The following is a 113,426-nucleotide window of genomic DNA, read 5'->3' on the forward strand; positions in this document are numbered from 1 at the left end:
GGCTATCCGTCTCTTCGCGGCGGCAAGACAAAGGGATCTGCTGCCGACTACAGCAACAAGTCGGTACGCGAGAGCGAGCGCGAGACGATCGGCAACGCCGAGGACGACTACCGTCGCTTCGTCGCTACATGGAAACAGCAATCGCCGAAGGGGCGCTAGGGCGCCGCACATGAGGTGCGACGATCATAGGCTGCGCGACAGGGTTGCAACCTCGACCCTGTTCTTCGCCACGCGGTCACCCGAGCCGCGACAGAATAACAAAAACAGCTTCGCCGATCCATCCCGCAGCCGGCGAACGATAGCGACGTGCTCGCTCCGTCAAGGCCAAGTCGTGCATACTGCTCGCTGGCCTGCCGGCCAGCCCTGACTTTGCTGCGCGCGCCGCGGTCTCGACCGTCTGCCGGGACAGAACGCCCTGAGAGCACACTTCCAGGACATCAGAGCAGAACGGCCCTTGTCAAATACATCCGTGAGGTATTGGCTCTTGCGGATATGGATCGGTGGTTTGTGTGATCGCTCCCGCAGACGGCTTTCAGTATCGCAGGAAATGATTGCCTCACGATTGGTCTGACTGCCGTCGACGACGATGCGGTTCGGGCGTCCATAGTGTGCAAGCGCCTTGCGCAGGAAGCGTTTGGCCGCCGGAAGATCACGGTGTTCGCTGAAGAAGAATTCGACCGTGTCGCCGACGCTGTCGATGGCGCGGTAAAGGTACATCCAACGGCCGCGAACCTTGATATAGGTCTCGTCCATATGCCACTTGCCGGTGACGGTCCGCTTGCGTTTGTTGAAACGCTCCAGAAGCTGGGGCGAGAAGTGGACGACCCAACGATGCACGGTGGAGTGGTCGACGTTCAGGCCTCGCTCGGCCATCATCTCTTCCAGATCACGCAAGCTCAGATTGTAGGCCAGATACCACCGCACGCACTGAAGGATCACGGATCGATCGAAGTGCCTGCCTTTGAACATTGAGCGCTCCCGAAAATCGAGGAGCTGTCATGCCCCAGTCAAGTTACCGAAAAGTTTGCGACACATCCAGGCGGATGCCTCGTCGGTGACCGAGGCGGACCGTGCGGCTGAGCGGGTGATCCTTGAAGGGCTGCGCGAGGCGCTGGCCGGCGTAACTTGTGTGGCGGAAGAGGAAATCGCCGCCGGCGTGGTGCCGGTGCTCGAAGGCGATGCGATCCTGCTGATCGATCCGCTCGACGGCACCAAGGAATTCATCAACCGCAACAGCGACTTCACGGTGAATATCGCGCTTGTCCGCCAAGGCGTTCCGGAATTAGGCGTAGTTTATGCTCCGGCAAAGGGTGTGTTGTACTCCGGCCGTCCGGGCGAAGCGACCGAGGTATCAATTGCGCCGGATTTCCAGCCGGCGGCCCGCCGCAAGATATCCGTACGAAGGGCAGCCAAGCGGCTTACCATCGTCGCGAGCCGCCCCCACCGCACGCCCGAGACCGACGAATTCATCGCCAGGCTCCCGGGCGCGGAGATCGTCTCTGTGGGCTCTTCGTTGAAGTTCTGCCTTTTGGCGAGCGGAGCGGCTGATCTTTATCCGCGCTTCGGTCGTACTATGGAATGGGATACTGCGGCCGGCGATGCCGTGCTGCGGGCGGCTGGTGGACGAACAACGCTTCTCGAAGGCGGCCCGCTTCGCTACGGCAAACTGGGGCAACAGGACGAGTGTCGCGTCGCGGTGATTATGACTCTTTGAGAGATGGCGTGGGATAGGATTTTGCCATCTTCGCTCGGGCCTGCTGTGTGGAGAACATCCAGCGGATGCGGGCGCCACTTTCGGTGCGGCGGCGTTCCCAGGTCCGGACCTCTGTTTCAAGGAGGTCGCGGCTAGCGATGCGGCGATCAAGACATTGGCGGCGCATAACGCCGATTTCGATCTCGACGACGTTGAGCCAACTGGCGTGCCTGTTCGATCACTTCGACCAGGGCGTTGGCCAGAAGCTTCAAAGTCCACCGGGCGCATCCCTGCGGCGGATCAGAACAGGCCAGCGCCACCAGTTGCACCTCCTGCTTGCCGCTCAGTTTGCGAGCCGCCCCCGGACGCGGCCCTTCACTGAGGGCGGCCTCCAGGCTGATCTCCACAAAGCGCTTCTTGGTGCGGTAGATGGTCGAGTCGCTGGTCTGCACCGAGATGGCGATGGCCTCGTCGGCGACCCCGGCGTCGGCGGCCAGCAGGATCTGCATCCGCTTGAGCCGCCGCACCGGCAGTTTACCCCCGCTCACCAAAGCACGCAGCTCGTCTCGTTCGGATTGGCTGAGTTCGACCCGATATCGTATGTTCATTCCCAAAGCCCTTCTTGGTGGAAGAGCCGTAGGTGAATCTACAATGAATCAATTGCTTGACCGAAAGACGCCGGCGCCGACAGTACGGTTCACCGCCAAACAAGGCCAGTACCTCGCCTTCATCTGGGCCTATTCGCAGATCAATCGCCGCGCTCCGGCGGAGGCGGACTTCCAGCGCTACTTCAGGGTCACCGCACCGTCAGTCCATCAGATGCTCAAGACCCTCAACCAACTCGGCTTGATCGACAAGCAACCCGGTGTCGCTCGCAGCATCCAGTTGCTCGTCCCGCCACAGGACCTGCCCATTCTCGGCGTAGACTAACCCGTCACAATCACTGCGACGGTACACGAGGCGGATTTCGCCAATTCCTGTTCATAGCAGACACGTCACCGGCTGCGATTGATCAAAGTTCGCACTCTGGAGAATAACTCAACCGATTGGTCGGAGTGGAACAGACGCTCGTCACTTCATCAACATCTGCCAGTTGCTGCTGAATTTCACTGGCGAGCGTGAGCAGCGACTGTCCGTTGTGCGGCGATAGCGAGGTAACCGGAGAGATCCTCCGGCCACAATTTGTTCTCGCAAAACCCGGCCACACCTTGAGTCGCCAAGAGCTTTTGCTAGTCTGCCACAGCACCGGCCTTCAACAGCAGCCCGCGAGGATTTGTGCCACAAGACAGTCAAACCCTTCATGGCGACGGCATCTCGGCTGTTATAGTCGGCCAGGGCGCCGAACTGGTGTCGCTGCAGGATGCGCAAGGATTTGAGTTCCTCTGGCAGGCCGGTCCGGCCTGGCGGCGCCATTCTCCGTTGCTGTTTCCGATTGTCGGCCGGCTGAAGGGCGATCAACTGCGTCACCGCGGCCAGACCTATACGATGAAGCAGCACGGCTTCGCGCGCGACAAGCCTTTTGTGTGGGCGGACAGGGGACCTCGATCCTGCACGCTGGTTCTTACCGACGACGCCGACAGCCGCGCGCACTACCCCTTCGCGTTTCGCCTGGCCGTGACTTACACGCTGGAACGCCAGCAACTCGGGGTGACCTTCGAGGTCACCAACACAGGCGACGAGCTGTTGCCGGCCTCAATCGGCGCGCACCCGGCGTTCAATTGGCCGTTGCTGTCGGAGTTACCTAAGGAGGCCTACTACCTGACATTTGCCGATGATGAGCCGGCGCCAGTTCCTCGCCTTAGCGATGGCCTCCTGCTCGCAGCACCGCGGCCGACGCCCATCGAAGGCAGGACGCTTGCACTATCCGAACGGCTGTTCGATGACGACGCCGTCATCCTGGATCGTCCCGCAAGCACCAGCGTGCGCTACGCGGCCGAGCGTGGTCCGGCGATCGAAGTATCATGGCAGGGATTTTCAGAACTGGGCATCTGGTCAAAGCCGGGCGGCGCCCCGTTCCTGTGCATCGAACCCTGGCATGGCATAGCAAGCCCTGTGGACTTCGATGGCAACTTCATCGATAAGCCGGGCCTGATGCTGGTCGCACCGGGGGCGAAGCGGTCGCTTAATTACGGGATCAGACTGGAGCAGGGGCCATGGTGATCCCCGGACCATCCGGAGAAGCAACGCTCGTGGGGTACCCAATCAAACTTGGCTTCGTCGGCAGCCATGCGCTTACTTCGCCATTGTTATCCGCTGAAATCCCATCAAGGGCGATCCGGTATCGATCTTGTTGTCGCCTTCCAACGAAGAGATCGCGGCAAACTCGGCGGATTCAACCGGTCGTCGCAACACCAAGATATTGGAGGTTGCAATGACGGTTCACCAACGCGCTTCAGATCGGTGCACTCGAAAGAAGCTAGATTCGCCCGGACGTCCGCCTGCCTGGCAGCGTGAGAATCGCTTCCGGTTCTGGCAAGCTATTGCCTTGGGACGTTCGAGCGAGGAGGCCGCACTGGATGCCGGTATATCAACGCCTCTTGGTCCGCGCTGGTTTCGGAGTGCAGGAGGGATGCCGCCAACGCATTTGGCGCCGTGGGCGAAGCCGCCTTCGGGGCGATATCTTTCCTTTCGGGAGCGCGAGGATATTGCGCTTGAGCTTGCCAAGGGGATCGGCATCCGGGCCATTGCGCGTAAGCTAGCCGCCTTGATGCACGGCGATGAGGTTTTGGCGGCCTGAAGCGGCGATCTGGCCGCCGTTGCGGTGTTTTTTGACAAGCCTCGTCAGGCGCCGGCGGTGATCCGTCGTGATGGCAGGCGGGGTTTGCAGGTTGCGGTCGGCGGGTTCGTTTCGGGGCGTCTGCGCCCCTGCGTTTATGTCGCGAGCCGCGGGATGCGGTCGAGGACGATGCGCAGAATACGCTGGTCGGGGCAGGATGTCGGCAGGTGCAGGCGGATTTGCGTTTTCATCTCGACCACCCGCGCGGCGATTTTGATGAGGCGCAATCGCAGCGTGTCGAATTGGGCGACGGCAAAGCTCGAGCGTTTCGGCATCGCAGCGCGCAGGCCCCACATTAGCCAGTAGGCGCCGGCATGCAGGAAGAGCCGGAACTGGTTGGCCGTCGCTCTTGTGCAGGATGTGCGGTCGGCGGCAAGATGCGTCTTCCAGGACTTGATGTGGTTCTCGGCCGCGCCGCGCCGGCAGTAGAGGTCCTCGTAGAGCGCCTTGGCCTTGCCACTGGCCAGATTGGTGACGATGAAGCGGGTGTCGGCTCCTTTGGCGCCGACCTCGACGCGCGCGATGATGCGCTCCACGCGGCTCCAACTGGCGGCGCCGTCAAAGAACTCCTTGAAGCGGCGGACCTTGTTCGATTTCGCCGACGCTTCAAAGCGCGCCGTCGTGCGGGCTTCCAGGTCCGCGACATGCTCGCGCAGCGTCGTGGTGGGCGCCACGCCGAGGATGAAGTCTACACCGTTGGCGCGGCACCAGTCGATGACCTGCGGACCGCAGTAGTGGCTGTCGGCCCGGATCAGGATCCGTGTGTTCGGCCAATTGCTCCGGATCGCCCGCACGAGGCGGCGCAGGTGGGGGCAGATCTCAGCCCCGCTCGGCCGCCTGGCCGGTCGAAGAACCGCACCGACGAACCGGCCGTCGCCATCGAACACAACGATCGGCTGGAAGCCGTATTCGTCGTAATGCGCGTTGAACAAGCGCAATTGCTGGCCGCCATGTACGGCATCAAAAGTATCGTCGATGTCGAGCACGATCCGCTTCGGCACCTGCCGGAAGGAAGCGCAATAGAGGTCGACCATCGCCCGCCCCATCGCGACCAGCTCCCGCACGCCGGGCAGGTTCTCCAGCCGGCACAGCGTCGACTGGGAGGCCAGATCCCGACCCGAAGGGGGCGCATCCTGGGCCATCTTGAAGACCGGATCGGAGCGCAGCCGGTTGGCGTCATTGCCATCCTCATAGCCGGCGGCGATCATCTTCATGCGAAAGCCGATCATGTCCGCCAGGCTGTGGACGACCTGGTCCGGGCAGCGCGGATCATCGATGCAACGCGCCAGACGGTCGGCCACCCGCAGTCGTTTTTCCACCTCGGCCAGCACCAGAACGCTACAGTTGGAGGACAACATGCCGCCGTCGAAACGGGCGACGACGGACTTGCCGCCCACTGATGACAAACCGCTCAGCGGCAGGGTAAGATCATTCATGGCGGGTGTGGTCTCCGGGAAATGATTCGGATCGGCCTTAGCAACCAAATCCTACGTCATTTCAACGGTTTGCTCCACATCCGCCAACCTGCCATGAATTTTCCGGGCTAGGTCGGTCGCCGAGCACAATCTCGCGGGAGGTCAGGCGCAATGCCGCGACGCGCAGCGGCAATCTGGATTACCGGGCCAGTGCCGCCCAATGGCACGCCGATCGTGCGTCCCGGCGGCCTCGGCCTGGCAAGCTGGCGGTCAATCCGGCTCTGCGTGAATATGTGGAGGAGCGCTTGGCCGGCAAAGTCACCAACACGCATGGCGCCCCATTCGAGGGCCCCAAGGTGGTATGGAAAAAGCGAAGGGCTGTTCACCGGCAGAGCCGGCGGTGGTCGACAGCCTGGAGCCCCGAGCAGATCGCTCATCGGCTTCAGATCGATTACCCAGAGGATCAAACCATGCGGATCAGCCACGAGGCGATCTATCAGTCCTTGTACATTCAAGGACGCGGAGCATTGCGCCGAGAACTGACCGCATGTCTGCGTTCAGGCAGAGCGCTACGCGTACCGCGCGAGCGGTCCCGAGTGCGCAACAAGTCCTTCATTGGAGACGCCGTTATGATAAGCGACCGTCCGGCCGAAATTGCCGATCGGGCTGTCCCCGGACATTGGGAAGGCGGGCGTTGTCACGTTGTTTGAAATGTGGCCGCGTGAGGCCGATACCGCGCTTTTCAGGCAGGCCGTGCACTCACGGCCTGCCACGCGGCCATTGCCTGGCGTCGATGGGTTCGAATTTGTGCTGCGGAGCGGTTGGTCTGGGATGGGACGAAGAGATTTCGGACGGCGGAGAAGATCGACACGAAATGCTGCAATGAGCCGACCGACCGGAAACCCTGTCGCGTTCGTTCCCGTTTTCGGAACGGCAGGTGAGAATTCTCCGCCCGGTTGTTCAAGCCTTTATGCGAGCGGTGTTCCACGTTCGGCATGAGCTGGCGTTTGGCCGCCCCGTAGGAGCGCAGTTTGTCTGTGATCATACGCTTTGGCGGCAGACCCTGCTTCTTCAAAAGTCGCGTCAGCAGGCGCCTGGCGGCCTTGGTGTTGCGACGCGTCTGGACAATCTCGTCGAGCACATATCCGTCCTGATCAACCGCTCTCCACAACCAGCATTTCTGACCGTTGATGCGCACCACGACTTCATCCAGATGCCAGACATCGTCTTTCGTTGGTGCCTTGCGGCGTATGCGGCGCGCATAATCAGGGCCGTGCTTTCGGCACCATCGGCGGATGGTCTCGTAGGAAACGACGATCCCGCGATCGAGCAGCATTTCCTCGACATCGCGCAAGCTCAGATTGAAACGGAATTAGAGCCAGACAGCACGGGCCACGATTTCGATCGGATAGCGGTGGTTCTTGTAGGTCGGTGCACTCACGGTCATGGGCGCGCTGCTACTTCAATTTCCTTACCCCTCAATCAATGTGACAGCACCCCACTAAGGCATTTCGACACGCCCCTCTTAGGTTTGCCCCTTGGCCGCCCCTTTCACCTTTTGGGAGAGTCCTTTTGCGAAGCCACACAGAGAGCGCCGTGACAAACCTTCTCACCCTTGTAGTTGGCCAGAGCCTGCAGCAACTTCGGTAGAAGGTGCTGTTTCAGTTCGTTCGAGATAGGCTCCGGACCCTCCAGCGCTTTCAGTGCCTGCTCGACCAACTCGATCGCGCGAGCTTTGTTGCCGCTCTCATGATAGTACTGAGCGACCACCGGATAAGACACGAACTTATAGCCGTCGCCTTGTGGCAGTGCCACGATGTGTTTGGACAGCTCTTCGCCCATCGCGAAGCGCTCAGCAGACGGAAAGCCGGAATAATCAAAGCCCGGCGTGAAGAGTTGATCTAGCGCCTCAATCATCCAATGGTCGGAGTTTCTATTGATCGCATCGCGAACGAATTGGCGCATGACGGGCAGGCCGGCCTCCATGTCGCGCATTTTGTGAAGCAACAGAGTCACCTGAGACTGGCGGAAATTGAGGTCGTCGGGCAACAAGGTGATGCCCTCTTCGATCGCCGAGAGCGCCGCCGTCCAATCCTCGGCCTCGATTGCCGGCCGAAGTTTGTCGTATATGGGCTTGATCAGCGCTGTTTCGCGCGCTTCGGTTTCGCCTTCCGCGATCCGCTTGGTCGCAACGGCTTTCGCCTGATCGCTGGTGCGCCAGCTGCCGTTAAGCACCTTCGGCAAGACCTCATCGAGTTCCGTCGGACCACCGATAAAGGCGATGTGGCCGTCTCGGTCGACCACGAACGAGGTGGGAATCCCGAAAGAAAAGCTGGGCTCCATCCAAAGCTTTTTCATTTCGCCTGTGGAGTCGAACGCCATCCGATAGTTCAGATTCGGGAACTTTTCGGTCAACCACGCGTCCAAATTGCTTCGGGCCTCATCGGCCGTTGGAGCGCGTTCAGAAGCCGCGACTCCGACGATCTCAACGCCGCTGTCCCTGTATTTCTCCTGCAGCTGCATTAGATGGGGCATCGCGTCCACACATGGCGGGCACCACGTTGCGCAAAATTCGACGATGTACACTTTGCCGGGCTCGAAGCTGGTGAGGGGCTCGCCACGCAGCCAGGTTTCCACTTGAATCGAAGGGGCCGGGGACTCCATCTGCAATACCACGTTGCGGTCCAAAGCTATTTCCGTAGATTTCTGCATTGGTTTCCTCTCAGAGACGTCACACGGGTTCAGGGGAGAGAGCATCCTCGTCTCGCCCCATTGCGTGTAGTCATCATGTCGCAAAGGCTATGCCAGCGGGCCCAGCGCGCGGTAAGCGCCTGTTTGCTTCGAAAAACCTCCACAGTGCCCACATGGCCGGTCGTAATGACCTGACATTTTTGCCAATGTTTGTTCTGAACCTGACATTTTGTCCGCCGCTGTCAGGCTTTGGACACGCATCACGCGCTTCGCGCCGCCCAGAAAAGCGTGGCCCATCCGCACAGTCCCGAAGCGCCAAACCGTGAGAACCCGTGCGACACCGCCGCATCACGTCGTGTCATGCATCGATGCCAAGCGCCTGGGCGTTGAGTTCGCCGCACGCCAGAACATCATCGACGAGACGTTCAAGCTCGACCGGGGGTGCTGTCACATTGATTGAGGGGTAAGGAAATTGAGGTAGCAGCGCGCCCATGACCGTGAGTGCACCGACCTACAAGAACCACCGCTATCCGATCGAAATCGTGGCCCGTGCTGTCTGGCTCGGCGTTGGTGCACGGATCGTTTATTGGTGTGGGTTTAGGCAAGCGGTAACCGCAATAGCCTTTGTAGCGTAGCCATGCCTTTCAAACACAATACCAGCCGCCGCCATCATATTGAGAAGATGAAGTTCAGGGTGACGAACTGGCCAGAATATGAGGCAGGACTTCGTCATCGCGGCAGTTTGACCCTGTGGGTGACGCCGGAAGCCCTGTCCAGGTGGCAAGCGCCAAGACGCAAGACACGTGGCGGCCAGCACCGCTATTCTGATCTGGCGATCGAGACCACCTTGACGCTGGGCCTTGTGTTTGGCCTGCGGCTGCGCCAGGCAGAAGGCTTGCTGGAATCGGTGCTGCAACTGATGGGGCTGGCGCTCGCTGTCCCCGATCATACCACCCTGAGCCGTCGGGCGCGGAAATGGCAATCGCCCAACAAACGTCATGATCGCCAGGTTGCGCCGGAGGGACCAGTGCATGTTCTTGTCGACAGCACCGGCCTGCAGCTCTACGGCGCGGGTCAGTGGCTGGAGGAGAAGCACGGCGCCAGATCCCGTCGCAGTTGGCGCAAGCTGCATCTGGCCCTGGATGCCGACAGCGGCGAGATCATTGCCCATACCCTGACTGATCAGGACACTGGCGATGTCTCTCAAGTTGAGCCACTACTCGACCAGATTGGCGGTCCGATCGGACAGTTTACTGCTGACGGCGCCTATGACGGAAAACCGACTTACGACGCAGTCATCGATCATAGCGCTGCCGCCGCAATCGTCATTCCGCCTCGCGTCAACGCGGTCGAACCATTCGACGATAGACCTGCCGGCCAAAGGGACCAGCATATCGCCGCAATCGGCAGAGACGGCCGGATGAAATGGCAGGTCTCCAACGGTTATCGCAAACGCTCGCTGGTCGAGACCGCCATAGGGCGATACAAGTCCACCATCGGGCGGCGTTTGCGGGCACGGTCACTTCCCGTTCAGCAGACCGAAGTCGCCATCGGCTGCGCCGTCCTCAACCGCATGCTTGCCTGCGCACGCCCGAAATCCGCCCGCCGCAAGGCGGCCACGGCATAGTCTGCCGCTTCAAAGATCGACATCCGCTCAAGTCCGGACCCATGCACCAACGCCGATCTCATGCTCTCCAATCGATGGCGCGGTGGCTTGAGCTTCCGTAGACGATGAAACAGTTTCGCGGGCGCCGTTCGAGCGACGACACGAGATTTTTCAGCACGATGTCGAAAACGTCCTTGGAAAAAGGATTGTAGAAATAAACCACCAGCGGCGCTTCGGGAAATTCGTAAGCCGCCGCATCCGCCTCGACAACACTGAGCGCCCGGCATTTCCGTGACGGATCCCTGAAGCGAGCGATGTTGCCTCTGGCGATTTCGACCAGCTCGCGCGCGAACTCCACCCCGATGATCGCTGCAAACGGATATCGCGACGCCAGCAACAGCGTTCGCGATTTTCCAGAGCCGATGTCTACGAATGTATGGCCCTGGAGGTCGCTGGGCAGCGACTTCATGATGAAATGAAAGGTTCTGGGCGATGTGCATACGGCTTCGTTGCCCTTGCTGCGATGCGGGCCGATGACATCCAACGCAGCGAGCTGGACCGAGCCGGCCGTATCGACACCGTGCTGGCGATCCCATTTTCGCGCGAGGCGGTCGGCAACGATATAACGGACATTTCGCAGGACAAAGCCAGCGCTTGCGCCGATCCCATGCCGGTGAACGAGCCTGATCGGCTCGAACAGACCCCGCTCACGGATATAGGACCAGGCCCTGCCAAAACGACCAAACGAACGGTCTTCGAGGCTGTTCGAGCCTAGCTTTCGACCTTGACGATCAGACAATGGAACGGCTCCAACTGAGGACGCTTTCCAGAGGTGCTCGCAGACGACGCTTAAGATTCGGCGAATGTTGCAGGTGAGAACGAGGCAGCCGAGTAATTTTCCGCAGTTCGACGCAATTCTTTCACACGCCTGTCACGCGGTCTGATTGCAGATTCGTTCCCCAATTCGGCAAGCACAGAGACCGCCAGGCGGCGTCAGCGATGGGTAACCGTCGCGCTCGACGACTGCAACAGGCGCTCTATAGTCCAACTCGGGAAGCGATCAAAACTTGAAGGTACTTCAAGTGCAAATCGAACCGAAATTCTATGCTTCCCCGGGACCCTCGTTGCGTCTCTCCCGTGAGCCAAAGAACACCAGAATCGAACCAAGAACCAGCCAAATGTCGGCCAGATTGAAGATGACGAAATACCAGCCGCCTACGTGCAGACCTATAAAATCCGTCACCATCCCTATGGTCAGCTGATCGACGAGATTACCGAGCGCACCGGCTGCCATGAGACCAGCGCCAACAATGACCTGTGGCCCTTGGGCACGCGCGACCCACCACCAAAGACCAAGGATAGCCAGCACGGTTACCGTCACCAAAACCGTCAGACCTAATGTGGTGCCACCTGACAGCAGGCCGAACGTCGTGCCCTCGCTGTACCGCGGGCGCAGCGCCAAAAACGGTAATGGGTCGAGCCCGTCGGGAGATGGAAGTGACGCGCGTACCCACATCTTTGTCCCCAAGTCGAGCATCAACGCTGCGACGGAGACGATTGCCGCCGCAGTCGCGGCTGGATGGAACCGCCCCGCGGCATCTCGCTTGCTTTCTTTTCTCAAACTTTCTGCTCTCAGGTTATAAGCGGACGCCTATGACATGCACCCCTATTGTGAGACAGGGAAATTGCGAGACAATTCCATGCTCGTGAGTTCAAATGCGGCATTTTCCGATGGTGTCGATAAGGTCTTTTCGTATTCTTCCGGGGTGAGATAGTCGAGTGCTGAATGCAGCCGTTGCCGATTGTAGACATCTTCAATGAAGCTCGCGATACGTCGCCGGGCATCGGGTGCATCGCGATAAGCCAATCCTGCGACTTCTTCCTGCTTCAAGGTTTTCATGAAGCTTTCCGCGCGTGCGTTATCATAAGGGTTCCCCACCCGGCTCATGCTCGGCTGGATCCCATGCCCATGGAGCATATCAGAATAGCTGGTGCAAGCGCCTTGGGCTCCTCTGTCCGAATGATGGATCAAACTGCCGGGAACCGGAACACGTGCGGAGATCGCCATTTTTAGGGCATCGACAGCAAGGCTGGCCCGCAAGTGGAGTTCGAGCGCCCATCCGATGACCTTGCGACTGAATGCATCGAGCACAACCGCCAGATAGGCGAACTGCTCGGCAAGGTGCAAATACGTGATGTCGGCGACCCAAAGCTGGTTGACGCCTGTCAGTTCCATGCCTCTGGCAAGGTTCGGCACCACCCGCCAGCTGTGCCGGGAATCCGTAGTGCGCGGCACAAATGGCCGAGTGCGCAAACATAAGAGATTATCCTCCCCCATTACCCGCAACACACGTTTGTGGTTTACCTGCCAACCCTCGCGGCCAAGAAGGGCGCCGATCCGGCGATAGCCATAGTGCCGGTTGGCCAAGGCCAGCCTTTGAATAACATCTCGCAGACCAGTTTCTTCCTGACGCGGCGCCGACTGTCGCCAGTGCCGATAGTATCCAGCCCTGCTGACACCGGCGAGACGGCACATCTGTTCAATTCCTGGAGAGCCTTGCGGCACATGGGCTGTCATTTTTTGAATGACTTCGAAGACGCTGCACCGCCAGGTGCGTCTTTCTGCTGTTGACTGCCCCTGACATGCCGCAAGGCTTCTTGAAAAAAATCAAGTTCAACCTGTTGCTGCCCAATCTTGCGTTCAAGTTCGACAATGCGGCGACGGGCTTTTGTCAACCCATCGGCACGACGCTGTTCAGCCGACAGTGCAAAAACTGCCGCCAAGGCTTGCCGATCTGGTGGTGCCTCGGGAGGCCGCTTCTTTGGACGCCCCTGTCGGCTCGGCGTTAGATTGCCACACACCCGCAACTGTTCACGCCAGGCATATAAGCGTTGGCGGTGAATACCCAGTTCATCAGCCAGCCGGCTGACGTTCTCCCCGCTTTGCATCCGTAGGAGCATGGAGAGTTTCTCTTCTTCGCTAAATCTCGGCTTTCTTCCAACCATTTCCAGTCCCTGCAATCCAGAAACTGTCCGCTATTTATTTGTCTCAGTCGAAGGGTGCACTCCACTGGTCGAGACCGCCATAGGGCGATACAAGTCCACCATCGGGCGGCGTTTGCCGGCACGGTCGCTTCCCGTTCAGCAGACCGAAGTCGCCATCGGCTGCGCCGTCCTCAACCCATGCTTGCCTGCGCACGCCCGAAATCCGCCCGCCGCAAGGCCGCCACGGCATAGTTTGCCGCTTCAAAGATCGACATCCGCTCAAGTCCGGACCCATGCACCAACGCCCATCTATGATAGATTTTATCGCAGAGACGCCTAGATATTCTCCGGCAGGTAGATGTCGAAGGGCAGGAAGGTCTGTCCCGGCGCGTTGGCGGCGCCGTCCTTGATGGTATGCGCCATGAGATCGACGAGATCGCTGCCCAGCCGCGCCAGCGGCGTTGCGAGCACCATGGTGAGGATGTTGTTGGCGAGTGCAGCGCGCGACTCAGGCGTTATCTCGTTGCAGATCATGACCGGAGGCTGGGCAGGCATGGCCATTCTCACCGCCGTGATAGCTCCCTCCATGCCGCCCCCGGCTATGTAGCACCCGACGAGATCGGGATTCCTCTCGAGCAGGCCGAGCATTGCATCGTGGGTCAAATCGGCCGTCTCGAGATTGACCAGCGTCTCAAGTACTATGAAGTCCGGTGCGTGTTCCCGGAAGTAGGCGCGCACGCCGATCTCGCGCAACTCTTGGCCGTGAAAGCGGTGGCTGCCGACAAACACCGCGACCTTGCCGGGCCGCCTAGCGCACTTCGCGATCATCCACGCGGCGGTGCGTCCTACCTTGCGGTTGTCGAGGCCCACATAGCCCTCCCGTACGCCGGAGGCGCAATCGGACAGGAGCGAAAACACCGGAATACCGCGGGCCTTCAAGCTCTCCACGGCGACCGTGACCGTTGGATGATCGGGGCTGACCAACGCGACGGCGTTCGTTTTCGCTGCCAGTTTCTCCAGATGGACGACGATGTCCTCGGGAGCCTGGCTCGACCAGAAATCAATGACCGCAACGCCGCGGAACCGCGACGCATGGGTCGTCGCGGCCTCCAACTCGCGCGCGAACTCCTGATAGAAATGCTGCTCGGGCTTCTGCAGAAGAAAGCCCAGCCGGTATTCCGGGAGATCCTGGCGGATCCGCTGCTTGATCAGGGGCGCGGCATGGTAGCCGATGACGGTCGCCGCCTCGTAGACCCGCTGCGCCGTCTCCTCGCGCACCGGAAGGCGGCTGTTCAAAACCCTGTCGACCGTCGCCACGCTGACCCCGGATGCCCGAGCCAAATCCGAAACCGTTGGTCGCTTGGCCAAGGCTAGCCTCCTTTGAGGGTTTCGAAGGAATGATAGTAGATGATAGAAAAATTGCAAGCGCTGTTGAGGTAAATGATTGAATATGGTAGTTCTGTTGCATGACGGTTTGTCAGCCTTGGTCCTAGCCTGAAAAAGGAAAAAGGAAGATCGTGATGAGCGCAACTGCCGCAGCCGACGACTATAGGCAGACGAAACGCGACATCAGTCTGATAGGGCGCTACGCGCAGCGCGCCGTCGAGCATATCAAGCACCACAGGTTCCCGATGGTGCCGTACCACGCGCTGCTGAAGCTGAACGGTTTGGTCAAGCACGACCAGCCGTCGCCGTCGCTCACCGGCAACCGGCGAAATGATCCCGACCTTCCTGCGCCAGTTGCGCGAGGACTACTTCGTCAAGCGCGAGCTGCCGCCAACGGCGCGGCCGTATCGCGAAGAGTTCCACGCCGAAACCAAGTTGCCGCGGACAACAGCCTCCCAAGGCTACGGAGGCGGCGGCCCGCCGCCGCCTCCGACTTCGATCAGACAAGATCCACGGAGATGAAAGTGACGGATTGGATCGAGGCCTGCGGCGCCGGCCGCGGACAGACATCTGCTTTTGGCGAGCGGCATCGGTCCCGGCAACGCCGTGGCCCGCGACATTCGCCTGGCCGACATGCTGATCGCGAGGCGGGCGCGGCCGGACCCTCGGAACTGATGTCGCCCGACGTGAAACTCAAGACGTTGCTGGCGTCATGATCGCGCAAAATGGGAGGTGCAGCCGATGAGCAGGAAGAGACCCACGGTAGCGCATATCCGCGCCTTGAAAGGCAAGTATCAGTTCACGATGATCCGCGTGGAGACGCTGGACGAGTTGGAGGCTTCCGAGAAGCCCGGCGTCGACATGGTTTCGGTGCCGCCTGAGATCATGGTTCTTCCGCATTTCCGCGAGGTTGCGCCGAGCCTGTTTGCGGTGCCGGGCGTCAATTTCTTCGAGGTCGGCACGGCGGACGATTTTGTGCGCTGGGCTTTCGCGCTCTACAAGGCGAGCGCCGACGCCGTCTATTGCAGCGCCAGTCTAGCGACCGTGAAGCGGCTCTCCGACGAGGCCATTCCGGTGATCGGCCATGTCGGGTTGATCCCATCGCGGGCCACCTGGACGGATGGATAGCCGCAGACATGCGTTTCAAAGGGCTTGATCTGAACCTTCTCGTCGTGCTCGACGCCCTGCTGGCCGAGCGCAATCTCTCGACGGCGGCACGCCGCATCAACCTCAGTCAGCCGGCCATGAGTGCGGCTGTCGCCCGGCTGCGCGATTTTTTCGGCGATGAACTGTTCAGCATAAGCGGCCGAGAACGTATTCTGACATCACGTGCAGCAGCACTTGGCCCCGCAGTCCGCGAGACTCTCCTAAACATCCAGTCCTCGATTATGTCGTCGGATCCGTTTGACCCTGCTCGATCCGATCGCCGCTTCAGGATCATTATTTCCGATTTCGCCGCGCTCGTGTTTTTTGAAACGGTCGTGGAGCGTGTTGCCCGGGAAGCCCCCGCCGTCAGCTTCGAATTGATGCCTCTCGACGGCAGCCCCGATGAGGTCCTCCGGCGTGGTGAGGTCGATTTTTTGATCACTCCGGATGTGTTCATGTCGAACGCGCATCCAAGAGTGGCGCTGTTCGACGAGAGGCTCGTATGCGTGGGCTGCGCCATGAACAAGCAGCTGCCACGGCAGCTTACATTCGAGAGATACATGTCGATGAGGCACGTCTGCGTCAGGTTCGGACGTTTGCTGAAGCCCTCCATCGAGGAAGGGTTCTTGCTTGAGCATGGTCTTAAAAGACGTGTCGAAGTCGTCGTGCAGAGCTTCAGCATGATCCCGCCCATGGTGTCCGGCACAGCTCGTATAGCGACCGTGCCCCTCCGGCTGGTCAGGCATTTCGAAAACACGTTTCCCCTTCAGGTTGTCGAACTTCCGCTGCCGCTTCCCGGTTTCACCGAAGCCGCCCAGTGGCCGGCTCTCCACAATAGCGATCCGGCAAGCATCTGGATGCGAGAGATAATGATGCAGGAGGCATCTCGGCCAGAGCTATGACGGAATTTGGGTGACTGGGTTGATCAAGCGGCGCTTTGCGGCGTTGGTGCATGGGTGCGAACGTTTGTGTCACATTGATTGAGCCGTAAGGAAATTGAGGTAGCAGCGCGGGGCAGAAATGCTGCGGGATCAGCTCCGTCTGATCGAAGGCGGCAATCCCGCCGCGGCAGGCGGGACATCGATCCCGAAGGCCGCAACCGTGCACGAAGCAGAAAAGACGCGATGCCAGTCGCCACTGCCGACGAAAATACAGAGCCTCGTCGTCGGCGAGGCAAAAAGGGGAATACTGAATCCAGGTCGAACGGTTGCGCTTCGCCCTTTCGCGCAGCGGCAGCAAGAGCGGTGGCAGAGCCCGACCAGCCATTGCCACCGCCAAGATTGTTTCCCGCGAAACGCCTGTCTGGCGGCCGAGCAGAGTTTTCGTCGAGGGCTTCGAGAGGCCTTTTGGTGAGGTGATCATTGTACGTTTTCCCTTTGGTTCCTCACGTCCTATTACTGCCCATGTGAGCTTCGACAGCTTGTTCGCGACGTGCTGGGAACGGCGGAGCGACCAGCGTTATTCAGCCGCCGTCAGCCTCGCCAAGGCCTGCTCCCGCTGACGAACGGCCGGATCGTTCATGAAATCCGTCCTCCTTCGAGGTTCGCTGCCCTCCGCGCCTGCTGATCTTTTCGCGGAACCAGTACCCGTCGGGAATTCGTGCGTTAATCATACCTCTCCTTCCGCCCTGCTTTCACAAGGATATGCGCCCGCCGTATCAAGATATGCCGGAAACGTGACGACAAAGCAGGCGCCGCCGTCGGATGGCGATTCGTGGTGCACGGTTGCGCCGTGACGCAAGGCGATCTTGCGCACCAGCGACAGGCCGAGGCCCCAGCCGCCGGCCGTCTCGCTGCGGCCCTGTGGCCGGAAGAAGGGCTCGAAGACGCGCTCACCGGTTCCTTCCGGCGGGCCCGGCCCGTGATCGCACACCTTGAGCACCACCGAGCCGCCTTCGATCCCCACATGCGCGCTAACCGTGCCACCGCCGCCACCTCGTCGCTGCCGCGCACGGCGACGCGCTTGTCGAGAGCGCCTGCGCCCCAGCGATCGACGCCCTGGCGCATTGCTTCAAGGCGGCGTGTGAGATGACGCACGACTGGAAAGGCGGCAAGCCCTATCACCGCGGCGATCAGCGCGAGAAAGCCAGCCTGGCCGAGCGGCATTCTCAGCCGCGCCGCGATCACACTTCCGTCCAACTGCCGGCTGATCACAGGTAATGCCCGCCGGGGAGGATCCTACGCGGGGATCCGAACTTGATCGGCCGGCCGATCTCTGCAACCAGCCCCCCTTGCGGGCCGAAGACGGAGATGTCGGCATTGAAGGCCGCCGAAACCCGCTCGGCCGTCGCCTGCAGCAGAGCGGGGTCGGAGTCCGCCGGCGGCATCGCCGCGAAGGCGTCGCACGCGGCATGGTCGCGTTCCCGGCTCATGTGCAGGAAGGTCGCGCTGGCGATCGCCACCGCAAGGCGGCCACGGCATAGTCTGCCGCTTCAAAGATCGACATCCGCTCAAGTCCGGACCCATGCACCAACGCTGATACATTAGCGAAACCGACTAGAAGTGGTAGCTACTATTGCCTATAATTAAATCAACTTGATTTGTTTTCTTTGGAAAGTTCGTTGGTAAGGTGCTCATGACCCTCAGGAAAGCCATCGCTGGCACCAATCTCGAACAGGCCAAGTCCCACAATCGCCGCGTGGTGATCGAAGCGATCAGGACCAACGGCGCATTGTCGCGGGCGGCGATCGCGCGCCTGACGGCGCTAAGCACGCAGACCATCTCCAACATTGTCGAGGAACTCGAGCGCGAACAGCTGCTTCGCGCGCAGGCCACGCTGAAGGGCGCCCGCGGCCAGCCGGCGGTGCCCTATTCGATCAATCCCGACGGTGGCTATTCGATCGGCCTGCAGTTCGACCATCAGCTGGCGGTCGGCGTCATCACAGATCTCTCGGGCACGGTTCGCGCCCGCATCGAGCGCCCGGTCGATCGGCCGACGCCGGCGCAGGCGATGCCCTTGCTGGCCGCGATAGCCGGCGACCTGATGCGCAAGTTTCGTTTCGACCGCAACCGCCTGCTTGGCATCGGCATGGCGATGCCCGGCCCGTTCGACGTCGAGGGCATGACCTCGGTGGGGCCGACCGCGCTGCCCGGCTGGCAGGATTTCCCTATCGCCGAAGAATTGCAGCGGTTGACCGGCATTCCAGTGACGGTCGAGAACGACGCCACCGCAGCGGCCATCGGCGAGCGGCTCTACGGCGTTGCCCGCAACCTCGGCAGCTTCGTCTATCTGTTCATCGGCACCGGCCTTGGCGCCGGCTTGTTCCTGGACGGCCATCTCTACAAGGGCAGCCGCCACAATGCCGGCGAGATCGGCCACATGATCGTCAGGCCCGGCGGCCTCGAATGCGGCTGCGGCAAGCGCGGCTGTCTTGAGCGCTACGTCTCGTTGCGCGCCGCCTATGAGTGCCTGGATATCCCCGATCCCGATCATGCCTCGCCGGAATTGCTGGAAGCGTTGCTGGCCAATGGCGACAGTCTGGAAGCATGGGTCGCCCAGGCAATCGATCCGCTGCGCCAGGCGATCAACATGCTCGAACTCGCGCTCGATCCCGAAACCGTGGTCCTCGGCGGCTTCATGCCGGTCGGCGTCATCGAGCTTCTGGCGAGCCGGCTCGACCCCTTGTACCTCTCGGTCAGCTCGACCAGCGCCCGCACCGTGCCGCGGGTCCTTGTCGGCGCCGCCGGCAAGGACACTTCGGTTCTGGGCGCCGCAGCACTGCCGATCTTCTCCGAAACCAACCCGCAATTCGACGTTCTGCAAAAAACCGCATTCCGGCTGAGTCTCTACGTCGCCCCGCAGAGCACCGGCATCAGCCCGGCGCCTTGAACCGCTCCCAGGATTTTTGCTCCGGCTGCGTCCAGCCGGTTTCCGCGAGCGCCGAGATGCGGGGAAACACCAGCCGGTCGAAGACGGCGCGATCGGTCATCGGCTCCGACCAGATACAGCACTGCACCAGCCCTCGACAGGATCGAAGCCGTCCAGCTTTTCCGGATCGGACCAGCCGGCCCAGGCCGCACCCGGTTCCGACCAGGCCGGGCTGTTGGCCATGTCGAGATAATAGACCTGGCCGGGGCACACCACCATCGCGTAGCCCTCGCCCGCAAGTGCCGCTGAAGCTTCGACCGTTCGCCAGCCGCAGAGGTAGCTTTTGTGCTTGTCGATGACGGGCTTTTCGGCACGCCGTTCAATTCGATCATCACCGTGGTCACGGTGGCGTTGCTGGGCTGGATCGTACCGCCGCTGCTGCGCTGGAGCATCCTCGACGCGACATGGACGGGAACGTAGGCCGACTGTGCGCTCGCCACCGGCGCATGCTGGGCGTTCGTCGGGGCAAAGTCCGCTTCACCCTGTTCGCCTTCTACCCGCCGCCGCTGTAGTGGCGCCGCTGATCGGGGTCGGGACAAGATGGGGTGGTTGCCGCCCTCCCCAGACGGCATCGCAGTGTGCCAGAGTTGTGATCCATAAAGGTCACACAGCGGAGAGGACGGCAAATGAAGAATATAATGATCGGGGTTGATCTGGCAAAAAATGTTTTACAGCTCCACGGGGCGTCGATGACGGGCGAGGTACTGTTTCGCAAGAAGTTGTCGCGCGGGCAGTTTCTGCGTTTCATGCAGAGCCAGCCGACGGCTGTTGTCGTCATGGAGGCTTGCGGCAGCGTCCACTACTGGGCACGCGAGTTGATGTCGCTGGGCCATGAGGTCAAGCTGATCGCACCACAATATGTGCGCCCTTTCGTGAAGCGTCAGAAGAACGACGCTGCTGATGCGGAAGCGATTGTCATTGCGGCACGACAGCCGGAAATGCGTTTTGTCGAACCTAAAACACCGGATCAGCAAGCACGGGCTGTTCTATTTCGAGCGCGAGAACGCATTGTCCATCAACGCACGGAACTAGTGAACGCGCTGCGCGCAATGCTCTATGAATATGGGCATGTCATTCCTGTGGGCCTCGGACACATCAAACGGTTGGAAGCCATATTGAACGACGCGGCTAGTAACCTCCCCGATCTCGTACGCGAAGAAGGCCATGATCTCTTGGCACAAATCGCTGAAAAGACCGTTAGAATTGACAACAAGACCCAGAAGCTGGCCTCTCTCGCCAAGCAGACCGATATGGCGCGGCGTCTTCAGACTATGCCGGGTATCGGGCCGATGACCGCTGTGGCGGTCGAAGCTTTCGCGCCAACGATGGAAACCTTCAAATCGGGGCGCAACTTTGCCGCCTGGCTTGGCCTCGTGCCGCGACAGTTTTCGTCCGGCGGCAAGGAAAGGCTGGGTAAGGTATCGAGGGCCGGCCAGGTCGACATTCGTCGGCTGCTGATCATCGGTGCCATGGCTCGCGTAAATTGGGCGAGCCGCAAGGCAACATCCACTGATCCCTGGATGATGCGTATGCTTGGAAGAAAGCCCCGAATGCTAGTGGCGATCGCGCTGGCGAATAAGATGGCGCGTATGATCTGGGCGATGCTGATGCGGCAGGAAGATTATCGGAATCCGGGGTTGCCGGCGGCTGCATGAACGCAGCTATCGTCAATGTCCGGCCAACAGGTGTGAGAAGTCGATGACCTGAATGGGCACAAGATCGAACGATCCGGCTCAGGAAAACCAGCACTGCTCTTCGAGCTCAGAGCTCGTGAACAAGATTTGGACCTGATCCGCTGATCACCATCCCGGCCAGCGGCTTCCGAAAACGCCGCAAATGAAGGCCTGACAGAAGACCGCATTCGATCACACGTTCAAAAGGTAAGAAACGACTTGCACAACGGGCGGCAACCACAGAAGAGCAGTGCGAAATCGTACGCGGCCTTTATCAACCAAAGACAGCTACGGCTGATTTTGATGATGATGCCGCCATACTGGCTTCGGCGCATCTGACGACCCGTGGCGGTGCGAAAAACATTCGTCAATTGCAGCGCAGGCGGCACGCGCGACCACAGGGTTCGCACGCCTACGCGAACGAGGGCATGGCGTTCGCTCTCCTCAGTGACGCCTGGCATCGAGACACTACCTTCCGTGTGCCGGATCATTTCGGCGGAGGCCCAAAGGATAGCCGGATTGACGTAAGTTCGGAGCCGCGCTGGGGACAGTTCGATTACGACCAGTCGCTTCAAAATGCCGATATGCGGGGCGGTGATCCCGATGCAAGGCGCCGCGTGCATGGTGTCCGCCAGGTCGATGGCGAGGTTCCGCAAATCGTCATCGAAGTCTGTTACGGGCTCGGCGACAGCTCGAAGGCGACGGTCGGGAAATCTCACGATCGGCCGGACCGTCACATGTCACTCCTTCGCCCAGCGATCATCGTGTCGGAAGTCAGGTGATCTTCAGGCCGATCTTGCGGCGTTTCGCCGGTGCTGGCGCCGGGGGAACTACGGGCTCAGGCACGGCTCCCTTTTTCCTAGGCCGCTTGCCTTCGCCAGTTGAGACCGCGCTGCCGTGTAGTTAGGGGCAACCATCGGGTAGTCCGCAGGCAAGCCCCACTTTGCGCGGTATTCATCCGGCGTCATATTGTATTGTAGTGAGTACCGATGTGGCGCCTAAGCGATTTGAATTTCCTGCCGTCTTCCAGGCAGATGATGAAATCTGGCGTCACCGAGTTCTTGATCGGGACCGCTGGCGCGCCCCTTTCTTCCGGCTGTGCCGCCGGTGCTTCCCGCAGCTTGCTGACCGCTGCATAGGTATCGGCAGCCACGCGGCCGAGTTCGGACGTGGGAAGTGGATTGTTGCTGACATACGCGGCAACGATGTTCGCGGTCAGCTCCAGGAGCTCAGTTTCGGGCGCAGCAATCTCTTCAGGCATTTGCGAATTCTCACGCTAATTCGTTCTTTGCGATCCCCACCGCGATCTCGCTACAGGAAACTTGGCCGGCCGTACAGGACCGGAAGCCGTCGGTGACGATCCGCATTGTCTGTGGAGCGATGCAGGGGCCATGGACGAGGGATTGCGCGTTATTCGCACTGGCGCCCATGGCAGGTTCCAACCCCGCTCCTATCGGCTCATTTCCCTTGGTCCAATCCCGACCTTTCCGATCAACCCGCAAGGGGTCCGCTACGCGAGCGTGCGGCCTTGAGGCTGACGCCTCAGCGGTGATCGCGGTCCGTCCCGAACCCGACGGGCGCCTGTCGAGCGGGGAATTGGTCCCCGCCAGAACGGGAGCCAGACCATGTCGCACAATCTCAGCCTCTCGCAGTCCCACGCGTTCCAGCTTGCCCGCACCCTGATGGTCCCGGTGACGCTATTCCAGGTCGACGGCGAATACGGCGTCCTGCCGAGCGACGAACTCGACGACGCCGACGTCATCGTCCTCCACGAATACGACCCCTACCAGTTCGGCCCGGCTCATTGAGCCGGGTTCGCCCGGGCGGGCATTTGCCGCTTGCGAGCGGCGGCCGCAAGGGAGGCTGCGCCGCGGCTGGCGATGCCGTGGCGCTACCGCGCCCTGATTTGATTCATCACGTACCAGCCGCGCCCTCGCCCCCTTCGCTCTTCGCGGCGGGCGAGGATGGTTCCGCAGAGGCTGCGGAAAGGAAAGGCAATCGAGGAAAGGGCCGGGGAGTGTGAAGGCGATCCGGCGGAACAACGATGGAAAAGAGAGACGTCGAGGAATTGAGGGATCGCGTGCTCTGCGCGGCCGTGCTGGAGCAGGCCGGTTTCGCGATCGATCAGAAGGAAAGCACGCGCCGGGCGGTCAAATACCGGCGCGGTGACGATATCATTATCGTCATCCACGATGGCAAGGGCTGGTTCGATCCGCTGTCCGACGCTAAAGGCGACGTGTTTTCGCTCGTGGCGCATCTCGACGACATCGGGTTCGCGGAGGTGCTGCAGCGGGTTTCGGAACTGGTCGGCTTCGTGCCGAGCGAACCAGTCTGGACGCGCCAGCCCCGCGACCACGCGCCGGACATCGGCGTCCCCGAGCGCTGGCGTTTTCGGCGCAAGCCCTGGCGAGGCTCCATGACCGGGCGGTATCTGCGCAACGAGCGGGACCTCCCGGAATCCGTCATCCGGGCGGCGATGCGGCAGGATCGGCTTCGCGAGGGACCGCGCGGCAGTGTATGGGCCGCTCATGTCGACGACGACGGTGTCGTCACCGGCTGGGAAGAACGCGGACCGGAATGGCGCGGATTCGCCACCGGCGGTGGGAAGGTACTGTTCCGCTTGGGGCCACGCGAGGCCATTCGCTTCTGCGTTACGGAGGCGGCGATCGACGCGATGAGCCTTGCCGCGATCGAAAGCCTGCGGCCCGACAGCCTCTATCTGAGCACCGGCGGCGGATGGGCGCCCGCGACCGAGACGGCCATACGGACGCTTGCGACCCGCCTGAATACGCAGCTTGTCGCCGCGACCGACAACAATGTGCAGGGCGAAGCCTATGCCGAACGCATCGAGGCGATCGCCGTCGCGGCGGCATGCGGCTTTGCGCGGTTGCGGCCGGTCACGGAAGACTGGAACGACGATCTGCAGGCGATGATGAAAGAAGAAGAGGAACGGAGAGGGAAGAAAAAACCCAACTGCCGCATGCCGCCTGCCGCGTCAAGGGTGAAGCTTCGCCCGCTGCGCGGCCCTTGACCCGGCCGGACGGAGAGGCGGCCGCGGGGGAGGGGTCATGAAGGGCTGAATTGACGGCGAAATCGGAAGGATGGGCCGCGCTCCAGCCCGACCAGGCTGAAAGGAGCCCGCCATGCACCCCGTATCCCCGATCAGAAAGGTCTTTCAGGGCGTCGCCGACCGGCGCCAGATATTCCGCATGTTCGACCGTCACGCGCAGCGGCCTAACCGCTGGGACGCCGACGCGAGCGCGCTCTATGCCGGCGAATGGTTCGAGACCGGCCAGGCAGACCACGACTATATGTTCGAGATCCTGCCGCCACTCTGGATGCGCGGCGACATGTTCGCGATGCGCCAATTCCTGACCGGTAGTGTCACCAGCGTCTTCTTCGCGCTGACGATCGACAGCCAGCTCCGTCATTTCCACGGCTATTGCGACATTTCCGACAGGGGCTTACCCGAGCGGATGCGTGCCGCGATCGTCGACCGGGAATCGCGGCCGGTGAAGGCAATGACGCGGACCGAGCGCCGCAAACACATCTGGAGCGCGACCCATGATGATTATCGCGGCTATGCCGGTGACCGCTGGCCGGAGCCTGCACGTGGCAAGCGGACCATCACCGTCTACGGCGGCAGCCGGGGCACGACGTTGAAGCTGCTCAACGATCTCACCGACGAAGAGGTCTCGGCCAAGCTTCCGGTGCATCTGTGCTACCTCCCGACGCGATAGCGTCGTGAGGGGGCGGCCATGTTCACGTTTCCCATTCTCGGCGTTCGCAAGGTCATCGAACGCGGAAAGACCGATGCCGCCGCCAATGGCGGATTCCGCAACCCGTATTACGGCCTCAGGCCCGGCAAGGGCGAGATCGCCGGCGTTTGGCTGGTCGGAGACCAGGGGGTCTACATCATGTCGAACGGAAAACTCGCCGACGGTGACCGCCCGCTCGTGTCTATTCCGACGAGTGCCATCCGGTCGGCAATCCGGACTGGTTCCATTACAAACACCGCCATTTCGGCGGCGACGACGGGATCGAATTCATCGACGCAGAGAGGCTCATTCCGCTGTTCGATCGGAACATCCGCCGCACGCATCTGCTCGTGCAGCTGACCGAGAACGAAGTCTCGCTGTCCCTGATCGCCCGCTAGCCCCTTCACACCCTCACCAGCCCTTCACGCGGCCGACAACGCCGTCCGCGTGATCGCGCTCGCCAAAAATCCAAGGAGATTTTCCATGCCCCACGACGACCCCTTCACTCTCGACCTCTTCGGAAACACTGCGCTGTCCTCGGGCCTCGGCGTCGGGGTAACGGCCTTTTCGACGTCCTCCGCCGATAGTCCGGTCGATGACGATCCGTCTCCCGTCTCACCAGCCCCGGCCATGCCGATCGGCGCGGCCGCATTGCCTGCTCGGGCGCATCAGGTCGATAAGGGCGAGAACTTCAAGCTGACGGCGACCCGCGACCTCGACAAATCCTGGCGGGACCGGGCGCGTGACAATCTCGCCGCCATACGGCTCGCCGCCGATATCGTCGACCAGCAGCGGTCTGCCACGCCCGAGGACCAAGCAGCGCTGATCCGGTTCACCGGCTTTGGAGCGTCAGCACTGGCGAACGGCGTGTTCCGCCGCCCCGGCGAGCAGACGTTCCGCAAGGGTTGGGAGGAGATAGCCGCCGATCTGGAGGAAGCAGTCGACAGACGGGACTACGCCTCGCTGGCCCGCTGCACCCAGTACGCCCATTTCACACCGGAATACATCATCCGAGCGATCTGGGCCGGCTTGTGGCGGCTCGGCTTCCGTAGCGGCAGTGTGCTGGAGCCGGGCGTCGGCACAGGGCTCTTTCCGGCGTTGATGCCAGAGGCATTGCGCGCTGCCTCGCACGTCACCGGCATCGAGATCGATCCGGTCACGGCGCGGATCGCGCGCCTCCTTCAGCCGAACGCCCGAATCCTCAACCAGGATTTCGCGCGGGTCGACTTGGCCGAGCATTTCGATCTGGCGGTCGGCAATCCGCCGTTCTCGGACAGGATCGTCCGATCCGATCCCGCATACCGCTCGCACGGCTTCCGGCTACACGACTACTTCATCGCAAAGGCCGTCTCTCGGCTGAAGCCGGGCGCACTCGCCGCCTTCGTCACCTACAGTGGAACGATGGACAAGGCCGATGCCCGCGCCCGCGAGCACATCGCCACAATGGCGGATCTTGTCGCTGCCATTCGCCTGCCGGAGGGCAACTTTCGCGCCGATGCCGGGACGGATGTTGTCGTCGACATCCTGTTCTTCCGCAGGCGCAAGCACGTAGAGCCCGAAGGCGATGTGTCATGGCTCGACCTGGAGGACGTTCAGCCCGCCACCGAGGACGAGAGCGCAATCCGCGTGAACCGCTGGTTTGCGATGCATCCTGACATGGTGCTCGGGGAGCATGCCCGTCGCCGCGAGATCTACGGTCCCGACGAGACCTATACCTGCCTGCCGCATGCCGGCACGGATCTCGATGCGGCACTGACAGCCGCCGTGCATCTCCTTCCGGAAGCCATCTATGACGGCGAACCGGAAGAGATCGGAGCAGACGCTGGCGAGCATTTTGAAGCGCCGGCCCGCAACGCAGCGGACGGCGCGACAATCCGCGAGGGCAGCTACTTCATCGGCCAGAACACCGCGCTGATGCAGATGGTCGACGGCGAGCCCGTCACCATCCAGATTCGGAAGGGCGGGACCGGCGACGGCATCCCGGAAAAGCATGTCCGCATCCTCCGCAAGCTGGTCCCGATTCGTGACGCCGTACGCGAGGTGCTGAAGGCCCAGGAGTTCGACCGGCCGTGGAAGCCGGCGCAGGTCAGGCTGCGCATCGCCTGGTCGAGCTTCGTGCGCGCGTTCGGACCGATCAACTTTACCACTGTCTCGACCGCGCAAGATGAGGAAACCGGCGACGTGCGCGAGACGCACCGCCGGCCCAACATCCAGCCGTTCCTGGACGATCCCGATTGCTGGCTGGTGGCCTCAATCGAGGACTACGACCTGGAGACCAACACGGCAAAGCCCGGACCCCTGTTTACCGAGCGAGTGATCGCGCCACCCCGGCCGCCCGTCATCACGTCGCCGGCCGATGCGCTGGCGGTCGTGCTCAACGAGCGCGGGCATGTCGATCCCGATCACATCGCCGAGCTGTTGCAGGTGCATTCCTCGAACGGTATCGCGCCAACCTCGCTGCCTTTACCGCTGAGCGCCAGCCGGAGATCGACGCCTTGTCGCGCAAGCTGGCGCGGCAGGAAAGCGCCATGGCGATATTGCGGCAGCGACTTCAATCGGAGACGCTCTGTGCGTGATCCGAGATGCTGGCCAGTCACTGCCAAAGGTCAAACATGGATGCGGGGGTGGCAACATCCGTGTCGAGCGAGCGACCATCATCAGATCGACGGCGCCCGGCGCCAGTGCGGCAACCCATGGGACTTTATTGCGGCGCGAGCCGAACAGGCGCCTATCCTTCCGCATGCCGGTGCCCGTGATCATCCCCTTGCCGGTCTTCCCGGCGGGTTTGCTGCGGTCTGAACCGGCGGCTGGCCACTTCAAGGCCGCTGACGCGCCGCGGAGCGGCCGGAACCCGCCGATCTCGGCAAGGCCGGCCCGCGTCCTTCACAAGGACCAGTGAAAGGACTGGCCCCCGCTTGTCCGCAAGCCGACCTCGCTCGCCTGGCAGGTCCCGGACCCTGAAGTGTCCAGCTTCCACCGGTTCCTTTTGACCGCACCCGCAGGAAAGACCGGCAAGGGCCGGAACACCTGAAGGGCATCGCTAGAAAGGTAAGCTCAATGTCCAGTTCAGCCCGCTCAAGCAAGGCCAAGGCCCGCGTCGTCCAGCTCCGCAAGGTCACGACCCTCGAAATGGTCCGGCTCTGCTGCCCGGACAGCAACCAGGCCTCTCTCATATCCGAAAGCTTCGGCCTTCCTGTCCTCGACAGCGACGGCATCCGGGACTTTCATGAGCGCAGCCTGATCGAAGGCGCTGATACACTCTCCGAGGGGCTTTCCGACAAGGCCATGCAAATCCACCTACAGCGGATCGTCGGCTCCTATGTCGGCTCGGCCTTTGGAGCAGGCCAGTTCTACTCGAAGGCCGTTACCGAGGCCAAGGACGCCACGGCCAAGCTCGCCAATGACACTCGCAACGAGGACATTGACGGTCCGGTCGGCTTCGACAGCAAGGCCCAGCGCAAGCGCGAATTCGCCGCCGACATGGGCCTTCAGGCACACGCCCTGCGCATGGCGGCCGAGGGCGCCGTCGCCGCCTACGAGCACATCATCGGTGAAAGCTGGAAGCCCTACGAGCGCCAGCCCGAAAGCCCCGGCCATATCGTCAACCGGCAGGCAGCCGATCTCCAGATGGCGGCGCTTGGCTAACCCCCAACGGGCGGAGCTTCGGCTCCGCCCGATCTTCCTCCCTTGAGGCTGGCGTCCTACTGGACGCCGGCCTCTTCGCGTGCGCCAGGGCATCCGAAGCCAAAGAAATGGAAACCGTCGTCGAGGCCGCGCCAATCGCGGCCGTCACGAATGTTGGTTCTGCTCCGGTCCTCGGCCCCGAAACGGCTGCGCCGTCCTCCACTGACGTTGCGGCCCGCATGCAACGCTTCCCCGCCTTCCGCTTCCTCTTCTGCGGGTTCGCGGACCTGCGGTCCTCCGCTTGCGGACCTCGTGACGGCCGCGATTGGCGCGGCCTCGAATGGAGGTTCGGAAATGGACAGGAAAAACAACAAGACCCGCGTCGACATCTACGCGAAAATCACCGATCGCATCGTCGCGGATCTGGAAAAGGGAGTGCGCCCCTGGGTCAAGCCCTGGAGCGGGGCGAACACCACGGGGCGTACAACGCGCCCGCTTCGCCACAACGGACTGCCGTATCAGGGGATCAATACGCTGCTTCTCTGGTCGGAGGCGGTTGCGCGAAGCTTTGTTTCCCCGACCTGGATGACGTTCAAGCAGAGCGTCGAGCTCGGCGGTCATGTTCGCAAGGGTGAAACCGGCTCCATGGTCGTCTATGCCAACCGCTTCAACCGAACCGAAACCGATGCCCAGGGCGAAGAGGTCGAGCGCGGCATTCCCTTCCTCAAGGCCTATACGGTGTTCTGCGCCGACCAGATCGAGGGGCTTCCGGCACAATATTACGGCAATCCCGCTCCGGTAGCCGATCCGGTGGAGCGGATCGAAAACGCGGACACCTTCTTCGCGAACACCGGTGCTGTCATCCGGCACGGTGGGGATAAGGCCTATTTCAATCCGGCTCTCGATGTCGTGCAAATGCCGCCGTTCGAGAGTTTTCGCGACGCGCCCAGCTACTATGCGACTCTTGGGCACGAACTGACCCATTGGGTCGGGTCTGACAGGCGGCTCGATCGCAATCTCGCCCAGTATCACAAGAATCGCTCCTTCAGAGCGCACGAGGAACTCGTGGCCGATCTGGGCGGTTGCTTTTTGGCGGCCGATCTCGGCATCGTTCCCGAGCTCGAGCCGAGGTCCGATCACGCAAGCTATCTTGCGAGCTGGCTCGACATTCTCAGGAACGAGAAGCGTTTCATCTTCGCCGCGGCGGCCCATGCCCAGCGGGCGGTCGACTATCTGCATGATCTCCAGCCGCAGGGGACACTGGTCGAGCACGCTGCGTGATACTGCATCTCCGATCGCATGGGATGGCGCTGGGCCATCCCAGAGCGCTGAAGGGCCACGCTGCGTTCGCAGCGAGGGTATTGGAAGGCCGCCTGCGCCTTGCCACCGCAGGGGAGCCGCCTGCATTCTTCGCCAGCGATGCCACGATTAGTGTGTGGTCGTCGTAGCTAGCAACAGTCATTCAAGTGCATTACATTGTGGATTCGAGACAGGAGACAACCATGGCGACAAACGCACTCGTGCAGACACGTATCGATTCCAACATCAGGGACCGCGCGGCGTCCGTGCTTGAAGGCATGGGGCTGACGGTTTCCGACGTAGTACGCATCCTGCTGACGCGCACCGCCAATGAAGGTGCACTGCCGCTGGAACTGATCAGCAACAGCGAGGCTCATGATGCATGGTTTCGCGCCAAGGTGATGCAGGCACTCGAAGATACCCGGACCGATGTCACCGCTGAAGATGTAGAGACGCATTTTGCATCCCGACGCGCTGCCGCGCTACGCAAGGCAGGAACTACCCAGTCATGAGGCTGAAATGGTCAGCGTTTGCGCTTGCTGATCGCGACGACATCTTCACCCATATCGAAGCCGATAGCCCGCGCGCGGCTGCTGCCGTTGACGAGCATATCGCGCAGGCGGTGCTCCGCCTGGTCGAGTTTCCCGCGAGTGGACGCCCTGGACGAGTGCCCGGCACGCGGGAGCTGGTCATCTCCCGAACGCCATATATTGCAGCCTACGTTCTAACCCATGATGCTATCCGTATCCTGCGTGTTCTCCATGGCGCGCAGATGTGGCCCGAGGACTTTTCGTCCGACTAGCTTCCGTGATGCAATCGCCTGCACGGTGACGCTGATCCCGACTGAAGCCGGGCACCCGATACGCCGTTGCCGGCAGCGTTCTGCTGAACCGGCGCCATAGTCTCGGCTTCGGTTGAATGCCCCGGTCGGCCTGACGAGTGACGTCGAGCGCTCACATTGCTATCCTGCCACGACGTCTCGGTTCTGATGTCGGCGTTGGTGCTTGTGAGCACGACCCTGCCTACTGGGTCTGGGCAGATTCGCAGGCTGCCGTCGTCCGGACGGACAGTTGATCACACAAGTCGCCGTCTCATGGCGATGAGGCGGTGGTGGAACGTCTGTCTTCATTCCTGTTTCCGAAAGCACGTCCATCTGCGTCCTCGATGTGACTGGTCTGACCGAAGGCCGATCCCGGAGCGCGGGCTCTCGATCTTGTCCCGGCAACGGCCTGCGCGACTTCTTCCCCTGCCGGCTGCGCCGCCATTCCTCGCGATCCAAGAAAGTCGCTCCCGGCCGCCTTCCACTTCGTTCCAGCCCTAAGGACCCCATTGCGCACGCGCAACGGGGACCCCGGTGGGTGCGGGTCGATCGCCTCCGTTCCACCGACCGTCATCGAGGTCGCGATGGGCGCGGCCCGACCAACAAAGGAATGAGACAAATGGCTACCATAGGCACCTTCATCTCCACCGGCAACGGCTTTACCGGCACGATCAAAACCCTCAACCTCAACGTCAAGGCCAAGCTGGTCCGCGTCGAGAACCCCTCGGACAAGGGCCCGCACTTCCGCATCTTCGCGGCGGCGAACGTCGAATTGGGCGCCGCCTGGCAGAAGGTCTCCGCCGAAGGCCGTGACTACCTCTCGGTCAAGCTGGACGACCCGAGCTTCCCCGCTCCGATCTACGCCACCCTGATCGAAGTTGACGGCGAGGAAGGCCTGCAGCTGATCTGGTCCCGATCAAACCGGGACTGAGGATCTCGCGCGAGGGCTCCGCCGCAAGGCGGGGCCTTCAGCCTTCCACTGGCGAACTGGTCAACCGAAAGGACACATACATGACGAGCACCATCGCGCATCAGCAAGAGCTCTTGGTTCCGTCGACATCCCCGTCTGCCCGGGCGGTGCGTGGACCGAACTGGTCGACGTCTGGAACGGCGATGCGGCTTTCGTGTCCGATAACTCGAGCCGCTTGAGTATCTGTCGTCGCTGCTCTATATGATGCGTGATGATTGATGCGCACCAAGGAGGGCGATATGAGAACGACACTGGCGATCGATGACGACGTCCTGGTCGCGGCCAAGGCCATGGCCCGGCAGCAGGATCGCAGCGTGGGGGAGATCATCACCGATCTCGCCCGGCGCTCGCTGCGCCGCCCGCAGGCCGGCAGCGAGCGCAACGGGATTCCTCTGCTGTCGCCTCGGCCGGATGCACCTCCTGTCACGCTTGAGACGGTCAACGCCTTACGTGACGAGCTGCCGTGACCTTCCTGCTCGATGTCAATGTGCTGATCGCGCTGATCGATCCTGGCCATGTCGCCCATGACGATGCGCATGGCTGGTTCGAAGTGACCGGCCACGCCGCATGGGCTACCTGTCCCATCACCGAAAACGGTGTCCTGCGCATCGTCGGCAACCAAAAATATCCTAATTCTCCCGGCTCGCCTGCCGTCGTTGCGCAAATCGTTACCAAGTTGCGAGCCCTGCAGGGGCACAGCTTCTGGCCCGACGATGTGAGCCTGGTTGGCTCCGGCGACATCGATGCTGCAAAAATCCTGACCTCGGCACAGGTCACCGACACCTATCTTCTTGCGCTCGCCAAGGCCCATGGTGGCCAACTTGCGAGCTTTGACCGCAAGCTGTCGGCGGCGGCCGTGAAGAGCGGGAAGTCTTCACTACACCTGATCACCACAAGCTAGACCGCCGGGCTCCTTCTGTCAGGTATCCCGGCAAAATCAGCCGTTGAGCGCGTCCTTGATGGCTTTTGCCGGCGTGAAGGACAGCTTCTTCGAAGGCGGAGATCTTGATGGTCGCGCCCGTCGACGGGTTGCGGCCCTCGCGTTCAGGTGTGTCCTTCACCTTGAATTTGCCGAAACCGGGCAGGCTCGTCTCGGCACCGCTCGCGGCCACATCGGCGATTGCCTTGAACACGCTGTCGACGATGCTCCTGGCCTGCATCTTCGTCAGACCGTTGTCGGCTGCAATCTTGTCAGCGATCTCATTTGCGGTCGTCATGGAACGTGCTCCTCGCGTTGTTGCTGGTCACTGTTTGGCTCACAACAACACGGGGTTGGTAGTCCGCGCGTGCGCAACGCTTGAAAAATGCCGGAAGACTGCGCGATCGGCCTCATTTCCTATGAAGCCATATATCCGCGCTTACGTTTGCGGCGCTCGAGCCGGGAGAACGCTTCGTCGGAATCCGCGCGGTCATCGAAGGTTTCCATCATCACCTGGCCGTTTGTGCCGATCCGGCCCCAGCTGCGGACCAGCGACGCGCCGCCGAACAATGTCGGCTGAATGGACAGCACATAGAACCGAGACATGTTGCGAGCGGGATCGATGCGGCGAAGATGAAGCGGTTCTGTCACAGGTTTCGGCATAGCTGGAATCTTCGCTTCCTTTGGAAGCAACGTCCAACAACTTCGATGAATCGATCACGCCTGACCGATTCATGCGGCTGATGCGCCCGGCTCAATACACCAGCTGCGCCGTGATTGTTCGCCTGAAATGTCGTGCTACGCCGATCGTGTCCAATGAGTGTCCCCAATCGGTTGCCGGTGCTTCGCAGTATTGATGGAACGCATTCGCTTTAGGTTGCGGCGATCCGCAGGCCGTGCTGGTTGGCGAACGCCTCAAGGTCGGCGCAGGCGCGGCCGGCATCCTGCTCCTTGGTCGAGGCGCACAAGTAGGCCCGGACAAAGGTGGCGTGGGCTTTCGGTTCGTTTTGCATGGTTCGATTGTCAGCGGTTCGTTTTAAACTGTCAACCACTATTTATCGAACCACACGGCGGGCAGTTCGCCAGAGGTATGCCCAAAACATACTGCCTGAATTTGCGGATTTCTTGATTTATGTGCAACAGAAAGCCCCCGGCGTGAACCGAGGGATTATCGTAATCAGTCGCTTCCACAGGTCGCCGGAACGCTGTGGTAAAATCGCGTTCGAGGTCGCGTTTTATAATCAGGGGATAACAAATCCTTCAAGTTATTTCACAGAATCTTTGCACCGAAAATTTGCCGAGAGCGGTAGGATCACCCCTATAGAGGTCAGGCACCTGGCGCCTTAGGTACCTGAAAGTATCCGAACTGAGATGCGGGCCTGGTTGCTGCGATGTTCTAAGTCTCGCCCCGTAGCAGCAATCACTCTTCAATGTACTTGACGAGGGAAGTGATATGGCGATCCAAAACTCTACGCATCCTATCGACCCTCCAGGAAGCGCGGCGTCCATGTCGACTAGAGAACTTCTGGAAGCGGCCGCCGATGAAGTTTGGAGGCCATACATGAATCACCAGACGTTCGAGGATGCTGATGCGGCCCAGATTATCGCCGGGGACGGGCAGCAGCCAAGGGTTCATTCTAGCGACGCCCTTTGTTGCGGCACATTCGGCGAGTTGCTGCAAGGCCAGTTGCCGGTCGGCTCCGTTCCCTGGGACCCTCACTTCTTGGTCACGATGCCCATCGCGCTCTTTGCGCGAGCTCACTTCATGCCGATTGCAGGCAAACGAACCGTAACCGTTTATCCGTCACATAAAGTCAAAGCAAAACGATTGGCTGAGAATCTCGTGGTTGCGATCGGCGCCTCAGGAGGAATCCTCCTTTTGCAATCCGAGCTCCCCGAAGGCAAAGGGCTGGCGAGTTCGTCGGCGGATCTTGTTGCGGCTGCTCGGTCAATCGCCTGCTGCTTCAAGTGCAGAGTCCAGACATCATTGATCGAGAAGCTAATGGCGGAGATCGAGCCATCCGACGGGGTGATGTACCCAGGAGTGGTCGCATATCAGCAGCGAGCATGTCGCCTTCTCTCCTTCCTTGGGCAAATGCCGCCGCTCGCAATCGTTGGTATCGATGAAGGAGGGACGGTCGAAACCGTCGACTATGATCAACGGCGAGGTGAAATCTCCGCCAGTCACAGAGCAGAGTATCAGGAACTACTCCACCGGGCCTGTTCAGCAATTCCGCGCGGTGACACGGCCACGATAGGCAAAATAGCTACGGCCAGCGCGCTCCTGCATCAGGATCGGGCTCCAAAGGGGCATCTGAACTCAATGCTGAAAGCTTCCGAGGCCAACGACGCTCTCGGGGTCATCGTCGCGCACAGCGGCACAATGATTGGAATCCTGCTTGATCGAATGGCGGCTGACTTTCCCGGGAAGCTTCGGTCCGTGCTCGCCCATGTGTCGCCGCTCGACAACTCGCCAAAAATATATCTGACCATGACTGGCTGCCGGTGAGGTAAGCAAAATGGACGCCATCCGCAAACGCCCGCCATTCGCCGGATATTCCGATGCCTATGCTCTCCCCAGCATTATTAGGTGTGAGGCAAATCTCTATCTTGCGCAGTTCGCGTTCATGAAGCTGCTCCCTGCCAAGTACATCATTGACCAGGCGCTGGCTCGAGGGACTTTGACGCACGGCATGAAAGTCCTCGAGACCTCGAGCGGAACCTTCGCACTGGGTTTGGCAGTAGTTTGCCGGGAACGTGGATTCCAGCTTGAAATCTTCACCGACCCAGTGATGGACAAAGGCCTTGAAAACAGGTTGCGCTCCTTGGGAGCCGACGTCTGCATCATAACTGAAAAGGCGAGGGAGGGTGGTTATCAAAGAAGCCGCCTAGATGCATTACATGCCAGGATGAAACAGTTGGGCCACTCCTGTTTCTGGCCCCGGCAATACGAAACAACGGATAACCCCGCAGCCTATAAGCTCTTCGCTGATCAAATATCGGGGATGTTGGGCGCCGACGTAACTTTGGTCGGTTCTGTGGGGTCCGGCGGCTCTACTTGCGGAACGATAGAGCGCCTCCGCCAAAAAGCCGCTGGCGCGCGCCTGATTGGAGTGGACACCTTTAACAGCGTCATCTTTGGCCAACAGGATGGCGAACGGAAACTGCGGGGGCTGGGGAACAGTCTTGTCCCCGAGAACGTGAAGCATGTACTCTACGATGAGGTGCATCTCCTCTCGGCTCCGCTCGCATTTGCTGCAACGCGAACCCTCCACGAGCGGCACGCCGTATTCGCCGGTCCGACCTCGGGAGCGAGCTACATCGTGGGGCGTTGGCGCGCCCGGCAGTATCCAGGAGAAACCGTAGTCGTCATATGCCCCGATGAAGGCCACCGCTACGTTGAAGCCGTTTACGACCACGAGTGGCTGAAGCAGCACGGATGTCTACATGAAGGTGTTCTGCTGGACGCTCCGGCAACCGAAAATCACCCTGCGACCGCTCTCCCGCCATGGAATCGATATCATTGGAAGCGGAAAAGCCGGGAAGCCGTCCTGAGCCTTTTGGAGGAAGTTTGATGAACAGAGGTAGCTTCCTTTTCGTGGAAAGCAACACGACTGGCACCGGCGAATTATTGATGAAGAGGGCCAGCCTCCTAGGCTTTGAAACCTACCTCGTTACCCGCAATCCTGCGCGCTATCCGTTTCTTAAGGACTCGGTCGTGCAAGTGATCGAAGCCGAAACGCGCAGTCCGGACGAACTCGTCGGGGTCGCTACCAAATTAAGCGGTCTGGCAGGAATATACTCGTCATCGGATTATTTTGTGGAAGCAGCGTCTAGTGCCGCGATGGCGATGGGGCTACCAGCGGCGAATCCGGAGGCTATAGCCACGTGCCGGAACAAATGGAAGCAAGCGGCCGAGTTGCAGCGGCAATCAATCGCGATCCCTGAAACACGACTGGCCACTTCCGTCAGAGACGTCGAGAAAATTCTTGCCCAAGCCACTCTACCGGTGGTCGTCAAGCCGGTGTCCGGAAGCGGCAGTAGCGGCGTGAGGTTGTGCGATAGTGCCACAGCCGCCATCAAGGCGTTTGAGAGCGCAAGGGGCGCACTGCTCGATCAAGTGGATCTGCCCAGTCCCGACATCCTCATCCAGCAATATGTCGAGGGTAAGGAATATTCTGCAGAGATAATTGCGTGCGATGGGACGCTGCATTGCCTTGGAATTCTTGCCAAGCACAAGGGGCCGGCTCCCTGCTTTGTCGAAGTAGGGCACGACTTTCCGGCCCCGCTACCGGAGCCATCTCACCGGGAATTGGCCTCTTTTGCCGCGGGCGCGGTGTCGGCTCTGGGTCTGAATTTCGGACCGGCTCATGTGGAGTTCGTGATAGCGGAGTCGGGCCCCGTCATCATCGAGGTTAACCCCAGGCTGGCTGGAGGGATGATTCCAGTCATGCTCTCCCACGCCCTGGGGACGTCAATCCTTGACATGGTGATTGGACTCTACGCGGGAGAAGGGTTCACGCCTCCACGCGCGAACGAAAGGGCGGGAGCCATTCGCTTCCGACTTGCTCAGACGTCCGGAAAGCTCAAACGCTTGGGCTTTTCTGGAAACCCAGAGCCTACAGTGCCTGAAGCAGGTCTTCTGAAATCTGAGGGGGAGGAAGTTCAAATCAATGGCGACTTCAGAGACCGGGTAGCCTACGCCATAGGCGTCGCTGATGAACTCAATGCCGCCGCCACGGGCGCTGAACGGGTGATCGATTCCATTGTGATCGATATCGAGACGGCTGCTGCCGAATCGGACAAGCAAGACCCCGGGTCAAGCGAGGGCAGGTGGCACCTACATCCTGAAGCGATGAAGTTGCTCGCTCCGCCGATCGAAATCTCCCGTGACGGTCGCCTTCTGCAGTACCAAGCGACCATAGATGAGGCACATCTGGTGATGCTCGCCGACCAGGGCTTGATCAGCCAGGCTGCCGCTGCCGATCTCCTTACCCACATCTTGGACCTCCAGGACGAGGGCTTTCAGTCTTTGGAGGGCCGCGATGCGCCGCGTGGCCTCTACCTTGCCTATGAGGCCGAACTTGCCGCCAGAGCTGGCCCGGAAAAGGCCGGCTGGCTGCATCTTGCGAGATCCCGCAACGACTTGAACGCGACCATTTCTCTCCTGGCTCTCCGGGAGGCCGCGTGTTCCATCTCCCAACAGATTGGAATTGCACAAGATACCCTGCTTCAGCGAGCGGAAGAGGCATCGAGCCTTGTGGCTCCGTTGTACAGTCAGTACCAGATCGCACTCCCTGGGTCGCCAGGGCACTACTTGCTTGGCGTCTTCTTCGCTCTGGGACGCGAGCGCGAGCGCCTCCATAGTCTGCTGGAAAACATCAGGAACTGCCCTATGGGAGCTGGTGCCGGCGGAGGCACCAGTATGCCGATTGATCCTTTGAAAACCGCAAGTCTTCTAGGATTTGAAGAGCCGTCGTTCAACTCACTTGATGCGGTCGCGAGCCGAGACCATCACCTGCACGGGCTTTCTATCTTTGCTAGCACCTCAACCTTGCTCAGTCGTGTGGCCCAGGATCTGCAGGTTTGGACGACGCGTGAGTTCGCCCTCATCGACATTCCCCGAAATCTTGCCGGCGGCTCGTCCATGCTGCCGCAAAAGAAGAACCCGTTCCTGCTTGAACACATCAAGGGGTCGGCTAGCACCGTAATTGGCGCATACGTTTCTGCGGCAACGGCTACCTGCAAAGCACCCTTCAGCAACTCGATTGAAGCAAGCAACTACGGCTGCTCACCTCTCAGGCTTTCAGAGGAGGCCCTGAAGAGGGCCATCATCCTTACATCGCTCATCGTGAAGTACATGTCGTTCAACCTCAGGTCGATGCGCGAACATCTGGAAGACGGGTCATCAATGACGGCCATCGCCGCCGAACGGATGGCGTCGCGAGGCATCCCTTTCAGGGAGGCCCACACTCAAATTGGCGAGATCGCGCAGCGACTGTCTCAGGTTAGCTGCGCCACACAACGCCGAAGCGAGCTCGCCAGCCAACTCGCTGGCGTGTTCCCGGCAAGTCTTGAAGACTGCAGGGATGCTCTGCAGTTCGGAGGAGGACCCGGAAAACGATCAACCGACGACCAGCTTTCCGTTGCAAAGACGCTTTATCGGGACATGCAGCTGAAATGCGCCGCTATATCGAAACGCCGGGCGCACGCTGAGGTGCACTGCAAAGGGAGGGTGAAAGAGCTCATCGATAAACACCGTTCCACTTGAGGGAGTGGAGTATGTGGACAAAGTCTCGCGGGTTTCTGGGGGGCGGGACAGGGATTGCGGTGCGGAGCGCGAACCGACCTGATCGTATGGGGATTGAACGACGCCGCTGACCTGGCGTGAAGAGAGGGTAGCGTATCCGTTGTCGGTCCGTAGACAGGTTTGTGGGGTCCAGGTCCCCTCCCGTGTTTCAAGTCAGCGGTTCTCGGGGGCTGTCAGCAATTCTGTGCGCGAGCCGGTTTCGTCATAGCTGACGACGAAAGCGACGGCGATCTGGATCCCGGCCTCGAACCATCCACGCGGTGGTCGTTTCCACTCTCCGGCCCGTGGTTCAGAACCAGATATAGCAGCCTCCGACGTGACTACCATCATGGCGCAGAATTTGCACTGAGCCACGTATATCAGGAGAGTGCCTAGATGTTGCATGCTGGCAAAACGCGGCTTGACGATTTCATGACCATCTCAAACGAGAGAGCGGTTGGGCGTCCTCAGACAGTCATCGTCGAGGTGACGGCTAAAAACGGAAAACTGGATTTGCTCGACGGGATGAAAAGAAGGTTCCTGAACAGCCCTCAGGTGCAGCAATGCTACCACGTTACCGGAGAGGCAGATTTCATCCTCATCATTAATACCAGAGACATGGACGAGTATACGTCTCTTACACGCCAATTATTTTTTAAGGAAGGAAACGTGAGGAGCTTCCGAACTTGCGTCATGATGGAAGAGGTTAAGTCCGCAGGTCCAATCCCGCTTTAGTCGTCGCTATTCCGCGGCCTCGACTGCAGCTTCGCGCTTCACGCTCGGGGTACTGGTCAGTCGGAGAGTGTGAACGGGTATAGCATGAACGATTTGACCGCTGCGATGATCGGGCAACGGCCGACGTAGGAAGTCACAATAGTCACAACGTCAGACCGAATCTATCTCGCGTTCGAGGACATTTTGCAGTCCAAACTTGTCGTAGTAAGTAGCGCCAGTGTCAGAAAACCGAGACGTCATATAAAAATGTCTAGCCCTTAAGTTATTTTCTTCAACGGTAAGCATGAGGCGCCTGACAGATGGGCGGTTTGTCGAAATCCATCGAGAGACAAGTCCAATAGTCGCTTTTCCATATCCGTGACCTTGGTATCCTCGGCCCACACGAAAGCTGTGCAAGGTAATCACGCCTGGCGGGGCCCATTCAGGCAAGGCCGCTTTTTCACGCAGGACAAAGAAGCCAACGATCTGATGGTGGACAACGACTGCAAATGGATGCTCCAGGTCGGGGCGCGCGTTCCCTTGAAGCTCGGAGAACACAAAATCCAACGGGTCGACAAACTGTTCTTGCTCGGGCTCGAGCTTTAATTTGGCGACGCGAGCTCGATCAAAACGAGATAAAGTTTTCAGCGTCGCATGCATGCTAGTTCCCTTCGGCGTCGGTTGTAAGCCCTCTGATGAACCGTCCTCATCGTCGACGGCATCGCAGATTGCCCCTATTCGCCAAGGCTCGAAAATGGTGTAATTGACCAACCGATCAAGTCGACGGCCCGCTGAAGGATCTCAGCGGTGTGGGTACGGCTAGGTGAAGCGACGATGACATGTCCTATCCAGTCTCTCGTATCGCCTTTTCTGTTAATCGCCGTCGTGGGTTCGACATAGAATTTGATCTCGGCGACACCTGGCACAGCGGCCGCCCGACTCTCGCCAGCGATCGAATTGATAGTGCCATCGCGATCAGGAACAAAGATCCGCGCGGCCGCAGTCTGCGACTGCGTTTTGCGCAAGTCCCATTTGTCGCCGATCACAAGCTTGATGTGCTCGGTGATCAGATCGACACCATAAACCAGTGGAATCATTTGCGGAACGGGCGTGCCAGCAGCCCGTGGATTGACCTCAATGACGACTGGGCCACGCTTCGTCCACCGGAGTTCAATGCACGTTGGGCCCCAGCCCAGGCCAAGAGCTCGCAGACAGGTCAGCGAAACATCGACGATTCGATTGTGCTCGTCATCGGTCAGCGGGGCCGGATAGGTGAGCTCATGAAAGACAAAATGCGGGTGGGGGCCGAACTCGCCGGCGCATATCGCAATGACCTCGTCTCCCATTATGTCGGCGCAATAGTAAGGGCCTTGTGCGAATTCTTCGACCAGTATTCTCGGCGCAGATCGCCATATGTGCTTCCCGCCCAACAGGTAGGCAGTATGTTCGGCTAACTCACCGACGTTGCAGCACAATCGGACACCTCTGCTCCCGACCCCTACGGCTGGCTTAAGAATTACCGGCAGGCCGATCTCCGCGGCTGCGCTTTCCACATCCGTCACATTTGTTGCCAAGCGGTAAGCAGGTATCGGGACGCCGGCGTCCGCGAGGAGCTGTCGTTGAGCGAATTTGTCGCAGCATCGCTCAATCGATTCGGGGTTCGGTCCAGGTAGATCGAAATGCCGGCAAAGCTTGCCAACCGCCGGATAGACGATCTCCTCCGTGCTCGCAATGCCAGCGATGTCATAGCTCGCTCGTAGCCGAGAACATTCATGGATCAGCGCATCCAGATTGGTTGTATCGACCTGAATTGCCTCGACCCTTTCCGTCGCAATGTAATCGTATTTTGTGGGATCTGCTGATAGGGTAATTGGATGAAGACCAAGACGCTTGGCCGCTTGGATGTATAGCCGACCAGTGCATCTAGGGTGACCTTCTACTAGGATGAGCGCTCTTCTTCTTGCCATCGGCTGTTATCCAATGCTGTTCGATCGGCCGGCAGTTCAACTCGCCGAGCCAGACCTTAGAATTGCATTGAACATACCGCTCTGAGCGAATTTTCGGTGCAAAAATTTGCGAAATTTATTTGAAGGTTTTGTTGCGCCGGATCGCGTCTTGCCGCTTGGGAAAGCGAAACAGCACCAGCGCCCGTTTCCAACTGGAGGTTCTCAACCGAACAGGCTCGCCTCTAATTGGCCGAAGCCTATCCAAAACCAACCGCCTAAGAGTCATTATGGCTGTGCATCGAGGCTTCGGCCGGCATACAGCATCGATCCCGTAGACGACAACCGCCGCCTCGGCCCGGACGAGGATTCCAACACGTGCCTGGCGGGCGATGCTCGGCACCGGCGCCCATGTATGCAAGCGCCGACGCGTTCCCCGGCATTGGCAGTGCTGCTGCTTAGCCTCCTGCTCGAACCTTTGGTAGCCGGTGACTCCATGGCATGGCTTCCTCCAGATCGCGTGCGATACGGACAAGGGTCGCCTCGTCGCCGAAGCGGCCCACGATTTGAAGTCCAATAGGCAGACCGCTTGCGCTTTGTGCCAAAGGTAATGATACCGCAGGTTGTCCAGTAACATTAAATACTCCAGTGTACTGACAAAGTGCGGCATCCGCTGCTGTGAATTCCTCTGCAGACACCGTAGGATTGGTCGCACTACACGTGGCGCCGTGGGGTATAGCCCCACACGGCATCGTGGGTGTCAGCAAGATGTCGAAGGCTTCGATCGACTCACCCACGCTGAACCGCATTCTTTGCAACGTCTCGTGTAAGTCCGCCTCTCGTCTTTGTAAATTTCTGCCGTATTCGTAAACCTTGAGATTGGCGGGCTCTAAAGTGTCCGCATTGATTGCGCGTCCCATGGACCGCGCCGCTTCTTCAAGTGAACGTGCGCTATAGCTTGACAGGCCGAGCCATATTTTAACGTAGTCGGATGGCTCATATGGCGGCTCGATATCCGTGACAATATGGCCCATTTCCTCCAGAAGAGTGGCCGTCGACTCGACCGCCTCAAGCACTTCCGGGTCGACATCGACCGCACCCCATTTGGTCCTCGCGACCCCGACCCGCAGAATGCCGTTGCGCTGCGACAGTTCTTCCACATATGGCCGCTTCGGCTGGACGATGACGAATGGATCACCAGGCTGAGGACCAGAAAAGACGTCCAGCGCGGCGGCCATATCGCGCACACTCCGGCACAAAACAAATAGTCGAGTAAGGCCAAACGCTGGGTCCTGGCCGTTCGGGCCGCCGGAAACACGTCCGCGGGACGGGTTTAGCCCTACCAGGCCGCACCAGGAGGCGGGGACCCGAATTGACCCGCCACCGTCACCACCAGATGCGATCGGAGTGATGCCCGCCGCTACGGCCGCCGCTGATCCCCCAGACGACCCACCCGCGGAGCGCTCTAGATCCCATGGATTCCCAGTAACTCCGTTGAGAATGGATTCCGTCATTATGGTTGACCCAAGCTCCGGCGTCGTTGTTCTTCCGAGCGTGCGGAGCCCGGCGTCGCGAGCGCGACGAAAAAAATAGCTGTCGATGTTGGAGCGATAGCCTTTTAACAGCCGGCTTCCCTTTTCCTGGAGGCGTCCAACTTCCGTGGGGCCAGTATCCTTGCGAAGAAACGGCACGCCATGAAAGAGTCCCCGTCTGCGCCGGCAACTGTCTCGGCATCTTCGTAGAACTCGATGACAGCGTTGATGCGAGGATTGACCTCGTCGTGTGCCTCGCGGGCCAAGCGTGTTAGTTCCACGGGCGTCACTTCGCGCGCATTCACGAGAGCTGCCAAACCGGTGGCATCAAATTCTACGTACTCACCTAGTTTCATTGCTCTATCCTTTTCTACGGTCGGCTGTAATTCGACGCACAAACGCGTTTGCGACTCGTCAAAGCTTGGGATTTCAACTGAGAGGGTGGTCACCCCCCAACAGGGGCGATTTCACGCTCCAATGGGGAAGTGGCATTTGAACCTATGCTCGGTGTCATCCGAGTTTATCGAAGGTTCGGGGAAGACGCGGCTGCAGATATCCTGCGCATAACGACAACGGGTGTGGAACTCACAGCCGGATGGCCGCCGCATCAGGCTCGGCACCTCACCCTTGAGCTCGATCCTATTGAGCACAGCATCCGGGTCAGGCTCAGGATTGGCCGCAAGCAGCGCCTCGGTGTAGGGATGACAGGGGTGTTCAAAGATACGCTCGGTCGAGCCGACCTCTATAAAGCGGCCGAGATACATGATCGCCATTCGATCGGTCATGTGGCGTACGACATTGAGATTGTGCGTGATAATCAGGATCGCCATGCCGAGTTTGTCCTGAAGCCGCGCGAGGAGATTGAGCACCTCGCCCTGCACCGAGACGTCGAGGCCTGCGGTCGGCTCATCGGCAATAATCAAGTCCGGATTCAGCGCAAGGGCACGCGCGATGCCCACGCGCCTGGCCTGACCGCCGGAAAGCTGATGGGGATAGCGGCGAGCGAAATCATCTGGCAAGCCGACCATGCGCAGCAGGCGCGCCGCCTCGGCACCGGCATCGCGATCCTTTAGCCCATGGATACGAAAAGGCTCCATCAACAGCGATCGCACTGTCAGCCTTGGCGAAAGCGAGCCGACCGGATCCTGGAACATCATCGCCATCCGGCGCAGGTACGGCTTGCGATCAGCCCCCGTGATACCCTCAATCTCCTGTCCGTCGAAATTTATGTTGCCGCTCACAGCTCGCTGCAAGCCGATTATCGTGCGCGCGATGGTGGATTTGCCTGAGCCGCTTTCACCGACAAGGGCGAGTGTCTCGCCCTTGTCGATTTCAAAGGTCACACCGCATACCGCGTCGATAAAAGGCGCTTTCGTCCCGGTTGCGAGCGCCTTCAGTGGACCCATGGTGCGGAAGCGGACGCGCAGGTCCTCAACCCGAAGCAGCGCGCTCATGCCGACACCAACCGTTCTTCGTCGAGGAGATGGCATCGCGCGACTTGGTCCAGGCCGATGCGATACTCAACCGGATTGTCATGCGCACACCGATCAAATGCCTGTGGGCACCGCGCGCGGAAGATGCATCCCACCTTGCTGCCCAGGAGACTAGGCACCTCACCGGGAATGGTCGGCAAAGTGCGCGTGCTCTTTTTGATACGCCCGGGATCGCACTCAAGCAGCGCGCGCGTGTATGGATGAGCAGGATTGTGGAAGATGTCCCGAACGGCACCCTGCTCCACCACTTCGCCCGCATACATGACGGCGACCCGGTCGCACAGCTCAGCCACCGCTCCGAGGTGGTGGGAGACGAACAAAACCGAGCAGCCGATCTCCTTTTGCAGTTCCTTGAGGAGATGGATGATCTGCACTTCCAGCGTTGCATCAAGCGCAGTGGTTGGTTCGTCGGCGACGAGCAGCGCCGGTTTCACAAGAAGCGCCATGGCAATGCAAACGCGCTGACGCATGCCGCCAGAGAAGTGATGCGGATAGGCGCCGATACGACTTTGGGGGTCGGGAATTCCGACCCGGTGAAGCATCTCCAGGGCGCGAGCGCGTTTTTCGCTGCGGCTTCCCTGTTCGTGGTGCTGGATATCGATCATCTGGCTCTCGATGGTCCGCACGGGATTGAGCGCGGTCATCGGGTCTTGGAAAATCATCGAAAGACGGTCACCGAGCAGGCTCCGACGCTCGGAAGCGGGCATTTTGAGCAGGTCTTTACCTTCGAACAGGATGCTGCCGGCTGTCACATCCGCATTTTCGGGAAGCAGGCCCATCACCGTATATGCAAGCGTGGATTTCCCAGATCCACTCTCGCCAACTATGCCGACCACCTGTGCCGCCGGAACTACGAGCGAAACGTTACGCAGGGCGTGGACGTGCCCACGTGGTGTGCCAAAATCGAGATTCAGATCACGGATCTCAAGAAGCGGCCGGGCGGACGTATGCTGTGTCAGACGGTCGTGTCTCATAGGTCTTTCCGCAATTTGGGATCGAATATGTCGCGCAGCGCCTCCCCGAGGAACGTGAAGCCGAGTGTTGCGAGAACGATGGGAATGCCGCCGGCTATGACCAGCCAGGGCGTCTGACCGATGTAGCTATAGCCATCGTTTAGGATAGCTCCCCAATCAGGCGTTGGTGGTCGCACGCCCATGCCGAGAAAGCTGAGACCCGCCTCTACGGCGATGACGGCCGGAACGTCCATGCTCACCAGAATTAGAAGCGGCCCGAGAACATTTGGCAGCACGTGCACGGCGAGAATGCGTGTCGTGCCGGCACCCATGCTGCGCTCCGCGGCGATGTACTCACTGCTACGCAGCGCTTCTGTCTGGGTGCGCACGACACGTGCGTAAATCGGCATAGACGTTATTGCGATAACTAGAATGACACTCGCCAAGCTTGGTCCCAGAAGCGCGATCATGGCCAGCGCGAAAATGATACCTGGAAACGAGCGGATCGTATCGAAGAGCAACAAGAGTACATTGTCGAGCCAGCGAGGACCGAACCCTGCAATCAAACCAAGTACGAGGCCGACTGCCAGCGAACTACCGAGCGCCGCGAAAGCAACAAGGAGCGGGATGCGACCGCCCATAATAATGCGAGAAAACGTGTCGCGGCCCAGTTGGTCTGTCCCCAGCAAAAAATCGATTGAAGGTGCGGCCAGACGCGGCCCCACCATGATTTGGGTCGGATCGTGCGTGATAATCAGCGGAGCGAAGATCGCAGTTGCGGCTATGACTATGACAAGCACTGCTCCGAGCACGCCCAGGCGGTTTTTGCGAAATTGCCCGAAAAGCTGCGAAAGGCGCCGGTACCCATCGCATCGCTGGGTTCGGGACGGATGGCTTCTACGCTTACCATGTCAGAGCTTTTCCCGGGTTCGCGGATCGAGGAATGCATTGATCAGATCCGAGAGCGTCGTAGCGGCAACTATTAGGAACGTGGTGACGAGCACGACGCCCATGACAATCGGATAGTTGCGCGTATTGACCGCATTCACCAGCAACGCGCCGATGCCAGGTCTCGCGAAGACCACCTCGATAAAGACAGCGGACGAAAGCAGCCACGCGATGCCTACCCCGAGTATGGTCACGGTCGGCAGGATCGCGAGGGGCAGCGCGTAGCGCGCAACGATCTTCCATTCCGAGATCCCGAAAGAGCGGGCCATGCGCACGTGGTTTTCCCCCAGAACCTCGAGCATGGATGCCCTTAGCAGCCGGGAAATATAGCCCACCCAGCCAACGCCTATGGCGAAGCCTGGGAGAATGAGATGGATAAGCCCATCCCTGTAGCCATTGCCGGCTCCGATCGCTGGCAGCCAGCGCAGCGTGACGGCAAAAATCAGCAGCGCGTAGACCGCCACGACGAAGGAGGGGATTGCTATCGTGGCGACCGTCACGACGCCGGCCACCTGGTCGACCAAGGAGTTGCGCCGCATGGCCGAGTAGCAGCCGAGCGGCACGGCTATCACCACCGCCCAGAGGATCGAGACCAGAATCAGTTCGACCGTATAGGGCAATTGCTCGAAGACAATGTCGGCGACTGGTCTCTGGCTGAACACGTCAAAGCCGAGATTGCCATGAAGCAGGCCGCCGAAGAACGTCAAGATCTGCACAACGAGCGGCCTATCCAACCCCATCTGCTGATGCAGCAGCGCCTTCATCTCGGGCGTCGCCCGCGGGCCGAGCAGGACCGCGGCAGGATCGCCCGGCACGGCACGGATCATTAGGAACAGAAGCGTCACCGCGATCACAATAATTGTGACCGCGAGGACGATCCTCTTGAGGAAGTACAACCACATTCCTGTCTACACCACTGAAGTCTAAATCGGCTTAAAATCTATGTATAGCGGACGCCCGTCCGGTCGGGTCGCAGCCTGCATTCGAGTGGTGCGGTACATGATCGGCGCAGCACCATTGGTGAGGAACCGGTAGGCGCCTGAATCCTCCATAAGATCCTGCATCTCACGGTAGAGCTTCGCCCGCTCGTTTGGGTCATCGAGCGCGAGCGCCTTATCGTTGAGCTCATCGAAACGCTTGCTGCTGAAGCGTTCCCAGTTCCATTTACCGACTTGGCTGCTTATATAGGTGGACGAAAAATAAAATGGCTCCGGCAGCATGGTGAAATGCTGGATGATAAGTTGCATGTTCTTCCAGCGATCGCCCTCGGATTCGATGCCGATCGAGTAGAACGAGCCCTCGTCCTGGACATTTATCTCGACGGCAATGCCGATCTGCGACAATTGCGCCTGCACCACTCCCGCCATGGTCGAATAGTCGCTCTGGTTTAGGCAATCGAGGGTCAAGGTGAGATCGCTCACCCCGGCCTTTTCCATGAATGCCTTAGCCTTTGCGAGGTCGCCTTCCGGTGGGATGAGCGCCTTGTCGCGATACCCGACAAGACCTTTTGCAAGCATGCCAGTGGCCACGTCGACCTGCCCCGCATAGGCTGCATCCAGAATCTGCGGTACATTGATTGCCCACTGTATCGCCTTGCGGACATTGATGTCCTTCAGCTTCGGGTGATCGATATTCATGCCGACATAGGTGAAATCGAGTGAGGGCTTTTCCTCGACCTTAGTGTCAGCGGGCGGATTGCTCTTGAAATTTGCAAGTGAATCCACGCTGATAGCAGTGAAATCGATGTCGCCAGCCTGATAGGCGCGTTCCGCCGTTTTGGTGTCGCCGATTGGCAGGATGCGTATTTCGTCAAACCCCGGCTTTGGGCCGGACCACTCCGGGTTCCGGGTCAAAAGCACATACTCGTTCGGCTTCCAATCGGCGAAAACATACGGGCCGGAGAAGGCGGTCGGCTTCATGCCAAAGGCACCGCCGTCCTTGTTAATTTTCACCACCGCATCTTCGGAAACGATATGGCCGACGCCATAGGGAAGCGCTAGGGTCCAAGCCGGCACGAACGGGGTCTTAAAGACGATCACGCCGGTATAGTCATCCTCCACCTCAACGTGGTCGAGCGGGCCAAAATCAAAACTGCTTCCTGAATTAAGCTTGATCACACGCTCGAACGAGAATTTCACGTCCTTGGCAGTCAATTCGCCGTAGCCGCCGGTGAATTTTATGCCCTTACGAAGGTGAAAACGGATATGGGTGGGATCGACCTGTTCAATCTTTTCAGCCGCTTCAAGCTCCCATTCCCATTCAGAGCCCGGCTTGTACCGAATGAGCTTCGAATAGATACAGCTCATCACCTCGGAATTAATGCTCCCGATATAAAAGGCAGGGTCTAGCTTGTCGACATCCCTGTTTGCGCGCGCGGTGAGGACTTTGCCCTCGGCGGCCCAGATAACTTGCGAGAGCGGCATGCCGGCAGCTACCAATCCGCCTCCGAGCGCGGCGCCGGTCTTGAGAAACGCTCGACGGCTCACATTGCCTACGGTATTTTCCATGATCTGTTCCTCCCTTTTGGTTTAGCGACTACCGCCCGGTCATCCGCCGAACTAAGGCAAATTCAACTGGGTTCATTCGACCGCCTATTGACTATTGAAGTTGCGCGGTGCGACGAAGCACGCTCGGGCGATCTCTGCGTCCTGCGGAGCGTTTGCTTCTTCATGGTCTCCCGCCCACCACCTCGTCCGCCCGTTGTCGGATCGTGACGGCATCTGTACCTAATTTACCATGGGCAGATATGCGGCTATTCGCTAAATGGCGCGCTGGCTGAAAGGGACACGTCAAATCGGGCGCCGATTTGGTCGCTTTCGTTCAACGAGATGCTCGGCGAGCGAGTTGAAAGTTTAGGGGGCAAGTACCTTTTCGTGGCATTCTGCAATTCTAGGATATTCAAGGGTTAGGTCCTGTACCCTGGACAGAGAGCCGAACCTCGTGATGTCGCCCCAAAACTTGGTATCGAGCGCGCTATGGGCCAAGGCCTCTAGGGGAGAATTGCAGTCGCGCCCGCGTGTGCAGCTGCCGATTGATCTGCACGCGTCAATATAGACGCCACCCCACTCGACGGACGTGATTGTGTCTGAGCCGGGGCTCCCAAGCTGAGGGCAGCGCGTTGGTTGGCCGCTATCAACGCGGCCCTTTTCAACCAAAGACCGCAATATCCTTGTGACCTATGGCCTTTCATGCGATTCTTCGGGCTGGTCTGAAGGAGGTGAGATGCCTGAAATACTTGCAGTGCTTTCCAACATTCGGACTGTTGAAGAAATGATCGCGGCCTTCCGGGATGAGCGGCATTCCCGTCGGTTGCTGGAAGCATGGTGTGGCCGGATGGCCGGATCTGCCCCGCCTGCGGATACAAACGCTCGATTGCGCTTGCCGGACGCGATACCGGCAAGCGGCGCGCCCGACCGGGTCTTTATCAATGTTCCAGCGGCGATTGCCGGTTCCAGTTCACAGTGACGACACACACGCCCCTGCACTCCACGAAGCTTCCCTTGCGTGTTTGGCTGAAGGCTATGTGGCTGTTACTGCAATCCGACAAGGGCTTGTCGTCGGTGCGTCTGGCCGAGGCGCTCGGGGTGAGCCAGCCAACGGCCTGGCGGATGGGACATGCACTGCGTCTCATGGTGGCGCGGGAGAACATGCTCGCCGGCACGGTGGAGATCGACCATTTCCATCTCGGTGGAAGGCCCAGAAGAGAATCCCGACGACCCGCCTCCGGGCCGCGGCCGGAAAGGCCAGGCGAATACGGACAAAACGCCAGTCATGGCAATGGTGCGGCGCCCGACTGACGTCATGCCTGGCACTCTGGCCGGTGACGCGCGTGCCGCGGTCGTGACCGGTCTCTCGGCGCGAGCAAGCGAACGCGTCATTGAAGCGCAGATCGAATCGGGAGCTCATTTGATGAGCGACGAGTGGAAGGCATTCATGGCCATTGGTGAGAGCTTTGCCAAGCACGAGACCGTGAAGCATTCCAGCGGTGAGTATGTCCGGGACGCCGTCCACGTCAATTCGGTCGAAGGTTTCAACTCCCGCGTCCGCCGTACCATCGCCGGCGTCTTTCATCATATCAGCCCGCAGCATGCCGACCTGTATTTCCACGAGATCGGCTTCCGATGGTCGCAGCGCGTCGTCACAGGAAACGTCATTCGCAAAACCCGGCATGGCCGGGAGAGCGTGCGAACCCTGTGGTCGCGCGTGCCGCCTGCGCTGCAATTGACGAATGTTTTTCGCACCGCCACGGGTCGTCAGATGCGCCGAAGCCCGGATGGCGGCATCATCATCAAATCAGCCGTAGCTGTCTTTGGTTGATAAAGGCCATCAACGCCAAGGGTGGACGAAGCATGAACTTCATCATAAGGCGCGCTTTTTTGTCGGTGTTCTGCCAATCACCTTGGCGGCTCGCCCCCAAAGGGAGTCGCCAGAGAAGGGCAAGATGCTTCCAACCGACGGGCGAGGTATGGGCCAGATGATCGTGCGGTGCGGCTTCGCCAGCCGATCAGAGATGCCAGATCATCGATCGCAGTCACGCCCAGGCCTGTCAGGCGGCCGCATATGTGAGCTGACAGAGAGTTGTGATGTCATAGACTGGCAGTCCGGTTGTCCGTCGAATGGCTGGAGAAACAAGCGGGAACAACGTGCACTCGAACAGGATCGCTCCGATATCCGTATGTTCCGATTGTAAGCTGCAGAGGCAAGCCATGACTTCGGCTTCGATGTCGGCCGGCTCAGTATAGGGCGGGGGGCGTTTCATTTCATTTTGCCACATAACACCACCTTCGATGCCGCCGACTACGACGCGCGCTCGATCGCCTGGGTCATGAATGGCAAGCATCTTCTCGTCGAGGCAGCTCGAATCCGCGGCGATGACAGCAATTTTTGTAGTGGTAGGGTACTGCCGAAGCAGTAGCGGCAGAAGAATGAGGCTGGTGGCGGCCACAGGGACGTTGACTGCCGATGCCACCGCAGCTTGGTGTCGGACGGAGTAGCCGCAGTTCGCACTGATCGCAATGGCCCCTCGGGCCACGAGCCGACGGGCGGCTGCGATGTAAGCGGGCTCGAGCGCAGAGTCACCTCGGATGACGTTGTCTGCCCAGGCACCATCTACCGTCTCCGCGATCACCGGAAAAGGCAGCCTTTCCTTAAATGCGTCGATAGCCTCGTCTGCCGCAGACTCGCCCGCAAGAGCTCCTCTTTCCAGGTTGAGAATGCCAAGGGAACGGGCAACGGATGACACTTGCGGCCTCACATTACTAGCAGTTTGTCTGCGCCAATATGAAACAGTCCTGCGCAAGATTTGCGCCAAAAACCAGGCGCGACTGAAAAGTGGATTTCATGGACGGCCGGATTGCGGGCAAATTGGACACGTTTGAAGATGGCGCGACTACCCCTCGTCAATCCCAAGCGCGGCCTCCACTACATTCACCCAATAGGCCACTCCGTATTGAATTGCGGCATCGTCGAAGTCGTACGCGGCATTGTGTACCGGGGCTGAAGCGCCATTGCCGATGAAGATGAGCGCCCCTGGGCGCGCCTGCAGCATGTAAGCGAAATCCTCGGCACCCATGACCGGCCTCAACGTCTCGTCTACTGCTACCGCGCCGGTGCCTCCCGCCGCACGAACGGCAAGAGCAGTGGCGGCGCTATCGTTCACGGTGGCTGGAACCGACCGGCGGTAGCGGTAAGTAATGTCGCCCCCGAAAGCTTGCGCGATTTTCCGCGCGGTCGTCTCCAACTGGGTCTCGGTGAAGTCGCGCAGGGCAGGGGCCAACGCGCGGACCGTTCCTGCCAGTTCAACTTCGTCGGCGATCACATTGTAAGCATTTGAGGCGCGGAGTTTCGTGACGGAAATTACCAGCGACTCGACCGGGTCGGTGCTGCGCGACACCAACGCCTGCAGGCCAATAATGACCTGAGCGGCTATAACGACCGGATCAACTGTCAAGTGCGGGGCTGCGGCGTGCCCGCCGCGACCCTTTACAACGATGTCAAAATCGTCCTGGGAGGCCATCATCGGACCTGCGCAAATGGCGAACTTGCCTACATCGATCCCTGGCCAGTTGTGCATCCCGAACACTTGAGAGATACCAAAACGGTCCAAAAACCCGTCCTCGACCATCTTGAGCCCGCCCGACGGCAATTCGACTTCCTCGGCCGGCTGGAAGATAAGCGCGACCGTGCCCCTGAAATTCCGGCTCCTAGCAAGGTACTTTGCAGCCCCAAGCAGCATCGCCATGTGGCCATCATGGCCGCAGGCGTGCATCTTACCCGGAATCTTCGAGGCCCATGTTTTTCCCGGTGCCTCCTGAATTGGTAAGGCGTCCATATCGGCCCGGAGCCCTATCGTCGGCCCTTCGCCGCTCTCTCCCTGAATGAAAGCGACTATGCCGGTTCCGGCTATACCTGTTTCGATGTGGTTGATTCCAAAGGACGCTAGCTTGTCCCCAACAAACCGTGCCGTCTCGTGCACGGCAAAGTCGAGCTCGGGGTTTTGATGAAGATGCCTCCGCCAGGTTGTGACCTCCTCGGCCAAGGTATGAAACTTCGCGACTGAATGCATCCTGACTCCGTTCGTAGACGTCTGGCGACCGTCGGAGGGCCATGTGCTTTCGCCATCAGTGCTAATTTGCCGTAAGCGTTTGAAATAGTTCAGGCAAAACTCGCGCTTAGGTGAAAAGAAACGGTCGCCTGTCCGGGACGATTGCAATAATGGCACCTTTTGAATGAGGTAACGTTTCATTCAGCGTCCGATCTTGCACCGAGCGTTTCGGATCGCTAATGCCACATTGTGGTTTCGTATCCAGGGTGTAGGTATGATAGATGATCTTGACCGGCGGATACTCGGCGCCCTTCAAAAGAACAACAGGCTGTCGTTCTCCGAGCTTGCGGACCTCGTGGGTTCGTCTGCTGCCTCATGCATGCGCCGTGTCAATAAGTTACGCGGCGACGGGGTTATCACCGCTGACATCTCCCTAGTCGACCCCAAGGCGCTCGGGAAGTCGCTGACCGTGGTCGTAACGGTGGAGCTTGATCGCGAGCGTTTAGATCTGGTCGATGACTTCAAGCGAGCGATGCGGGCGGCGAAGAAGTCACTCAATGCTATATGGTGACAGGTGATGCAGACTTCGTTCTTATTGTAGCAGTAGAGGACGTTGAGGCCTTTGACGTTTTTGTAAAGACCAAACTTTACACGAACCCCAACGTCCGCAAATTCAAGAGCATGATTGCGCTGGACCGCGTGAAGTTCGAGCCCCGGTCGCTGCTGTAGCCCCTTTAAGGCTGAACGTTTCCGCCACTCCCATCCCGTTTTTGAAGCGTGCATTTCGGCCGGGGCGCCACTTTGATCACAATCACAGCATGGAAGTCTGCGATTTGTTTCGAACACCGGGCGACCGGCGGCCGCCCCCAAAAGGGCTTATGGCCCCGCTCAAGCGGTAATCGATCGCGCTGACGACATCTGGCATGCGCTGCGTGCTGGCGATCCGAGGCGCGCCAACATTTGAATTGCTGTGCAGCCGCTGGGCGGTTCCGCAGCGGCAAATCGTAACCGGGTGTGCGGAGTGCCCGGTTGCAAGATTTGGAGGACTCAGGAATGACACTTGCTGCAGCCGAACCTGCAACGACTCTCCCGGCCATTGAGCAACGGCACCGGGATCAAAGGCAATATCCTCACGGCGTGGCCTTCATGGATGGTCAGTACCTTCCAATGTCCGAAGCCAAGGTGTCCGTCCTGGACTGGGGCTTTCTGCATTCCGATGCCACCTACGATACCGTTCACGTGTGGGATGGGAGGTTCTTCAGGCTGGACCTGCACATGGACCGGTTCTTCCGCGGGATGGAAAAGCTGCGCATGAAGGTTCCCTACAGCCGCAGCGAGATCGAAAAGATCCTCTCGACCTGTGTGGCGCTATCCGGGCACAAGTCGGCCTATGTCGAAATGATCTGCACGCGAGGCGGCTCGCCGAACTTTAGCCGTGACCCGCGCCAGTCGGAAAACAGGTTCATGGCATTCGCGGTGCCCTTCGGGTCGGTTGCCAACAAGGAGCAGCTCGATCGCGGCCTGCATGTCGCCATCAGCAACACCGTCCGGATCCCTCCCAAGTCGATCGATCCAACCATCAAGAATTATCACTGGCTCGATTTGGTGAAGGGCCTGTTCGATGCGTACGACTGCGGTGCCGAAACCGCGTTGATCGTCGACATCAACGACAACATTGCCGAGGGGCCTGGCTTCAACGTTTTCACCGTGAAGGACGGCGGCTTGAAGACACCGGCCTATGGCGTCCTTGCCGGTATTACCCGGCAGACCGTATTTGATCTCTGCGACGAACTGGGCCTCTCCGTCAGCGCCGGCGACATTGATCGCGACGAACTGAAGGGCTCCGATGAGGTTTTCATCACGTCTACCGCGGGCGGAATCATGCCGGTGTCCAAGATTGACGAGACCGTCATAGGCGACGGCAAGGTTGGCGCTCTGACTCGCCAGCTGACAGACCTGTATTGGGAGAAGCACGCTGATCCGGCATGGTCGGCCGCGGTAAACTACGCATAGTACCGCAATTTATTTGCCGACAGGTCCTCCCCAGAACGGGGAGGGCTGTGGTGCCGTGAGTCTGCCGATGACCGACGCTTTCACTTCTCATCTCTCGAACGAACTCGCCGGCCTGAAATCGGCCGGGCTCTACAAATCCGAGCGGGTGATCACCTCGACGCAGTCGGCTGAGATCGAGGTCGGCGGCGACAAGGTGCTGAACTTCTGCGCCAACAACTATCTCGGCCTCGCCGACAGCGCCGAGTTGCGCAATGCCGCCAAGCAGGCGCTCGACCGCTACGGCTACGGCATGGCCTCGGTGCGCTTCATCTGCGGCACGCAGGAGGAGCACAAGCAATTGGAGGCGACGATCTCGTCCTTCCTCGGCATGGATGACACCATCCTCTACGGCTCCTGCTTCGACGCCAATGGCGGCCTGTTCGAGACGCTGCTCGGCGAGGAGGATGCCATCATTTCCGACGCGCTGAACCACGCCTCCATTATCGATGGCGTGCGGTTGTCGAAGGCCAAGCGCTTCCGCTACGCCAACAACGACATGGCTGATCTCGAAGCGCGGCTGCAGGAAGCCAAGGATTGCCGCTTCCGCGTGATCGCCACCGACGGCGTGTTTTCGATGGACGGCATCATCGCCAATCTGAAGGGCGTCTGCGATCTGGCCGAGAAACACGACGCCATGGTCATGGTCGACGACAGCCATGCCGTCGGCTTCGTCGGCAAGAACGGCCGCGGTTCTGCCGAGCATTGCGGCGTCGAGGGCAGGGTGGACATCATCACCGGCACGCTCGGCAAGGCGCTTGGCGGCGCCTCCGGCGGCTACACCTCCGGCAAAGCCCAAGTGGTTGACTGGCTGCGCCAGCGCTCGCGGCCCTATCTGTTCTCCAACACGTTGATGCCGGCGATCGCCGGCGCTTCGATCCGGGTGTTCGAGATGGTCCGCAACGGCGATGCGCTGCGCCGGCGCCTCTACGACAACGCCGCGCGGTTCAGGTCTCAGATGGGCAAGCTCGGCTTCACGCTGGCCGGCGCCGATCATCCGATCATCCCGGTGATGCTGGGCGACGCGGCACTGGCGCAGGAGATGGCGGCGCGCATGCTGAAGCGCGGCATCTATGTCATCGGCTTCTCATTCCCGGTGGTGCCCAAGGGCCAGGCGCGCATCCGCACGCAGATGTCGGCCGCCCATTCCAGCGCTGACGTCGACCGCGCGGTCGAGGCGTTTGCGGAGGTAGCAAGGGAACTTTCTATCATTATGACCCGCGGTCTCTAAAACTGGCCGCAAATTGGAGGTTCGGGCGAGAGCCTTGAACTCCATCAGCCTATCTGAGCTAGCTGCTTCGGCGCCCGAACTGTGAGCAACTGGGCCTTTCCTTCAGTGACCACGATTGTTTCCTCGTGGAGGACGATTTTACCAGGTTGGTACTCCAAGGCAGGCTCAATGCAGAGCACCATGCCTGGCTGCAACACCGTCTTGTCTTCCAGTCGAATTGACGGCGGTTCGGTCAGCCGCAAACCAAGTCCATGCCCCATACGCCCGTTGCTGTTGAGGTCCGCCCCACAGGAAGAGAGCGCCTTTGCCATCTCTTCAAAGACAAATCCGGCGGTAACCCCTGCTGTCGCCGCTTGAAGCCCGATCTCGTGCGCTCCCCAAACCTTCTCGTGGGCATACCGCAGGGCATCTGTAGCCCTGCCAACCTGGTAGTTGCGATCGTAATCGCAGAAATACCCGTCGAAGGTGGTACCCGTGTCGATGAAGAGCAGGTCACCATCGGCGATAGGCCGGTCCCTTGGCCCGCCAGTAATTTCGAACGGCCCACCGACGTCGGCTCTGCAGATGAGCGTAGGAATAGCGCTGGCGCCGCCCATATTCAGGCGACCGCGGAATTCCCGAAGGATCGTACGTTCAGTATCGCCGATGTTAACGAAACCGGGCACTTGAGCGTATACGGCGCCCGCGATGTCGACAGCCTTTTGGATTTTGCCGACCTCGGCCGCGCTCTTGATCATGCGGAGCTGCCAAATGAGGCTCGCGCCGTCAACAACCTCAACGCTTTTCAGATCACCGATGATCGCGTTCAATTGGGTTACCGGCATCCCCAATCGCAGTTCGAAACCGAGCTCAGCCCCGACCCGTCCGTGTCGCCGTGGCAGGTCGGATATCGCGGTAACAACGAGAGATGTGCCTTCGTCCTCGGGCCTAGGCGAAGGCCAGGATCTGATTTCCTCAATCCACGTCGTCTCTATGATAGCCCTTCCAATTTCGGGAATGATCGCAAGGGGCGCCCCGGCGGCAGGCACTAATACAAACCAAGGTCGGGTGTAACTCTCCCAGAAAGTGGAATCGACACCGATGAAATACCGGATATTGTCCATCGAAGTGAGCAACAAGCCGTCGAGGCGATGTTGACCCATTAGCCGCTGAGCCCGGGCGACACGCTCTTCGAACTCAGTCGGCGCAAAGCCGTAGGAGGCTTCCTGATCCATTCTATAACCCTGTTTGCCCGGACTTTCGGCCGTGGCGGCTGCATCTACCACCATCCTAAAGGCGCTCAGTGCACGAAAGATGCCAAAATCGCGCTGACGGCGCAGACGCTATTTCAAATGTGCCTGATCGCTCGCCAGATTTGCGTCTCTCGCCCGACGAGCGCGAGGCGCTTTGGCGGGTAGCCTCAATCAGGCCGCCTGAGCATTCAAACCGCCTATCTCGATTGCTTCCACGGCCACTGCTTCATCATTGTCAGATGTATCTCCGGTAATCCCTACCGCACCAAGCAACCGACCGGCCTGGTCTCGCACTAGGACGCCCCCGGGGACGGGAACAATCTTGCCGCCTGATATAGCGGTCAGGCCGGCTACAAAGTGAGGTCGGTCGGCTGATGCTTTGTCGAGCCAGCGCGAACCGAAACCGACGGCCAAAGCTCCGTAAGCCTTGCCGAATGCAATTTCAAAGCGGAGCATTGAAGCCCCGTCCTGCTTCTGAAACGCAACCAAGTGGCCGCCAGCATCCAGGACCGCAACGCTCAAGGGCTTAAAACCCTTCCCGCTTGCTGTAGAGCACGCCCGATTAATGATGGAATTGGCAACTTCCAATGTCAGCTTGGTCATATTGGATTTTCCCTTGAGCTTGTTAGCTGGCGTCTTCTATGCCGCCATACGAGCATCGATCGGAAGATCGGCAGCCACAATCGTGGCCAGCATGGCCGATGTTGCAGCAGAAAGCGTCCACCCTAGATGCCCGTGTCCCGTATTGTAGAAGACACCCGGAACCCGGCCTTTACCGACCCGAGGCATCATGTTCGGCATCATGGGTCGCAGCCCTGCCCACGGCACAACGTGTTCAGTTACCACTTTCGGGAACATCATCCGCGTCCAGTCGACCAAAGGTCTGATGCGATCTTCACGGATGTCGAAATTGACGCCATTGAACTCTGCGGTACCTGCCACGCGCAGGCGCGCTGCGCCGAGGCGGCTGGTCACGATCTTTGCGCGGTCGTCCAGAATGCTTACCCAAGGCGCCGAGGAATCTGCCGTAGACCCCTCCAATTCCACCGTAATTGAATAGCCTTTCACCGGATAAATATTGATGCGCTCCCCGAGCATCGCAGCGATATCGCGGCTATTTGTTCCCGCACACACTACAATGCCATCGGCCACCAGCGTCAGATCGGCGCCTTCAGTTGTGCAAACGAGGTGAAAGCGATCCCGGCGTTCAATCCGGATCACCGCAGCGTCATAGATGAATTGGGCGCCGCGCTTTGTGCAGGCCTTCTCCAAACCCGCGCAATATTTGTGGATGTCGCCGGTCGAATCCGACGGGGTGTAAAACCCTCCATAAAAATTGCCATGCAAGGCAGGTTCAATCCCGGCAATTTCGCTGGGCGTCACCGATCGCCGCTCGAGGCCGCCCTCGTTCAGCATCTCATTCACCTTTGACGCGTGATCGAAGCCGGCTTTATCCCAATAAACATGCAGGATCCCGCGACGGACGTGATCAAAGTCGATCCCTTCACGGTCGGCGATCTCGAAGAGGTGTTTGCGAGCCGCGATAGCCAGGCGGGTCGTTTCAATCGTGTTTTCGCGATATCGCGAAATATGGGACACGAATTCCAGCAGCCAGCTGTACTTGTGCCACGACGGGGTAGGGTTCATGAGGAGCGGTGCATCCCGCCGAAGCATCCACTTGATGCCCTTGAGGACGGTCGACCAGTGATTCCAGACTTCGGCATTGCTCGCGGACAGCTGGCCGCCGTTGGCGAACGACGTTTCCATCGCGGCATAGCGGCGCCGCTCAACCACAGTGACGTCGTAGCCTTGCTCCGACAAAACATAGGCCGTCGACACACCGGCAATTCCGGCGCCAATTACAATGATTTTGGGCATTCTGAACTCCGAACAGTACAATGGGGTGCGAGACTGGCCCGCGGCGAATCCCCAAATCTGTCTCGGGTACCTGAGAGCTTAACCGGACTTGCCGGCTTTCCCCTTCGGTGGACGCTCGAAGCGTCTCTCTCCAGATCGTTCGGCGGTGCGGTCACTTTTGCCTGAGAGTTTCCTTGGGGGGTTGCTCCGTCGGCGTCGGCAGTTGCCGATCTCTCCCGTCCAGCCTTTGAACGCTACAACTATACGATCATAGGCCATACCATTGTCCGCCATTTCGACATCCGCGCTGAAATGTACCTACCATTTTTCCGGTGTTTTTGATTGATATGAGCGCCCAATTTCAAGAAGCGCCTCAGAGTGGCCCCCTCCAGCGGTGTGGACGCCCCGGCGGCGGTGATTGTCGAGCCAGTCCAAACACGGCAGCGTAAGAGGTAAATCATGATCGTCAGGGATTTCAATGAAGAAACCGACAGGCCGGCGGGTCAAGACGACCAGCTTGGAAAGCGTGCGGTTGCTCCTCAAGAACGATGGGATGGGCTTCTCCTTCCATATCACCTCGATCCATTCGGGCGCCCGACTCAAGATGCACTGTCGGAACCACCTTGAGGTGTCGACATGAGGCGGTCTAATGCATCTCAGGAACGGGCTTTCTATCGAGGATCTCCGGGCGGATGCGGTCCCTGTCGTGCGACCGGGCATCATTTACGTGCTCGACAAGCATGATGCTCACCAGCTGTGTGCCGAGACCGTTGGCGTTAGCCTGGCTCTTCGCCTCTCCGCCGTGCTCGTCATGCTAGAGGCCATGGCTTCCCCTGCGCGAGCACATCCGCAAACCAGGCAAAGTACGACGACGCGTGGATTCTATCTACCTCCCATGGCTGGCGTTTCGGAGGACCTTCGCACGGCGTGGCAGCGCTGCAAGCGACGTATGTACGCAAGGGGAGCTGATGTGGGAATTTCTATAAGCACGCCTGCGGCTGAGATGAAGAAGCTCCGCCGCCTGGACGACGCTCAGCCGCCGGTCACGGATCTTCTGGATGGCTTCAAGACGATGCAGCTCTTTTTGCGACAAGGTGACCAAAGGCATGACGGCTCCCGCAACAAGCCCGGTCTCACGCCAGGCTCTGTGAAGTCGCCAGCCTTCCTTTCCAGCTTCATGTTGACCAGCTAGAAAAGGACTGGAATTCAACGTAACCCCCAAACATTTTGCCGATCAGTCATACGATTTTAAAATGGCCAGTCGCGCCGAAAGGCAGCTGCAACTTGTCTTTCGGGCGGCGATGCTTGAGGTTGGCAATTGGGGGGCAGCAACTTGATCGCCTCCGAAGGCTCTGCATTGGTCACATTTTCGTGAATACGACATGTGATGAGCTTTTATCGTCCCCTATATTCGCAGCCAAATCGCTAGCCTTTTCAGTTGGTTCCTGTCCTGCCCGGAACCGCTTTCTCACACCCGGCCCGGCGCGGACGACCTTCTTGGGGAATAAGGCCCGTATGCAAAGCGGATCAGATAGTTCAGTCTACCCGCAGGTTCCATTTACATTCGGGGGATGAGGAAATGTGTGCCGTTAGACTGAATCGCCGCTCTGTTTTGTTATCCACCTTGGCTTCGGCAATCTATGTCGGAACAAACAATTCGCTGGCAAAGAAGACCTTGGCGGGCCAGCTGCCGACTGACGATTTGACCAGAAGTGAGATATTCAACGAATACCTCGTCAAACCTTGGGATGCGGCAAATCCTGCCAACGGTGGGACGCTCGCGATCCCAGCGAAATTCAGTTTCCCTGACGACGCCCTGTATGACTGCAAGGTCAACGCCCGGAATGAGTGCGTGACCGATCCAAAAACACCTCGGCCCGCAGACATGATGTTCGGCATCGACATCAGTCACTACACGGATCCGAATTTCTCCTTCAACGAGTTGCGTAGCCAGCAAGTTCGTTTCGTGCAAATGAAGACAAGCCAGCGGCACGACATCAGGGATAAAAGATTCCCGGATTTTTGGAAACGCTGCGGCAGCCTGACGGGAGATGCCAAAGTCTATCGCGGTCCATATCATTTCCTGGCTTACGGTGCCAAGGGCAAGCAGCAGGCGGATTGGTTTATTCAATGCCTCGAAAAAGCCGACCCCCACGGTCTCGGCCCTGAGGACATGGCCCCCGGTGTCGACCTCGAGTGGGACGTCTACAAGAGCACGGGAAAGACGGACCACTGGGCCGGCAAGGGTGCGGATCATATCCAGGAAGTCGCGCTGGAGTGCCTCGAGACCTTGAAGAGCCGTTTGGGAAGAACGCCCATTCTCTATACGGGAAAGAGCTGGTTCAGCGATCAGACGCTGCCCCTGGACCGCTTCAAGAACTTTGCTGACTACCCGCTCTGGGTCTTCGACTATAACCCTCGGCGCAAGATCCAAGAGAAGCCGGTGCTCCCGGATGCGTCGAAGCCGGCGGCGCTCTGGCAGTATACCGCTTCCGCAAGGGTGCCGGACTACAAGAAGACGGTTGACGCATCGGTGTTTTATGGCACGGAGGCCGACTTCCGCAAAACGTTCGGCATTGCCCCAGTTTGAGGCGCCGGCAAACATGTTCGTCTAGCTCAGGGGGACAGATGCGCAAGATCGCCTTGCTTGTAGCGCTGCTTTTGGGCGCGTTTGTCGATGACGCCTCAGCGGCGTATGATTGCGAGAACCACCCTGTATCGGTGGCCGACGCTGACTGGTGCAAATACTTCGATGAATTTCCATACATCCGGCAAGATGACACTGGGAGGAAGGTCAATTGGCTGGTGAAGGAGTCGATGGCGGCAATCGACCTGCCAGATAAGGCTATCAGGAGCTACGCCTTCGTGGTCTCGGTGTGGGACTATCGCAAAGGCCAGGTCGACGAAGACGAGGTGAAGGGCATCAAGGCTGACAAGCCGGCCATCCTCAAGTTTATTTCGGGACAGGGCTTCGACGAGGCCATCGTCCTGAACAACGGCGACGCCACAGCTGATCGGATCAGGAAGATTTTCACGGAATACTATATCCCAAAGTTCGAATCGGCAGCTGCCGCTGGCCAAAAGATCAGGTTCATGTTCATTTTTGACGGGCACGGATGGCAGCCGCGGACCAGCGGGGGCACCGGCGCCTTGGCGCTGGCCGAGATAACCGATGATCGCGACCTCGACTACGACCACCGCTTCTCACTGGCCGAATTGCGCGGGCTTCTCCAGGACGTATCGCAATACACGCAGGCCAGTATAGCGCTACTAGGTTCGTGCTATTCCGGCAGCGTGTTCGAGGACGGCGCCGGTCACGAAGAGGATTTCGCACCGGGCAGCGCCGCGTGGATCGCGGCGGCCGCTCCGCGCGGTATCGAAGCCTGGGAGCTCAAAGATCGTAGCGGCACCGTGTTTTTCACGAATCTTTTCCGAGCCGTGGAAACCTGGCACGGTGCTAGTGCCGATCTCGTACCGCAGGATCCGGGCGGGAACATCGCCCTAGACATGACCCAGTACGCGCCCACATTGCGGGACGTCACAACTCTGATCAATACTCGGAACTTCTTCGGCGGAAAGAACCCCGAAACCGGCCAGCCCTACCCACCCTTTATGGTGGACACCATTGAGTTCAGCGGTGGCAAGCGTGCCGCGTACCGCTTCGTTGCCGGACAAGACCTTGCCGACAAGGTCGGGCAGAACATCGGGCTCAACCTTGACAAGGTCGCTTTCACGGGCTCGTCCATCGAGGGGCGCTCCGACATCACCGTCGTCCACACGCCTGCGACCTACTCAATTCGAGGAATCGACCTCTCGCCGGGAAACATAATGGACAGTTTCGACTTCGAAAAAATCAAAAGCGAGGCCGGCATATCCTTCATATATTTCAAGGCAAGCGAGGGCCAGAAGCCTTCGAACCCCGAGGACCAAAGCAAGGAAGACCAGAAGTTTGGTTTGGTCAAGCGCGCATGGGACAAGGCGCGAGCCGCTGGTTTGTCAGTCGGCACCTACCATACCTTTCGGTTTTGCGAAGAAGCCCAAGACCAGTTTGCATACATCAAGGAGCGTGTTCCGCGAACCGAAGACATGCTCCCAATTGCGATAGACGTGGAATGGTACAACGGTGCACCCAACCCCCTCGTCGGAAACTGCGGCTCCACAGCTAGCAAGGCCCACGCAAAAATATACGAGCTGGCGCACGATCTCGAAGACTACTACGGGAAGAAGCCTCTCATCTACCTGGTCTCGTCTTCCGTGAAGGAGATCGTTGGCGACAGCACGGATTACCCGCTGTGGATCGCAAACTACAGTGCCAACGCGGCCGCGATCGGCCCTGGCGAACCTTGGACCCTGTGGCAATACACGGGCCGGGGTCACATTCCGGGCAGCCAGAACGCCGTCGATTTCAACTATTTCTTCGGCAATGAGGCGCAGTTCGCTCAATTTCGGAAAAGCGGGACGAACATCGCCGGAGAGGTTGCGAGCAAGTAGCCCTGACACTTCCACGTTAGGCGGATTTGCGGAGACCGCTCGTCGACGAGCTCGGCGCACAACATTGACCAATCAGGATTGTAAGGCAACCTCCTATTGGCATGAACTCGGTATCGGTTCATCGGTCCAGATATTGCCATCGCAAGCGCTCAAGTCCGCGACCGCCGCACGAAAGAGAAGATTCCTTTCGGCTCGCCAGCCAGCCCGGAACGATTGTCCGACGGCGAAGGCCCATTGGGGCGACCGGAGATCTGCGTCGCCTACATCACCAGTGCCGCCTGCCGCTGTGTAAGACTCGCGGGTTGCTGACACTGGCCTGCCGTAGGAAAACGCCTTCACCGGAGTTTCAAAAGCAGCAGCGGCAGGGCCACAGGCCTTGTCAACCGCATGCGTGGTATCTGGATAGCTCGCGGTCGTTACGCTCACCCCGTCACGAAAAAGGAAGCAATATGGGTCATTCGGGTACTTCCACTTTTTGTCCTGGGCGGGCTCAACGACGTAACCAGCGACCGGAAACTGCGCATTCGAAGCCGTCCAGAGGCGTGATGCTAACCGACCCGTGCATGTGGTAAGGTCATCCCGGCCGACGTCGACGCATGCGTTGACGATCCAGCTTGCGAGTTGGTCTGCGCTGGGAAACAGCAGATATGCGGTGGTGGTCACCGAATTCTTTGGAAACTGGGTGTCCGTATACGTACAGACTTTAACGGGCAGGCCTTTCCAGTCGGGAAGCTGCTCCAGGTCTGCGTCGCTGCAGCCTTGTCGCATGTACTGGCCCTCGTGTTGGGCCTCGCTGACGTGAGGCTCCAGCCATGCAGCGATCCGTTGTTGCAGCATCGCCGGCGAAGGCTGACGAACCTTTGCCCCCGCAGGCGCTACTATCCCACAAGCAGCCAGCAAACAGACCGCAGTCCGTAGCGCTATCATCATAAAACGGCCCCTCGCTCAACAGCGGTAATGCTTAGCAAATTCAATTGAATATCAATAGCTGCCATTGGCTTTATTTTGTACCTTCGCATCCGTCGCCGTGTCATTCGCGAGCAGCCCCATCAAATTGTCTATGGTTTAGCTACTGTCCCGGGCCACCACTTGGCAAAGAAGCGTCGTGCTCCTACATTACAAGCGGGTGACCAAGAGGGAGCGCGTTATGTCTGAGAACGACCGAAATTCCGGATACGGCGCCGGCAGAATTCGTGAAGATCTGGTTCAGAAGACGACTTCCAATTCGGCTGCCAGAGATCGCCTCGAGAACTGGGCTCCTGAACCGAAACCCTCTGCTACACCTCCAAGCGGAGGTGCGCAGCCTGCGACAGACAGTGCCGCACCCTCGGATACTGCCAAGCCCACCGACTGAGCCGCTCGCTTGACTTGGGCCGAGACGATTGCTGCGTGGGTAACTATAGCTGGCTTCCCTGCGGCGGTCATAACGCTGATCATCGCAATTCAGCAGGGCATTGCAGGCCGACGCACCGCGTCGGCTGGCATTTATCTCACGATCAACCAGGCGCTTCGGGATGAGTGGAGAGCCTTTGACAACGCGTCCCCCGAGCTCAAGGAGAACCACCTGGGCGAGGTGCTGAATCTGATCGAGATTGCGTGCGGCGTGAATGAGGATGGTGTCCTGGCTGGCAACAGCGGAAATTTCCTGCGCCACACAATCGATTCCATTCAGGACTCGGTGGACAACAACCCACACTTACAGGCACTGGTTTCGAAGCTTCGCACGCACGAGCACACCTTTGCGGCAAGTGAGCGCTATCGCTCGATGCGTCTGAAAGAGCGGGCCAAGGGGAAAAAGGCTCAAAGTAAATGAGCACGATGCATTTCTCCACGCTTAAACAGCACGATCCCGACACCGACTTGGTGCAACCGTATTTTTTCCCGACGGTGGGATCTCATCGGCCAAAAACGAAAATAGCAGCAAATATTTTGCTACTCCCCTGACGTATCACAATTCTTTGCGCTACGGTCTTGTCGCAGTAATCGTGGAGGGAGTTTCATGCATTCCGAAAGAGCACTCAGCCGTGCCCTTGCAGGCACAGGTACAGCAGTCGATTTTACTGGTGTGTGGGTCAACGAATTGAAGTCTGAGGCGACTTTAACGCAGAAGCAGGATGTTATCAGCGGCGACTACAAGAGTGCCGTTAGCGACGACGGTACTCAGGCGACGGGTAAACTCTCAGGGTTTGCAGACGGCGACCTGATTTCGTTCGTTGTTCATTGGGACAAATTCCAGGCGATCACCGCTTGGGTCGGGCAGCTTGAAGCCGGAGGCAAGAGTCTGAAAACACTCTGGCAAATGACCAAACAGGTCGCCGACGGTGACGAGTGGGCGTCGATCAATGCAGGCGCCGACTATTTCACGAAGAAGTAGCCCAGGACCTTCCTAATCAGAGGGTGGGTGGGAGCGCGAGGGTCGGGTCCAGGGCACCCTCGCCCGTAACTTGGGCTGTATAAAAAAGCCGGGACATCGCTGTCCCGGCTCCTTGGAATGTTTAATCCACTATTCGGCGGCGATCGATAGCGTCTCAATGGCGTTCTCTCGTGCCCTGAGCGCTACGGGGAGCCATCCCTTGCCATCCAGCTCCTTCTCGGCCTGCAGTACCCCCTCGGGCTTGGGAGCACGCTCCACGGCCTTTGCGGCATCCTCGGCGCATCCGGCCTCACGCATCACACCCGCGATGTCGGCCTTCGACAGGCGGGCGAGCCCCGTGGGTCGGTCAAAATCCCCCGGGTATGGTCACTTGAAACTCCCCCACCTGATGGTCACCGGCAGCGCTACTGAACAGCGGTAGCCGGTAAGGCAGGACGTTTATTTTCATCCCCTTTCATACAGCGAGGGGACCGGGAGTTGTACGTCTTGAAGGCACATCTGCAAAGCACCGTACTGACATTACTTGATCGCAACACCAGCCAGCGCGAGATTCAAAGGCTGACGGGTGTCGATCGCAAGACGATACGGCGTTACCGAGCGCAACGGGCTGCTACGGAGGCAAATTCCCCCGGGGAAGTGACCACCGGCTCGGCAAGCGCGGAGGACCAAATTCCTCCACCCCGACCACCGGCTTCTGGGGTGTCGGGAGCGACGGTCACCAGCAGCCTGGCCCGCTCGGCCTGCGAAGTGCATCGGGCGTGGATCGAAGAACAGGTCCGCCTGAAGCGAAATGCACAGGCGATTTACCAGGACCTGGTCGATCAGTTTGGCTTTCCGTCCAGCTATCAAAGCGTCAAGCGGTTTGTGCGCACGTTGCGACAAAGCGATCCCAAGCAGTTTGATCGTCTTGAGTTCCTCCCCGGCGAGGAGGCTCAGGTCGACTATGGCGAGGGCGCGCTGACGATCGATCCCAAGAGCGGCCGGTACCGTCGTCCCCGCCTGTTCGTGATGACGCTGCGCTATTCGCGGCGCAGCTTCCGGCGGGTGGTCTGGCAATCCAGCCAGCAAGTCTGTACGCATACGACGAAGGCCGCATGATTGGCACGCGCGCGTGGGCGCGGCGGGCTCTATGATGGCGATGCGTGAAGGTCAGGCGGCCTGCTGATCGACGGCCTTGTCGGCTTCGCGCAGGCGCTTCCATTGCCAAGGCAGTAATTCGTGCAGACGCGAGGCGGGAAGATCGGCAATGCGGGCCAGGACGTCGGCGAGCCAGGCTTTCGGGTCGACGTCGTTGAGTACGCATACGACGAAGGCCGCATGATTGGCACGCGCGCGTGGGCGCGGCGGGCTCTATGATGGCGATGCGTGAAGGTCAGGCGGCCTGCTGATCGACGGCCTTGTCGGCTTCGCGCAGGCGCTTCCATTGCCAAGGCAGTAATTCGTGCAGACGCGAGGCGGGAAGATCGGCAATGCGGGCCAGGACGTCGGCGAGCCAGGCTTTCGGGTCGACGTCGTTGAGGCGTGCCGTGGTGATGAGGGTAAGCATAACGGCGGCGCGGTCGGCGCCGCGCTGGGAACCGGCGAAGGTCCAGTTGCGCCTTCCCAGAGCAATGCCACGCAGCGCTCTTTCGGCCGCGTTGTTGCTGAGGCAGATTCTGCCGTCGTCGATGAAGCGGGCGAAGTCGGCCCAGCGCCTGAGCATGTAGTTGATCGGCTTCAGGACCTCGGAAGAGCGCGAGAGGGTATCGCGCTCGCGGAGCAACCAGGCGTGCATGTCGTCGAGAAGTGGTTTGCTCTGCTCCTGGCGCACGGCATACCGCTCGTCAGCGCTGCGGCCGTTGATGGCGCGCTCGATCTCGAACAGCGCGTCGAGGCGCCTGACCGCCTCCAGCGCGATCGGGGAGATCGGTTTGCCCTTCTTGCCATCTCGGGCCTTTTTCGCGATGTCGGCCAATTCGAAGAATCCGCGCCGCGCATGGGCGTAGCAAAAGGCGGGCGTGATCGGCTGCTCCTTTCGCTGCGGGTCGAACAACGGCTCAAAGCCACTGTAACAGTCGCACTGAAGGATGCCGCTGAATCCGGCCAGATGTTTCTGAGGATGCTCGCCGCGCCTGTCGCTCGAGGCGTAATAGATCGCCGCCGGCGGCGCAGGCCCGGCGAAGGGCCGGTCGTCGCGCGTATAGGTCCAGATGCGCCCGGTCGTGCACTTGCCCTTCGCCAGGATGCGAATGGTGGTGTCGTCGCCATGAAGGCGCTCGGCCGCGAGCACATGGCGCTCGATCAGCTGGAAGAGCGGCATGACGGCGAAGGTTCCGTGGCCGACCTGATCGGCCAGCGTCGCCAGCGGCAGGTCGATCCCCTCGGCCTTGAAGCGCGCGCTCTGTCGGTTGAGTGGAGCATGCATGCCGAACTTGTCGAACAGGATTGTCGCCAGCAGTCGGGGACCGATGAAGCCGCGCGGCGTGGCATGGAACGGCGCTGGCGGCTGGGTGATCTTCTCGCAGTCGCGGCAAGTGAACTTTTCGCGCACCGTCTCGATCAGCTTGAACCGGCGCGGGATCTCTTCCAGCGTCTCGGTCACGTCCTCACCCAGTTTCGACAGCCGCGATCCGCCGCAGCAGGCGCAGGCAGTTGGAGGGTCGATGACGACGCGCTCGTGTTCGATGTCATCCGGCCATGGCTTGCGCACCGGTCGCTTGCGCGTGAACGGTCGGACCTTCTGCGTCTTCGCCGCCGCGGCCTGCGCGGCAAGCTCGTCCTCGGTCGCCGAGGTGACGAGGTCTTCGAGTTCCAATTCCAACTGCTCGATCAGCCGCGCCGTGCGCTCGGAGCGCTGCCCGTACAGTTCGCGTTTCAGCTTCTCGATGCGCAGCTCGAGATACGCAATCCGGGCCTCGGTGTCGGACAGCATGGCGTGCGCGTTGGCGGCTTCAGCCTGCCAGTTGGCAGCATCCGCGACCGCCACATCGCGTTCAGTCTGCAACGCCTCACGCTCAGCCAGCAGCGCCACGTAGGCGCTGGCAAGATCCGAGGGGAGCTCAACCGGCTTCGAAGTCATATGCCGATTGAATCACATTCCATCGTATTTTCAATTAAAAAATGCTACCCAACCCGAGCCGGACGCCACGTTTCCTGAGGGTTCCGCCAGTCTATCCCAGACAAGAGATAACTCAGCTGTGCAGGAGATACTGTCACAGCTCCGCCCTCAACTGTCGGCCAGATGAAGCGGCCGCGCTCGAGTCTTTTTGTGAACAGGCATGCTCCTTGGCCATCAGTAAGCGGTGCGCCGAGGCACCTTTCCTGAAACCGCTGGTGATGTGTCTTTTTGGCGGGTCGGTCGTTGGTCCGCGCGCCGGCGCCGATCACTCCGGGTCGTCATAACGGGTGACGTAGTGGAGTTCGCGTAGGGCGGGGATGACGAGGGCGATGTCTTTGTAGGCCTCGTGTTCGATGAAATGCGCGGTCTCGGGCCCCGGCCTGGGCTTGCCGAGGACTGGCCTGCCCTTTTGTCGACGCAGTAGATCAGGATCGGCAGCAGCAGGCCGTGGTTGGGGTTGTCGAGGTCGAGTAGCCGTCTCCAGCTTTTGATGTTGAGATTCATGGCCGCGTAGAACCCCTGGCACCACGGCCGGGGGTCGATGCCGCCGCTGGGCTTGGTTGCGAATCGGGGCGCATAATCCTGCGGTCTGTCGAAGAGCGTCTCGTTGATCCGGTTGTGGATCCTGGCGACGCTGGCAAACACGGCGTGATCGGTTGCAGACCCTTTGGCCAGGACGTCGCGCGGCAACCCCATGAGCGGGCACATCCAGTCTTGCGGGTCCGGGTAGCGCGGCCCGGTGACCGCTGCCGTTACGAAGCCATCCAGCGCCGACATGGTCCGCACCAGCGGGCGGCGGTTGGTCTTGGCGGCCATCCAGGCCTCGAGCGCCTCGTCCGACAGCGCCATGTCATCTAGCGCGCTCATGCCGCCGAGGAGAGCTGCATCTCTTCGCGGCGCACCCGAATTCCACGGCATCAGTTCGTCCCAGCGCGAGGCTGGCCAATCATTCTGGATGCGCTCGGTGACGTCGGCCATGTAGGCCTCGGCATCGACGCCGCAGAGCTTGCAGGTCTCTATGACGCTGAGCACGACCGCTGACCGCTCTGCCGCGGCGAAGCTGCCCGAGAAAAGATCCCATGGGAGTGGATAGCGACCGACGCTCTGGCAGAGTGAGGGTTGCTAAACCACCCACTCTGGAGGCGACCATGCAAATTATCACTGACCGATCCCAAGCGCCGACCGCTATCCGCACCGATCTTGGCGCAATTTTCGTATCGTTGGAACTTAGTCGATCGACCTGGCTGATTACATCGTTGTCGCCAGGCAGCGAAAAGATGTCAAAGCATACGGTTCGCAGCGGTGACGTCGCTGGACTATGGGCACGGTTCTCTCAGCTCAAGGACAAGGTGCAGGTCCGCACGGGGCAGGTCGTTCCAATCATCGTGATTCAAGAGGCGGGCCTCGACGGCTTTTGGATCCACCGCTTGCTGCAGGACGGACGGGCCGAAAGCCACGTCGTGGACCCCGCTTCAATTGCGACGTCGCGCCGACGTCGACGGGCGAAGACTGACAAGATCGACGGGGAAGCTCTGGTGCGCGCGTTGCTGGCGTACAAGCGAGGCGAGCCGCGGGTGTGCGCCATGGTTCGAGCACCGACCCCACAAGAGGAGGATCGCCGCCGGGTCTGCCGCGAGCGCAAGACGTTGACAGCGGAACGGGTCGAGCACGTCAATCGGATCAAGGGGCTGCTCTTCGCCCAGGGCATCTCAGACTATGAGCCGTTATTGCGCAAAAGACGGGAACGGCTTGAGGAACTCAGGACCGGCGACGGTCGTCCGCTACCTAAGCATTTGAAGGCACAGATTGGGCGCGAACTTGATCGTCTCGAACTCACACTTCAACAGATCAAGTCCGTAGAGGCTGAACGGGATGCTGTGCTCAGCCCGTCGCACGAAGGCACGCCAGCGCCAGGAGCAATGTTAAAGAATTTGAGGGGGATTGGCCCGGAATTCGCCGGCGTCCTGTGGTCGGAGGGATTGTTCCGAAGCTTTTCCAACCGACGGCAGGTTGCCGCTTATGCCGGATTGGCGCCGACGCCCTGGCGGAGCGGATCCGTCGCGCACGAACAAGGTGTCTCCAAAGCCGGAAACCCCCGGCTGCGAACGACCATGATCCAGCTCGCTTGGTTGTGGGTAAGGCATCAGCCCCGTTCGATGCTGACCCTGTGGTTTCATCAGCGTGTACAGCTCAATGGTGGCCGAGTTCGGAAAGTGCTGATCGTTGCCTTGGCGCGAAAGTTGCTGATCGCCTTCTGGAAATATGTGACCGCCGGGGTTGTGCCGGAAGGAGCCGAGACAACGGCCTGAAAACAAACGCTTCCCCCTTTCAATCTTCCGGAGCTTGATCAGCTCCGGCGGATCCAGGTGAGCGGACCGGCAATTTGGCTTGGCTTAAAAAGCCGAAGAAAAGAATGGTCCCGCCCTCCTGAGCCTTTGCCCGACGCAAGCGGGATATTGGTGCGGCCGATGAGAGCGGCGACCGGATGTGAGTTTGAAGCGGCATCGGAAACGGGCCGGGTCACGCAAACGGGCTCAGACCTTGGATACGCAGTAACGAGCGGAGATTTACCATCGAATCCTGATCGAACATCTTGACCCGCAAATCCCCATGTGAGCCAATTACGCCTTCCGACCGTAAATCCACGAATGGCCCGCTCCGCGATCAGGTTGTCGGGCTCGAGCTGGCCATCGTAGAGGAAGCGATTGAACGCGCGCCATCGGTTGGTGCCATAGGCGAAGGCCTTGGCGATATCGGCATGGCGCGACAAACCCTTGCCCTGGCGCATGAGCTGTCGTCGCAGCGCGCGGACCAGTGGTCGGGTCCGCATTCGTCGTGCGGCCAATCGCTCGGCGGGCGGGAGCCCCCGTATCTCTTCCTCGATCCGGTAGATCGCCTGGATACCGGCCATCGCCGTCGTGCTGAGCTCGGTCGGCTGGCTGTCGTGAACGTCGAATATCTTGCGACGTAGATGGGCCAGGCAGGCAGCTTCTCGAATGGCGCCGCCCTTGTAGAGCTGGTTATAGCCGCTGAATCCGTCGGCCTGGAGCGTGCCGGTAAATCCGGCGAGCTCGCTCATCACGCTCTCGCCGGCGCGGCCCATGGTGGCGCGATACCAGGCGATCGGCGGCTCCTTCGAACCCGAGTTGCGATCGTCGGCGACATAAACCCAGAGCGCGCCCTTGTGTGTCTTGCCGGTGCCGGGCGCCAGGATCGGATGCCGCGTGTCGTCGGTGTGAATCTTGGTGCGGGTACGGCCGATCTCACGGATGCGGTTGTAGATGGGATCGAGCAAGGCGGCGGCGTAGCCGGCGCTGCGCGCAAGCGTGGATCGCTCGATATCGACGCCCTTGGCGGCCATCATCTGTACCTGACGGTAGAAGGGCAGATGATAACCCCACTTGGCCATCATGATATGGGCGAGCGCGGCATAGCTGAGCTTGCCGCGCGCAATGGCCTTGGCTGGTGCGGGCGCCTGGATGATTTTATCGCAGGTCCGGCAGCTATACTTGGGTCGAACGGTCTCAATCACCTGCCAGGCCTGGGCGACCAGATCGAGCATCTCGTCGCTATCTTCGCCCATGGCGCGCAGATCGCCGCCGCAGCCCGGGCAACATGCGCAAGACGGCTCGCGAACGACCCGCCTGCGCGGCAGGTTGGGGTTGAGCTTGCGAACCGGCAACACCCGCACCTTGTCGCTGTCAGCAACGATGGGCAGCTCGATATCGGGCACGCTGGCGGCGAAATCGGTCTCGAGATCTTCGAGTTCGAGCTGCATCTGGCCGAGCTTCTCGGAGGAGCGGCCGAAGGCCTTGCGGTTGAAGCGATCGATCCGCAGCTGCAGGCGCTGGATGCGAAGTGCGGCCTCGACGCGCTCTCTTCGCAGCTGTTCATCGCGTTCGGCGATGGTGATGTCACGGGCAGAAACGGCCGCCTCCAGAAGGGCGATCCGAGCGAAGAAATCAGCGGTTGAGGGAGCTTGTTCCGACACCCAAAACCTATACCCGAAAGACCCTCGTCACGGAAGAAGAATCAACACAAAATCAATAAGAAACATCAAAATCAGCCAGCCAAACGCGGTCGATAAATCTTGCTCGGCCGGCGCCAATCGATCCCGTCCAAAAGCAGCGAAAGCTGCGCCTTGGTGAGCGACACGGCGACCTGATCCTTGGTGGTTGGCCAGGCGAAACAACCATCGGTCAGCCGCTTGGTGAACAGACAGAACCCCTGGTCGTCATGCGCCAGAATCTTGATGATATGACCCTTGTGTCCACGGAAGCAGAAGATTGCGCCGGTGTGCGGGTCGAGCGCGAGCACCTGCTGCACCATCCGCGCCAGGCTGTTGATCCCGCGACGCATGTCGGTCGCGCCGCAGCACAAGTAAATCCGGTCGGTCGGCACCACCGTGATCACCTGGTCAACTCCGCCAGGACGATGCGCAGTGCTGTCGGATCGACGATCCCGTCGATCCGCAATCGCGCGCCGCTCGGAAAAGCCACGACGATCCTGCCGGCCGCGTCCGGGCAATCGGCGACGGGGCGTTCGACACCGGGCAGGTCACTCACGTCGATCCGCGCGAAGGTCGCCATCGCCTGATCGGCATCGAGCTCGCCGCCGGCCATCTGCTTGCGCCAGGCGTAGAGCTGTGACGGAGCTACGCCGAACGCGTCCGCGACCTCGGTCACCGACGACCCCGCCGCGCTCGCCAGGTCGACCAACGCGCGCTTCTCAGTGCAACTCCACAGCCTTCGTTGCCGTACGCGCCCGGGCACGGTTGCAAGATCTTCGGCCGCCGCAGCGGCACCCCTTAACTCGGCGACCATATCGCCCCTTGCATGTTCCAATGTCATGGCCCGAAACCTCCATGTTCATCGGCCTCTTGCAAGGTGCCTGGGCGCATCGCTTACAGCATGGCGTTCGAGGTGAGTTCGGTTCCGTTGTCGCTGACCACCATCAGTGGATAGCCGCGCCATTCGGCGATCGCATCCAACTCCCGCACCACGCGTTCGCCTGACAGCGAGTTGTCAACCACTGCGGCCAGGCATTCCCGGCTGAAGTCGTCGATGACGCACAGGATGCGGAAGCGGCGGCCATCGGCCAGCGTGTCGGCGACAAAGTCGAGGCTCCAACGCTGGTTCGGGTGCTGGGGAATCGCCATCGGCGCTCGCGTTCCCAAAGCCCGCTTGCGGCCGCCACGCTTGCGAACGGCGAGCCGTCGCGGACACTTTCCACGAGGTAGAGATAGCGATGGCCGCGCGCGACTCTCTCAACGACAAACATGCCAGCGTTGTTAGCGAATAAATGCCATCAAATCCATACAGAACAGGGATGACAGCACAAATGTTGTTACCACACATTTTCGCGCCGGAAATTCAATGCAAATGAATTCAATAGCTTAACGGACAGTGTTCGCTGTCCATTCACATCCAACTGTTCAAGTTGGGCCAAGGTTGATCTCACACACCGCTACGAACAGCTCCGCTGCGGTTCTAAATGAGGTTCAAGGACATTAGGTTAGAAGCCGGTGTGGGTCGCTGACAAGAAAGCGGATCCCTTGATTACTAAAATCGAAGGTCCGGGTTTGTTCGAGCGTTTGTCCCTCACTGTATGCCTGCAGTTCTGCTTCTACTTCCTTCGCTCCAAAGAAGAGAAAGTCAGCAAAAGGTGCGCAGACAGGAAAGGTCCAAACTCCGTGCCAGGTACCTTTGTGTAAGATAACACCGCAGGATGAAGGAATAAGGAAGGCGCGAACAGAATCCGGGTCTGGGCCGCTTTCTCCCGGAGCCTGCTCAGCCACAATGAAAACTGCAGGCGTTCCAAGTGCAAGTCGAGTTTCGCACTCCGTCACGTGACTTTCAAAGCCGGTGAGGACCATCTCTGCGGACGGGAAGCGGACGATCCCCAGCCAGGCCGTGCCATCCATAACGAAAGGAAACTCGATCATTCGGAAAGGGTGGCCAGCGAACGGACCAGAGAATGCGGCCTCTGGAAGCCCACCCTTGATCACCGAGCCGAAGGGCCGGAACGCTTCTGCGTCAAGCGGCGCAACAGGCACAGATATGGATACTCTAGTCACTTCAGTTGCCGATACCATATAATATTCCTCCTATATTTTTGATAGGCCACGGGTGTAACGCGACGTGTTAACGACGTGAATGTTGTATAAGCACATTGATGCAAGCGCTGAGTTCTCGACACCGGAGGACGTCACGCTGGTAATGATTCGTATGCTTTGACGTTTTGGCCAACAAAAGCAGATCGCGCCGAGCGTAACAGAGGCCGGAATATTTCCATTCTTGTAAGATGTTGAATAGTTGCCATAAGTCACGCCATTTTCATGGGCGTTCTAAAGAGAAGAAATGGCAGCCGCGATATTCCTTGCTCCTTCAGGATGCCAATGATCTGTTCGTCCGTGAACCTGAATGGTTTCATTGCCCGTCTCCTCTTCCAGAGAATAGGCTAACCTCAAAGCGAAGACTTTCCAGGGGAGCAGGTCATCAGCACTCGGACAATCCCTCCAAACTCCAACGGAACACCTCGACTGCGCGCTCCGCGACGTCGCGTTTCCACGCACGTTCGTCGATAAAATATGCGTCACGCATGTTCTGCTTAATTTCCCGCGTTATGCGCGTGTCGTTCGATGCGCTCGCATGCAACCAATGGTCTCCTCGAAGCGCACTCAAAACCTGCTCCAATTCAACGGTGCCATATTCGAGCGTCACGCAAGTGCGTTCGGCCGTGCACAAGGTTTCTGCAACAGCGATCGCACTGTAGCCCGTAATGGCTGCCGATGATGATGAGCCGTTTTCTGCAGTTGTCACCGCGCCCCGATACCAGGTTTGAGCTCGCTGGTATTCTGGTTCCATCGGACCACGTTCGAACTGAATTTCGCCATATCCGCGAGGTCCAAGCCCACTATGAATGTCAATGACGCATACACGCTTTCGTTGGGAGCCATACTCAGCAAGCATTCGTCGCCAGAGTAAGTTGGAAAAGGCAGGTGCTCGACCACCATAGAAGAGACCGCCGGGGAACTCGTATTGACCCTGCGTCACTGCCGAGATGAAATTCTCATGCCCGTTGGCCTGTTCGTAAAGGCGGAGCGCGCTTTCTGCAGCGTCTCGAGAGGGGCCTACCCAGCATTCTGGGAGTAGGCTTCCGTGTAATTTGCGGTACTCATCGTTTCTCGGGAACGGCTTCTTATAGTCGATGAAATTTCGGTTGAGGTCAACGTTGTCCTCGTTCACTCGCCTGAGGTGTGCGAAAGCATACGGGTTAAGAGCGTGGACCAGCAGCACAGCAGTATCGCCGCTTCGTTCGTTGACGATCCTCTCTTCTAGAAGTCCAACTAGACACCCCGCCCCACAGAGGCCTTCAACGCCGTGTAGTCCTGTCATCACGATCGCAAGGTTCGGAAGCGTCGAGTCCCCAAAAACAGCAACATCCGTAGACAAGACTTCGTCACTGGGCCCGCGACCGGGATGGCGAAACTCGGCTAACACCGCGTCGGCTTTCGTAGCGGCATCGCGAAACTTGAGTCTTGCTTGCTGATAGTCGACCGAGAAACCATTCTCCAAACCTGACATCATTCCACTCCATGACCGACGGCCGGCTGAGTTAAGCAACAATTCGATGGGATAAGGTCGTTGGCCTATTTTGTCCGCCCACAGTTCGCGCCAGTCGCCTAGCGCGGGGCCGAGTTAAAGAACCGATCCAAGTGCCTGGTCAGGATTATCCCGGGGATACTGATCACCAGAAACAGCAGTCCAACCATCGATATAGGTTCGAGATAGCGGTAAGACATGTTCGCTTCTTGCCGCGCTACACCCATAACCTCCATCACCGAAATGACTGACAAGATAGGAGTTTCTTTGAACATGGCGATGAAGTAGTTGGCCAGAACCGGTATCATTGGCGGGATAGCCTGAGGCAAAATGATCTGCCACCAAGTGTGCCAAGAAGACAGGTTGCAAGCTTTCGCAGCATCCCACTGACCGCGCGGTACATTGTCGATACCGCCGCGATAAACCTCGGACGTGTATGCAGCATAATGCAAGCCCAGCCCGAAAACGCCGCAAGTGAGTGGGGATAGGATGATACCCCAATCGGGAAGGATATAGAAAAGGAAGTACAACTGTACGAGCAATGGCGTCCGTCGGATGAACTCGACGAAAAACCTGGTCGCGCGCCGCAAGGCTGCGCTTTGGACACGTTGACCGAAGGCAAAGAGCAATCCAAGTGTCATCGCGAGAACCGAGCCAAGCAGCGTGGCTTCGATAGTCACTAGCAAGCCGGCCAGCATGTCTGGCAGAATTTTTCCTACAAATTGCCAGTCCCAAGTCATGAGGTCAGGCCTTCCAGCTTCGGTCGAGGCCAAGGTTGACGCGCCTCTCCAGGCTTCGCGTGCCCCACGCGATCAAAGAGGCCAAAATGAAATACATGACGAGAATTGAGAGGTATGGTCCTGCAGTCTGGCCGGTCTGCATTCGTACGATTTGCGCATTGAAGGTCATGTCCCCGAGCGAGATGAGCGAAACAACTGAAGTTGCCTTCAGGAGGTCAATTCCTGCATTGCCGAGAGCCGGCAGCATGATCACGAAGGCCTGCGGCAAGACGATGTGCCACAACGACTGACTGCGGCTGAGATTCAAGGCGACCGCCGCTTCCAACTGGTCTTTCGGCACAGCGCGCACCGCTGCCCGGACGACTTCGGCTGCATAGGCTCCTACGTTCAGTCCGATCGCCAGGGTACCCGCTTGGAAGGGAGAAAGGCGAATGTCGAAGAGTGGCAGTGCGAAATAGACCCAAAAAAGCTGAACGATCACGGACGTACCGCGAAAGAATTCAATGTAGGTGGTGCTTATCCAGCGAATTGGCGCGATTCGCGATAACCTGCCGAGGCCAGCGAGCAGGGCTGCAGGCAGCGCGACAAGGCTGCCGGCAATCGTGATTTCAACTGTCACCCACGCACCTTGCAGGATGAGCAGAAAATAGCCGAACGCTTGGTCGAAAAGCCACATCGAGAAAATACCTTCGCCGGTTCTGAATCGGTCAACCAGCCGTCAACAGTCGCGTCAAAGACGTTGGCCGGCAGCTATGATCTTCTTCAAAAACGCTTTTGTCCGTTCGCAGGACGGCGCGCGGAAAATCTTGTCGGGTGTTCCCTCTTCGACGATTGAGCCTGCGTCCATAAAGAGCACACGGTCAGCAAAATCATGGGCAAAGCTCATCTCATGCGTGACGAGCAACATAGTCACATCCGTCTCTTTTCCCAGTTTTGTGATCACGGCAAGCACCTCTTCGACAAGTTCCGGGTCGAGGGCGGACGTAATTTCGTCAAACAGAAGTATCCGTGGCTTTAGCGCCAGCGCCCTGGCGATACCGACCCGCTGCTTTTGTCCTCCAGACAATGCTGCAGGACGTTCGTTGGCCTTGTCCTCGAGTCCGACCATCTGAAGCAGATCGAGGCCGGCCCGTCGTGCCTCTTTCGGGCTGCTCTGTTTCGTCAGGATTGGCGCCAGGGTGACGTTTTCCAGAACCGTCTTATGGGGAAAGAGGTTGAAGTGCTGAAACACCATTCCAAGCTGGCTTCGCATGCGGGTCAAATGCCGATTAGAAGCTGCTTGCCGCAAACCGTTTCGTACTTCTGAAAATACCGATTGCCCTCCAACAAGGACGTCTCCGCCGTCAATGTTCTCCAGCGTCATAAGGATGCGCAGCACGGTTGTCTTGCCCGAGCCCGAAGGCCCGATCAATGCCAGCCGTTCCCCGTTCTGCACGGAGAACGACAGGTCATTGAGGACGGATTTCCCGCCATAGTGCTTGCGGACTCCCCGAAACTCCACCGCAGGGTTCGTCATATCGGATCCTTGCATGTTGCGTTCAGCTAGAGGGATCAGCGCTAAAAACCCGCTACTACGGCGGCGTCCAACCGAGAGTGGCTGGACGCCGCCAGTCAGCAAGACTTCATTTCGAACCGGAGCACAAAGCCGCGGTCGTTTGGCCTTCACGCAAGGCTACGTGCGCTGACAGACCATACTTCGCCATCATCTCTGCATAGCGGCCGTTGGCGACGATCTTTGCCAACCCTTGGTTGTAGAGGTCGCGGAGGGCCACGTCTTCCTTATTAAATGCGGCAGCGCCACAGCCGATGGCCGTTCCCTTAACAGGAAAGACAACTGCCAGGTTGGCATCCGGAGACTGTTTTTGGAGGGCCTCCAAAGAGGCATCTGGCAGTGCGAACAGGTCAATTCGGTCGTCTTGAAGCATCTTCACCGCGCTAACACCGTCAGGGAAGATCATCATGTTCTGAGGCGAAATGCCCGCGTCAGTTGCTAGTTTCTGCTCAGAGCAGCCGCCACAGACGCCTATGCGAAGGTTCGCATCCGCGACGTCCTTGTAGCTTTGAATTTTACTCTGGAGGGACTTCTTCATCATGAAGCCCTCGGAATTGCAGACAACCGGTTCCGAGTAGACAACCTGCTCGCAACGCGCAGGCTTGATCATTAGAGCACCTGACGAGATTACATCGACCCGGCGAGCCTGGAGCGCCGGGATCATTGCACCGTAGTCCATCACCTGCGCTGCATAATTGGCGATGCCGGTTGCCGCGAGCGCCTCACGATCAACGTCGGGTCCGATGCCTGAGACCGCGCCGTCCGATCCCACGATCATCCAAGGCGCCTCGTTCGCAACGCCTGACGTGATTGTGCCCTTCTGCTTGAGCGCGCTTATTACATCCTCGGCCCCGGCTGCCCGAATGCCTATCGACGAGAGCGCAAGAGCGGCAGTCGCTACTACCGCGCAGAATGTACGCCCGACAGGAATAGAACTAAGGAAGTTTTTCATGTTCGTTCCCCTTTGTTTTCATTTTTTGAAGTGGCTACGCGCCGCATCGAAATCGGCGAACCTCGTAAGGCTCTTATCGGTACGACTGGTGTGCTTATGCAACGCCGGTTGTGCGCATGACCTTTGCTTTGCCGACTGATCTCACATTTTCAGCAGGGGTCATGCATGTCAATTGTCAAATTGGTATGATCCAATTGATCGTGGCGCTGAATCGCTGCTTTTGGCTCGATTTCAGCCCGTTGCCGCTACCGGCGACAGTGGAAATCTGATCGCGAAAACTGGGCAAATGCTAGATGAACTGTCGGTCAGACAGGCGGCAAACCCGGCTCAGGGTCGCTGGCTAACAGTTGCGCCAACGTTTCGACCCCACGCTTGAAGTCGTCATCGTTGCGAACGGAATCGCCGATCGTTAGCCTCACAGCGTGGGGGTCCGCCTCCCGACCGACGATAAAAGGATCCGGTCCTGTGACCAAAAGCCCCCTCCGTCTCGCCTCTTCGACGAAAGGTCCCGTGCGCCACAGCCCGGGGAGCGGCAGCCAAACGTGTAGCGATGTCGGACGCGGATTCTTTTGATCACCTTTTAGATTTAGAGCCCGGTCGAGAATCTTATGGCGCTGCGCCAGCTTCTGCCTCTGCCAGGCAATCAATTCTGTCGTCGTTCCATCGGAAAGCCATCTGCAACTGATCTCGGCGACAAATGAATTCGACATCCAGCCTGTCGTCCTTAACCGTGAAACTGCTCTCGAGACCAAGTCCTCGGGGACCAGCAGATAACCGGTTCTAAGGGAATGCATTACGCTCTTGGAAAAGCTTGTCGCATAGCATGTCCGCTCCGGAGCGAACGCGGCTATTGGTGGCGGACGCTTGTCGACCAGCGGACCGAAGACGTCGTCCTCTATGATCCAGACGTTGAACTTTCTAGCGATTTCAGCGATAGCGCCGCGTCGTTCCTCGTCCATAAAACTCGCGGTTGGATTGTTAAGTGTTGGGGTAAGGCAGAGGACTCTCACCCGTTCACGGCCACACAGCGCGGCAAAGGCGTCCGGAAGAACGCCCCTTTCGTCGCTAGCTAACCCGCGAAGCTGCAGTTTGAGGATCGCGGACTCTGTGATCACGCTGCTGTCGACGAGATGATCGGCCGCGACGACATCGCCCGGTTCCGTTAGAGATGCAAGGGCGACCCAAAGGCCGTGCTGGCAGCCATTCGTGATCAATATCGTCTCTGGTGAAGCGTTTAAGCCTAAGGTCTTCAGCCAATCCGCTCCCAAGCTTCGATGGTGATGCAATCCCACGATAGGCCTGTGTGCAAGCAGGGATTCCAGCTCTCGCGATCTCGATAGAGATGCGAGCATATCTCGGAGTGCCTGGACATGCTTCTCTCCGACGATTGGCGCCATAGTCGAGAAATCCAAAAGGTCTTCTTCCCTCTTGTCGACGATCGAGCCAGGCACCTTATCGAGGTTGGCGTACCGCACGTAGGTACCGCGCCCGACTTCCCCGGACACGAGACCGCGGCGCTCGAGTTCGGCATAGGCTCGAAAGACAGTCTGAACACTGACCCCCATGCGAAATGACAAGTCGCGTTGGGGAGGCAGTCTTCCCCCGGACGAAGTTCGCCGGAATCAATTGCGGCGGCGATGGCGTCCGCTATCGCCTGGTATCGCACGCCTTCTGATGAGGACAGCACCGGCTTCCAAGTCCAACGCATGTTCGCTCCCATTTCGCCAAATATTGAGATGATCCAATACAGCAATTGACATGGTCCCTGAGCGTCGTATCAGCTATGATGCGAGATGCAAAGAGAGCCACGATGCCCCAATTCGAATTAGACGAGTACGCGCGACGCCTTGCGCGAACCAAGGAAGAGATGATGCGGCGCCGCATTGAGGTGCTGCTGATTACTTCGCCGGAGAACATGAACTATCTAACTGGATACGACGCTTGGTCATTCTACACGCACCAGGTCGTTATCGTCGCACTCGATCACCAGCCGGTTTGGGTGGGCCGTGGCATCGATGTCCCCTGTGCGACCAGCACGGCATATCTGCCAACTGGCGATATCGTTGGATACCCCGACCACTATGTTCAGTCGACGGAACGACATCCTATGGAGTTTGTCGCTCAAGAGCTGGATCGAAGAGGCCTCGGCAATCGCGTCGTTGGCGTCGAAATGGACAACTATTACTTTACCGCGCGATGCTTCGAGAGGCTGCAATCTTCGCTGCCGAAATGCACCTTCAAGGACGGTTCGAATCTGGTCAACTGGGTTCGCATCATCAAGTCAGATGCGGAAGTCGACCTCATTAGACAGGCGAACGTCATAGCGGATCGCGCTATGATGGTTGGAATCGATGCCATCACCCCGGCCATCAGGCAATGCGACTTGGCTGCGCGGATCGCGCAGGCCCAGATTGCCGGGACTGAAACATTCGGAGGGGCTGTCCCTGGCGGGTTGGTTATGGGGATTGGCCCCCGAGCAGATGCACCCCACCTTTCGTGGACCGATGATCCTGTAGGCAGCGACGTGGTGGTCAACATCGAACTTGGCGGCTGTCGAGCTCGCTATCATGCTGGCCTTGCGAGAAGTGTCTATTTGGGTACCCCGCCTGAGCAATTACGCCAACTTGCTGCTGTCGTGCGGGAAGGGATGGAGGGCGTGATCTCTGCCATCGCTCCGGGGCGTATATGCTCGGAAATTGAACAAGTCTGGCGGAGTGTGATTTCTCGGCATGGTCTGAACAAACCATCACGGATTGGCTACTCCATCGGCTTGGGCTATCCGCCCGATTGGGGTGAGCACACGGCAAGCCTGAGGCCCGGAGATGAGACCGAACTTCAGCCCAACATGGTTTTTCACGTAATTCTTGGGATGTGGCAGGGCGAACTCAGCTTTGTCCTGAGTGAGACGATCCGCGTGATGCATAAGGGTTGTGAATCCTTGTCCCGAATGCCGCGTGAATTGTTCGTTGTACCTTAAAGGATCGTTCTGTTGACGTCGACCCGGGAACCAAATCCGATAGGTTTACTTTTGCTCGATGAGCCTAAGCCGGACCGCAGTCCGTCGAGGTGCTTAGGTGGGACGGAAAATTTCTCACAAGGCACGATTGAAGAAGTTGTTGAAGGCGTTTCGGTGCCTGACATACTTCACGATCTCCCTCATGTACGGGATTCTTATCTCCAAGCCGCTCGCCGGCTTAAGGATCGAGGATGTGCAGCGATCATCTCGAATTGCGGGTACTCAGTACTTTATCACAACGACATCAAAGAAACCGTCGGCCTGCCTACCCTGACATCTAGCCTACTTCTTCTTCCGGTTCTCGCAGCCATAACGCCCGAGAGCCAGAAGATCGCAGTCATATGCTTTGATTCCACGGCGCTATCTGACGCCCATTTGCTAGCTGCATGGCCACAGCTCCAGGTCGACCGAATCATCAAGGCCGGGATCGAGGGAACGGAGGCTTGGCGGCAGATCAACCGACCCGACGCGGCTTACGACTGGGATCTTATCGGCGCTACACTGAACCGAGTTTGCGAACGCTCGCTGGGAAACGAAAACCTCGGGGCGATCATTGTCGAATGCTGTGCGTTTTCGCCGTTTGTTCCTCAGATCCAAAGCATGCTTCAGCGGCCCACCTTTGACATCATTTCTGCAGCGCATGCGTCGTTGTCGCAGTCATGATCACTCGATGCATTAGGCCGCGTTCAATTCCCACGGGCGCAGGGCTCGGGAGTCGCCGAGGAAAGGGTGGCGTCTTTTGGAGATGCGGGTTCGGCAAACCACAAACTGGCATCTTTCGCGGACGCAAGCTTCTACCCGTTCTCGTCGCTTGAGACGTTGCCGGCAGAACAGCAGTCGATAGCCAGCCCGACGCAAAATCGTCAGGTCGCATTTTACAACAACCTCACTATGGGAGAGATGGGCAATGAAAGTACTTTGTTTATGGTACGCATCCGAAGACGAAAAACAGGCCATCAAATCAATGTTTCCTGATGGAGCCGAAGTTATTGCGCCAGAGGGCGAATTCCTATCTCGTTTCGATTGTGCTCTCGATGACGTGAAGCATCTAGCGCCTGAAGCAGATGCCATCCTTGGCCTCAGTCTGCCTGACGGCCTACTCAAGCTCACTGAGAAGCTAAAGGTCTTCTCTTGGATGCATTCAGGTGTTGACGACCTTGTGACGTCGGGGGCCGTCGACCAATTTAGAAAGCGTGATATAAAACTCGCTAATATCAGCGGCTCTAACGGAGTTGCGGTTGCTGAACATGCAATGATGTTCCTTCTGGCTCTCGCGAAAAGGACACTGTTTAAGCATCGTGCCATGGATGAAGGCAGGATGATATTTCCTATCTTTGCGCCGGACACCCAGTCGTCGATGTTGCATGGTCGGACGATTGGCATCATTGGCGTAGGTAATATCGGCGGGCGGATCGCTAAGTATGCCAAAGCGTTTGATATGCATGTACTTGGCGTGCGCCGTTCTAAGACTGGCCCATCGGTGGAGCACGTGGACGTCATGCACGGCATCGATGAGTTGCACAGTGTCTTGCCGAAATGTGACTACGTCGTTCTCGCGACGCCCGACACAAAGGAAACGCATGGATTCTTCGGAGCAGCTGAGCTCGCTGCAATGAAGCCTTCCGCCTATCTGATCAACATTGCTCGTGGAATGCTGATCAAGGAGAAACCCCTTTATGACGCCTTGACCTCCGGTCAAATTGCCGGCTTTGCAGCTGACGTTTGGTGGCACTACGACTACGGGCGTACCTTCCCAATGACACCTTGGGGCTCCCGCTTGGGAGTACACAAGCTTCCAAACGTGCTCACTTCAGACGATCAGGCTGCGAACGCGGAGGACGTGCTCCGACGCAACATCGAATGGGGCACAGAGAACCTGGTTGAGTTCTTTTCTGGAAAACCGATGAAGCGGGAGGTCAGCCTAGATCTTGGTTACTGAAGATTCTGCGCTCGTCCTGTCGTAGAGCACGGTTGCGCTTGATACATCGGATCTGGATGGGCATTTGGTGTGCCCATTCTTTTTGATGGCGACGATTGCACGGCTTCTGCTTTAATCGGGGCGAAAGCAACCGCGAGCGGGATCGCAATGGATAGTGAGCGTGGCGTTTCAAAGACTCGATCTCATTGACCTGAAGATCCTTGACGCGATCCAACGCGACGGGCGCATCACTAAGCTCGCGCTCGCCGACAAGGTCGGACTGTCGCCGACGCCGTGCTGGATGCGGCTTCGCAAGCTGGAAAAGGCTGGCATCGTCTCGGGCTATCACGCCAGCATCGCCATGCGTCTGATCGCGCCGGTAGCCACCGTGCTGATGCAGGTGACGCTGGCCAGCCACCGCCAGGCCGATTTCGACCGCTTCGAACGCGTCATCCGCGACATCCCCGAGGTGGTCGCCTGCTGGTCGGTGGGCGGCGGCGTCGACTATGTTCTGAAGGTGATGGCGCGCGACATCGACGCCTATCAGCGGCTGGTCGACGCCTTGCTCGATCGCGAGATCGGCATCGACCGTTACTTCACCTACGTGGTCACCAAGACGGTGAAGGACGAGACCGTTTTGCCGGTGGCCGACCTATTGCCGGCGCAATCGTAACGCGCGCGCAGAGAAATGTTATCGCAGGCTTAGGTAACTCAATTTAACATAATGCATATTATCGGTACAGCGACAAGCCATTGATTACTGATGGGATTCGTCAAGTTCCATAATGAAACTTATGCGACTTTGTACGAGCAAAGTTAAAATGTCCCACTTCTGCAAAGTAGGAATGTCGCTTCCCCTTTGCTGAATGCCATTCTCCCCGGCGCCGTTTGTGAGGGAGACAGCAAGTGGGATTTGTTTTGATGAGCGAACGCGAGCTCCAACGCATAGAGGTTCTATCGAAGGCCATCGAGCGAAGGATGACGACTGTCGCGGCAGCACATGTGCTTGGATTAACCAGGCGCCAGGTGCAGAGGCTTTTGAAGTCGTTTCAGGCCGATGGTGCTTCCGGACTGCGCCACAAGGCGCGCGGCCGACGCTCGAACCGTCAGATTGTCGACGGCGTTCGGGACTTCACTCTATCGCTCATCCGCGAACACTATCTGGACTTCGGCCCGACTCTTGCGGCTGAGAAGCTGGCTGAGGATCATGGTGTCACCGTATCGCGTGAGACGCTTCGCAAATGGATGGCTGAGGCCGGAATCTGGCTGTCGCGCAAGCAGCGCCGGACATTCCATCAGCCGCGCTTGCGCCGCGAAGCCTATGGCGAGTTGGTGCAGATCGACGGCAGCGAGCATCGATGGTTCGAGGAGCGGGGCGGTCCATGCACCCTGCTCGTCTTCATCGATGACGCGACCGGCAAGCTTCAGCAGCTGCGCTTCGTGAAGTCGGAGAGCACGTTCAGTTACTTCGAGGCCTTGGATCTTTATCTGAAGGCGCACGGCTGCCCAGTGGCATTCTATTCCGACAAGCACACGGTGTTTCGGGTGGCGAAGGCCGAGGCTCGTGCCGGCCGCGGCATGACCCAATTCGGCCGAGCCTTGTCCGAGCTCAACATCGAGATCCTGTGCGCCAATTCGAGCCAGGCCAAGGGCCGGGTCGAACGTGTCAATCGCACGCTGCAGGACCGGCTTGTGAAGGAACTGCGTCTTGCTGGCATCTCAGATATCGAAGTAGCCAACGCTTTTCTGCCGGCATTCACGACCAGCTTCAACGACAAGTTTGCGAAGATCCCTACCCGGCCGGACAATCTTCATCGTGTCTTGAACATGCCGGCCGATCGACTCCGCGACCTGCTCTGCAAACGCGAGCAGCGCTATGTCGGCCAGCAATTGTCTTTCTCCTACGAACGCAAGCAGATCATGCTGGAGAAGAACGATATCTCATGCGGCCTGGTCGGCAGATATGTCGATATTTACGAGTTCGCCGACGGTCGCCTGGATGTTCGGTGGAAGGCATGCTCCCTGCCCTACACTGTCTTCGACAAAGAGCAGCGCGTCACCCACGCCGCGGTCACCGAGAACAAGCGGCTTGGCGAGGTTCTGTCCTGGATCAAGAGCCAGCAAGATGAGGCTCGGCCCGCGCCGAAGATTAAGACGAACAGCGAACAGACTGGCTATCAGAAGCGCGACAGGAAGCCGGGGCGTAGGAAGGATTTCATGAATGATCCTGCTGTCATCGCGCGTCGACAACAAGCGCTGGCAAGGCTGGATGCTGCCGAGTGAAGTCAGCTCTCAAAGCTAAACCCGGGGAGCCTTGCTGGATCGCACCCGATCGGGCTGCGCGATCCTGACCAGCTGACGCCCGATCGGGTGCTCTCGTCGCGGCCAGCAGAACCGTGATGCGACATTTCTACTTTGCTGGCCCGGCGACATTCGAACTTGGTTGCAACATGTACTGTAGGAGCTAAGTTAAAATGTCCGGGTTTGGCAAAGTAGGAATGTCGCTCCTGCTTGTGCGCTGCCAATCTCTCCGCCTTCGACGGTGCGGGAGATTGCAACTTGGGACTTGTTCTGATGAGCGAACGCGAACTGAAGCGTATCGAGGTTTTGTCGAAGGTCATTGAACGACGCATCTCCACTGTGTCGGGCGCGAGGATCCTGGGGCTCACGGTCCGCCAGACCCAACGATTATTGAGGACATTCCAAGACGACGGTGCCGCGGCTCTCCGGCACAAGGCGCGCGGCAGATGTTCGAACAATCGCATCATCGATAACGTTCGCGACTTTGTCCTGGAGCTCATTTGCGAACACTATGTCGACTTTGGTCCGACGCTTGTCCGCGAGAAGCTGCTCGATCGACACCAGATAGCGGTCAGCAAAGAGACGCTGCGCAAATGGATGACCGAAGCCGGCATTTGGACATCGCGACGTGAGCGGAAGCGCCAGATTCATCAACCGCGTGGCAGGCGAGATTGCTTCGGCGAGTTGGTTCAGATCGACGGATCGCACCATTGGTGGTTCGAGAGCCGGGGGCCAAAGTGTGCCCTGCTCGTCTACATCGATGACGCCACCGGCAAGCTGCTGCATCTGCGTTTCGCCGGTTCCGAGAACACGTTCGACTATCTGATCGCCACCAAGGCGTATTTGCAGGAATGGGGCAAGCCGATCTCCTTCTACATCCACAACCATGGCGTGTTTCGCACGACGCATGGGTCCGAGAAGGATCGAACGACCGGCCTGACACAGTTCGGCCGCGCGCTTTACGAGCTCAACATAGACATCATCTGCGCCAATTCTCCGCAGGCCAAGGGGCGTGTCGAGCGCGCAAACCAGACGCTGCAGGACCGGCTTGTAAAGGAGCTGCGCCTGCGCGGTATCAGCACGATCGAGGCGGCGAATGCCTATGCGGCCGAGTTCGCTGCCGACTTCAATGCCCGCTTCGGCAAGGAGCCACGCAACCCGAAGGACATGCACCGCCCCCTCGCCGCTCACGAGAATCTGGACGGCGCCATGTGCCGCAAGGAATTCCGGACCCTGTCGCGAGCGTTGACGCTGCGCTACGACAAGGTGGTGTTCATCCTCGATCCGAGCCCGTTTGCGAAGGGTTTGGCCGGCAAGAAAGTCGTGGTTTGCGATTACCCGGACGGCCGGCTCGATATCATGGAAGGCAGCACCTCTCTGCCCTACAGAACCTTCGACAAGCTACGCTCGGTTCACAGATCGGAGATCGTCGAGAACAAACGCTTGGATGAGGCGCTTTTGATGGTGGCCGAGATGCAGGTCGGGCGGGACATGCAGCGCAGCCAGCATGGGCCGCGGCGAACTGGCCAGACGAACCATATGTTCGGCATCCCTGATGGCAGCCAGAGCAACGGCTATGTGAAGCGCGGCACGAAGCCGGGTCGCTTTGCGATGACGCTAGAAAGCACCCACGCGACTCGGGTAAGATCGCCTCATGGCTAGATGCACAGCACCAGTAAGAGGCCATCGCTCAGCGGCTGCTGCCGCGGACTGCCCAGCATGTGGTAGCCGCTATGGCCGCGGCTACAGCAGCTACGGGTACTCGCGCCCGTCCTACTCTTCACCGTCTTACTCTCCCCCGCCCTACTACTCGTCCGGGAGCATTGGGGGTACAGGTACGAACTCTACCGTCAGCTCACCGAGATGGGCCATGATTGTGTGGTGGTGGCACCGGCACTAATTCCCAAGCGTCCCGGAGATCGAGTGAAGACCAACCGGCGCGATGCGGTCAGCTTGGCACGGTTACATCCTGCGGGTGAGCTTACAGCGGTTTGGGTGCCGGACCGCGGGCATGAGGCTATGCGCGATCTCGTGCGAGCCCGTGAAGCAGCCCAGGAGGCTCAAAAGCGGGCGCGTCAGCAGCTTCAGTCGTTCCTACTTCGACATGGCCGCATCTATTCGGGCCGCTCATCCTGTCGCTGGCGCATATGCGGTGGATATCGACTCTGAAGTTCGAGCATCCGGCGCACTTCATCGTGCTCAAGGAATACTGCCAGGCGATCGAGGATGCCGAGGTGCGCTTGAAGCGTCTGACCGATCTGATCTCGGAGACTGTCAAATCCTGGACGATGGCTCCTGTTGTCGAAGCCTATCAGGCGTTACGAGGCGTGTCGTTGATTGCCGCCGTTGTCTTTGTTGCCGAAATTGGCGACATCCGCCGCTTCGAAAACCCCCGCCAGCTGATGGCCTTTCTTGGCCTCGTTCCGTCAGAGAGCTCGACAGGTGAACATGTCAAACGTGGTGGGATCACTAAGGCCGGGAACTCTCGGGCCCGTCGCATGCTGATCGAAGGCGCATGGGCTTACCGCTTCCCTGCGCGGGTAAGTCGAACCAAGCAAGCGCAGTTGGAAGGCCTACCGAGAACCGTTCGCGAAATAGCGTGGAAAGGTCAGCTCCGCCTCTGCTCTCGCTATCGAAAAAGGATCCTCGCGGGGAAGCACAAGGCCATCGCGATCACCGCGATCGCTAGAGAAATGGGGGCCTTCCTGTGGGCTATCGGTCAGGAAGTGCAACCAGCTCACCACGCTTAGCCAAGCACCGCATATCGCGCGCATTAGAAAGAGGAGACAAGATCGATCTTCATCTGCTGATGCTCAATATTGGAGGCAGGGGCCCGGTCGGGGAATCTTCGATGGAACTGAGTGGCCGACTACGTCGATGCCCGTGCTAAGATAGAAGCAGCCCCAGGCGTACACACGGAAATGCGGTATCCAACCCGCGCGTATAAGAGTTTGCAAACCGTCGTCTTGAGGTCCTGTCTCCTATATTGCGCATTAGCTACACTATACCGGACCAGCCATTATTGGCGGGATGAACAGTCGTGGCCATGCCGCTTGCATTTGACATAAGAGTTCCAATGAGACGAAAATCGCGCAGAGAGTGGTGCGTATGGCGGTCGGTGCTTCGGATCGGTCAGTTGAAATATGCATGGTCTTCTCCACAGGGTTGGTTCAGCAACCTCACTCTGTCAGAAAGCCGATCGCTTTCCACCGCCCATGGAATCTACAATCTGAGCCTGCGTGATCTTGAGGAGATGATGGCCGAGCGCGGCATTACGGTCGATCACACGACCATCCACCGCTGGACCGTTCGTTTCGCGCCCTTGTTGCTGGAGCGCTTCAACCGGCGCAAGCGTAGCGTGACCGGCAAATGGCATGTCGACGAGACCTACATCAAGGTCCGTGGCCAGTGGATGTATCTCTATCGCGCCATCGACAGTGTCGGCGACACCGTCGAATTCTATTTCAGCGAGCAGCGCGACCTACCGTCGGCCAAACGCTTCTTCAGAAAGGCGCTGAATAACCGGATCGAACAGGACCATCGGCGCATCAAGCGCCGCATCCGGCCGATGCCCGGCTTCAAATTAACGGCCACCGCAGCCACCATACTGACCGGCATCGAAATGATCCACATGATGCGTAAGCGACAGGCGAGGTATGCCTTCAATCCGAATCCGTCCTTGGCCGAGCAGTTCGAATCCTCGCCGCCTGATTGACCTCGCATCAGGGCCTCTCTGTGCCCCTATTCAGTCGTTGCAACAAAACCTGATTTTCAATTTGAAACGCTTGGCCTGTGGGTCGGGCGGCCGGCTTGGAATCCGCGCCAGAGAAAAGGGCGGCACTGCTGCCGCCCTTTCCGTGAATGCGAGGCAATGGCTGGATTAGAAATCCATACCGCCCATGCCGCCCATGCCACCGCCGGGCATACCACCCGGCATGCCGCCGCCAGCCGACTCCTTCTTGGGAGCCTCCGCAATCATGGCTTCGGTGGTGACCAGCAGGCCGGCGACCGAGGCCGCGTCCTGGAGAGCGGTGCGCACAACCTTCATTGGGTCGACGATGCCCATGGCGATCATGTCGCCATATTCGCCGGTCTGGGCGTTGTAGCCGAAGGTTGCATCCTTGTTGTCGAGGATCTTGCCGGCGACGATCGAAGCTTCGGCACCGGCGTTGGCAGCGATCTGGCGGGCCGGAGCCTGCAGGGCGCGACGGACGATGGCGATGCCGGCCGTCTGATCGGCATTGGCGCCGGTGACGGTGATGGCCAGCGAAGCGCGCAGCAGGGCGACGCCGCCGCCAGCAACGATGCCTTCTTCCACGGCCGCACGGGTCGCGTTGAGGGCGTCATCGACGCGGTCCTTCTTTTCCTTGACTTCGACTTCCGTCGCACCGCCGACGCGGATCACGGCAACGCCGCCCGCGAGCTTCGCGAGACGTTCCTGCAGCTTCTCCTTGTCGTAGTCCGAGGTGGTCTCCTCGATCTGCTGCTTGATCTGGGCAACGCGGCCCTGGATCTCGGCCTTCTTGCCGGCGCCGTCGACGATGGTGGTGTTCTCCTTGGAGATCGACACCTTCTTGGCGCGGCCGAGCATGTTGAGGCCGACATTCTCGAGCTTGATGCCGAGGTCTTCGGAAATGACCTGGCCACCGGTGAGGATGGCGATGTCTTCCAGCATGGCCTTGCGGCGATCACCGAAGCCCGGCGCCTTGACGGCGGCGATCTTCAGGCCGCCACGCAGCTTGTTGACGACCAGCGTGGCCAAGGCCTCGCCTTCGACGTCTTCCGAGATGATAAGCAGCGGCTTCGAGGTCTGCACGACGGCTTCGAGAACCGGCAGCATGGCCTGCAGGTTGGAGAGCTTCTTCTCGTGCAGGAGGATGTAGACGTCCTCGAGCTCGGCAACCATCTTGTCGGCGTTGGTGACGAAGTAGGGCGACTGGTACCCGCGGTCGAACTGCATGCCTTCGACGACTTCGAGTTCGGTCTCGGCGGTCTTGGCTTCCTCGACGGTGATGACGCCTTCGTTGCCGACCTTCTGCATCGCTTCCGCGATCATCGAGCCGACCGAAGCATCGCCATTGCCGGCGATCGTGCCGACCTGGGCGACTTCTTCCGAGGTCTTGATCTTCTTGGCGTTCTTGACGAGGTGAGCGACGACTTCGGTCACGGCCAGATCGATGCCGCGCTTCAGGTCCATCGGGTTCATGCCGGCGGCAACCGCCTTGTGGCCTTCCTGGACGATCGACTGCGCCAGAACGGTCGCGGTCGTGGTGCCGTCGCCGGCGATGTCGTTGGTCTTGGACGCGACTTCGCGGATCATCTGCGCGCCCATGTTCTCGAACTTGTCGGAAAGTTCGATTTCCTTGGCGACGGTGACGCCGTCCTTGGTGATGCGCGGCGCGCCGAACGACTTGTCGATAACGACGTTACGGCCCTTGGGACCGAGCGTGACCTTCACCGCGTCGGCCAGGATGTTGATGCCGTGAAGCATGCGCTCGCGGGCATCACGGGAGAATTTTACGTCTTTGGCCATTTTTACTCCTGGGCATTTCGCCCGAATTCAGATTGGATGGTGCGGATGAAAGGCGGCGGCGTGTCAGCCGATGATGCCCATGATGTCGGCTTCCTTCATGATCAGAAGGTCTTCGCCATTGAGCTTGACTTCGGTGCCCGACCACTTGCCGAACAGGATGCGGTCGCCCGCCTTGACGTCCAGCGGGACGAGTTTGCCGGCTTCGTCGCGGGCGCCGGAGCCGACGGCGATGATCTCGCCTTCCTGCGGCTTTTCCTTTGCCGTGTCCGGGATGATGATCCCGCCGGCGGTCTTCGCTTCGGACTCGACCCGGCGAACGACCACGCGGTCATGCAGCGGCCGGAACTTCGACTTTGCCATTTTTGGATGTCCCTGGTGCGGATGTTGAACGGTGCTCCGTCGCCGGAGCGTGCGAGTGCTATCGTGGCGCTGAGACAGGCGGTCGGCTGCGTCCCCCGTCTTCCCCGCCTGTGGGAACAGGTGGATCGGTGGGCAGCGCCTGAGCCGGCTGAGTAACCTTCTTCATGTTGACAAGCCTTACTCCAGTGCCATCTTTGACGGGGTCCGGGAGACCCGCAGCGGCAATATGTTTTGGTGAGGTGATCAGGGGACGTCTTCTCCTTGGTCGTTCACGTGTTTGCGGATGGCGGCGAGGCTGGGCTGGACGCATGGGTCGGCCTATTTGCACAACCACGCCAGGGAAATGGACGAATTGGCCAGTAAGCCTTTCCGACTATCGCCCCTCTTTAGGTTCCTCCTTGGTTGCCGCTTGGACCTTTTGGGAGGAATCCTTTCGCGGAGCCGCACACAGATCGCCGTAACAAACCTTCTCACCCTTGCAGTTGGCCAGAGCCTGCAGCAACTCCGGTAGAAGGTACTGGTTCAGGTCGTGGGCGATCGGCTCCGGACCGTCCAGCGACTTCAGTGCCAGCTCGATCAACTCGATCGCCCGATCTTTGTTGCCGCTCTCATGATAGTAACGAGCGATCGCCGGATAAGACCAGAACCTACGCCCTTCGCCTTGCGGGGGATCGAGTGCCAGGATGTGTTCGGATAGCTCTTTTCCCATCGCCAGGCGCTCAGCAGACGGAAAGTGCGAATAGTCATAGTTCGGCTGGAAGAGTTGCTCTAGCGCCACAATCATCCAATCCTCGGAGTTTCTGTTGATCGCGTCGCTAACGAATTGGCGCATGACGGGCAAGCCGGCTTGCATGTCGCGCATTTGATGGAGCAACAGATGCGCATGAGACGAGCGGAAACTGAGGTTGTCCGGCATCAAGGCGATGCCTTCTTCGATCGCCGAGCGCGCCGTCTTCCAATCCTCTTTCTCCACCGCCGCCCAATATCTAGCATTGATCGGCTTCGTCAGCGCTTTTTCGCGCGCTTCGGTTTCGCCTTTCGCGATCCGCTCCCTGTCGGCGGCTTTCGCTTGATCGCTGGCGCGCCAGCTGCCGTTGAGCACCTTCGGCAAAACCTCATCGAGTTCCGTCGGTTCACCAATAAAGGCGATGTGGCCGTCTCGGTCGACCACGAAACTGGTCGGAATCCAGAAAGAAAAGCTGGGCTCCATCCAAAGCTTGTCCATTTCGCCTGTGGAGTCGAACGCCATCCGAAAGTTCAGATTCGAGAACTTTTCGGTCAACCAAGCGTCCAGATTGCTTCTGGCCTCATCGGCCGTTGGAGCGCGTTCATATGCCGCGACTGCGACGACATCAACTCCACTCTCCCTGTATTTCTCCTGCAGCTGCATCAGATGGGGCATCGCGTCCACACATGGGCCGCACGAAGTTCTCCAAAATTCGACGATGTACACTTTTCCGGGCTGAAAGCTCGTGAGGGGCTCGCCACGCAGCCAGTTTTCCACTTGAATCGGCGGAGCCGGGGACTCGATCTGCAAGACCCGGTGCTGTCCAAAGCTGTTTCCAAAGGGTGAGGTCATCGGCACTCGGGTTTCCTTCTTAGAGAGGCACACGGGTTGGGGAGAGAGCCTCTCTTGCTCCATTATTCACGCAAGGGTCATGCCAGCTGGCTCAGCGCGCATAAGTGCATAAATATGCTTTGAAAAACCTCCGCATGGCCCAGGATGGCCGGTTGTAATGAACCTGACATTTTTGCCAATGTTGTTCTGAACCTGTCATATTGTCGGCCGCTGCCAAGTTTGGACACGCCTCGCACCGAGCGAAAAAATGGCCCGTCCGCACGGTCCCGAAGCGCCAAGGCCATAAGGACGCGCGGCACGCAGCCTCTGCCCGTCCCGAGGCAATTCGCCTCAGTGACATTGGTGGGGTTGGCTCGCCGCTAACAGTTTTGAAGAGGAGGATGAACAAAGCCCCCGGCGAAGTGTGAGCCAGCCTGATCGACCGACACTGCGGGTATGCTCCAAGCTACACAGTAGCTCGACTTGGCGATGCTCGCCTTCGCAATGCCGGCGCGATACGACATCACGCTGATCCGCCACCTCCCAAAAAACGGAGCTCGACGGCAAAAAATCCGTTCGTCGATCCAGGAAATCCGCCCGGATTTCAGACTTGTGACCACCTGCCTCTTATTTAGCAAACGTTCGATCTTGACCTATCCGCGCTGTCGCTTTTGTGCTGAAAACAGCGGGAGAATAGCACGCCCTCTTCGCCCAGACATTCAAGCGCTGAAGCGTGCTTCCGCATAGTTATCGTGCGCCTTTTTCGTCTCGGCTGTTGCCTTGGACCGCACCGGCTTGCCGTTATTCAAGGGAATTTCCGCGTATGTGCCATCAGGAAACTCAGCCACGATTTTCATCTCGCCACCCAAGCCTTTTACATACCGCTCCATGGTCTTGAGCTGCACAGTTTCCGGGGATTTTTCGATCCGCGAAACTTCCGCCTGCTTCAAGCCCGTCTTGGCCGCTACAGTGGTTTGAGTGACCGACAGCGCCTTGCGGATTTCGGACAGATGAACGGCTTTAAGAATCTCGGCCGCTCCCTTTTCGATCTTAGCTAGGCGCGCGGCCGGTAAAGCGTCAATGCGCTCACGAGCTGGTCGAAAATCTGATCTCTTCGCCATGATCTATTCCTCTTCCTCTGCTTCAAGCCACTCATCAAACCGAACGTCGGCGGTTGCAATGAGGGCTTTTGTAAAACTTGTCCTGTGACTGGCCTTCTTTGTTGCCCCCCGAATATATGGCTTGCCGTTCCTGATCGAATGCAAAGGCGAAACGCCAAGCGCCTTTTACGGCTATCCGGATTTCCTTCATGTTCTTGTGTTTGGATCCCTTGAGGGTATCCACGATGGGGCGACCGAGCTGGGGGCCTGTCTGCTCCAGAACGAGGATTAACTCGTCCAGTTTGTCAGACACAGCATCATCCAAGCCTTCGCGCTCCTTGATGAAATCCGGATGCTCAAGGACCGTCCACTTCATGAAGCCGATATAGGCTGGAACCGATATAGGGTCAAGCTGATATTTTGACCTAGGAAAACTGTTGTCTTGCCCGCTTCTCTCGCCAAGCACCGCGCGACCGACCAACGGAACCGGAGGCTGATCAAAGCCCTAGCCGCAAGCCCCAGGCGCGAGTGGCATGCGGATTTCTGGTCATGGCCTGGTGTTCGGTCTTTGCAGGCATTCCCGTTGATGGATCTGTCCGGAATTAGCGACGGTTGTTCTGGCCAACGCTGCTGTCTTGTCCCGTTCCTGCCCGCTCCTTCGCTGCGCTCCCGAGTTGGGGACAAGCCATCTCAGGCGCCGGCCCCTTTGGAACCGTCCTCCGGGACACAAACCATCAACCAAAGGAAAAGACCATGAAAGACACTAACACCAAGACCGGAAAGACCGAGTCGAAATCCCCAATGTACCTCGCCTATACGGTGCGGGATGCCAAGGAAGAAGGCCAGAAGGGCTTCTGGACACGCATCGGTGCATTCTTCGCCCACGAAGATGGCGAAGGCGGCACGCTCCTCCTCGAGGCCCTGCCCCTGGACGGACGCGTCGTGCTGCGCGCCCCCAAAGTCGAAGAAGACAAGTAGGAGGCGGACATGCAGCTCTTGACTCAAGATCTGCGGGACAAGCTGCTGGCTAATGGTCGCCAGCAGCAGCCTCTCCGCGGTACCAGCGACGAGATCGATTTCGTGCCCGTCGTCAAACTGTTCACGCCACCTGACTGCCACCGAACCCCGGTTCCAGCCGGGGTTCGGCTTACTCTGTGACAGGCGTCAGTTGAGCCCAGCTTTCGGCTTGGAAAATCGCCACGAACATACGCCACGGCGGTGTTACCGATTGAAGCATAACTGAATTGTTCCTTGAGCCCTTCGATGCCGCTCAACGGCTGGCATTCCTGGTCAGATATGAGGTTTGTCCGACCATCATCGACCATCTTGAACAAGATAATTCCTTTGGTGCTTTGAGGGCTGCTTTTCGCCTCATACGGCTGTGGGCGACATGTCCCCTCTGCATCGCGGTCCTCGCCCGGGTTGCAAGCAGGACGTGGTGCCGGCGCCGCGGCGGGAGGCGCTTTGGCCGGCGGTATGGGCGCGGTTTCACTTGTGGTCTCAAATTTCTGTTGGGGATGAAGTAGCCGAGCAGCTGAAGCGCCTGCTTGGCTTTGCCTGTCGTTCCTGCCATCAGATATCCAGGACGGATGGGCCAGTGGGCGTGAGGGCTTGTAGGTCCGCAGTTTTCCAGGCGTTCCCCCGCTGCCTGCAACACGAGCGGTCAGAACTCAGCATCGCGTTAGCTGCAGCAAATTCGGCGTTCTCTTCTTTGGCGTTGTCGGCGCCGAACTTTGCGAACTGGTCCAGGCACTCGCCGGCGTGGATGACGGTGTCCTGGGTTCGCGCACCCTGCTGTTTCTCTCAGCCCGACAGCTTCTGCGACCGGGTCTGCCGCGCTACACGCCGGGTAGCTTCATCTTTTTTCCGGATGGCTGAGGTCAACTCGTCATAGTCGACGCCGCGCTTCTTCAGCGCCCTGCGCGCATCGTCGATCTCGAAGCCCAACAACTCGAATACGGTCATATTGAGCTTGGAAGCGATACGCTCCATTGTCTTAAGGGTGGGATTTCCGATGCCGCGCAGCATCGTGTAGTAGGTCCCTCGCGCCAAACCCGTCTTGGGGAGGAAGGCTTCCATTCCGCCATTCTCGATCTCAAGCTGCTGGAGGCGCAGCGCCAGCATTTCATTGAGGATGGAATGATCGACCGGCTGGGGCTTGCGGACGGGCGACATGAAATCGATGAACTCCAGATGAGGCACCTGCGCCTGCGGAGACCATCAATACCGCAATGAGGTTATCTTGTATATGAATGTTCTTATATATTGAATATTCTCTGAATGAGGCACGGCGTGTCGGATCAAACCTCCTAAAGCTTCGTCGCGCGCAGCCACTAATACGGCCGGCTCGAGCCGGCCTGGCTGCGAGGGACTTTGGCTTCCCACTTGATGAACGACCGTGGACTCGGGCCTTACGTTGCCAGTGACCACATACGAGATAATGTACGGACTGAGTTTCGGCCCAAGCGCTCCCATTTTCTGTCTGGCTGATGCTGATGCCGTTAGGCCCCGCGCGACTCCGCCCGCCGCAAAATGGAAGGCCCGCCCGATACTAAGTAGGAGCAACCGCAAGCCTATGCATGAGCCAACGTTGCCGTTCGCCACTAAAACCGATAAGCCTGCTGGCGATAGAATGGACCTTCCTGCTCCTCTCCGGTTCTGGCTGCGCACGGCGAGCGCTTTCTGGGCGTGTTGAGTTGGAGCGGCACATCGTCCCCTGGGCGATGGCTCCAAGGCTATTTCCTCGTGCAAAGAGTTTCTCTGCATGGCGGGCGGCATCTGGACGTCAAGCGGGTCCGGACGCCCTTTTCTCGGATGCCTTTTAGCGGCTTGCCGTTCGAATTCGTACTCGCGTGATGCCTGTTGCCCTGTCTCGCCGCTGTTTAACCGGCTGTCCAGCCGCGCGAGCGGCCGAAGCGTAGCGGAGCCAGCCCGCAGCCGGACCGCGCTCCCAAATAGCGCTGCAGGTACGGCGGAGGGCTGGTGGTCAGGCGTCGTGCGAGGGCGGGAGACGTCCAATGCGTTTCAGGTAGTCGTGGAGAACACGATCGATGATGCGTAGAGGATGCGTGCGCTCCTCCGCGGCGATCTGCCTGAGGACCAGATCGATGGCGTCGGGCAAGCGAAGTGCATAAGGGCGCGACGAACTGCGTTCGCCATAGGCATCGAACGGTTTGCGCGGATTTTCCCTCTTCGGTTTGGCCGGCGGTGCCGACTTAGGCGCCTCGATCTTGTTGGGCAGGGTTGCGTGATGAGTTTGCGGGGCAGCGGAGGTTGACGCCTGCGTTGTCGGTTGATCGTCGTAATGCGGTGTGATGACGACGGGCTTGGCCCCGGGCGGCGGATCAGACGAGATCCGCTTGGCGCGAAAGGCGTCGCGTGGCAGGGCAGGACGGGGCGGTTTGGCGGTTTCGTTCATGCGGCATTGTCGCCGTTATTGACGCCCTGGCTCGCCGCGAGCAATTCGCGGACGACCTGGTCGGCATTGTAGCGGGCCTTGCGGATCGACTCATCCGTGTCGCTCATCTGGTAGAGTGTACCGTGGCCGCTGGTCATCGTTCGATAGGTGACGCGCCGATAGAGCGCGTTGGCGCAGATGGGCACCTGCTCGGCGTTGAGATAGGCGAGGACTTCGCGCAGAGGCCTGGTGTTGCGGTCGAGACTGTCATATTCGTTGAAGAGAACGCGGTGCTGGCTCATGGGGAGATTGGCTGCGTGGGCATGCTGCTCGAGGTTGCGGATGGAGCGCACGACCTGCGATGCATCGAAGGTGTGAACCCTACAGGGCAGGACGACGAGGTCGGCGCGCAGCGCCGAATGGGTCAGCACCGGTCCGTAATAGCCCGGCGTGTCGATGACGACGACGTCATGGCTGTCAAGGCGCTCGAGCGCTTGTGCGAGGCTCTGTTCATCCGGCGCGCGCACGAGATCGATCCCTTTCGGACTGAGATCCCGCGCGACCGAAGATGCATGCCATTGGTAGGCGGAGCCCTGAGGATCCGCGTCGACGATGGCGACGGAATAGTCGTGATTGGCGAACTCGCCGGCAAGGATAATGGCGACGGTGGTTTTCCCGGAGCCTCCTTTTGGGTTTGCGATGGCGAAGATGCTCGGCATGAAAGGCTCCTCGTGGCGCCGCGATCGCGACAGCGAAATGACCAAAACAATATATTAGATATTACGAGGTCGGAAATCGTGCAAGTCGTTGTTCGCGCGGTCCTCCAATGAGAGAATGCGGCAGTGCTGTGTTTCGGCAAAGCGGCAATACCGCAAGACACGTTTGCTCCAAGGCGGCAATGACACTTCCGGGTAATGCTGTAACTCGCGTTTCGGGACATACGGCAATCTTGGAGGAGATCAATCCCGACCCCTGAGGCATAGCGGGGGTCCTGTCAGGTGTATTCACATCAAAAGGCGTCAAATCACTATTGCGGTAACAACGGGTGGGGATAGCGCTATGGGGCGGATCGCGGCACAGCGCAGGGGGGGCACGGCAGGGCATGGGGCGGCTGCTTTCCCTGGGTTATTGGAGGTTAGTATAATAGATATTGGTTGACAAGATACCGGTTTGTGGGCCAAACCGGGGAGGCTGCTGGACGCAGCCAGGGCGCTGACGCGCGTTGCCTGCCGGCGAAGCTTGAGCCCGTCGGCCGAAAAGAGAATGGAGGACGGCTGTGGCCAGTTCCGCTGCAATGCCGAGACGCAAACCAAGGCTCCGCACGGAGCTGTCGGAGCTGGATGAGCGGCGCCTTCAGGAGGCAGTGGCACTGTTCGGCTTGCCGAAGGCCGAGGTCGTACGACGGTTGATCCGGGCGTCGGTGCAGGCCGGCCCCGCACTTTCTGCCGAGAACACTGTGGTCATCGTGGATCTCGCCTACCAAGTCCGGATGGTTGGGCGCAATCTCTCCCAGGTCTTGAAAGCGATCCACCGTGGCCAGGCCGTGCGCATCGAGGACACGGAGGCCGTGTGGCGCGGCTTGTACGAGGTGATCGCGACGATCAATGAAGAGCTCACCGAGATGACCGTCGCCTATGGCTCCAAGCTTCGACGTGTTGCGAAGCTTACACTGTCGGAGGAAGTCCGCTCTTGAGCCGGGCCGCTCAAATCGGATGGTGGCTTGAGCAGGTCAATGCTGCGCGGCGGGCCGTCGAAACGGCACGCGAGGAACGCGGGCGGCCACGGGTATCGAGGCCGATTGACGAGGAGCGCCAACCGAAGGCCAAGCGGGTTTCGTCGCTACCAAGTACGTCGTCTCAGGCAGACATTCGTGGCGCGACGATCTCGGGCGGACAGGACGAGGAGCGGCGTCGGGCGCTGCCGGCGGCGGCCAGGGGAGGCGCTGGCGGGCTGGCGGGGAACACCGGATCTGGGTCTCCGACGGCGCCGATCGCTGGAAATCTTTCGAGCAGTGGTGGAGCGCAGGGTGGTGGGGCTATCGGCCGCGCCCGGCAACTGGCGGCGGGCTATCAGCCGGCGGTCATCAAAGTGGTGTCCTACGCCCGGGGCGTCGCGCGCGTCACGGCAACGGGCCAGTATGTGCAGCGCGAGGAGGTCGCGCTTGAGACCCACGATGGGCGCATGCTTGGCGATCGTGAAGCTGTGGCCGACGAAATCAAGGTCTGGTCCACGAGTTTCGCGAAGCGTGCAGAGAGCCAGGACGTCGCTGCCATGCGCTTGAAGCTTTACGGGGTGCGCGACACACCGGCCGGGCGGCAGATTTATGAGAAAGCGATGGTTGCCGGATTCGAGGGCCATCGCTATGCCTATCGTCTCGATGCGACACCGTCGGGCGAGCTGGAGGCGCGGCTCGTTGTGGCGATGGCTGGATCCCCCAAGGAGCGGTTGCGAGTCCGGGAGGAACGGGTTGGCAATGCGGAGGTTGGCTTCACTCGGCGCCGGCTCGATATCCGATCGGAGGCGGCTGTGAAGGCGCGGATAGAGGCGGCGACCGGCCATCCGAGGCATGCCGTGAGCGTTGATCCAGGCCCCACCACCCACGGTCGAGACGGTGTGACCTATCGACTAAACAAGCTGATCGAGAAGGGCGCCGTGGTCGACGATCGTGGCAAGGTTTTGTCGAATGTCGCCGATGCGCGCGTCGCCGCGCGAGAATGGGGACCGTCGCTGCGGTCGCAGTCCGCGCGCGACACAATGCACCTGATCATCTCGGCGAAGACTGGGGCGGATGTCGCGGCTCTAACCGACGCCGTCCGCGCGTTCTTGCATGACCGGTTCGCCGACCACAAGTTCATGTTTGGCGTTCACACCGACAAGCAAGCCGACGGGCATATCCATGCCCACGCCATCATCACGGTGAGAAATGAATCCGGACAGAAAATCCATCCGGGCCGTGAGACGTTCCGAGAATGGCGCGAGGTGTATGCTCAGCACGCCCAGGCGCATGGGCTGAAAATCGTCGCCACTTCAGCGAAGGAACGGGCATCGTCGCAGAGTTACGGCCCGAAGGACAAGGCGATCGTCAACGTGGCCGAGCGGCCACGGCCGACGCGGGAAGCACGCGACCGCGCTTATGCGGCGGATCCTGCCAACCAGCGACTTATCCACAATGCCAGGAACCGAATCCGTGTCGCTCGGGCGAACCCCATCAAGCTTCCCGCCTCGAAGCCCGATCGTCGCGCGGTCAACGAAAGCGTCGCCGCCTGGCGAACTGTAGCGCGGGAACATCCGGACAATGCGCTGGCGAAGCAAATGTTTGAACGACTGGCGACGGCCCAGACGTTGGGCAATGTCCTCGACATGATCGGGAAACGAGTTGACCATCTTACGAAGGAGACTAACGGCATGGCGATCACATCGGCGCAGATGACGAAGGATCTTCGCCTCATGAACGAGGCGGTTTCGCGCACAAGCGATCTCCTCGATGGGGAGACCAAGCAACAGTTTCGAGAGGCATCGTCACGGTACCTTGAAACACTCGCAAGCCGAATCGATCTCCAGCGCGCACAGGAGCGCGGCGCGCAGGAGCTCTCCCGTTCCGAAGTCGAGGCCATTGCAGGGGTCAATGCCGATCGCCTGATCGCGCGCGCTCAACAGGTTAGCCTGAAGGAACAGCGGGAGGCCGTCTCTGCGGAACGGATTGTCGATCGCGCCGTCGAGGCGGAGCGCCGACAAGAGGCCCGTGGCGGGATCGACCCGTCATCGCATCGCGAGCTTGGTGCAGATCGGGCCATCGTCGCAAGCTCACAGCAGTCCGCCGCCCGTGAGGCACACGAGGCTGCGGCCGCCATTGAGGCCTCGCGTGTGCTCGCCGATCATCCCGCACAGCCGTTGCCGCAGTCGCTGCTTCAGACCGATGCGATTGTGACGCTCCGATTGGAACAGGAAAAGGTGCTTCGAGAAATCGATGCTGAAAAAGCCGAAGTGCAGGCAACCAAGGGCCAGAAGATAATTTGACGATCGTGCCGCATATCGAAAGGTCACGCCGTAAGCGGGATGGCTGTGCCTCGGCGACCAGCCGTCGCGCTCAACCTATATTTATGCGCCAAGATCGGACTGGGCGCGCACTGCGGGTGATGTATCCCGCGGACAATTCAGTGACACGGCCCTGGTCAGACCGCCCAGTTGGCTTCAGCAGATTGCCAGAGTTGATTTCAGCGGCCGGCCTATAGGCCACCACCGGCAACCTTGCGCGGCCGGCCTCCCTTGCGGCCGTTCTCCCGAGCCGCCGCCGCCTTGGCGCGCGAACGGGCTTGGCCGCCGGCCGTACCGAGCTGCGCGGCCATCCAGCGCTTTGAGCCAAACACACCTTGCAGCAGCGCCGGCACATACACATCAGCATCGAGCTTCGGCCAGTGCAGGCCAAGGCCGGCCGGGCTGATCTCGACCTCGGCAAGGTCGGCCGGCGAGGCATCAGCCAAACCTTCTGCTAGGCGCGGCGGGAAAGCGATCTGCACGCCGGTATTCAGGTTGACGACGATGCGGGCCGAGCGGCGATCGTAGCGCGCGGACACGGCAAAGCCGTTCTCCCGCAGCGCGGCCATCCGCTTTTCGGCTTGGTGAAACTCTTGCTCAGTAACGGCCATGAATTGTTCTCCATTCCGCACATAAGGTTGCCAGTGCGCCGGCCAGGTCATCCGCGATCCGGCTTAGCGCGGCCTGGTTGAATCCGAAGCTCTCCCGCAGCGCCGGCGGTCCATCGGGGCAATGCAGGATGAACACCGCTTCGCCGGCCGCTCCCTTGACGTGGACGTGCGCGGGTCGATGATCGTTCGGGTAGATGACCACGCGCAAGCCATCGAGGCGTAAAACGGTCGGCATGGGTGATCTATACCAAAACCCAAGCGCTTAGGAAAGTCGAAATTGTCGCAAAAATCAGTCGCGGAAGTTTGAATTTGCGACCGACTTTTGTGACAGAAGTTCCCCTGAAAAATCAGGGCCGGTGATTTTGTCGCGACAGCTTTTGGCTTTTGGCCCAAAAAGCTAACCCGCCGACGCAGACCACAATAGCCACACCACATGCCATGTAGAGGCTTGCCTCTGAGGCTCCCGGCGCGATTGTCGGCAGGAGATATATCGCAAGCCCGAATCCGCTTGTGAGCAGGGTCGTAAATGCCTGCACACGGCCAATCATGCTCTAATCCACAGCGGTCAAAAGGTGGGGCGTTGGCCGCCGCTCGCGATACGCGCCGCTATCCCTGGTCCTGCCTTTTGCCGCGATCGCCAAGGCGATAGCCGCGATATGAACGCAGCAGTAAATCGTCTGCCATGCATGTCACAGCGCTCGCTTCGGTCAAGAAGCCCATGGCAGTGTTGGCACCAATGTGGGTGAGCTGCGCAGTGGCGACGGCCGTTGACACCGGCGGGCCTCGCGTCGACGATAAGGAAATTTAGTCATCCCCAAACTGCTCCTGCAAGGTGGCGAGCGCCGATAAAGCTTCTTCGAGCTTCGGCGATATGGACGCGGTGCGAGCTGATGCCGCCATTACATCGAAGTCGTCTCGTTGGGTACGCTCGGTAGCGGCCAGCAGGTCACGAATATTGCAGGTCTCGTCTTGCGGGGCGTTGGGCTCATCGCCGAGCGCCAAAACCTTTCGGGATTGCTTAACAGGGATCTTTTTCGCGACGATCGGTGGCGCCGGACGGAAAGCAGGCTCGGCCGGAGACTTAACGCTGCCGCGAGCGTATTCCTTCTCCGGTGCAGGTTCAGGCCGTGGTGCCGTCTTTCTGCCGTTGCGTTGGAGCTGCGGAGGCTGAGCCTCGTCTTCGGCCGCCTCCAGGCTCGGCGCCGGGCTGATGGCGCCGCCGAGAACCTCATCCTGCCATTTGCGCAGCGCGGGTAAGGTGGGCGGTCTTCCCTTACCTACCTCGAACAGCCGCCGATATGGCTGATCCTGATAGTGCCGGATCTTGGTAAGCTGAAAAGAACGCGAGTTCTTGACCATCAGGATCGAGGTCCGCGCGGACATCTCGCGCAGCTCGAGTGGACTGCGCAGCGGCCGCGGGGTGTAGTGTGGGGCCCATAGGCGCGGCGCGAAGATCCCCTGCCCCGGTCGCATCACCGGCGTCTTGTAGACCTGCGTCGTCTCGCCCAGCATCTCAGATACGAATTCCGAGGTCTCCAGATCGTTGATCTGGATGAAGAGCTTGATCTGCGAACCGGAGACGGTGGTGATGCGCTTGTTCTTGCCATAGAGCTCGTCGAGCTGGGCAATGTCCTGCATGACGATCGCCATGCGAAAACCATAGCCAGCGCTGATCGTGATCTTCGAGATGAGAGAATCCATGCGGCCGACGTGGTAGAATTCGTCAAGCATGAGCAGAACCTGATGCGGCTCGTCCTCGCCAGGGATTTTCACCATCATCAGGTCGTGGATCTGCTGGAACAGGATGCGGATCAGCGGTCGGAAGATCGACAACTCGGCGATGGTGCATCCGATGAAGATCGTCATCGGATGGCGCCTGAGCTCGCGGATGTCGAAATCAGATGTCTCAGTAGCGGCCGAGATCAGACCGTTGTTCCAAAGCGACATTGCCATGTTGACGTTGAAGACGGCCGAATTCCTGGTTTCCGGCTCCAGGGCGATATATTGGTTGAAGCTATCGACGACCCATGTCGGCAGGTACAGGCGCTCGGTGTTCACGATGGCGCGCAGCACGGAGGAGATATCCTTACCCGTCGTCGTCATGCGCGCAACGCTGCGCATATGTTGCGCGCCAGCGACAAGCGGCGAGGAGAGCACGTAGCCGATCAGCGCTGAGAGCAGCAGCCGTCCGGCACCCGCCCAGGTATCGTCCGCCTTCTCCGGGATGACGAAGGAGGCCACGACCAGACAGTCGGTCGCCATCCGCTCGTCGCGCCGCACGAAGTCGAGTGGATTGTAGCGATGCGTGTCGTTCGAGCCAGGCGAAAACATAAAGACCTTGTTGCCCATTGCGCGACGGTGGTTCGCGAGCGCCTCAAAATTCTCCCGCTTCGGGTCGAAGAACACGGCCGAGCCTTGCCAGAGATAGCCATTCGGTAGAACGAAGCCCGTGCCCTTGCCCGAGCGCGACGGACCGACGACGAGAATGTGAGCGGGCTCGTCGGAGCGGATCGTGGCCCCGGCGAGCTTGCCGAGGATGATCCCTTGCTTTGCTGTCAGGCCCTGCTTCGCCGCTTCCAGCACGGTGCCGAAACGCGCTTCGCCAAAGGGCATCTGCCGGCGATTGACAGTCGCGAAAAGCCAGCCGGCGAGCCCCAGCACCACGACGCTGCCGGCGGCGATGCCGGCGCGGATCAACGCCTCGACCTGCGTCTGCGGAAAGAAGACGCGCGCGTAAAAATGCTTCCAGGCGATCAGGAAAACGCCTGCGGTGCGCTCATTGTTCTGCATGCGTAAGAGTGCCCAGCGGGTTGCGCCCTCGCTCGGGAAGCGGGCTGGCGCCCAGCGCGACGCTACAACGATTTCATAAGCCAGGCTCCACAGGAGCCAGAACCCGATGAGCGCCAGAAGGGCAACGCCGATCCTAAAGGCGACGACGCGTGCCATAGACGGCCTTCCTCTCACCCCTGCCTTCGCGCCACTCCGCCATGCGCGCGAAGTAGATGGCCGAGGTGCCGCGCCATCCGCCTATCTTTTGCTGCTGAATGACGATCGGCAGCACCGATTTGATATAGCCGACTATTTCCTCGCGCCTGAGGCCGAGGCCGGCCTGCATGACCATCAGGGCAAGCTGTTCAAACGCGCCGGCCGGGTTGTCGGCATGGACGGTGGTGATGCTGCCGGGATGGCCGGTGTTAATGGCACGCAGGAACGAATAAGCCTCGGCGCCGCGGATCTCGCCGAGGAAGATGCGGTCCGGTCTCAAGCGCATTGAGGCCTGCAACAGTGTCTCCACGGTGACGCGGGCCTCGCCCTGGTCGCCCTTCGAGGCAACGAGCGGCAGAAAGTTCTTCTGCATCGGTTTAACCTCGCGCGTGTCCTCGATTGTGATGATGCGCTCGTCGACAGGCACCTCCTTCAGGATCGCGTTGAGAAACGTGGTCTTGCCCGAGCTCGTGCCGCCAGAAAGCAGGATCGAATAGCGGTTGACGACAGCGAGGCGGATGAAATCCTCGATGCGGCCTGCGTCGAGATGCGCGCATAGGGCTTGGTCGACCTCGGACAACGCTCCGTCAGTCGTGGTCACAACCTTTTCGAAAGAGCCGAGCTTGCGGTAGTCGACGAGGCGCATTTCTTTGATGACCTGCTTGCGAATGGCGAAGGCCCCTCCCCCGGCCGTCGCCGGCGGCATCACACCTTGGAACCGCTCGCCTGTCGGAAGTGCTGCCGACAGAAGCGGGTGGTCTTCGTTGATGCTCTGGCCGGAGAACCCCGCGACCCGCTCGGCCAGATGCCGGATTGCCGTTTCGGTCATGTCCGGAACGTCATGATGCTCCATGGCGGATTGGCCGAAGCGCTCCACCCAGACCGCGCCCGGTCCATTGACACAAATCTCGACCACCTGATCGTCGTCGAGCCAGGGCCGGATGGGGCCGAGCGCCCTATCGAGAAAGATCGTCTGGTTTCGAGCCGGAACGTTCACGTTTGAGCTCCTGAAGCGCTTCCTTCACCGGATCGGGATAGAGTGCGGAGAAATCGAGGTCGCGCCTGACGAAGACGATGATCCGCGTGCCCTGGTCGAGGTAGATTGTCGGGGGGATGTTGATCGAGTTTTTCAGCGCCTCCTGCGCGATGTTGGTGAGGGTCTGCGAGACGTTCTGCGCGGCGATTTGGCGGGCCTGGAGCGCTTGTTGGTTCTGATTGGCGCCGGTCTGCGTCGTGGTGACCACACCGGTCACCGGATCGGTGGTGGTGATCGTCGTGCCGCCGGTGTTGGCGGTGTTTTGGCCATGACCGCTCAGGAACTGGGAAAAACCCCCGACGACCGACAGCATGATCGCCGAACCAAACCGCTCGACATAGTGATTGTCGAGAAATCCGGCCTTGCCGGCGCGGCCGAGATCGTCGGTGCCGGTCGATCCGAGCTGCACGGACACCCCATCCGACCGCAGCATCCGCGTCCAGACGATGAAGACGCGGGTCTGGCCCTGGGTGATGCCGGATTTGTATTCGCCGACGAGATGACTGCCGGCTGGAATAAGGATGCGCCGGCCGTCGAAGGACCAGACATTCTCGGTGGTCACCGCGCGCACCATGCCGGGAAGATCGCTTTGCACGGCGGTCTCGAGGACGCCGCGGATGAGGGTCCCCTGCGCCACGAGTGCGTCGATGCGGTCGTTCTTGATTGCCTTCGCCACTTCGACACCCGCGTTCGCGACGGACGCCAGGAACCGCCGGTTCGGGTCGTCCTCCTGCTGCCCCGTGCCATCGCCCGCGCTGTCGCCCGGATTGGCCGTCCCGTCGCTCGCATCATTGTCGGCGATTACCTGCGGCGCCCGCAGCCGTTCCCATTTGCGCCGCTCCGCCTCCTGGCGCTGACGCTCGAGTTCGGCCAGGCGATTGGCTTCGTCATCGTTTGGTGGCGCCACGACCAGCGGCGGCTCGGGAGGTGGCGGTGCCGGTAGGGCGTTTGGTGGCGCGACCGGCGGCGGGGGCACCGTCGGTTCCGGGGCGGCCGGGGCCGCCGGAATAACGATTGTGCCCTGGTTGGTTCGTGTCTGCGGCGCTGCGAGCGACGGCGCGGGAAATTGTGTCGTGGTGAACTCCTCCTTGTCCGGCGACGTCATGTTCTTCGGCGTTCCCTGGAGCGACCCGTAGATCAGCCAGCCGGCGATCACGAGCGCGCCGACCGGCACGCCGAATTTCAAGATCCGGCCAAAGCCAGTCGAACCGCGCGCGACCGTCGTGGCGGCTGCGGCATCGAGCTCAAGCGAGCGATAGTCCTGCGGGCTCGGCATGGCGCTCTCAGCCTCCCGTCGCGGGCGACGGCATCCCGACGCGCTGGGGAGCGTAGGGCTCCAATCCGTTCGGCTCATGCACATTGGTGAGCCGCCGGTTGAAGATGCAGGTCGACTCGCTCCCGTTGCGTAGGGTCCATTGCGGGCTGACCTTGTCGACGACGACATAGGGACCCTCGGTGCGGAAATTCACCAGGCTCTCGTTACGACCGCTGTCGACGATATAGATCGCCGGCGTCTCGCCCTCGAAGCGGAACCACGTCTTGGTGCCGTCGTCGAAGACGGCGATCGGCTTGTTTATGGACGAGCCCTTGTAGCCATAGTCGCTGTTGGCATTGGCGACGTTGAGGGCCTTGAGGTTGGGGTTCGCCGCTCGTTCCTTAGCGGCCGCCATCAACTGCGCACTCGCCTCGTCCTCGGGGTAGCGAAAGCGCACGACAAAGATCTGTGTCGCCGGCGGGCGGGTATTTGATCGCAGCAGGAAGGAGTAGATGCGCTTGTCGGTCACGACATTGAGGTTCGACAGCGCTTCCTTCTCGATCGGTTTGACGAAAATGATGTCGCCCTTGTGGTTGGGTTCGACCTTCCAGGCGGTCGAGTCGCCCAGCGCCAGCGTCTCGATCTTCTCATCGCCCTGCAACTCGATCATGGTCGAAGTGCCGAAAGTGGCGTCGATCGCGGTGACATTGTCCTTGTTGTAGACGACATCGCGGACGCGACTGTCGACGCGCCCGGGCTTCGGGATAGCCTCCGAGACGGCTGGTCCGACCGCGAGCCAAAGGATCAAGCCGACGACGATGCTGTGAGGGACAAAACGATTCATTGCTGCGCCCCCATGGTTCCCGGGGACGGCGCTGTTTCCTGGTCGCGTCGGTACTCCAACGCTTGAAAGCCGAGAGGATTGTCGAAGCGCCATTCATTGCGCATCGGCGCCGAGGTGTAGCGGAATCGCACAAGCGAGACCCAGTTCGCCGTGACGATGTTGGTGGCGGACTTGGTGTCGGTCGAGAAGCGCACCAATGCCGTCCGGTTGTTCGGGAAGGTTACCGATTTGATTGATACGGACACCACCGTGTTCGTGCCATTGATCTTGATCGGGTTCTGCGGGTTGGCGGGGGAATAGATCTCTGTCAGCTCGCGGGCGGCGTCGCCCGCGGCCAGCAGTTGCGCAAGGTCGAAATTGTCCTTGAGCGCCTTGGGGTCGTAGGTCTCGCGCGCCTTGACGTAGCGGACCACATTGAAGGTAGTGACAGCCTCGTCCTGCGTCAGCGGCCCTTCCGCCATCGGCCGCTTGACCTCGACGAAGCCCGTCGCCTTGTCGACGACGACCATGTAGGGCTCATAGGTCTTGAGCGGCACGAGCAGGGCCAACGTTGCGAGCGAACCGACCGCGACCACGGTCATCACCGCCGCGACGATCCAGGCGAGCGCTCGTGAATTGCGATTGCGCCGCGCGATGTCCTGTTCCCAGGTCATCCCTTCCGAATAATAGCGCGGGTCGACGCTTCGCTCCGCTATGGCTGCACTTGCCTGCGTCATGATGATGAAGATGTCCTGTTGTCACGGGCCGTTGGCGTCACGGCGGGATTGCTGATCTGGGCTGCAAGGCGCCGGAACTCCGGTGTCTCGGCCCAAGCGGCGGCCCTGAGGCCAACGCGTGCCCGCTGTCTCGCGGCGAGCTCCTCGCGCCGTGAGACCGAGGCCGGGTTGAAAGGATTGCGGAATGCCAGCCGGCCGCGGTTCGCAGCAAGCGCGGCCCGGGCGCCGCTGACGCTGGCGTAGAACCGACCTATCCGCGGTGCGCCGATCGGCACGCCGCCTGCGATCGCTGCCGCCACATTGTTGATCTGGGAGAGCAGAAGAATGCCGATGATGGCAAGCAGCACGACAGGGCCAATCGTTGCCCAGGTCGGGCTCTTGGTGTTGGCGACGCCGTTTAGCGTGTCTATCGTCTGCTGGATGAGCGAGACATAGAAGGCGAGAAACGCATAGACGAGGACCTGCACCAGAAAATACTGAACCAATGCACTGAGCCAGCCTGAGAAGAACCGTGTGGTGACGCCGAAGAGCAGGAGGATGATAAAGACTGGCGCCAGCGCGAGCAGTAGCCACATGAACATCTTCGACAGCATGATGAGGAACAGCGCAAAGCCGATCAGCACAGCCATCACGACGTAAAAGACGGCGGCAAAGATATAAGGTCCCCAATTGGTGATGCCGGCGTTCTGCAGGAAGGCCTCTGTCGCATTGTTCGTCGTGTCCCACATGTTCTGAAGCGCGTTCTGAACACCGTTTACCGAGGTAAGGTTCACTGCGGTGCCGGTGTTGTTGGCTGTGGTGACAGCGCTCAAGAGCGCATTGCCAATTGCGGAAGGCCCGTCGTTCATCAGGTTATAGACAAGCGTCTGGAAATCGTTCCAACTCGTCGCAAGGGCATAGATGGTGAAGGCCCGCAACAACCGAAAGGCATGATCGGCCGGCCCGCCGCTCGCCGTTCCCTGCCAGATGCCGACACCCCAGAAGATGACGTAGAGGGTGAGAAGCAGCCCGGCGACGCCCGTGCCACCGCCCGATGTCGCCGCGTTCGCGAGCGCCCGATAAGCCGTCGAGACGTAGTTTTGCCCGAGCTGATCGACCGATTGGAGCAACGTGGTGATGCTGAACGACCCCATCCGCGCGCTCAGATCGGTTTCATCGGGCCGCAGCTGTCGGGCAACCGCAGCGGTGGCGGGAGCGCCGGCGCGGCGACCGGGGCGCCATATGCGAGCGGCGCGCCACTTTCATCCGAGGAGCACGGCGCCTTCAGAGGCTTATAGGCGCAGCCTAAGAGAGCTGCCGCCAGCGTGAGTGTGAGGGCCAAACCGATCGCAGCCTTCACTTTTTTGGCCCTTTCGGCTGGCTGAACGTCATGGCGCGCGAGGCGGCTTTCGCCGCATCATCCTGCGAGACCGGCCCGGCCCCCGTCGACGATGGGTTCAGCTGCTCGCGCGGCCTCCACACCGCCAGATAAAGTGTTTCGGCGATAAGGATTCCGGCAACGAGGAAGCCAATGGCTTGTTTTGACACATGTCCTCCGGTCGTTCTCTTGGAATTCAGGGTCGGGGAATTCAGGGTCGGGCTTTACTGCGTGAACTTCATCGCCCGCGCCGCGGCGGATTCGGCGGCGATACGGTCGAGGTTGGCTTGGTTGGCTGCCGCGGCGGCGTTGTTCACGACGCCATTCAGTTCATTGATCGTCTGGCCCGTCTGAACCTGGACCTGCGTGTTCTGGTCAACGCTGCCCTTGAGATCGGGGGCTTGGCCGATTTGCTGGCCACCTTGTGTGAAGGCCGCCGACCTCGTTTGCACTGCGGTCTGCGTCGACGTGATCAGCCCGGAGAGCGTCGCGGCAACATTGACCGAATTCTGGTAAGCCGTGTCGACCGGATGGGTCTGGCCTGCGGTGAGACCAGTGATGGTCTTAACCAGCTGCAGCCCATTGATCATCGTCGAGACGATGTTCTGGGACCCCGGGCTCATCCCTGCAAACGATAGAGCACCGCCGGAGATGACGGAGCCGAGCGAGGGCGCCTGCGCCATCGAGAACCCGCCACCGAGCGCCATTTGAGCGAGGCTGCCCTGGGCGACGGAAGCGCGATCACCGGTGACGGCCTGCAGTGTCTTCTGGGTGAATTGGAGGATCTGCTGATCTGCGGTGAGGATCTTCTGCGTGCTGGTCGCGATCTCCTGCGCCTTAGCAAGATTGGTATTGTCGATGACGGGAACTTGCGCACGGGCCTCGGCACAAATGAGACCGAAGAGCGCGGTGAGAACAAAGGCGAACGAGCGGGATATCGACATGGCGGGGTCCTAGCGTGCGTTTGCTTGCATGGCCGCGAGAGCGGCATTGACGTCGGTGGCGGAGAGAGCGCTCGGGGCGGGAGTGGCCGATTGGGCCGCGTCCTGGTTGCGTGCCAGGAAGAAGGCAACGTTGCCGGTGCTATCGGTGGCGCGTGCAGAGACGCAGGCCGGGTCGGGCGGGGTCCCGGGCGGTGTGGTCGAGCAGGATGCCGGCTGACGGCAGGGGTCGGCTGCGGT

101 protein-coding genes, 25 pseudogenes and 1 riboswitch (1 of these 127 only partly in view) are annotated in these 113,426 nt (G+C 59.7%); of the genes and pseudogenes, 57 read left to right on the plus strand and 69 right to left on the minus strand.

The window, feature by feature from the left end; translation table 11 throughout:
* A protein-coding gene (locus AC0V7N_RS35900) for a transposase (protein WP_496628247.1) crosses the window boundary here: on the plus strand, positions 1–159 show its 3' end. It extends 408 nt beyond the left edge of the window; the window shows 159 of its 567 coding nt (coding positions 409–567); its start codon lies off the left edge, out of view; the stop codon is at positions 157–159.
* Positions 160–465: 306 nt separating this feature from the next.
* Here AC0V7N_RS35900 and AC0V7N_RS35905 read toward each other — a convergent pair.
* Positions 466–969: pseudogene (locus AC0V7N_RS35905) on the minus strand (IS6 family transposase); the annotation flags it as partial.
* A gap of 67 nt (positions 970–1,036) precedes the next feature.
* Between AC0V7N_RS35905 and cysQ the strand changes: the two are divergent.
* Positions 1,037–1,714 (plus strand): annotated as a pseudogene (cysQ, locus tag AC0V7N_RS35910) (3'(2'),5'-bisphosphate nucleotidase CysQ); the annotation flags it as partial.
* Between the two features lie 173 nt (positions 1,715–1,887).
* Here the strand turns inward: cysQ and AC0V7N_RS35915 are convergent.
* Positions 1,888–2,301 (minus strand): annotated as a pseudogene (locus AC0V7N_RS35915) (helix-turn-helix domain-containing protein); the annotation flags it as partial.
* 43 nt (positions 2,302–2,344) lie between these two features.
* Between AC0V7N_RS35915 and AC0V7N_RS35920 the strand changes: the two are divergent.
* The 3 genes and pseudogenes from AC0V7N_RS35920 to AC0V7N_RS35930 all read left to right on the plus strand — a co-directional run.
* Positions 2,345–2,623 (plus strand): LexA family protein, encoded by a 279-nt coding sequence (locus AC0V7N_RS35920; RefSeq protein WP_258581105.1) that lies wholly within the window; start codon positions 2,345–2,347, stop codon positions 2,621–2,623.
* Between the two features lie 345 nt (positions 2,624–2,968).
* Complete coding sequence (locus tag AC0V7N_RS35925) at positions 2,969–3,853, plus strand: aldose epimerase family protein (protein WP_496628248.1); 885 nt, start codon at positions 2,969–2,971, stop codon at positions 3,851–3,853.
* A 211-nt stretch (positions 3,854–4,064) separates the two neighbouring features.
* Positions 4,065–4,391 (plus strand): annotated as a pseudogene (locus AC0V7N_RS35930) (helix-turn-helix domain-containing protein); the annotation flags it as partial.
* A 173-nt stretch (positions 4,392–4,564) separates the two neighbouring features.
* Here AC0V7N_RS35930 and AC0V7N_RS35935 read toward each other — a convergent pair.
* The gene (locus AC0V7N_RS35935; RefSeq protein ID WP_496628249.1) at positions 4,565–5,905 is read right to left on the minus strand and encodes an IS1380 family transposase; all 1,341 of its coding nucleotides are present in this window, start codon (positions 5,903–5,905) and stop codon (positions 4,565–4,567) included.
* A gap of 107 nt (positions 5,906–6,012) precedes the next feature.
* Here AC0V7N_RS35935 and AC0V7N_RS35940 point away from each other — a divergent pair.
* Positions 6,013–6,573 (plus strand): annotated as a pseudogene (locus AC0V7N_RS35940) (transposase); the annotation flags it as partial.
* Between the two features lie 53 nt (positions 6,574–6,626).
* On the opposite strand, the pseudogene AC0V7N_RS35945 reads toward AC0V7N_RS35940, so the two are convergent.
* The 3 genes and pseudogenes from AC0V7N_RS35945 to AC0V7N_RS35955 all read right to left on the minus strand — a co-directional run bounded on the left by AC0V7N_RS35945 (position 6,627) and on the right by AC0V7N_RS35955 (position 9,068).
* Positions 6,627–7,331 (minus strand): annotated as a pseudogene (locus AC0V7N_RS35945) (IS6 family transposase).
* 104 nt (positions 7,332–7,435) lie between these two features.
* Positions 7,436–8,596 (minus strand): redoxin family protein, encoded by a 1,161-nt coding sequence (locus AC0V7N_RS35950; protein ID WP_496628250.1) that lies wholly within the window; start codon positions 8,594–8,596, stop codon positions 7,436–7,438.
* Positions 8,597–8,933: 337 nt separating this feature from the next.
* Positions 8,934–9,068: a hypothetical protein gene (locus AC0V7N_RS35955; protein WP_496628251.1), complete on the minus strand. Its 135-nt coding sequence runs from the start codon at positions 9,066–9,068 to the stop codon at positions 8,934–8,936.
* 144 nt (positions 9,069–9,212) lie between these two features.
* On the opposite strand from AC0V7N_RS35955, the gene AC0V7N_RS35960 reads away from it, so the two are divergent.
* Entirely contained in the window at positions 9,213–10,202 is a 990-nt protein-coding gene (locus AC0V7N_RS35960; RefSeq protein ID WP_496628234.1) for an IS5 family transposase, read from the plus strand.
* A gap of 58 nt (positions 10,203–10,260) precedes the next feature.
* Here the strand turns inward: AC0V7N_RS35960 and AC0V7N_RS35965 are convergent, their stop codons facing one another.
* The 4 genes from AC0V7N_RS35965 to AC0V7N_RS35980 all read right to left on the minus strand — a co-directional run bounded on the left by AC0V7N_RS35965 (position 10,261) and on the right by AC0V7N_RS35980 (position 13,202).
* Complete coding sequence (locus AC0V7N_RS35965) at positions 10,261–10,980, minus strand: class I SAM-dependent methyltransferase (protein WP_496628252.1); 720 nt, start codon at positions 10,978–10,980, stop codon at positions 10,261–10,263.
* A gap of 303 nt (positions 10,981–11,283) precedes the next feature.
* Entirely contained in the window at positions 11,284–11,802 is a 519-nt protein-coding gene (locus AC0V7N_RS35970; RefSeq protein ID WP_258580838.1) for a signal peptidase II, read from the minus strand.
* A 45-nt stretch (positions 11,803–11,847) separates the two neighbouring features.
* Positions 11,848–12,759 carry an IS3 family transposase gene (locus AC0V7N_RS35975; protein ID WP_496628253.1) on the minus strand — a complete coding sequence of 304 codons (912 nt, stop codon included), beginning with the start codon at positions 12,757–12,759 and terminating at the stop codon, positions 11,848–11,850.
* Positions 12,756–13,202 (minus strand): transposase, encoded by a 447-nt coding sequence (locus AC0V7N_RS35980; RefSeq protein ID WP_496628254.1) that lies wholly within the window; start codon positions 13,200–13,202, stop codon positions 12,756–12,758. The genes AC0V7N_RS35975 and AC0V7N_RS35980 overlap by 4 nt, the downstream gene beginning before the upstream one ends.
* Before the next feature lie 37 nt (positions 13,203–13,239).
* Between AC0V7N_RS35980 and AC0V7N_RS35985 the strand changes: the two are divergent.
* A pseudogene (locus tag AC0V7N_RS35985) lies at positions 13,240–13,418 on the plus strand (IS5/IS1182 family transposase); the annotation flags it as partial.
* Positions 13,419–13,502: 84 nt separating this feature from the next.
* On the opposite strand, the gene AC0V7N_RS35990 reads toward AC0V7N_RS35985, so the two are convergent.
* Positions 13,503–14,534: a substrate-binding domain-containing protein gene (locus tag AC0V7N_RS35990; RefSeq protein WP_496628255.1), complete on the minus strand. Its 1,032-nt coding sequence runs from the start codon at positions 14,532–14,534 to the stop codon at positions 13,503–13,505.
* A gap of 239 nt (positions 14,535–14,773) precedes the next feature.
* On the opposite strand from AC0V7N_RS35990, the pseudogene AC0V7N_RS35995 reads away from it, so the two are divergent.
* The 4 genes and pseudogenes from AC0V7N_RS35995 to AC0V7N_RS36010 all read left to right on the plus strand — a co-directional run.
* A pseudogene (locus AC0V7N_RS35995) lies at positions 14,774–14,981 on the plus strand (fatty acid desaturase); the annotation flags it as partial.
* A gap of 129 nt (positions 14,982–15,110) precedes the next feature.
* A pseudogene (locus tag AC0V7N_RS36000) lies at positions 15,111–15,268 on the plus strand (ferredoxin reductase); the annotation flags it as partial.
* Between the two features lie 25 nt (positions 15,269–15,293).
* The gene (locus tag AC0V7N_RS36005) at positions 15,294–15,680 is read left to right on the plus strand and encodes a beta/alpha barrel domain-containing protein (RefSeq protein WP_496628256.1); all 387 of its coding nucleotides are present in this window, start codon (positions 15,294–15,296) and stop codon (positions 15,678–15,680) included.
* A gap of 8 nt (positions 15,681–15,688) precedes the next feature.
* Complete coding sequence (locus AC0V7N_RS36010) at positions 15,689–16,600, plus strand: LysR substrate-binding domain-containing protein (protein WP_496628257.1); 912 nt, start codon at positions 15,689–15,691, stop codon at positions 16,598–16,600.
* On the opposite strand, the gene AC0V7N_RS36015 is transcribed toward AC0V7N_RS36010, so the two are convergent.
* The 3 genes from AC0V7N_RS36015 to AC0V7N_RS36025 all read right to left on the minus strand — a co-directional run bounded on the left by AC0V7N_RS36015 (position 16,500) and on the right by AC0V7N_RS36025 (position 18,099).
* Positions 16,500–17,060, minus strand: a complete 561-nt coding sequence (locus AC0V7N_RS36015) for a TniQ family protein (protein ID WP_496628258.1) — start codon at positions 17,058–17,060, stop codon at positions 16,500–16,502. The two genes, AC0V7N_RS36010 and AC0V7N_RS36015, sit on opposite strands and share 101 nt — an antisense overlap.
* Positions 17,061–17,306: 246 nt before the next feature.
* Positions 17,307–17,603: an ATP-binding protein gene (locus AC0V7N_RS36020; RefSeq protein ID WP_496628259.1), complete on the minus strand. Its 297-nt coding sequence runs from the start codon at positions 17,601–17,603 to the stop codon at positions 17,307–17,309.
* Between the two features lie 244 nt (positions 17,604–17,847).
* Positions 17,848–18,099, minus strand: a complete 252-nt coding sequence (locus tag AC0V7N_RS36025) for a hypothetical protein (protein ID WP_496628260.1) — start codon at positions 18,097–18,099, stop codon at positions 17,848–17,850.
* A gap of 173 nt (positions 18,100–18,272) precedes the next feature.
* Between AC0V7N_RS36025 and AC0V7N_RS36030 the strand changes: the two genes are divergently transcribed.
* Positions 18,273–19,526 carry an ROK family protein gene (locus AC0V7N_RS36030; protein ID WP_496628261.1) on the plus strand — a complete coding sequence of 418 codons (1,254 nt, stop codon included), beginning with the start codon at positions 18,273–18,275 and terminating at the stop codon, positions 19,524–19,526.
* On the opposite strand, the pseudogene AC0V7N_RS36035 reads toward AC0V7N_RS36030, so the two are convergent.
* Positions 19,510–19,886 (minus strand): annotated as a pseudogene (locus tag AC0V7N_RS36035) (family 20 glycosylhydrolase); the annotation flags it as partial. The gene AC0V7N_RS36030 and the pseudogene AC0V7N_RS36035 overlap by 17 nt on opposite strands.
* Here AC0V7N_RS36035 and AC0V7N_RS36040 point away from each other — a divergent pair.
* Positions 19,851–19,985, plus strand: coding sequence for a hypothetical protein (locus AC0V7N_RS36040; RefSeq protein ID WP_496628262.1), 135 nt, complete (start codon positions 19,851–19,853; stop codon positions 19,983–19,985). The pseudogene AC0V7N_RS36035 and the gene AC0V7N_RS36040 overlap by 36 nt on opposite strands.
* A gap of 206 nt (positions 19,986–20,191) precedes the next feature.
* Positions 20,192–21,220: an IS110 family RNA-guided transposase gene (locus AC0V7N_RS36045; protein ID WP_475461600.1), complete on the plus strand. Its 1,029-nt coding sequence runs from the start codon at positions 20,192–20,194 to the stop codon at positions 21,218–21,220.
* Positions 21,221–21,512: 292 nt separating this feature from the next.
* Here the strand turns inward: AC0V7N_RS36045 and AC0V7N_RS36050 are convergent.
* The 3 pseudogenes from AC0V7N_RS36050 to AC0V7N_RS36060 form a co-directional block, all read right to left on the minus strand.
* Positions 21,513–21,648: pseudogene (locus AC0V7N_RS36050) on the minus strand (IS1595 family transposase); the annotation flags it as partial.
* Positions 21,637–21,975 (minus strand): annotated as a pseudogene (locus AC0V7N_RS36055) (peptide deformylase); the annotation flags it as partial. The pseudogenes AC0V7N_RS36055 and AC0V7N_RS36050, both read right to left, overlap by 12 nt.
* 37 nt (positions 21,976–22,012) lie before the next feature.
* Positions 22,013–22,499 (minus strand): annotated as a pseudogene (locus AC0V7N_RS36060) (Ros/MucR family transcriptional regulator).
* 364 nt (positions 22,500–22,863) lie between these two features.
* On the opposite strand from AC0V7N_RS36060, the gene AC0V7N_RS36065 reads away from it, so the two are divergent.
* The 12 genes and pseudogenes from AC0V7N_RS36065 to AC0V7N_RS36120 all read left to right on the plus strand — a co-directional run bounded on the left by AC0V7N_RS36065 (position 22,864) and on the right by AC0V7N_RS36120 (position 32,610).
* On the plus strand, positions 22,864–23,046 hold the full coding sequence (locus AC0V7N_RS36065; protein ID WP_258580827.1) for a hypothetical protein: 183 nt from the start codon (positions 22,864–22,866) through the stop codon (positions 23,044–23,046).
* Positions 23,047–23,282: 236 nt separating this feature from the next.
* Positions 23,283–24,269, plus strand: a complete 987-nt coding sequence (locus AC0V7N_RS36070) for a DUF3991 domain-containing protein (RefSeq protein WP_496628263.1) — start codon at positions 23,283–23,285, stop codon at positions 24,267–24,269.
* Between the two features lie 112 nt (positions 24,270–24,381).
* Positions 24,382–24,978 (plus strand): DUF1419 domain-containing protein, encoded by a 597-nt coding sequence (locus tag AC0V7N_RS36075; RefSeq protein WP_496628264.1) that lies wholly within the window; start codon positions 24,382–24,384, stop codon positions 24,976–24,978.
* Between the two features lie 18 nt (positions 24,979–24,996).
* A pseudogene (locus tag AC0V7N_RS36080) lies at positions 24,997–25,394 on the plus strand (DUF3085 domain-containing protein).
* An 85-nt stretch (positions 25,395–25,479) separates the two neighbouring features.
* A pseudogene (locus AC0V7N_RS36085) lies at positions 25,480–27,510 on the plus strand (winged helix domain-containing protein); the annotation flags it as partial.
* 543 nt (positions 27,511–28,053) lie between these two features.
* Positions 28,054–28,641, plus strand: coding sequence for a hypothetical protein (locus tag AC0V7N_RS36090; protein ID WP_496628265.1), 588 nt, complete (start codon positions 28,054–28,056; stop codon positions 28,639–28,641).
* Between the two features lie 333 nt (positions 28,642–28,974).
* Positions 28,975–29,901, plus strand: a complete 927-nt coding sequence (locus AC0V7N_RS36095) for a zincin-like metallopeptidase domain-containing protein (protein WP_496628421.1) — start codon at positions 28,975–28,977, stop codon at positions 29,899–29,901.
* A gap of 221 nt (positions 29,902–30,122) precedes the next feature.
* Positions 30,123–30,431, plus strand: coding sequence for a type II toxin-antitoxin system RelB/DinJ family antitoxin (locus AC0V7N_RS36100; RefSeq protein WP_183455093.1), 309 nt, complete (start codon positions 30,123–30,125; stop codon positions 30,429–30,431).
* The gene (locus AC0V7N_RS36105; protein ID WP_496628266.1) at positions 30,428–30,721 is read left to right on the plus strand and encodes a type II toxin-antitoxin system mRNA interferase toxin, RelE/StbE family; all 294 of its coding nucleotides are present in this window, start codon (positions 30,428–30,430) and stop codon (positions 30,719–30,721) included. Before AC0V7N_RS36100 ends, AC0V7N_RS36105 begins: the two co-directional genes overlap by 4 nt.
* A gap of 637 nt (positions 30,722–31,358) precedes the next feature.
* Positions 31,359–31,670 carry a DUF736 family protein gene (locus tag AC0V7N_RS36110; RefSeq protein WP_496628267.1) on the plus strand — a complete coding sequence of 104 codons (312 nt, stop codon included), beginning with the start codon at positions 31,359–31,361 and terminating at the stop codon, positions 31,668–31,670.
* 278 nt (positions 31,671–31,948) lie between these two features.
* Entirely contained in the window at positions 31,949–32,176 is a 228-nt protein-coding gene (locus tag AC0V7N_RS36115; protein ID WP_258580822.1) for a ribbon-helix-helix domain-containing protein, read from the plus strand.
* The gene (locus tag AC0V7N_RS36120) at positions 32,173–32,610 is read left to right on the plus strand and encodes a TA system VapC family ribonuclease toxin (protein ID WP_475461667.1); all 438 of its coding nucleotides are present in this window, start codon (positions 32,173–32,175) and stop codon (positions 32,608–32,610) included. The genes AC0V7N_RS36115 and AC0V7N_RS36120 overlap by 4 nt, the downstream gene beginning before the upstream one ends.
* 36 nt (positions 32,611–32,646) lie before the next feature.
* Here the strand turns inward: AC0V7N_RS36120 and AC0V7N_RS36125 are convergent.
* From AC0V7N_RS36125 to AC0V7N_RS36135, 3 genes and pseudogenes are all read right to left on the minus strand, one after another.
* A pseudogene (locus AC0V7N_RS36125) lies at positions 32,647–32,926 on the minus strand (HU family DNA-binding protein).
* A 119-nt stretch (positions 32,927–33,045) separates the two neighbouring features.
* Positions 33,046–33,291: a WGR domain-containing protein gene (locus AC0V7N_RS36130; RefSeq protein ID WP_496628268.1), complete on the minus strand. Its 246-nt coding sequence runs from the start codon at positions 33,289–33,291 to the stop codon at positions 33,046–33,048.
* A gap of 209 nt (positions 33,292–33,500) precedes the next feature.
* Positions 33,501–33,641 (minus strand): hypothetical protein, encoded by a 141-nt coding sequence (locus tag AC0V7N_RS36135; RefSeq protein ID WP_496628269.1) that lies wholly within the window; start codon positions 33,639–33,641, stop codon positions 33,501–33,503.
* A gap of 548 nt (positions 33,642–34,189) precedes the next feature.
* Between AC0V7N_RS36135 and AC0V7N_RS36140 the strand changes: the two genes are divergently transcribed.
* The 4 genes from AC0V7N_RS36140 (at position 34,190) to AC0V7N_RS36155 (ending at position 39,652) form a co-directional block, all read left to right on the plus strand.
* On the plus strand, positions 34,190–35,137 hold the full coding sequence (locus AC0V7N_RS36140; protein WP_258581111.1) for a GHMP family kinase ATP-binding protein: 948 nt from the start codon (positions 34,190–34,192) through the stop codon (positions 35,135–35,137).
* 10 nt (positions 35,138–35,147) lie between these two features.
* Positions 35,148–36,203, plus strand: coding sequence for a cysteine synthase family protein (locus AC0V7N_RS36145; RefSeq protein WP_258581112.1), 1,056 nt, complete (start codon positions 35,148–35,150; stop codon positions 36,201–36,203).
* The gene (locus AC0V7N_RS36150) at positions 36,203–38,899 is read left to right on the plus strand and encodes a lyase family protein (protein WP_496628270.1); all 2,697 of its coding nucleotides are present in this window, start codon (positions 36,203–36,205) and stop codon (positions 38,897–38,899) included. Before AC0V7N_RS36145 ends, AC0V7N_RS36150 begins: the two co-directional genes overlap by 1 nt.
* A 414-nt stretch (positions 38,900–39,313) precedes the next feature.
* Entirely contained in the window at positions 39,314–39,652 is a 339-nt protein-coding gene (locus AC0V7N_RS36155) for an Lrp/AsnC family transcriptional regulator (RefSeq protein ID WP_258581114.1), read from the plus strand.
* A 150-nt stretch (positions 39,653–39,802) separates the two neighbouring features.
* Here the strand turns inward: AC0V7N_RS36155 and AC0V7N_RS36160 are convergent, their stop codons facing one another.
* The 9 genes from AC0V7N_RS36160 to AC0V7N_RS36200 form a co-directional block, all read right to left on the minus strand.
* Entirely contained in the window at positions 39,803–40,291 is a 489-nt protein-coding gene (locus AC0V7N_RS36160; RefSeq protein WP_496628271.1) for a GNAT family N-acetyltransferase, read from the minus strand.
* Positions 40,292–40,365: 74 nt separating this feature from the next.
* A complete protein-coding gene (locus tag AC0V7N_RS36165; RefSeq protein WP_496628272.1) occupies positions 40,366–41,598 on the minus strand; it encodes an ATP-binding protein in 1,233 nt (410 codons plus the stop codon).
* Between the two features lie 434 nt (positions 41,599–42,032).
* Entirely contained in the window at positions 42,033–43,265 is a 1,233-nt protein-coding gene (locus tag AC0V7N_RS36170) for an amidase family protein (protein ID WP_496628273.1), read from the minus strand.
* Positions 43,193–43,462, minus strand: coding sequence for a hypothetical protein (locus AC0V7N_RS36175; RefSeq protein ID WP_496628456.1), 270 nt, complete (start codon positions 43,460–43,462; stop codon positions 43,193–43,195). Before AC0V7N_RS36175 ends, AC0V7N_RS36170 begins: the two co-directional genes overlap by 73 nt.
* A 111-nt stretch (positions 43,463–43,573) precedes the next feature.
* Complete coding sequence (locus AC0V7N_RS36180) at positions 43,574–44,560, minus strand: oligopeptide/dipeptide ABC transporter ATP-binding protein (RefSeq protein ID WP_496628274.1); 987 nt, start codon at positions 44,558–44,560, stop codon at positions 43,574–43,576.
* Positions 44,557–45,573, minus strand: coding sequence for an oligopeptide/dipeptide ABC transporter ATP-binding protein (locus AC0V7N_RS36185; protein ID WP_496628275.1), 1,017 nt, complete (start codon positions 45,571–45,573; stop codon positions 44,557–44,559). Before AC0V7N_RS36185 ends, AC0V7N_RS36180 begins: the two co-directional genes overlap by 4 nt.
* Positions 45,570–46,352: an ABC transporter permease subunit gene (locus AC0V7N_RS36190; RefSeq protein WP_496628276.1), complete on the minus strand. Its 783-nt coding sequence runs from the start codon at positions 46,350–46,352 to the stop codon at positions 45,570–45,572. The genes AC0V7N_RS36185 and AC0V7N_RS36190 overlap by 4 nt, the downstream gene beginning before the upstream one ends.
* A gap of 111 nt (positions 46,353–46,463) precedes the next feature.
* Positions 46,464–47,402 (minus strand): ABC transporter permease subunit, encoded by a 939-nt coding sequence (locus AC0V7N_RS36195; RefSeq protein WP_496628277.1) that lies wholly within the window; start codon positions 47,400–47,402, stop codon positions 46,464–46,466.
* 21 nt (positions 47,403–47,423) lie between these two features.
* Positions 47,424–49,007 carry an ABC transporter substrate-binding protein gene (locus tag AC0V7N_RS36200; protein ID WP_496628278.1) on the minus strand — a complete coding sequence of 528 codons (1,584 nt, stop codon included), beginning with the start codon at positions 49,005–49,007 and terminating at the stop codon, positions 47,424–47,426.
* Positions 49,008–49,722: 715 nt separating this feature from the next.
* Between AC0V7N_RS36200 and AC0V7N_RS36205 the strand changes: the two are divergent.
* Positions 49,723–50,817 (plus strand): annotated as a pseudogene (locus AC0V7N_RS36205) (IS1595 family transposase).
* Between the two features lie 229 nt (positions 50,818–51,046).
* Here AC0V7N_RS36205 and AC0V7N_RS36210 read toward each other — a convergent pair.
* Both AC0V7N_RS36210 and AC0V7N_RS36215 read right to left on the minus strand, forming a co-directional pair.
* Positions 51,047–51,742 carry an aspartate/glutamate racemase family protein gene (locus tag AC0V7N_RS36210; protein ID WP_496628279.1) on the minus strand — a complete coding sequence of 232 codons (696 nt, stop codon included), beginning with the start codon at positions 51,740–51,742 and terminating at the stop codon, positions 51,047–51,049.
* Positions 51,743–51,889: 147 nt separating this feature from the next.
* Positions 51,890–53,065 (minus strand): amidohydrolase, encoded by a 1,176-nt coding sequence (locus AC0V7N_RS36215; RefSeq protein WP_496628422.1) that lies wholly within the window; start codon positions 53,063–53,065, stop codon positions 51,890–51,892.
* A gap of 253 nt (positions 53,066–53,318) precedes the next feature.
* Here AC0V7N_RS36215 and AC0V7N_RS36220 point away from each other — a divergent pair, with 253 nt between their 5' ends.
* The 4 genes from AC0V7N_RS36220 to AC0V7N_RS36235 all read left to right on the plus strand — a co-directional run bounded on the left by AC0V7N_RS36220 (position 53,319) and on the right by AC0V7N_RS36235 (position 56,324).
* On the plus strand, positions 53,319–53,615 hold the full coding sequence (locus tag AC0V7N_RS36220; RefSeq protein ID WP_496628280.1) for an AsnC family transcriptional regulator: 297 nt from the start codon (positions 53,319–53,321) through the stop codon (positions 53,613–53,615).
* Positions 53,609–53,773: an Lrp/AsnC ligand binding domain-containing protein gene (locus AC0V7N_RS36225; protein WP_496628281.1), complete on the plus strand. Its 165-nt coding sequence runs from the start codon at positions 53,609–53,611 to the stop codon at positions 53,771–53,773. Before AC0V7N_RS36220 ends, AC0V7N_RS36225 begins: the two co-directional genes overlap by 7 nt.
* A gap of 324 nt (positions 53,774–54,097) precedes the next feature.
* Positions 54,098–55,057: an aminotransferase class IV gene (locus AC0V7N_RS36230; protein ID WP_496628282.1), complete on the plus strand. Its 960-nt coding sequence runs from the start codon at positions 54,098–54,100 to the stop codon at positions 55,055–55,057.
* Positions 55,058–55,124: 67 nt separating this feature from the next.
* Positions 55,125–56,324: a glycine C-acetyltransferase gene (locus AC0V7N_RS36235; RefSeq protein ID WP_496628283.1), complete on the plus strand. Its 1,200-nt coding sequence runs from the start codon at positions 55,125–55,127 to the stop codon at positions 56,322–56,324.
* 44 nt (positions 56,325–56,368) lie between these two features.
* Here AC0V7N_RS36235 and AC0V7N_RS36240 read toward each other — a convergent pair whose 3' ends face one another.
* The 3 genes from AC0V7N_RS36240 to AC0V7N_RS36250 all read right to left on the minus strand — a co-directional run bounded on the left by AC0V7N_RS36240 (position 56,369) and on the right by AC0V7N_RS36250 (position 59,434).
* On the minus strand, positions 56,369–57,538 hold the full coding sequence (locus AC0V7N_RS36240) for a M24 family metallopeptidase (RefSeq protein ID WP_496628284.1): 1,170 nt from the start codon (positions 57,536–57,538) through the stop codon (positions 56,369–56,371).
* 189 nt (positions 57,539–57,727) lie between these two features.
* Positions 57,728–58,159, minus strand: a complete 432-nt coding sequence (locus AC0V7N_RS36245; protein ID WP_496628285.1) for a heme-binding protein — start codon at positions 58,157–58,159, stop codon at positions 57,728–57,730.
* Positions 58,160–58,195: 36 nt separating this feature from the next.
* Positions 58,196–59,434 (minus strand): D-amino acid dehydrogenase, encoded by a 1,239-nt coding sequence (locus AC0V7N_RS36250; protein ID WP_496628286.1) that lies wholly within the window; start codon positions 59,432–59,434, stop codon positions 58,196–58,198.
* Between the two features lie 138 nt (positions 59,435–59,572).
* Positions 59,573–59,662, minus strand: a riboswitch (glycine riboswitch).
* Positions 59,663–59,891: 229 nt separating this feature from the next.
* Between AC0V7N_RS36250 and AC0V7N_RS36255 the strand changes: the two genes are divergently transcribed.
* The 7 genes and pseudogenes from AC0V7N_RS36255 to AC0V7N_RS36285 all read left to right on the plus strand — a co-directional run.
* Positions 59,892–60,053: an ectoine synthase gene (locus AC0V7N_RS36255; RefSeq protein WP_496628287.1), complete on the plus strand. Its 162-nt coding sequence runs from the start codon at positions 59,892–59,894 to the stop codon at positions 60,051–60,053.
* Between the two features lie 363 nt (positions 60,054–60,416).
* A complete protein-coding gene (locus AC0V7N_RS36260; RefSeq protein ID WP_496628457.1) occupies positions 60,417–60,605 on the plus strand; it encodes a hypothetical protein in 189 nt (62 codons plus the stop codon).
* A gap of 432 nt (positions 60,606–61,037) precedes the next feature.
* Entirely contained in the window at positions 61,038–62,003 is a 966-nt protein-coding gene (locus AC0V7N_RS36265; RefSeq protein WP_496628288.1) for a GH25 family lysozyme, read from the plus strand.
* 38 nt (positions 62,004–62,041) lie between these two features.
* Positions 62,042–63,904, plus strand: a complete 1,863-nt coding sequence (locus AC0V7N_RS36270) for a GH25 family lysozyme (RefSeq protein ID WP_496628289.1) — start codon at positions 62,042–62,044, stop codon at positions 63,902–63,904.
* A 1,363-nt stretch (positions 63,905–65,267) separates the two neighbouring features.
* Positions 65,268–65,717 (plus strand): hypothetical protein, encoded by a 450-nt coding sequence (locus AC0V7N_RS36275; RefSeq protein ID WP_496628290.1) that lies wholly within the window; start codon positions 65,268–65,270, stop codon positions 65,715–65,717.
* A gap of 186 nt (positions 65,718–65,903) precedes the next feature.
* Entirely contained in the window at positions 65,904–66,278 is a 375-nt protein-coding gene (locus tag AC0V7N_RS36280; protein WP_496628291.1) for an avidin/streptavidin family protein, read from the plus strand.
* Between the two features lie 477 nt (positions 66,279–66,755).
* Positions 66,756–67,349, plus strand: a pseudogene (locus AC0V7N_RS36285) (IS21 family transposase); the annotation flags it as partial.
* 78 nt (positions 67,350–67,427) lie between these two features.
* Here AC0V7N_RS36285 and AC0V7N_RS36290 read toward each other — a convergent pair.
* The 5 genes and pseudogenes from AC0V7N_RS36290 to AC0V7N_RS36310 form a co-directional block, all read right to left on the minus strand.
* A pseudogene (locus AC0V7N_RS36290) lies at positions 67,428–67,580 on the minus strand (transposase domain-containing protein); the annotation flags it as partial.
* 70 nt (positions 67,581–67,650) lie between these two features.
* Positions 67,651–69,336 (minus strand): IS66 family transposase, encoded by a 1,686-nt coding sequence (tnpC, locus tag AC0V7N_RS36295; RefSeq protein ID WP_496628292.1) that lies wholly within the window; start codon positions 69,334–69,336, stop codon positions 67,651–67,653.
* 44 nt (positions 69,337–69,380) lie between these two features.
* A pseudogene (gene tnpB / locus AC0V7N_RS36300) lies at positions 69,381–69,551 on the minus strand (IS66 family insertion sequence element accessory protein TnpB); the annotation flags it as partial.
* Positions 69,550–70,293, minus strand: coding sequence for a UPF0149 family protein (locus AC0V7N_RS36305; RefSeq protein ID WP_496628423.1), 744 nt, complete (start codon positions 70,291–70,293; stop codon positions 69,550–69,552). The gene AC0V7N_RS36305 and the pseudogene tnpB (AC0V7N_RS36300), both read right to left, overlap by 2 nt.
* Positions 70,285–70,449 (minus strand): annotated as a pseudogene (locus tag AC0V7N_RS36310) (transposase domain-containing protein); the annotation flags it as partial. The pseudogene AC0V7N_RS36310 and the gene AC0V7N_RS36305, both read right to left, overlap by 9 nt.
* A gap of 74 nt (positions 70,450–70,523) precedes the next feature.
* On the opposite strand from AC0V7N_RS36310, the gene AC0V7N_RS36315 reads away from it, so the two are divergent.
* Complete coding sequence (locus AC0V7N_RS36315) at positions 70,524–71,684, plus strand: IS110 family RNA-guided transposase (protein WP_496628293.1); 1,161 nt, start codon at positions 70,524–70,526, stop codon at positions 71,682–71,684.
* 38 nt (positions 71,685–71,722) lie between these two features.
* On the opposite strand, the gene tnpC (AC0V7N_RS36320) is transcribed toward AC0V7N_RS36315, so the two are convergent.
* The 11 genes and pseudogenes from tnpC (AC0V7N_RS36320) to ehuR form a co-directional block, all read right to left on the minus strand.
* Positions 71,723–73,366 (minus strand): IS66 family transposase, encoded by a 1,644-nt coding sequence (tnpC, locus tag AC0V7N_RS36320; protein WP_496628294.1) that lies wholly within the window; start codon positions 73,364–73,366, stop codon positions 71,723–71,725.
* A gap of 71 nt (positions 73,367–73,437) precedes the next feature.
* On the minus strand, positions 73,438–73,788 hold the full coding sequence (gene tnpB / locus AC0V7N_RS36325; RefSeq protein ID WP_475439150.1) for an IS66 family insertion sequence element accessory protein TnpB: 351 nt from the start codon (positions 73,786–73,788) through the stop codon (positions 73,438–73,440).
* The gene (locus AC0V7N_RS36330) at positions 73,785–74,093 is read right to left on the minus strand and encodes a transposase (protein WP_496628295.1); all 309 of its coding nucleotides are present in this window, start codon (positions 74,091–74,093) and stop codon (positions 73,785–73,787) included. Before AC0V7N_RS36330 ends, tnpB (AC0V7N_RS36325) begins: the two co-directional genes overlap by 4 nt.
* 188 nt (positions 74,094–74,281) lie before the next feature.
* Positions 74,282–74,587: pseudogene (locus tag AC0V7N_RS36335) on the minus strand (DDE-type integrase/transposase/recombinase); the annotation flags it as partial.
* 297 nt (positions 74,588–74,884) lie between these two features.
* Positions 74,885–75,469: an ureidoglycolate lyase gene (locus tag AC0V7N_RS36340; RefSeq protein ID WP_496628296.1), complete on the minus strand. Its 585-nt coding sequence runs from the start codon at positions 75,467–75,469 to the stop codon at positions 74,885–74,887.
* Positions 75,470–75,872: 403 nt separating this feature from the next.
* The gene (locus AC0V7N_RS36345; protein WP_496628297.1) at positions 75,873–76,961 is read right to left on the minus strand and encodes a DUF2817 domain-containing protein; all 1,089 of its coding nucleotides are present in this window, start codon (positions 76,959–76,961) and stop codon (positions 75,873–75,875) included.
* 98 nt (positions 76,962–77,059) lie between these two features.
* A complete protein-coding gene (gene ehuD, locus AC0V7N_RS36350; RefSeq protein ID WP_496628298.1) occupies positions 77,060–77,719 on the minus strand; it encodes an ectoine/hydroxyectoine ABC transporter permease subunit EhuD in 660 nt (219 codons plus the stop codon).
* A 4-nt stretch (positions 77,720–77,723) separates the two neighbouring features.
* Positions 77,724–78,395, minus strand: coding sequence for an ectoine/hydroxyectoine ABC transporter permease subunit EhuC (gene ehuC, locus AC0V7N_RS36355; RefSeq protein WP_496628299.1), 672 nt, complete (start codon positions 78,393–78,395; stop codon positions 77,724–77,726).
* A gap of 54 nt (positions 78,396–78,449) precedes the next feature.
* Entirely contained in the window at positions 78,450–79,235 is a 786-nt protein-coding gene (ehuA, locus tag AC0V7N_RS36360) for an ectoine/hydroxyectoine ABC transporter ATP-binding protein EhuA (RefSeq protein ID WP_496628300.1), read from the minus strand.
* Between the two features lie 106 nt (positions 79,236–79,341).
* Entirely contained in the window at positions 79,342–80,223 is an 882-nt protein-coding gene (gene ehuB, locus AC0V7N_RS36365; RefSeq protein ID WP_496628301.1) for an ectoine/hydroxyectoine ABC transporter substrate-binding protein EhuB, read from the minus strand.
* A 305-nt stretch (positions 80,224–80,528) separates the two neighbouring features.
* Positions 80,529–81,788 (minus strand): MocR-like ectoine utilization transcription factor EhuR, encoded by a 1,260-nt coding sequence (gene ehuR / locus AC0V7N_RS36370; protein ID WP_496628302.1) that lies wholly within the window; start codon positions 81,786–81,788, stop codon positions 80,529–80,531.
* Between the two features lie 245 nt (positions 81,789–82,033).
* Here ehuR and AC0V7N_RS36375 point away from each other — a divergent pair, with 245 nt between their 5' ends.
* The 9 genes and pseudogenes from AC0V7N_RS36375 to AC0V7N_RS36415 form a co-directional block, all read left to right on the plus strand.
* Positions 82,034–83,200 (plus strand): M24 family metallopeptidase, encoded by a 1,167-nt coding sequence (locus AC0V7N_RS36375; RefSeq protein ID WP_496628303.1) that lies wholly within the window; start codon positions 82,034–82,036, stop codon positions 83,198–83,200.
* Positions 83,201–83,212: 12 nt separating this feature from the next.
* On the plus strand, positions 83,213–83,902 hold the full coding sequence (locus AC0V7N_RS36380; RefSeq protein WP_496628304.1) for an aspartate/glutamate racemase family protein: 690 nt from the start codon (positions 83,213–83,215) through the stop codon (positions 83,900–83,902).
* A gap of 244 nt (positions 83,903–84,146) precedes the next feature.
* Positions 84,147–85,178 carry an NAD(P)-dependent oxidoreductase gene (locus AC0V7N_RS36385; RefSeq protein WP_496628305.1) on the plus strand — a complete coding sequence of 344 codons (1,032 nt, stop codon included), beginning with the start codon at positions 84,147–84,149 and terminating at the stop codon, positions 85,176–85,178.
* Between the two features lie 160 nt (positions 85,179–85,338).
* Positions 85,339–85,830, plus strand: coding sequence for an Lrp/AsnC ligand binding domain-containing protein (locus AC0V7N_RS36390; RefSeq protein WP_496628306.1), 492 nt, complete (start codon positions 85,339–85,341; stop codon positions 85,828–85,830).
* A gap of 233 nt (positions 85,831–86,063) precedes the next feature.
* Positions 86,064–87,440 (plus strand): ISNCY family transposase, encoded by a 1,377-nt coding sequence (locus tag AC0V7N_RS36395; protein WP_496627316.1) that lies wholly within the window; start codon positions 86,064–86,066, stop codon positions 87,438–87,440.
* A 291-nt stretch (positions 87,441–87,731) separates the two neighbouring features.
* Positions 87,732–89,120 (plus strand): ISNCY family transposase, encoded by a 1,389-nt coding sequence (locus AC0V7N_RS36400; RefSeq protein WP_496628424.1) that lies wholly within the window; start codon positions 87,732–87,734, stop codon positions 89,118–89,120.
* A pseudogene (locus AC0V7N_RS36405) lies at positions 89,113–89,328 on the plus strand (toll/interleukin-1 receptor domain-containing protein); the annotation flags it as partial. The gene AC0V7N_RS36400 and the pseudogene AC0V7N_RS36405, both read left to right, overlap by 8 nt.
* Positions 89,295–90,208, plus strand: a pseudogene (locus AC0V7N_RS36410) (IS110 family RNA-guided transposase); the annotation flags it as partial. The pseudogenes AC0V7N_RS36405 and AC0V7N_RS36410, both read left to right, overlap by 34 nt.
* A gap of 473 nt (positions 90,209–90,681) precedes the next feature.
* Positions 90,682–91,173 (plus strand): annotated as a pseudogene (locus AC0V7N_RS36415) (IS6 family transposase); the annotation flags it as partial.
* 165 nt (positions 91,174–91,338) lie between these two features.
* On the opposite strand, the gene groL reads toward AC0V7N_RS36415, so the two are convergent.
* The 5 genes from groL to AC0V7N_RS36440 all read right to left on the minus strand — a co-directional run bounded on the left by groL (position 91,339) and on the right by AC0V7N_RS36440 (position 96,385).
* Positions 91,339–92,991, minus strand: coding sequence for a chaperonin GroEL (groL, locus tag AC0V7N_RS36420; RefSeq protein ID WP_496628307.1), 1,653 nt, complete (start codon positions 92,989–92,991; stop codon positions 91,339–91,341).
* Positions 92,992–93,054: 63 nt separating this feature from the next.
* Positions 93,055–93,351: a co-chaperone GroES gene (gene groES / locus AC0V7N_RS36425; protein ID WP_394889756.1), complete on the minus strand. Its 297-nt coding sequence runs from the start codon at positions 93,349–93,351 to the stop codon at positions 93,055–93,057.
* A gap of 373 nt (positions 93,352–93,724) precedes the next feature.
* Positions 93,725–94,930: a redoxin family protein gene (locus AC0V7N_RS36430; RefSeq protein WP_496628425.1), complete on the minus strand. Its 1,206-nt coding sequence runs from the start codon at positions 94,928–94,930 to the stop codon at positions 93,725–93,727.
* A gap of 698 nt (positions 94,931–95,628) precedes the next feature.
* Positions 95,629–96,030, minus strand: a complete 402-nt coding sequence (locus tag AC0V7N_RS36435; RefSeq protein ID WP_496628308.1) for a helix-turn-helix domain-containing protein — start codon at positions 96,028–96,030, stop codon at positions 95,629–95,631.
* 34 nt (positions 96,031–96,064) lie between these two features.
* A complete protein-coding gene (locus AC0V7N_RS36440) occupies positions 96,065–96,385 on the minus strand; it encodes a type II toxin-antitoxin system RelE/ParE family toxin (RefSeq protein ID WP_496628309.1) in 321 nt (106 codons plus the stop codon).
* Positions 96,386–96,762: 377 nt separating this feature from the next.
* On the opposite strand from AC0V7N_RS36440, the gene AC0V7N_RS36445 reads away from it, so the two are divergent.
* Positions 96,763–96,987: a hypothetical protein gene (locus tag AC0V7N_RS36445; RefSeq protein WP_496628310.1), complete on the plus strand. Its 225-nt coding sequence runs from the start codon at positions 96,763–96,765 to the stop codon at positions 96,985–96,987.
* Positions 96,988–96,996: 9 nt separating this feature from the next.
* Positions 96,997–97,167: a DUF2958 domain-containing protein gene (locus AC0V7N_RS36450; protein ID WP_496628311.1), complete on the plus strand. Its 171-nt coding sequence runs from the start codon at positions 96,997–96,999 to the stop codon at positions 97,165–97,167.
* A gap of 645 nt (positions 97,168–97,812) precedes the next feature.
* Here the strand turns inward: AC0V7N_RS36450 and AC0V7N_RS36455 are convergent.
* From AC0V7N_RS36455 to AC0V7N_RS36465, 3 genes are all read right to left on the minus strand, one after another.
* Positions 97,813–98,211 carry a helix-turn-helix domain-containing protein gene (locus AC0V7N_RS36455; RefSeq protein WP_244662164.1) on the minus strand — a complete coding sequence of 133 codons (399 nt, stop codon included), beginning with the start codon at positions 98,209–98,211 and terminating at the stop codon, positions 97,813–97,815.
* Positions 98,212–98,995: 784 nt separating this feature from the next.
* Positions 98,996–99,427, minus strand: a complete 432-nt coding sequence (locus tag AC0V7N_RS36460; RefSeq protein ID WP_496628312.1) for a hypothetical protein — start codon at positions 99,425–99,427, stop codon at positions 98,996–98,998.
* Positions 99,424–100,125 (minus strand): nucleotide-binding protein, encoded by a 702-nt coding sequence (locus tag AC0V7N_RS36465; RefSeq protein WP_183465709.1) that lies wholly within the window; start codon positions 100,123–100,125, stop codon positions 99,424–99,426. The genes AC0V7N_RS36460 and AC0V7N_RS36465 overlap by 4 nt, the downstream gene beginning before the upstream one ends.
* 644 nt (positions 100,126–100,769) lie before the next feature.
* Here AC0V7N_RS36465 and AC0V7N_RS36470 point away from each other — a divergent pair.
* Together AC0V7N_RS36470 and AC0V7N_RS36475 are read left to right on the plus strand one after the other, a co-directional pair.
* Complete coding sequence (locus AC0V7N_RS36470; protein ID WP_244662163.1) at positions 100,770–101,099, plus strand: hypothetical protein; 330 nt, start codon at positions 100,770–100,772, stop codon at positions 101,097–101,099.
* Positions 101,096–103,423: a relaxase/mobilization nuclease domain-containing protein gene (locus tag AC0V7N_RS36475; protein ID WP_496628313.1), complete on the plus strand. Its 2,328-nt coding sequence runs from the start codon at positions 101,096–101,098 to the stop codon at positions 103,421–103,423. Before AC0V7N_RS36470 ends, AC0V7N_RS36475 begins: the two co-directional genes overlap by 4 nt.
* Before the next feature lie 209 nt (positions 103,424–103,632).
* Here the strand turns inward: AC0V7N_RS36475 and AC0V7N_RS36480 are convergent, their stop codons facing one another.
* The 10 genes from AC0V7N_RS36480 to AC0V7N_RS36525 form a co-directional block, all read right to left on the minus strand.
* Positions 103,633–104,052, minus strand: coding sequence for a DUF2442 domain-containing protein (locus tag AC0V7N_RS36480; RefSeq protein ID WP_258580803.1), 420 nt, complete (start codon positions 104,050–104,052; stop codon positions 103,633–103,635).
* Positions 104,039–104,287, minus strand: a complete 249-nt coding sequence (locus AC0V7N_RS36485) for a DUF4160 domain-containing protein (protein WP_496628314.1) — start codon at positions 104,285–104,287, stop codon at positions 104,039–104,041. Before AC0V7N_RS36485 ends, AC0V7N_RS36480 begins: the two co-directional genes overlap by 14 nt.
* Before the next feature lie 569 nt (positions 104,288–104,856).
* On the minus strand, positions 104,857–106,749 hold the full coding sequence (locus AC0V7N_RS36490; RefSeq protein WP_496628315.1) for a type IV secretory system conjugative DNA transfer family protein: 1,893 nt from the start codon (positions 106,747–106,749) through the stop codon (positions 104,857–104,859).
* A 226-nt stretch (positions 106,750–106,975) separates the two neighbouring features.
* Positions 106,976–108,034 carry a P-type DNA transfer ATPase VirB11 gene (gene virB11, locus AC0V7N_RS36495; protein WP_496628316.1) on the minus strand — a complete coding sequence of 353 codons (1,059 nt, stop codon included), beginning with the start codon at positions 108,032–108,034 and terminating at the stop codon, positions 106,976–106,978.
* Complete coding sequence (gene virB10, locus AC0V7N_RS36500; protein ID WP_496628317.1) at positions 107,994–109,349, minus strand: type IV secretion system protein VirB10; 1,356 nt, start codon at positions 109,347–109,349, stop codon at positions 107,994–107,996. The genes virB11 and virB10 overlap by 41 nt, the downstream gene beginning before the upstream one ends.
* A gap of 7 nt (positions 109,350–109,356) precedes the next feature.
* Positions 109,357–110,172 (minus strand): P-type conjugative transfer protein VirB9, encoded by an 816-nt coding sequence (gene virB9, locus AC0V7N_RS36505; protein WP_496628318.1) that lies wholly within the window; start codon positions 110,170–110,172, stop codon positions 109,357–109,359.
* A complete protein-coding gene (locus AC0V7N_RS36510) occupies positions 110,169–110,888 on the minus strand; it encodes a VirB8/TrbF family protein (RefSeq protein ID WP_496628319.1) in 720 nt (239 codons plus the stop codon). The genes virB9 and AC0V7N_RS36510 overlap by 4 nt, the downstream gene beginning before the upstream one ends.
* A complete protein-coding gene (locus tag AC0V7N_RS36515) occupies positions 110,885–112,021 on the minus strand; it encodes a type IV secretion system protein (protein WP_496628320.1) in 1,137 nt (378 codons plus the stop codon). The genes AC0V7N_RS36510 and AC0V7N_RS36515 overlap by 4 nt, the downstream gene beginning before the upstream one ends.
* A gap of 202 nt (positions 112,022–112,223) precedes the next feature.
* Positions 112,224–112,415, minus strand: coding sequence for a hypothetical protein (locus AC0V7N_RS36520; protein ID WP_496628321.1), 192 nt, complete (start codon positions 112,413–112,415; stop codon positions 112,224–112,226).
* 54 nt (positions 112,416–112,469) lie between these two features.
* Positions 112,470–113,189 carry a type IV secretion system protein gene (locus AC0V7N_RS36525; protein WP_496628322.1) on the minus strand — a complete coding sequence of 240 codons (720 nt, stop codon included), beginning with the start codon at positions 113,187–113,189 and terminating at the stop codon, positions 112,470–112,472.
* Positions 113,190–113,426 lie beyond the last annotated feature (237 nt).

The sequence above is a fragment of the Mesorhizobium kamtschaticum genome, from assembly GCF_056174585.1.

Excerpts from the sequence above, each read along its gene's own strand:
- groES (WP_394889756.1), bottom strand. The coding sequence starts at position 93,351 with ATGGCAAAGTCGAAGTTCCGGCCGCTGCATGACCGCGTGGTCGTTCGC.
- AC0V7N_RS36270 (WP_496628289.1), top strand. The coding sequence starts at position 62,042 with ATGCGCAAGATCGCCTTGCTTGTAGCGCTGCTTTTGGGCGCGTTTGTC.
- AC0V7N_RS36175 (WP_496628456.1), bottom strand. The coding sequence starts at position 43,462 with ATGAAACTAGGTGAGTACGTAGAATTTGATGCCACCGGTTTGGCAGCT.
- AC0V7N_RS36045 (WP_475461600.1), top strand. The coding sequence starts at position 20,192 with ATGAAGAATATAATGATCGGGGTTGATCTGGCAAAAAATGTTTTACAG.
- AC0V7N_RS36430 (WP_496628425.1), bottom strand. The coding sequence starts at position 94,930 with ATGACCTCACCCTTTGGAAACAGCTTTGGACAGCACCGGGTCTTGCAG.
- AC0V7N_RS36200 (WP_496628278.1), bottom strand. The coding sequence starts at position 49,007 with ATGGAAAATACCGTAGGCAATGTGAGCCGTCGAGCGTTTCTCAAGACC.
- AC0V7N_RS36515 (WP_496628320.1), bottom strand. The coding sequence starts at position 112,021 with ATGGGGTCGTTCAGCATCACCACGTTGCTCCAATCGGTCGATCAGCTC.
- AC0V7N_RS36315 (WP_496628293.1), top strand. The coding sequence starts at position 70,524 with ATGCAAATTATCACTGACCGATCCCAAGCGCCGACCGCTATCCGCACC.
- AC0V7N_RS36465 (WP_183465709.1), bottom strand. The coding sequence starts at position 100,125 with ATGCCGAGCATCTTCGCCATCGCAAACCCAAAAGGAGGCTCCGGGAAA.
- AC0V7N_RS36460 (WP_496628312.1), bottom strand. The coding sequence starts at position 99,427 with ATGAACGAAACCGCCAAACCGCCCCGTCCTGCCCTGCCACGCGACGCC.
- AC0V7N_RS36130 (WP_496628268.1), bottom strand. The coding sequence starts at position 33,291 with ATGCCGAAACCTGTGACAGAACCGCTTCATCTTCGCCGCATCGATCCC.
- AC0V7N_RS36255 (WP_496628287.1), top strand. The coding sequence starts at position 59,892 with ATGAAGAAACCGACAGGCCGGCGGGTCAAGACGACCAGCTTGGAAAGC.
- AC0V7N_RS35960 (WP_496628234.1), top strand. The coding sequence starts at position 9,213 with ATGCCTTTCAAACACAATACCAGCCGCCGCCATCATATTGAGAAGATG.
- AC0V7N_RS35975 (WP_496628253.1), bottom strand. The coding sequence starts at position 12,759 with ATGACAGCCCATGTGCCGCAAGGCTCTCCAGGAATTGAACAGATGTGC.
- AC0V7N_RS36100 (WP_183455093.1), top strand. The coding sequence starts at position 30,123 with ATGGCGACAAACGCACTCGTGCAGACACGTATCGATTCCAACATCAGG.
- AC0V7N_RS36345 (WP_496628297.1), bottom strand. The coding sequence starts at position 76,961 with ATGTCAGGTTTGGAGAATGGTTTCTCGGTCGACTATCAGCAAGCAAGA.
- AC0V7N_RS36030 (WP_496628261.1), top strand. The coding sequence starts at position 18,273 with ATGACCCTCAGGAAAGCCATCGCTGGCACCAATCTCGAACAGGCCAAG.
- virB9 (WP_496628318.1), bottom strand. The coding sequence starts at position 110,172 with ATGAATCGTTTTGTCCCTCACAGCATCGTCGTCGGCTTGATCCTTTGG.
- AC0V7N_RS35955 (WP_496628251.1), bottom strand. The coding sequence starts at position 9,068 with ATGGGCGCGCTGCTACCTCAATTTCCTTACCCCTCAATCAATGTGACA.
- ehuR (WP_496628302.1), bottom strand. The coding sequence starts at position 81,788 with ATGGGGGTCAGTGTTCAGACTGTCTTTCGAGCCTATGCCGAACTCGAG.
- AC0V7N_RS36435 (WP_496628308.1), bottom strand. The coding sequence starts at position 96,030 with ATGGCGAAGAGATCAGATTTTCGACCAGCTCGTGAGCGCATTGACGCT.
- AC0V7N_RS36135 (WP_496628269.1), bottom strand. The coding sequence starts at position 33,641 with ATGCAAAACGAACCGAAAGCCCACGCCACCTTTGTCCGGGCCTACTTG.
- AC0V7N_RS36510 (WP_496628319.1), bottom strand. The coding sequence starts at position 110,888 with ATGACGCAGGCAAGTGCAGCCATAGCGGAGCGAAGCGTCGACCCGCGC.
- AC0V7N_RS36245 (WP_496628285.1), bottom strand. The coding sequence starts at position 58,159 with ATGACCAAGCTGACATTGGAAGTTGCCAATTCCATCATTAATCGGGCG.
- groL (WP_496628307.1), bottom strand. The coding sequence starts at position 92,991 with ATGGCCAAAGACGTAAAATTCTCCCGTGATGCCCGCGAGCGCATGCTT.
- AC0V7N_RS36480 (WP_258580803.1), bottom strand. The coding sequence starts at position 104,052 with ATGGCCGTTACTGAGCAAGAGTTTCACCAAGCCGAAAAGCGGATGGCC.
- AC0V7N_RS36075 (WP_496628264.1), top strand. The coding sequence starts at position 24,382 with ATGCACCCCGTATCCCCGATCAGAAAGGTCTTTCAGGGCGTCGCCGAC.
- AC0V7N_RS36005 (WP_496628256.1), top strand. The coding sequence starts at position 15,294 with ATGAGCAGGAAGAGACCCACGGTAGCGCATATCCGCGCCTTGAAAGGC.
- AC0V7N_RS36095 (WP_496628421.1), top strand. The coding sequence starts at position 28,975 with ATGGACAGGAAAAACAACAAGACCCGCGTCGACATCTACGCGAAAATC.
- AC0V7N_RS35920 (WP_258581105.1), top strand. The coding sequence starts at position 2,345 with ATGAATCAATTGCTTGACCGAAAGACGCCGGCGCCGACAGTACGGTTC.
- AC0V7N_RS36485 (WP_496628314.1), bottom strand. The coding sequence starts at position 104,287 with ATGCCGACCGTTTTACGCCTCGATGGCTTGCGCGTGGTCATCTACCCG.
- AC0V7N_RS36225 (WP_496628281.1), top strand. The coding sequence starts at position 53,609 with ATGGTGACAGGTGATGCAGACTTCGTTCTTATTGTAGCAGTAGAGGAC.
- ehuD (WP_496628298.1), bottom strand. The coding sequence starts at position 77,719 with ATGACTTGGGACTGGCAATTTGTAGGAAAAATTCTGCCAGACATGCTG.
- AC0V7N_RS36015 (WP_496628258.1), bottom strand. The coding sequence starts at position 17,060 with ATGATCACCTCACCAAAAGGCCTCTCGAAGCCCTCGACGAAAACTCTG.
- virB10 (WP_496628317.1), bottom strand. The coding sequence starts at position 109,349 with ATGCCGAGCCCGCAGGACTATCGCTCGCTTGAGCTCGATGCCGCAGCC.
- AC0V7N_RS36235 (WP_496628283.1), top strand. The coding sequence starts at position 55,125 with ATGACCGACGCTTTCACTTCTCATCTCTCGAACGAACTCGCCGGCCTG.
- ehuA (WP_496628300.1), bottom strand. The coding sequence starts at position 79,235 with ATGACGAACCCTGCGGTGGAGTTTCGGGGAGTCCGCAAGCACTATGGC.
- AC0V7N_RS35935 (WP_496628249.1), bottom strand. The coding sequence starts at position 5,905 with ATGAATGATCTTACCCTGCCGCTGAGCGGTTTGTCATCAGTGGGCGGC.
- AC0V7N_RS36400 (WP_496628424.1), top strand. The coding sequence starts at position 87,732 with ATGAGCGAACGCGAACTGAAGCGTATCGAGGTTTTGTCGAAGGTCATT.
- AC0V7N_RS36215 (WP_496628422.1), bottom strand. The coding sequence starts at position 53,065 with ATGCATTCAGTCGCGAAGTTTCATACCTTGGCCGAGGAGGTCACAACC.
- AC0V7N_RS36220 (WP_496628280.1), top strand. The coding sequence starts at position 53,319 with ATGATAGATGATCTTGACCGGCGGATACTCGGCGCCCTTCAAAAGAAC.
- AC0V7N_RS36260 (WP_496628457.1), top strand. The coding sequence starts at position 60,417 with ATGAAGAAGCTCCGCCGCCTGGACGACGCTCAGCCGCCGGTCACGGAT.
- AC0V7N_RS36140 (WP_258581111.1), top strand. The coding sequence starts at position 34,190 with ATGAATCACCAGACGTTCGAGGATGCTGATGCGGCCCAGATTATCGCC.
- AC0V7N_RS35950 (WP_496628250.1), bottom strand. The coding sequence starts at position 8,596 with ATGCAGAAATCTACGGAAATAGCTTTGGACCGCAACGTGGTATTGCAG.
- AC0V7N_RS36450 (WP_496628311.1), top strand. The coding sequence starts at position 96,997 with ATGCAGCTCTTGACTCAAGATCTGCGGGACAAGCTGCTGGCTAATGGT.
- AC0V7N_RS36385 (WP_496628305.1), top strand. The coding sequence starts at position 84,147 with ATGAAAGTACTTTGTTTATGGTACGCATCCGAAGACGAAAAACAGGCC.
- ehuB (WP_496628301.1), bottom strand. The coding sequence starts at position 80,223 with ATGAAAAACTTCCTTAGTTCTATTCCTGTCGGGCGTACATTCTGCGCG.
- AC0V7N_RS36110 (WP_496628267.1), top strand. The coding sequence starts at position 31,359 with ATGGCTACCATAGGCACCTTCATCTCCACCGGCAACGGCTTTACCGGC.
- AC0V7N_RS36305 (WP_496628423.1), bottom strand. The coding sequence starts at position 70,293 with ATGCCGTGGAATTCGGGTGCGCCGCGAAGAGATGCAGCTCTCCTCGGC.
- AC0V7N_RS36340 (WP_496628296.1), bottom strand. The coding sequence starts at position 75,469 with ATGGTATCGGCAACTGAAGTGACTAGAGTATCCATATCTGTGCCTGTT.
- AC0V7N_RS36525 (WP_496628322.1), bottom strand. The coding sequence starts at position 113,189 with ATGTCGATATCCCGCTCGTTCGCCTTTGTTCTCACCGCGCTCTTCGGT.
- AC0V7N_RS36165 (WP_496628272.1), bottom strand. The coding sequence starts at position 41,598 with ATGGCAAGAAGAAGAGCGCTCATCCTAGTAGAAGGTCACCCTAGATGC.
- AC0V7N_RS36230 (WP_496628282.1), top strand. The coding sequence starts at position 54,098 with ATGACACTTGCTGCAGCCGAACCTGCAACGACTCTCCCGGCCATTGAG.
- AC0V7N_RS36240 (WP_496628284.1), bottom strand. The coding sequence starts at position 57,538 with ATGGATCAGGAAGCCTCCTACGGCTTTGCGCCGACTGAGTTCGAAGAG.
- AC0V7N_RS36150 (WP_496628270.1), top strand. The coding sequence starts at position 36,203 with ATGAACAGAGGTAGCTTCCTTTTCGTGGAAAGCAACACGACTGGCACC.
- AC0V7N_RS36065 (WP_258580827.1), top strand. The coding sequence starts at position 22,864 with ATGTCGCACAATCTCAGCCTCTCGCAGTCCCACGCGTTCCAGCTTGCC.
- AC0V7N_RS36070 (WP_496628263.1), top strand. The coding sequence starts at position 23,283 with ATGGAAAAGAGAGACGTCGAGGAATTGAGGGATCGCGTGCTCTGCGCG.
- AC0V7N_RS36160 (WP_496628271.1), bottom strand. The coding sequence starts at position 40,291 with ATGCATGCGACGCTGAAAACTTTATCTCGTTTTGATCGAGCTCGCGTC.
- AC0V7N_RS36250 (WP_496628286.1), bottom strand. The coding sequence starts at position 59,434 with ATGCCCAAAATCATTGTAATTGGCGCCGGAATTGCCGGTGTGTCGACG.
- tnpC (WP_496628292.1), bottom strand. The coding sequence starts at position 69,336 with ATGACTTCGAAGCCGGTTGAGCTCCCCTCGGATCTTGCCAGCGCCTAC.
- AC0V7N_RS36445 (WP_496628310.1), top strand. The coding sequence starts at position 96,763 with ATGAAAGACACTAACACCAAGACCGGAAAGACCGAGTCGAAATCCCCA.
- AC0V7N_RS36180 (WP_496628274.1), bottom strand. The coding sequence starts at position 44,560 with ATGAGCGCGCTGCTTCGGGTTGAGGACCTGCGCGTCCGCTTCCGCACC.
- AC0V7N_RS36375 (WP_496628303.1), top strand. The coding sequence starts at position 82,034 with ATGCCCCAATTCGAATTAGACGAGTACGCGCGACGCCTTGCGCGAACC.
- ehuC (WP_496628299.1), bottom strand. The coding sequence starts at position 78,395 with ATGTGGCTTTTCGACCAAGCGTTCGGCTATTTTCTGCTCATCCTGCAA.
- AC0V7N_RS36105 (WP_496628266.1), top strand. The coding sequence starts at position 30,428 with ATGAGGCTGAAATGGTCAGCGTTTGCGCTTGCTGATCGCGACGACATC.
- AC0V7N_RS36115 (WP_258580822.1), top strand. The coding sequence starts at position 31,949 with ATGAGAACGACACTGGCGATCGATGACGACGTCCTGGTCGCGGCCAAG.
- AC0V7N_RS36195 (WP_496628277.1), bottom strand. The coding sequence starts at position 47,402 with ATGTGGTTGTACTTCCTCAAGAGGATCGTCCTCGCGGTCACAATTATT.
- AC0V7N_RS36185 (WP_496628275.1), bottom strand. The coding sequence starts at position 45,573 with ATGAGACACGACCGTCTGACACAGCATACGTCCGCCCGGCCGCTTCTT.
- AC0V7N_RS36280 (WP_496628291.1), top strand. The coding sequence starts at position 65,904 with ATGCATTCCGAAAGAGCACTCAGCCGTGCCCTTGCAGGCACAGGTACA.
- AC0V7N_RS36155 (WP_258581114.1), top strand. The coding sequence starts at position 39,314 with ATGTTGCATGCTGGCAAAACGCGGCTTGACGATTTCATGACCATCTCA.
- AC0V7N_RS36440 (WP_496628309.1), bottom strand. The coding sequence starts at position 96,385 with ATGAAGTGGACGGTCCTTGAGCATCCGGATTTCATCAAGGAGCGCGAA.
- AC0V7N_RS36010 (WP_496628257.1), top strand. The coding sequence starts at position 15,689 with ATGCGTTTCAAAGGGCTTGATCTGAACCTTCTCGTCGTGCTCGACGCC.
- AC0V7N_RS36090 (WP_496628265.1), top strand. The coding sequence starts at position 28,054 with ATGTCCAGTTCAGCCCGCTCAAGCAAGGCCAAGGCCCGCGTCGTCCAG.
- AC0V7N_RS36145 (WP_258581112.1), top strand. The coding sequence starts at position 35,148 with ATGGACGCCATCCGCAAACGCCCGCCATTCGCCGGATATTCCGATGCC.